Source organism: Bifidobacterium castoris (genome assembly GCF_003952025.1).
GTDB classification, from domain to species: Bacteria; Actinomycetota; Actinomycetes; order Actinomycetales; family Bifidobacteriaceae; genus Bifidobacterium; species Bifidobacterium castoris.
Map to the genome: position 1 here is coordinate 1 of NZ_QXGI01000008.1, position 113147 is coordinate 113147.

General features: G+C 65.4%; 103 protein-coding genes, 3 tRNA genes and 5 pseudogenes. 94 read left to right on the forward strand and 17 right to left on the reverse strand.

Annotated elements, in window-relative coordinates:
- The first annotated feature begins 192 nt into the window (after positions 1 to 192).
- From D2E22_RS08235 to D2E22_RS08290, 12 genes and pseudogenes are all read left to right on the forward strand, one after another.
- Positions 193 to 465, forward strand: a complete 273-nt coding sequence (locus D2E22_RS08235; RefSeq protein ID WP_126032623.1) for a hypothetical protein — start codon at positions 193 to 195, stop codon at positions 463 to 465.
- 10 nt (positions 466 to 475) lie between these two features.
- A complete protein-coding gene (locus D2E22_RS08240; RefSeq protein ID WP_164518481.1) occupies positions 476 to 979 on the forward strand; it encodes a HipA N-terminal domain-containing protein in 504 nt (167 codons plus the stop codon).
- A gap of 18 nt (positions 980 to 997) precedes the next feature.
- Positions 998 to 1810: pseudogene (locus D2E22_RS08245) on the forward strand (HipA domain-containing protein); the annotation flags it as partial.
- A gap of 187 nt (positions 1811 to 1997) precedes the next feature.
- Positions 1998 to 3713 (forward strand): GTPase ObgE, encoded by a 1716-nt coding sequence (obgE, locus tag D2E22_RS08250; protein ID WP_126032625.1) that lies wholly within the window; start codon positions 1998 to 2000, stop codon positions 3711 to 3713.
- Between the two features lie 236 nt (positions 3714 to 3949).
- Positions 3950 to 5083 (forward strand): glutamate 5-kinase, encoded by a 1134-nt coding sequence (proB, locus tag D2E22_RS08255; protein ID WP_126032724.1) that lies wholly within the window; start codon positions 3950 to 3952, stop codon positions 5081 to 5083.
- A gap of 677 nt (positions 5084 to 5760) precedes the next feature.
- Positions 5761 to 6978, forward strand: a complete 1218-nt coding sequence (locus D2E22_RS08260) for a pyridoxal phosphate-dependent aminotransferase (RefSeq protein WP_126032626.1) — start codon at positions 5761 to 5763, stop codon at positions 6976 to 6978.
- A gap of 512 nt (positions 6979 to 7490) precedes the next feature.
- A tRNA-Trp gene (locus tag D2E22_RS08265) sits at positions 7491 to 7563 on the forward strand.
- 44 nt (positions 7564 to 7607) lie between these two features.
- Positions 7608 to 7838 carry a preprotein translocase subunit SecE gene (gene secE / locus D2E22_RS08270; RefSeq protein ID WP_095613544.1) on the forward strand — a complete coding sequence of 77 codons (231 nt, stop codon included), beginning with the start codon at positions 7608 to 7610 and terminating at the stop codon, positions 7836 to 7838.
- A gap of 117 nt (positions 7839 to 7955) precedes the next feature.
- Positions 7956 to 8882, forward strand: coding sequence for a transcription termination/antitermination protein NusG (gene nusG, locus D2E22_RS08275; protein WP_126032627.1), 927 nt, complete (start codon positions 7956 to 7958; stop codon positions 8880 to 8882).
- 430 nt (positions 8883 to 9312) lie between these two features.
- Positions 9313 to 9744: a 50S ribosomal protein L11 gene (rplK, locus tag D2E22_RS08280; RefSeq protein WP_126032628.1), complete on the forward strand. Its 432-nt coding sequence runs from the start codon at positions 9313 to 9315 to the stop codon at positions 9742 to 9744.
- A 14-nt stretch (positions 9745 to 9758) separates the two neighbouring features.
- Positions 9759 to 10448: a 50S ribosomal protein L1 gene (rplA, locus tag D2E22_RS08285; RefSeq protein ID WP_095613542.1), complete on the forward strand. Its 690-nt coding sequence runs from the start codon at positions 9759 to 9761 to the stop codon at positions 10446 to 10448.
- Between the two features lie 719 nt (positions 10449 to 11167).
- Entirely contained in the window at positions 11168 to 11950 is a 783-nt protein-coding gene (locus tag D2E22_RS08290; protein ID WP_126032629.1) for a PucR family transcriptional regulator, read from the forward strand.
- Positions 11951 to 12682: 732 nt separating this feature from the next.
- Here the strand turns inward: D2E22_RS08290 and D2E22_RS10580 are convergent.
- Positions 12683 to 15151 (reverse strand): DUF6020 family protein, encoded by a 2469-nt coding sequence (locus D2E22_RS10580; RefSeq protein ID WP_164518483.1) that lies wholly within the window; start codon positions 15149 to 15151, stop codon positions 12683 to 12685.
- Between the two features lie 347 nt (positions 15152 to 15498).
- Here D2E22_RS10580 and D2E22_RS08300 point away from each other — a divergent pair, with 347 nt between their 5' ends.
- A complete protein-coding gene (locus D2E22_RS08300; RefSeq protein ID WP_241218337.1) occupies positions 15499 to 16488 on the forward strand; it encodes a biotin--[acetyl-CoA-carboxylase] ligase in 990 nt (329 codons plus the stop codon).
- Positions 16489 to 17082: 594 nt separating this feature from the next.
- Here D2E22_RS08300 and D2E22_RS08305 read toward each other — a convergent pair.
- Entirely contained in the window at positions 17083 to 17766 is a 684-nt protein-coding gene (locus D2E22_RS08305; RefSeq protein WP_164518484.1) for a biotin transporter BioY, read from the reverse strand.
- An 816-nt stretch (positions 17767 to 18582) separates the two neighbouring features.
- Between D2E22_RS08305 and D2E22_RS08310 the strand changes: the two genes are divergently transcribed.
- The 7 genes and pseudogenes from D2E22_RS08310 to D2E22_RS08335 all read left to right on the forward strand — a co-directional run bounded on the left by D2E22_RS08310 (position 18583) and on the right by D2E22_RS08335 (position 34386).
- On the forward strand, positions 18583 to 20448 hold the full coding sequence (locus D2E22_RS08310) for an ATP-binding protein (RefSeq protein WP_126032726.1): 1866 nt from the start codon (positions 18583 to 18585) through the stop codon (positions 20446 to 20448).
- On the forward strand, positions 20445 to 22109 hold the full coding sequence (locus D2E22_RS08315) for an acyl-CoA carboxylase subunit beta (RefSeq protein WP_126032631.1): 1665 nt from the start codon (positions 20445 to 20447) through the stop codon (positions 22107 to 22109). The genes D2E22_RS08310 and D2E22_RS08315 overlap by 4 nt, the downstream gene beginning before the upstream one ends.
- Before the next feature lie 113 nt (positions 22110 to 22222).
- A pseudogene (locus tag D2E22_RS08320) lies at positions 22223 to 28502 on the forward strand (fatty acid synthase subunit beta domain-containing protein); the annotation flags it as partial.
- A 170-nt stretch (positions 28503 to 28672) separates the two neighbouring features.
- A pseudogene (locus D2E22_RS11015) lies at positions 28673 to 31576 on the forward strand (beta-ketoacyl synthase N-terminal-like domain-containing protein); the annotation flags it as partial.
- Positions 31577 to 32172: 596 nt separating this feature from the next.
- The gene (locus D2E22_RS08325; protein WP_126032727.1) at positions 32173 to 32622 is read left to right on the forward strand and encodes a holo-ACP synthase; all 450 of its coding nucleotides are present in this window, start codon (positions 32173 to 32175) and stop codon (positions 32620 to 32622) included.
- A 322-nt stretch (positions 32623 to 32944) separates the two neighbouring features.
- Positions 32945 to 33018, forward strand: a tRNA-Gly gene (locus tag D2E22_RS08330).
- A gap of 156 nt (positions 33019 to 33174) precedes the next feature.
- The gene (locus D2E22_RS08335; protein WP_126032633.1) at positions 33175 to 34386 is read left to right on the forward strand and encodes a tyrosine-type recombinase/integrase; all 1212 of its coding nucleotides are present in this window, start codon (positions 33175 to 33177) and stop codon (positions 34384 to 34386) included.
- Here the strand turns inward: D2E22_RS08335 and D2E22_RS08340 are convergent.
- The 3 genes from D2E22_RS08340 to D2E22_RS10885 form a co-directional block, all read right to left on the reverse strand.
- Positions 34383 to 34586: a hypothetical protein gene (locus tag D2E22_RS08340; protein WP_126032634.1), complete on the reverse strand. Its 204-nt coding sequence runs from the start codon at positions 34584 to 34586 to the stop codon at positions 34383 to 34385. The genes D2E22_RS08335 and D2E22_RS08340 overlap by 4 nt on opposite strands.
- Entirely contained in the window at positions 34579 to 34722 is a 144-nt protein-coding gene (locus D2E22_RS10585) for a hypothetical protein (RefSeq protein WP_164518485.1), read from the reverse strand. The genes D2E22_RS08340 and D2E22_RS10585 overlap by 8 nt, the downstream gene beginning before the upstream one ends.
- Before the next feature lie 82 nt (positions 34723 to 34804).
- Complete coding sequence (locus D2E22_RS10885) at positions 34805 to 34930, reverse strand: hypothetical protein (protein WP_277600018.1); 126 nt, start codon at positions 34928 to 34930, stop codon at positions 34805 to 34807.
- 201 nt (positions 34931 to 35131) lie between these two features.
- Here D2E22_RS10885 and D2E22_RS08345 point away from each other — a divergent pair, with 201 nt between their 5' ends.
- Positions 35132 to 35653 (forward strand): Panacea domain-containing protein, encoded by a 522-nt coding sequence (locus D2E22_RS08345; RefSeq protein ID WP_241218338.1) that lies wholly within the window; start codon positions 35132 to 35134, stop codon positions 35651 to 35653.
- Positions 35650 to 36051 carry a hypothetical protein gene (locus D2E22_RS08350; protein ID WP_126032635.1) on the forward strand — a complete coding sequence of 134 codons (402 nt, stop codon included), beginning with the start codon at positions 35650 to 35652 and terminating at the stop codon, positions 36049 to 36051. Before D2E22_RS08345 ends, D2E22_RS08350 begins: the two co-directional genes overlap by 4 nt.
- Positions 36052 to 36151: 100 nt before the next feature.
- Here the strand turns inward: D2E22_RS08350 and D2E22_RS08355 are convergent, their stop codons facing one another.
- From D2E22_RS08355 to D2E22_RS08365, 3 genes are all read right to left on the reverse strand, one after another.
- Positions 36152 to 36499 (reverse strand): ImmA/IrrE family metallo-endopeptidase, encoded by a 348-nt coding sequence (locus tag D2E22_RS08355; RefSeq protein ID WP_126032636.1) that lies wholly within the window; start codon positions 36497 to 36499, stop codon positions 36152 to 36154.
- 71 nt (positions 36500 to 36570) lie between these two features.
- The gene (locus D2E22_RS08360; protein WP_126032637.1) at positions 36571 to 37656 is read right to left on the reverse strand and encodes a type I restriction enzyme HsdR N-terminal domain-containing protein; all 1086 of its coding nucleotides are present in this window, start codon (positions 37654 to 37656) and stop codon (positions 36571 to 36573) included.
- Between the two features lie 62 nt (positions 37657 to 37718).
- Entirely contained in the window at positions 37719 to 38138 is a 420-nt protein-coding gene (locus D2E22_RS08365; RefSeq protein ID WP_126032638.1) for a helix-turn-helix domain-containing protein, read from the reverse strand.
- Between the two features lie 132 nt (positions 38139 to 38270).
- On the opposite strand from D2E22_RS08365, the gene D2E22_RS08370 reads away from it, so the two are divergent.
- The 48 genes from D2E22_RS08370 to D2E22_RS10605 all read left to right on the forward strand — a co-directional run bounded on the left by D2E22_RS08370 (position 38271) and on the right by D2E22_RS10605 (position 72790).
- Entirely contained in the window at positions 38271 to 38600 is a 330-nt protein-coding gene (locus D2E22_RS08370; protein ID WP_126032639.1) for a helix-turn-helix domain-containing protein, read from the forward strand.
- A gap of 16 nt (positions 38601 to 38616) precedes the next feature.
- Positions 38617 to 38871, forward strand: a complete 255-nt coding sequence (locus D2E22_RS08375) for a hypothetical protein (protein ID WP_126032640.1) — start codon at positions 38617 to 38619, stop codon at positions 38869 to 38871.
- A 5-nt stretch (positions 38872 to 38876) separates the two neighbouring features.
- Entirely contained in the window at positions 38877 to 39089 is a 213-nt protein-coding gene (locus D2E22_RS08380; RefSeq protein WP_241218339.1) for a DNA-binding protein, read from the forward strand.
- Between the two features lie 13 nt (positions 39090 to 39102).
- Positions 39103 to 39723 carry a hypothetical protein gene (locus D2E22_RS08385; RefSeq protein WP_126032642.1) on the forward strand — a complete coding sequence of 207 codons (621 nt, stop codon included), beginning with the start codon at positions 39103 to 39105 and terminating at the stop codon, positions 39721 to 39723.
- Position 39724: 1 nt separating this feature from the next.
- Positions 39725 to 39988 (forward strand): hypothetical protein, encoded by a 264-nt coding sequence (locus D2E22_RS08390; protein ID WP_126032647.1) that lies wholly within the window; start codon positions 39725 to 39727, stop codon positions 39986 to 39988.
- Between the two features lie 386 nt (positions 39989 to 40374).
- A complete protein-coding gene (locus D2E22_RS08395; protein ID WP_126032648.1) occupies positions 40375 to 40707 on the forward strand; it encodes a hypothetical protein in 333 nt (110 codons plus the stop codon).
- A gap of 3 nt (positions 40708 to 40710) precedes the next feature.
- Complete coding sequence (locus D2E22_RS08400; RefSeq protein ID WP_126032649.1) at positions 40711 to 41262, forward strand: single-stranded DNA-binding protein; 552 nt, start codon at positions 40711 to 40713, stop codon at positions 41260 to 41262.
- A 13-nt stretch (positions 41263 to 41275) separates the two neighbouring features.
- The gene (locus tag D2E22_RS08405) at positions 41276 to 41689 is read left to right on the forward strand and encodes a RusA family crossover junction endodeoxyribonuclease (RefSeq protein WP_126032650.1); all 414 of its coding nucleotides are present in this window, start codon (positions 41276 to 41278) and stop codon (positions 41687 to 41689) included.
- Positions 41686 to 42720 (forward strand): hypothetical protein, encoded by a 1035-nt coding sequence (locus D2E22_RS08410; RefSeq protein ID WP_126032652.1) that lies wholly within the window; start codon positions 41686 to 41688, stop codon positions 42718 to 42720. Before D2E22_RS08405 ends, D2E22_RS08410 begins: the two co-directional genes overlap by 4 nt.
- Positions 42717 to 43043, forward strand: a complete 327-nt coding sequence (locus tag D2E22_RS08415; RefSeq protein WP_126032654.1) for a hypothetical protein — start codon at positions 42717 to 42719, stop codon at positions 43041 to 43043. Before D2E22_RS08410 ends, D2E22_RS08415 begins: the two co-directional genes overlap by 4 nt.
- Positions 43040 to 43189 (forward strand): hypothetical protein, encoded by a 150-nt coding sequence (locus tag D2E22_RS10590; RefSeq protein WP_164518486.1) that lies wholly within the window; start codon positions 43040 to 43042, stop codon positions 43187 to 43189. The genes D2E22_RS08415 and D2E22_RS10590 overlap by 4 nt, the downstream gene beginning before the upstream one ends.
- A gap of 96 nt (positions 43190 to 43285) precedes the next feature.
- Complete coding sequence (locus D2E22_RS10595; protein WP_164518487.1) at positions 43286 to 43459, forward strand: hypothetical protein; 174 nt, start codon at positions 43286 to 43288, stop codon at positions 43457 to 43459.
- Positions 43459 to 43722 (forward strand): hypothetical protein, encoded by a 264-nt coding sequence (locus D2E22_RS08420; RefSeq protein ID WP_126032655.1) that lies wholly within the window; start codon positions 43459 to 43461, stop codon positions 43720 to 43722. Before D2E22_RS10595 ends, D2E22_RS08420 begins: the two co-directional genes overlap by 1 nt.
- A 3-nt stretch (positions 43723 to 43725) precedes the next feature.
- Positions 43726 to 44115, forward strand: coding sequence for a hypothetical protein (locus D2E22_RS08425; protein WP_126032657.1), 390 nt, complete (start codon positions 43726 to 43728; stop codon positions 44113 to 44115).
- A gap of 113 nt (positions 44116 to 44228) precedes the next feature.
- Positions 44229 to 45050: a phage antirepressor KilAC domain-containing protein gene (locus tag D2E22_RS08430; RefSeq protein WP_126032659.1), complete on the forward strand. Its 822-nt coding sequence runs from the start codon at positions 44229 to 44231 to the stop codon at positions 45048 to 45050.
- Positions 45051 to 45053: 3 nt separating this feature from the next.
- Positions 45054 to 45248, forward strand: coding sequence for a helix-turn-helix domain-containing protein (locus D2E22_RS08435; protein ID WP_126032660.1), 195 nt, complete (start codon positions 45054 to 45056; stop codon positions 45246 to 45248).
- 76 nt (positions 45249 to 45324) lie between these two features.
- Positions 45325 to 46035, forward strand: a complete 711-nt coding sequence (locus D2E22_RS08440; protein WP_126032661.1) for a hypothetical protein — start codon at positions 45325 to 45327, stop codon at positions 46033 to 46035.
- Positions 46036 to 46202: 167 nt separating this feature from the next.
- On the forward strand, positions 46203 to 46505 hold the full coding sequence (locus D2E22_RS08445; RefSeq protein ID WP_126032663.1) for a hypothetical protein: 303 nt from the start codon (positions 46203 to 46205) through the stop codon (positions 46503 to 46505).
- Positions 46495 to 46917 (forward strand): hypothetical protein, encoded by a 423-nt coding sequence (locus tag D2E22_RS08450; RefSeq protein WP_126032664.1) that lies wholly within the window; start codon positions 46495 to 46497, stop codon positions 46915 to 46917. The genes D2E22_RS08445 and D2E22_RS08450 overlap by 11 nt, the downstream gene beginning before the upstream one ends.
- Positions 46914 to 47567, forward strand: a complete 654-nt coding sequence (locus tag D2E22_RS08455; RefSeq protein ID WP_126032665.1) for an HNH endonuclease — start codon at positions 46914 to 46916, stop codon at positions 47565 to 47567. The genes D2E22_RS08450 and D2E22_RS08455 overlap by 4 nt, the downstream gene beginning before the upstream one ends.
- A 390-nt stretch (positions 47568 to 47957) precedes the next feature.
- Positions 47958 to 48590, forward strand: coding sequence for a hypothetical protein (locus D2E22_RS08460; RefSeq protein WP_241218342.1), 633 nt, complete (start codon positions 47958 to 47960; stop codon positions 48588 to 48590).
- 19 nt (positions 48591 to 48609) lie between these two features.
- Positions 48610 to 48966 (forward strand): hypothetical protein, encoded by a 357-nt coding sequence (locus D2E22_RS08465; RefSeq protein ID WP_241218343.1) that lies wholly within the window; start codon positions 48610 to 48612, stop codon positions 48964 to 48966.
- Between the two features lie 20 nt (positions 48967 to 48986).
- Positions 48987 to 50792: a terminase gene (locus D2E22_RS08470; RefSeq protein ID WP_126032668.1), complete on the forward strand. Its 1806-nt coding sequence runs from the start codon at positions 48987 to 48989 to the stop codon at positions 50790 to 50792.
- Positions 50789 to 52159, forward strand: coding sequence for a phage portal protein (locus D2E22_RS08475; protein ID WP_241218344.1), 1371 nt, complete (start codon positions 50789 to 50791; stop codon positions 52157 to 52159). The genes D2E22_RS08470 and D2E22_RS08475 overlap by 4 nt, the downstream gene beginning before the upstream one ends.
- Positions 52160 to 52175: 16 nt before the next feature.
- Positions 52176 to 53465, forward strand: coding sequence for a VG15 protein (locus D2E22_RS08480; RefSeq protein ID WP_126032670.1), 1290 nt, complete (start codon positions 52176 to 52178; stop codon positions 53463 to 53465).
- A complete protein-coding gene (locus D2E22_RS08485; protein WP_126032672.1) occupies positions 53462 to 53734 on the forward strand; it encodes a hypothetical protein in 273 nt (90 codons plus the stop codon). The genes D2E22_RS08480 and D2E22_RS08485 overlap by 4 nt, the downstream gene beginning before the upstream one ends.
- Before the next feature lie 97 nt (positions 53735 to 53831).
- Positions 53832 to 54359: a hypothetical protein gene (locus D2E22_RS08490; RefSeq protein ID WP_126032673.1), complete on the forward strand. Its 528-nt coding sequence runs from the start codon at positions 53832 to 53834 to the stop codon at positions 54357 to 54359.
- 30 nt (positions 54360 to 54389) lie between these two features.
- A complete protein-coding gene (locus D2E22_RS08495; protein WP_126032675.1) occupies positions 54390 to 55349 on the forward strand; it encodes a phage major capsid protein in 960 nt (319 codons plus the stop codon).
- Positions 55350 to 55351: 2 nt separating this feature from the next.
- A complete protein-coding gene (locus D2E22_RS08500) occupies positions 55352 to 55822 on the forward strand; it encodes a hypothetical protein (protein WP_126032677.1) in 471 nt (156 codons plus the stop codon).
- Complete coding sequence (locus tag D2E22_RS08505) at positions 55819 to 56250, forward strand: DUF6093 family protein (protein ID WP_126032679.1); 432 nt, start codon at positions 55819 to 55821, stop codon at positions 56248 to 56250. The genes D2E22_RS08500 and D2E22_RS08505 overlap by 4 nt, the downstream gene beginning before the upstream one ends.
- Complete coding sequence (locus D2E22_RS08510) at positions 56243 to 56614, forward strand: hypothetical protein (RefSeq protein WP_126032681.1); 372 nt, start codon at positions 56243 to 56245, stop codon at positions 56612 to 56614. The genes D2E22_RS08505 and D2E22_RS08510 overlap by 8 nt, the downstream gene beginning before the upstream one ends.
- Positions 56614 to 57009, forward strand: coding sequence for a tail completion protein gp17 (gp17, locus tag D2E22_RS08515; protein ID WP_126032682.1), 396 nt, complete (start codon positions 56614 to 56616; stop codon positions 57007 to 57009). The genes D2E22_RS08510 and gp17 overlap by 1 nt, the downstream gene beginning before the upstream one ends.
- A 41-nt stretch (positions 57010 to 57050) precedes the next feature.
- Positions 57051 to 57515 carry a phage tail tube protein gene (locus D2E22_RS08520; RefSeq protein WP_126032683.1) on the forward strand — a complete coding sequence of 155 codons (465 nt, stop codon included), beginning with the start codon at positions 57051 to 57053 and terminating at the stop codon, positions 57513 to 57515.
- Between the two features lie 145 nt (positions 57516 to 57660).
- Positions 57661 to 58167 carry a hypothetical protein gene (locus tag D2E22_RS08525; RefSeq protein WP_126032684.1) on the forward strand — a complete coding sequence of 169 codons (507 nt, stop codon included), beginning with the start codon at positions 57661 to 57663 and terminating at the stop codon, positions 58165 to 58167.
- Between the two features lie 38 nt (positions 58168 to 58205).
- A complete protein-coding gene (locus tag D2E22_RS08530; RefSeq protein ID WP_126032685.1) occupies positions 58206 to 58547 on the forward strand; it encodes a hypothetical protein in 342 nt (113 codons plus the stop codon).
- 13 nt (positions 58548 to 58560) lie between these two features.
- On the forward strand, positions 58561 to 61944 hold the full coding sequence (locus D2E22_RS08535; RefSeq protein ID WP_126032686.1) for a phage tail tape measure protein: 3384 nt from the start codon (positions 58561 to 58563) through the stop codon (positions 61942 to 61944).
- 10 nt (positions 61945 to 61954) lie between these two features.
- Positions 61955 to 62926 (forward strand): hypothetical protein, encoded by a 972-nt coding sequence (locus D2E22_RS08540; RefSeq protein ID WP_126032687.1) that lies wholly within the window; start codon positions 61955 to 61957, stop codon positions 62924 to 62926.
- Between the two features lie 12 nt (positions 62927 to 62938).
- Positions 62939 to 63853, forward strand: a complete 915-nt coding sequence (locus D2E22_RS08545; protein ID WP_126032688.1) for a hypothetical protein — start codon at positions 62939 to 62941, stop codon at positions 63851 to 63853.
- Between the two features lie 46 nt (positions 63854 to 63899).
- Complete coding sequence (locus tag D2E22_RS08550; protein WP_241218345.1) at positions 63900 to 65093, forward strand: hypothetical protein; 1194 nt, start codon at positions 63900 to 63902, stop codon at positions 65091 to 65093.
- 16 nt (positions 65094 to 65109) lie between these two features.
- The gene (locus D2E22_RS08555; RefSeq protein WP_126032689.1) at positions 65110 to 69135 is read left to right on the forward strand and encodes a collagen-like domain-containing protein; all 4026 of its coding nucleotides are present in this window, start codon (positions 65110 to 65112) and stop codon (positions 69133 to 69135) included.
- On the forward strand, positions 69132 to 69500 hold the full coding sequence (locus tag D2E22_RS08560; protein ID WP_126032690.1) for a hypothetical protein: 369 nt from the start codon (positions 69132 to 69134) through the stop codon (positions 69498 to 69500). Before D2E22_RS08555 ends, D2E22_RS08560 begins: the two co-directional genes overlap by 4 nt.
- Positions 69497 to 69664: a hypothetical protein gene (locus D2E22_RS10600; protein WP_164518488.1), complete on the forward strand. Its 168-nt coding sequence runs from the start codon at positions 69497 to 69499 to the stop codon at positions 69662 to 69664. The genes D2E22_RS08560 and D2E22_RS10600 overlap by 4 nt, the downstream gene beginning before the upstream one ends.
- Positions 69657 to 70154 (forward strand): hypothetical protein, encoded by a 498-nt coding sequence (locus tag D2E22_RS08565; protein WP_126032691.1) that lies wholly within the window; start codon positions 69657 to 69659, stop codon positions 70152 to 70154. Before D2E22_RS10600 ends, D2E22_RS08565 begins: the two co-directional genes overlap by 8 nt.
- 82 nt (positions 70155 to 70236) lie before the next feature.
- A complete protein-coding gene (locus D2E22_RS08570) occupies positions 70237 to 70764 on the forward strand; it encodes a hypothetical protein (protein ID WP_126032692.1) in 528 nt (175 codons plus the stop codon).
- A gap of 77 nt (positions 70765 to 70841) precedes the next feature.
- The gene (locus D2E22_RS08575) at positions 70842 to 71183 is read left to right on the forward strand and encodes a hypothetical protein (protein WP_126032693.1); all 342 of its coding nucleotides are present in this window, start codon (positions 70842 to 70844) and stop codon (positions 71181 to 71183) included.
- Between the two features lie 78 nt (positions 71184 to 71261).
- Positions 71262 to 72209, forward strand: a complete 948-nt coding sequence (locus D2E22_RS08580; RefSeq protein WP_126032694.1) for a GH25 family lysozyme — start codon at positions 71262 to 71264, stop codon at positions 72207 to 72209.
- A gap of 13 nt (positions 72210 to 72222) precedes the next feature.
- Entirely contained in the window at positions 72223 to 72519 is a 297-nt protein-coding gene (locus D2E22_RS08585) for a hypothetical protein (RefSeq protein ID WP_126032695.1), read from the forward strand.
- 209 nt (positions 72520 to 72728) lie between these two features.
- A tRNA-OTHER gene (locus tag D2E22_RS10605) sits at positions 72729 to 72790 on the forward strand.
- Between the two features lie 395 nt (positions 72791 to 73185).
- Here D2E22_RS10605 and D2E22_RS10890 read toward each other — a convergent pair.
- The 4 genes from D2E22_RS10890 to D2E22_RS08600 form a co-directional block, all read right to left on the reverse strand.
- Entirely contained in the window at positions 73186 to 73320 is a 135-nt protein-coding gene (locus D2E22_RS10890) for a hypothetical protein (protein ID WP_277600019.1), read from the reverse strand.
- A 190-nt stretch (positions 73321 to 73510) separates the two neighbouring features.
- A complete protein-coding gene (locus D2E22_RS08590; protein ID WP_126032696.1) occupies positions 73511 to 73705 on the reverse strand; it encodes a helix-turn-helix domain-containing protein in 195 nt (64 codons plus the stop codon).
- 196 nt (positions 73706 to 73901) lie between these two features.
- Complete coding sequence (locus tag D2E22_RS08595) at positions 73902 to 74096, reverse strand: helix-turn-helix domain-containing protein (protein WP_126032697.1); 195 nt, start codon at positions 74094 to 74096, stop codon at positions 73902 to 73904.
- Positions 74097 to 74477: 381 nt separating this feature from the next.
- Positions 74478 to 74945: a prolyl-tRNA synthetase associated domain-containing protein gene (locus tag D2E22_RS08600; RefSeq protein WP_126032698.1), complete on the reverse strand. Its 468-nt coding sequence runs from the start codon at positions 74943 to 74945 to the stop codon at positions 74478 to 74480.
- A gap of 360 nt (positions 74946 to 75305) precedes the next feature.
- Between D2E22_RS08600 and D2E22_RS08605 the strand changes: the two genes are divergently transcribed.
- Positions 75306 to 76016 (forward strand): teichoic acid transporter, encoded by a 711-nt coding sequence (locus tag D2E22_RS08605; protein WP_126032699.1) that lies wholly within the window; start codon positions 75306 to 75308, stop codon positions 76014 to 76016.
- Positions 76017 to 76119: 103 nt separating this feature from the next.
- On the opposite strand, the gene D2E22_RS08610 is transcribed toward D2E22_RS08605, so the two are convergent.
- Positions 76120 to 77091 carry a lactate/malate family dehydrogenase gene (locus tag D2E22_RS08610; protein ID WP_126032700.1) on the reverse strand — a complete coding sequence of 324 codons (972 nt, stop codon included), beginning with the start codon at positions 77089 to 77091 and terminating at the stop codon, positions 76120 to 76122.
- Positions 77092 to 77750: 659 nt separating this feature from the next.
- On the opposite strand from D2E22_RS08610, the gene rpsO reads away from it, so the two are divergent.
- Positions 77751 to 78020, forward strand: a complete 270-nt coding sequence (rpsO, locus tag D2E22_RS08615; protein WP_095612601.1) for a 30S ribosomal protein S15 — start codon at positions 77751 to 77753, stop codon at positions 78018 to 78020.
- Between the two features lie 342 nt (positions 78021 to 78362).
- A complete protein-coding gene (locus D2E22_RS08620) occupies positions 78363 to 81008 on the forward strand; it encodes a polyribonucleotide nucleotidyltransferase (protein ID WP_126032701.1) in 2646 nt (881 codons plus the stop codon).
- Between the two features lie 102 nt (positions 81009 to 81110).
- Here the strand turns inward: D2E22_RS08620 and nrdF are convergent, their stop codons facing one another.
- The 4 genes from nrdF to D2E22_RS08640 all read right to left on the reverse strand — a co-directional run bounded on the left by nrdF (position 81111) and on the right by D2E22_RS08640 (position 85078).
- On the reverse strand, positions 81111 to 82085 hold the full coding sequence (nrdF, locus tag D2E22_RS08625; RefSeq protein WP_126032702.1) for a class 1b ribonucleoside-diphosphate reductase subunit beta: 975 nt from the start codon (positions 82083 to 82085) through the stop codon (positions 81111 to 81113).
- 96 nt (positions 82086 to 82181) lie between these two features.
- Positions 82182 to 84278 carry a class 1b ribonucleoside-diphosphate reductase subunit alpha gene (gene nrdE / locus D2E22_RS08630; protein ID WP_241218350.1) on the reverse strand — a complete coding sequence of 699 codons (2097 nt, stop codon included), beginning with the start codon at positions 84276 to 84278 and terminating at the stop codon, positions 82182 to 82184.
- A gap of 138 nt (positions 84279 to 84416) precedes the next feature.
- Positions 84417 to 84842, reverse strand: coding sequence for a class Ib ribonucleoside-diphosphate reductase assembly flavoprotein NrdI (gene nrdI / locus D2E22_RS08635; RefSeq protein WP_126032704.1), 426 nt, complete (start codon positions 84840 to 84842; stop codon positions 84417 to 84419).
- Entirely contained in the window at positions 84839 to 85078 is a 240-nt protein-coding gene (locus D2E22_RS08640; RefSeq protein WP_126032705.1) for a glutaredoxin domain-containing protein, read from the reverse strand. Before D2E22_RS08640 ends, nrdI begins: the two co-directional genes overlap by 4 nt.
- Positions 85079 to 85649: 571 nt before the next feature.
- Between D2E22_RS08640 and D2E22_RS08645 the strand changes: the two are divergent.
- From D2E22_RS08645 to D2E22_RS08745, 21 genes and pseudogenes are all read left to right on the forward strand, one after another.
- Positions 85650 to 86177 (forward strand): annotated as a pseudogene (locus D2E22_RS08645) (LemA family protein); the annotation flags it as partial.
- A 524-nt stretch (positions 86178 to 86701) separates the two neighbouring features.
- A complete protein-coding gene (locus tag D2E22_RS08650; RefSeq protein WP_164518489.1) occupies positions 86702 to 88993 on the forward strand; it encodes a DUF2207 domain-containing protein in 2292 nt (763 codons plus the stop codon).
- A gap of 60 nt (positions 88994 to 89053) precedes the next feature.
- Positions 89054 to 91237 (forward strand): DUF2207 family protein, encoded by a 2184-nt coding sequence (locus D2E22_RS08655; protein WP_164518490.1) that lies wholly within the window; start codon positions 89054 to 89056, stop codon positions 91235 to 91237.
- 180 nt (positions 91238 to 91417) lie between these two features.
- Complete coding sequence (locus D2E22_RS08660) at positions 91418 to 92281, forward strand: aldo/keto reductase (RefSeq protein WP_126032709.1); 864 nt, start codon at positions 91418 to 91420, stop codon at positions 92279 to 92281.
- A gap of 306 nt (positions 92282 to 92587) precedes the next feature.
- Positions 92588 to 94183, forward strand: a complete 1596-nt coding sequence (locus D2E22_RS08665; RefSeq protein ID WP_126032710.1) for a peptidase U32 family protein — start codon at positions 92588 to 92590, stop codon at positions 94181 to 94183.
- 196 nt (positions 94184 to 94379) lie between these two features.
- Positions 94380 to 95489, forward strand: a complete 1110-nt coding sequence (locus D2E22_RS08670) for a purine nucleoside phosphorylase YfiH/LACC1 family protein (protein ID WP_126032732.1) — start codon at positions 94380 to 94382, stop codon at positions 95487 to 95489.
- Between the two features lie 44 nt (positions 95490 to 95533).
- Entirely contained in the window at positions 95534 to 96358 is an 825-nt protein-coding gene (locus D2E22_RS08675) for an IspD/TarI family cytidylyltransferase (protein ID WP_126032711.1), read from the forward strand.
- 509 nt (positions 96359 to 96867) lie between these two features.
- A complete protein-coding gene (locus D2E22_RS08680; RefSeq protein ID WP_126032712.1) occupies positions 96868 to 97914 on the forward strand; it encodes a restriction endonuclease in 1047 nt (348 codons plus the stop codon).
- A 462-nt stretch (positions 97915 to 98376) separates the two neighbouring features.
- Positions 98377 to 99054, forward strand: coding sequence for a pyroglutamyl-peptidase I (locus tag D2E22_RS08685; RefSeq protein ID WP_126032713.1), 678 nt, complete (start codon positions 98377 to 98379; stop codon positions 99052 to 99054).
- Positions 99055 to 99321: 267 nt separating this feature from the next.
- Entirely contained in the window at positions 99322 to 100920 is a 1599-nt protein-coding gene (locus D2E22_RS08690) for a cell division protein (protein ID WP_241218347.1), read from the forward strand.
- A 127-nt stretch (positions 100921 to 101047) separates the two neighbouring features.
- Positions 101048 to 102385 (forward strand): C1 family peptidase, encoded by a 1338-nt coding sequence (locus D2E22_RS08695; protein ID WP_126032714.1) that lies wholly within the window; start codon positions 101048 to 101050, stop codon positions 102383 to 102385.
- 197 nt (positions 102386 to 102582) lie between these two features.
- Positions 102583 to 103710, forward strand: a complete 1128-nt coding sequence (locus tag D2E22_RS08700; RefSeq protein WP_126032715.1) for a 3-deoxy-7-phosphoheptulonate synthase — start codon at positions 102583 to 102585, stop codon at positions 103708 to 103710.
- 16 nt (positions 103711 to 103726) lie between these two features.
- On the forward strand, positions 103727 to 105751 hold the full coding sequence (locus tag D2E22_RS08705) for an acyltransferase family protein (RefSeq protein ID WP_126032716.1): 2025 nt from the start codon (positions 103727 to 103729) through the stop codon (positions 105749 to 105751).
- Positions 105752 to 105929: 178 nt separating this feature from the next.
- The gene (locus tag D2E22_RS08710; protein ID WP_126032733.1) at positions 105930 to 107108 is read left to right on the forward strand and encodes a 3-deoxy-7-phosphoheptulonate synthase; all 1179 of its coding nucleotides are present in this window, start codon (positions 105930 to 105932) and stop codon (positions 107106 to 107108) included.
- Between the two features lie 45 nt (positions 107109 to 107153).
- Positions 107154 to 107855, forward strand: a complete 702-nt coding sequence (gene mtnN / locus D2E22_RS08715; protein WP_126032717.1) for a 5'-methylthioadenosine/S-adenosylhomocysteine nucleosidase — start codon at positions 107154 to 107156, stop codon at positions 107853 to 107855.
- A gap of 4 nt (positions 107856 to 107859) precedes the next feature.
- Positions 107860 to 109086, forward strand: a complete 1227-nt coding sequence (locus D2E22_RS08720) for a sensor histidine kinase (RefSeq protein ID WP_126032718.1) — start codon at positions 107860 to 107862, stop codon at positions 109084 to 109086.
- Positions 109083 to 109778, forward strand: coding sequence for a response regulator transcription factor (locus tag D2E22_RS08725; protein ID WP_126032719.1), 696 nt, complete (start codon positions 109083 to 109085; stop codon positions 109776 to 109778). The genes D2E22_RS08720 and D2E22_RS08725 overlap by 4 nt, the downstream gene beginning before the upstream one ends.
- Positions 109779 to 109877: 99 nt before the next feature.
- Positions 109878 to 110993, forward strand: coding sequence for a phosphate ABC transporter substrate-binding protein PstS (locus D2E22_RS08730; protein ID WP_126032720.1), 1116 nt, complete (start codon positions 109878 to 109880; stop codon positions 110991 to 110993).
- 5 nt (positions 110994 to 110998) lie between these two features.
- Positions 110999 to 111973, forward strand: coding sequence for a phosphate ABC transporter permease subunit PstC (gene pstC / locus D2E22_RS08735; protein ID WP_126032721.1), 975 nt, complete (start codon positions 110999 to 111001; stop codon positions 111971 to 111973).
- A complete protein-coding gene (gene pstA / locus D2E22_RS08740) occupies positions 111970 to 112962 on the forward strand; it encodes a phosphate ABC transporter permease PstA (RefSeq protein ID WP_126032722.1) in 993 nt (330 codons plus the stop codon). The genes pstC and pstA overlap by 4 nt, the downstream gene beginning before the upstream one ends.
- Positions 112963 to 113020: 58 nt before the next feature.
- Positions 113021 to 113147 (forward strand): annotated as a pseudogene (locus tag D2E22_RS08745) (phosphate ABC transporter ATP-binding protein); the annotation flags it as partial.

The following is a 113147-nucleotide window of genomic DNA, read 5'->3' on the forward strand; positions in this document are numbered from 1 at the left end:
AACGGCCGCCTCGAGACCCTGCGCGGCATCGCCATGGGATTCGACAACTTCGAACACTACCGCCAACGAAGCCTCATCCACTCCGGAAGAATCAAAGACATCCTTACACACTAAAAAGGGAAGAGCCGATTAAGTCGCTTTGCGGGTTCTGGAGGCCCTTCTTCTGCGGGGGTGGAGTCGTTGAGGGAAGCGGTGTCGTTGAAGAAGATTCCGGGGATTGACGATGCTCAGTTGGAGAAAATGCGTAAGCGTGTAGATCAATGGATGCAGACGCAGCTCGCTGATAACGCGTTAGGTGCTTCGATGGAACGCCTTGCGGAGAGCCTGAAGCTTGACATCGCCCGTCATGATGAAAGCCTGTCCGAAGCGGTAAGGCAAATCACACAAGTGACGATTCCGGCGACGGCGAAGACTTCTGAAGCCCAGCACGAATCCGATGACAGCCAAAGCGGCAGTCAACAATGAGGAAGGGAATATGAAGGAACTACATGTTCTGCTCGATGGGCAGCATATCGGAGTGCTCGCGGAGGATGACCATGGCCGGCACATGTTCCAATATGATGCGGACATGGGGCATGGCACGCCGCTTTCGCTCTCAATGCCGGTGCGTGGCGAAGCGTGGTCAGGTCGGCCTGTGGAGGCGTATATCGATGGGTTGTTGCCGGATTCCATGGACGTGCGTACTCGAATCGGAAACTTGTATGGAGTGAGCCCGCGTAATCCATTCGCGCTGTTGTCCGTGGTCGGCATGGATTGCGGCGGGGCGGTGCAGTTCATCACGGAGGAACAGCTCGCGGGGCTGCCGCTGCCGGAGGTGTGGGGCCTCGATGCACAGGAAATCGGCGAACGATTGAGTGGGACAGGAGGAGCAGTCGCTTATGCGTGGCAGACGAACGGCGAACGGTGGTCGTTGAATGGCTCGCAGGAGAAGATTGCGCTCGCATATGCCGATGGTCGAAAACAATGGTACGAGGCGTGAGAAGCGGCCGCGACTACGCACATAATCAAGCCGGGTATCTCGCGGTTGCAGGGTCAGGCGTTCAATGAGTATCTCTGCATGCGTGCGGTCGATTGTTTGGGTTTGCCGGCATCGATCTCGTCATACATGGATTTCGGTGGTGTGAGTGCCATTGTCAGTCGTCGCTGGGACCGCGATGTCGTGGAAGAACCCGCGGGAAGTAATCGACCACTGAAGGTGCATAGAATTCATCAAGAGGATCTATGTCAGGCGATGGGGGTCATGAGCGCTGATAAGTACCAAAGCGATGGTGGTCCCGGCGCGGTGAGCATAGTGAAGTTCATGCGCGACAACGGATTCGCGGAGTCGAGTGTGGATTTGTTCTACTCGGCGCTGATGGTGAATTATCTGTTGTGCGGGACTGATGCACACGCCAAGAACTACGCAGTGCTTGAACGGGGAGATCGACGACCAATGTTGGCTCCGCTCTATGACATAGCGTCGATGTATCCGTATGATGGCTATATTCATGGCGCTAGAAAACTGAAGATGGCGATGAAGATCGGGGATGAGTATCATTGGTGCTTTGCTGAGTTGAGGGCATGGCGGAAGTTTGCCCGACTTTGTGGAGATAGTGGTGATGAAGGCCGGATTGTCGACGGTCTGCGTGACTATGCGCAGCGACTGCCGCAGGCGTTTGCCGAAGTGGCCAGTGAAGAAGTGCTTAAAGCGCTTCTTTTCTACGGTTCCGATGATCCCGTTGCCATCGAACGAATACAGGTGATTCGGGCGATACAAGCCGGCCTGGAAGCGAAGTGTGAAGAAGTGCGAAGCTGGTTCGACGTGGAGTAATGCAAAAGTGCCGTTGCGCCGGCTGTGATGGCAGTATTTGGGTGTGGTTACGAGCGGAGTGCCATGGCGGGAGGTGACGGGGCAATGGGGAAGGGGAGTTCAGGGAAGCGGGAGTGATGGTGGACGACGAGAGCGGCAGATGGATGGGGACGGGGTGGATAGAGGCGGTTGGATAGAATGGTCGGCTATGAGTGACTTTGTAGATCGAGTGACAGTGCATGTGAAGGGCGGAGACGGCGGCAACGGGTCGGCGGGCATCCGCAGGGAGAAGTACAAGCCGCTGGCCGGGCCGAACGGCGGCAACGGCGGACGCGGCGGGTCGGTCATCTTCGTGGCCGACCCGAACGCGAATTCGCTGCTGGACTATCGGTTCATGCCGCATCGCAACGCCGAAAGCGGGACGATGGGACTCGGCGACACGAAGGACGGCTCGCAGGGAGCGGATCTGCGGCTGCCGGTGCCCGTCGGCACCGTCGTATTCACCGCGCGCGGAGCGGAAGGGCAGCCGAAGCGGCCGGGCGAAGTGCTCGCGGATCTGCGGCACGCCGGCGACGAATTCGTCGCGGCGGCCGGCGGCGCGGGCGGCCTCGGCAACGCGGCGCTCGCCAACAAGACGCGGCGCGCGCCGGGATTCGCGCTTCTCGGCGAACCCGGCGAGGAACGCGACGTCATCCTCGAGCTCAAATCGATCGCCGACGTGGCGCTCGTCGGCTTCCCGTCTGCGGGCAAATCGTCGCTCATCGCGGCGATGTCGGCGGCGAAACCGAAGATCGCCGACTATCCGTTCACGACGCTCGTGCCGAACCTCGGCGTCGTGCAAGCCGGCGACATGCGGTACACGATCGCCGACGTCCCGGGCCTCATCCCGGGCGCGTCGCAGGGCAAGGGACTCGGACTGCAGTTCCTGAGGCACATCGAACGCACCGAGATCATCGCGCATGTGATTGATTGCGCGACGCTCGAGCCGAACCGCGATCCGGTCGCCGACTACCGCGCGCTCGAAAAGGAACTCGCCGAATACGCCGACGAACTCGAACTGCCGCTCGGGGCGATCCCGATCCCCGAACGTCCGCGCGTCATCATCCTCAACAAGGTCGATATGCCGGAGGCGAAGGAACTCGCCGAGTTCGTCAAGCCGGAATTCGAAAAGATGGACCTGCCGGTGTACATCGTGTCGACGGCGTCGCACGAAGGACTCAAGGAACTCAACTTCGCGCTCGCGAACCTCGTCACCGAGATGCGCAAGGACGTCGCCGCGCGCGAAGCCAGCGCCGAGGAGGAGCGCGTCGTCATCAAGCCGCTCGAGGAGGCGGGGACGCGCCGCCGCAACGGACGCAACGGCGACGTGCAGGAGTTCACGATCGAACGCGAGCAGGACGGCAACGGCAACTACTGGTACACGGTCACCGGCACGAAGCCGGAACGCTGGGTCGTGCAGACGAACTTCGACAACGACGAGGCCGTCGGCTACCTCGCGGACCGGCTCGCGAAACTCGGCGTCGAGGATGCGCTCAGGAAGAACGGCGCCAAGCCGGGAGATGAAGTGCGCATCGGACGCGGCGCGCGCGCCGTCGCCTTCGATTGGGATCCGACGATCGCGGCCGGTGCGGAGATGCTCGACGGCGCGCAGCTCGGCACGCGCGGCCACGACCTTCGCCTCGAGGAGGAGGACACGCGTGCGCGGCGCCGGACGAATTCGGAACGCCGCCGGCAGTACCACGAGATGATGGACGCGCGCGCCGCCGTACGCGCGGCGATGCAGGCCGAACGCGAGGCGGGGCATTGGGCGGATCCGTCGATCGACGACGACCGGCACGACGAGACGTCGCTGTTCGGCCGCGGTGAACCGGAGGAGTACGAGGACGATGCGGATGACGCTGGAGCGCAGGGAGACGAAGCGTGACGGGCGGCGACGGTCTGGTCGGTCAGGCCGGTCAGCTTGGAGATGAAGGTCGGCTGCGGAAGGAATCGGCTGCGGACGAGTCGGCGGAATCGGCTGCGGGCGATTCGGCGGTCGGTGTGAAGTCGGCTGTCGGCGCGGAGTCGGCTGCGGATGTGACGGACGGGTCGGAGACTGAGCCGGCTGCGGGCGAATCGGTCGTGGATGAGTCGTCGGCGGTCGTCGGCGTGCGATCCGGGATCGGTACGTGGACGGCGCAGGAGACGCGGCGCGCGATCGCGGCGGCACAGACGATCGTCGTCAAGGTCGGATCGAGCTCGCTGACGCAGCCGTCCGGGCATCTCGACGTCGGCAAACTCGAGGCGTTGGCCGGCGCGTTGGCGAACGCGCGGCTCGCCGGAGCCAACGTCGTCCTCGTCTCGTCGGGCGCGATCGCGGCGGGCTTCGGACCGCTCGGATTCGCGTCGCGTCCGACCGACGTGGCGACGCAGCAGGCGTGCGCGTCAGTCGGTCAGGGATTGCTGATGGCGCAGTACGAGACCGCGTTCGGACGCTACGGCGTGCGCGTCGGGCAGCTGCTCATCACCGCCGGCGACACGATGCAGCCGCAGCAGTACCGCAGCGCGCGGCGCACGATGGCGACGATGCTCGAACTCGGCGTCGTGCCGATCGTCAACGAGAACGACGCGCTCGCGAGCAACGAGATCCGCTTCGGCGACAACGATCGCCTGAGCGCGCTCATCGCGAACATGGTGTGCGCCGACGCGCTCGTCCTGCTCACCGACGTCGACGCGCTCTACACGGCGCCGCCGAAGGAGCCGGGCTCGCGCAGGATCTCGTTCGTGCCGAACGTGACGGCGATGATCGAAGAGATCCGCGTCGGGGGCACCGGGTCGGGTGTCGGCACCGGCGGCATGGTCACGAAACTCGAGGCGGCGCGGATGGCGGCGGTCTCCGGCATCCCGGCCGTCATGACCTGCGCGTCGAACGCCGGGCCCGCGCTGATGGGCGACAGCGTCGGCACTGCGTTCGCGCCGGTCAAACAGCGCGGTTCGGCGAAGCGGCTGTGGATCAAGTTCGCGTCGCATCCGCAGGGCACGCTTGTCGCGGATGCGGGTGCGGCCGCGGCGGTGCGCGCGGGACGGGCGAGTCTGCTCGCCGCGGGCGTGCTTGAGACGCGCGGGGATTTCGCGGCCGGCGATGCGGTGTGGATCGACGACGAAGCGGGCAATCATCTGGCGCGCGGACTCGTCGCCTACGATTCCGAGGAGGTGCCGGACATGCTCGGCCGCAACACGGCGCAGCTGCGCCGTCTGCTTGGAGACGAATACGCGCATCCGCTCGTGCATCGCGACAACCTCGTGCTCGTGTAGCGCGGAACGGGGTCGGGGCTGCCGGGTTACGCGGACGAGTCGAGTGCGGGCCCGGGATAGGGCGGATGGTAACGAGGACAGTAGCTGGGACGGATTGTGTGCTAGGACGCAGCAGCGACGGCCGTTGCGGGTTTCTCCCGAAACGGCCTTTTTGCGTCCTGCTCCGTCGGAGACTGCGATGGGTCGGGTCGGAAACAGGGTTGTTCGCGGGTCGGTTCGTCGAGGTGGTCGACGGATTGGGTCGTAAACCTGGCTGTTTGCGGGACGGTCCGTCGGCGCAGTCGATGAAGTGGGATGGAATCAGCCTGTGTTGCAGGTCAGCTCATCGGCGTGGTCGATGGATTGGGTCGCGGTGGACGGTTCCATCGGCTGGTTCGACGATCTGGGCCGTAGTGGGCGTGTTCGTCGTTGGGGTCGATGGATTGGAACGGAATCAGCCTGTGTTGCGGGGCGGTTCGTCGGCGGGATCGATGAGTCGGGACGGGAATCGGGCTGTTGCCGGGTGAGATCGTCGGGGTGCTCGACGAGACGGAATCGGGGGATTTGGGGATGGAATAGTCGACGAGGACGATGGATCGGGACGGAAATCGGCGGGAATCGGGAGGGGAGTCCGGATGGTGAATCGGGAAGGCCGACATACGGCTGTGATGACAATGTGAAGGGATAGCATGGAGGTCATGAGCAACTCCCTTTCTCTCTCCGAACGAATCAACCGTGTCGCGCCAAGCGCCACGCTCGCAGTGGACTCCAAAGCCAAGGCGATGAAGGCGCAGGGCGTCGACGTCATCGGCTTCGGTGCGGGCGAACCCAACTTCGCGACGCCGCAGGACATCGTGGCGGTCGCCGCAGAAGCCGTCGTCGATCCGAAGAACTACAAGTACACGCCGACGGCCGGTCTGCCGGAGCTGCGCGCGGCCATCGCCGACAAGACGTTGCGCGACAGCGGCTACGAGGTGAAGCCGGAACAGGTCGTCGTGACGAACGGCGGCAAGCAGGCCGTGTATGAAACCTTCCAGCTGCTGCTCGACGACGGCGACGAAGTCATCATCCCGACGCCGTACTGGACGAGCTACCCCGAGGCCGTCAAACTCGCAGGCGGCAAGCCGGTCGAAGTGTTCGCGGGCGCGGACGTGAACTTCGAGCCGAACGTCGCGGACCTCGAGGCGGCGCGCACCGAACGCACGAAAGCGGTCATCATCACGTCGCCGAACAACCCGACCGGCGCCGTGTGGAGCGAGGAGACGATCCGCGGCATCGGCCAGTGGGCGGTCGAGCACGGCATCTGGGTTGTGAGCGACGAAATCTACGAACACCTCACCTACGACGGCGTGAGGACGACGTACGTCGGCGCGGTCGTGCCGGAAGTGCGCGACCAGCTGATCGTGCTCGACGGCGTGGCGAAGACGTACGCGATGCCCGGATGGCGCGTCGGCTGGATGGTCGCGCCGGAGCCGGTGGCGAAGGCCGCGGCGAAATTGCAGGGACACATGACGTCGAACGTCAACAACATCGCGCAGCGCGCGGCGCTCGCGGCCGTCGCCGGGCCGCTCGACGCGGTCGCGCGGATGCGTGAGGCCTTCGACAAGCGCCGCGGCATCATCGTGTCCGCGCTCAACGACATCGAGGGCGTGTACTGCCCGACGCCGGAAGGCGCGTTCTACGCATTCGCCGACGTTCGCGGACTGCTGAACAGGCCGGTCGGACCGAACGGGCTCGAGTTCGAGACCTCGTCGGACCTGGCTGCGGCGCTGCTCGACGAAGCCCATGTGGCGGCCGTGCCCGGCGAGGCTTTCGGCGCGCCGGGATACATGCGGTTCTCGTACGCGGTGGCGGACGATCAGATCGTGGAAGGCATGCGCCGGTTCAAGGAATGGGCCGAGGCGAAACGCGTCTGAGGGTGCGATAGCAGCGCTCGCGGCGGATCCGGTGGTGCCGGTGGTTCGCGGTGAGCGGCATGGCGGCGGTTGCGCAGATGCGTGGCCGCCGCTTTTGCTGTTATATGGGGCGGCGCGCGGTAGGTGGAAGCGTGGATGGGGCGCCACGGGACGGGCTTGCGGGTCGGCTCGTCGGTGGGGTCGATGGGACGGGACGGAAAACGGCTGGGGTGCGGGTGGTTTCGTCGGTGGGATTGACGGGACGGGACGGAAATGGGGTAGTTTGCGGGCGGGGTCGTCGACGGTGTCGATGGGGTGGGACGGAACTGCCGCGGCCGATGGAGACAAGGCTGGACGACCGGTGGGAAGCTTGGCGAGGACTGGCGAAGCCGGGCGAGACCGGACGGGGCGTCGGGGAAACGTGGGCGGAATGTGAAGGAAACACACGGGATTGGACATCGTCGGACGGATACGTTACTATTTCAACTTGGCGGTTTTGCGAAGGCCGGAAACGGCGGACGCAGAATCAACCTAGGGAAGTGGCGCAATTGGTAGCGCAACGGTCTCCAAAACCGTAGGTTGTGGGTTCGAGTCCCGCCTTCCCTGCAAAGACAACGAGTAAGTTCATCGAATGCCTTTCAGGAGGGAACATGGCCAAGAAGACCGATCATGGCGAACTAGTCGTGAAACCGAATGTGTTCATGCGCATCGGCCTGTTCATCAAGCAGATCATCGATGAGCTGCGCAAGGTCGTGACGCCGACGAGGAAGCAGCTGTTCTACTGGTCGCTCGCGTCGTTCATCTTCGTCGTGCTGCTGATGATCCTCGTCACGCTGATGGACACCGGACTTGGCAAGCTCGCCTTCCTGATCTTCGGCTGATTCGGCCAAGGCGAAAACGGGCGCAAACGTTGAGATTATAGCTGGGGGGAACCCCAGCTATAATCGTTTTCTGGTACATTCAATCGTTGAAATCAACCCCCAGCACAAAGGACATGCATGAGTGACGAAGTGAATCTCGATGACCTCAATCAGGCTGATCAGGATCAGTCACAGACGGAGGAGATTGACGCCGTCGCCGCCGCGTCGCCGAGCGAGGATGTCGCGGAAGGCATCGCGTACGACTCCGTGGAGGCCGCGGAACAGACGTCGGCCGAGAACGCCGACATGGCTGCGACCGTGAGCATCGAAGAAAGCATCGACGAGCAGGCGGACGCCAACTCGGACGCGAAATCGAGCGGCACTGCGGACGCCGACGCGAACGACGATGGTCCGGCGGCGGAGGCGGAAGAGGAAGCCGAGGAAGAGGACGCCGGTGCGAAGGCGGTCAAGGAGTTCTCGAAGAACCTGCGTACGCTCGACGGCAAGTGGTACGTGCTGCACACGTATTCGGGATACGAGAAGCGCGTCAAGAGCAACCTCGAATCGCGTGTGGCCAGCTTCGGACTCGAAGACACGATCTTCCAGGTGGAAGTGCCGATGGAGGAAGTCGAAAAGCACACCGAAAAGGGCAAGAAGGTCGTCACGCGTGTGCGTGTGCCGGGATACGTGCTCATCCGCATGTGGCCGGACGAGGATGCGCGCCGCATCGTGCGCGAGACGGAAGGCGTGACCGGATTCGTCGGCCCGACCCGTGAGCCGGCGCCGCTGAGCCGCAAGGAAGTCGTGCAGATGATGGCGCCGATGATCGCGGCGCAGGCGCTCAAGGAGGCGGGCGACAAGCCGGCCGCCGCGAAGAAGCGCGTCATGGAGGTCTCGTACGCCGTGGGCGATCAGGTCACCGTCACCGACGGCCCGTTCGCGACGATGTCCGCCGTCGTCTCCGAAGTCGAACCGTCGACGCAGAAGCTCACCGTGCTCGTGTCGATCTTCGGACGCGACACGCCGGTCGAGCTCGGCTTCGACCAGGTGGAGAAGCTCGTCTGAGCATCATAATCGGCAAACAACGCGCAGCTCGTCCTCGGACGGCTGCGCGTTGTTCGTTATGACGCGTGCTGCCTGCCATGCAGGCGGGTGCGTCGGCGGGTGCAGATGGGTGCGACATGGGATCGGACGGGATATCTCGGGCGGGGAGGGGGCACTTTCTTGACGTCGGTTCGGATTCGTCTGGCTATGGAAGCTGTCGGACACGTAACGGGGCGCGACGCCGGTCGCCGTCACGATGTGGCAGGACGGGTTGGCACGCCGTGATGCGGATGCATCGTTGCATCGTGATGTCGTTGCATCACGGCATAATGGAAAAGTTGTGACTGGAGGGTGCATGTTAGTGCGCCCGCTGGCACAGTACAGCAAGAAAACGTTGCGGAAGGCGCGGAAACACGCCGTTTTACCGCTTCACAGAAAGAAGAACCAACTTATGGCTCCTAAGAAGAAAGTCTCGGCGCTGATCAAGCTCCAGATTGAGGCAGGCAAGGCCAATCCGGCACCGCCGCTGGGCCCGGCTCTGGGTTCCCATGGCGTGAACATCATGGACTTCTGCAAGGCGTACAACGCGCAGACGCAGGACAAGATGGGCCAGATCATCCCTGTTGAGATCACCGTCTACGAGGATCGCTCCTTCGACTTCATCCTCAAGACCCCGCCGGCGGCCGCGCTGCTCAAGAAGGCTGCCGGCGTGCAGAAGGGCACCGACAATCCGCTGACGACGAAGGTCGGCTCGGTCACCAAGGATCAGGTCCGTGAAATCGCGGAGACGAAGATGGCCGATCTTTCCGCTCGTGACATCGAAGCCGCAATGAAGATCATCGAGGGCACCGCGCGCTCGATGGGCATCACGGTGACGGACTGAGAGGAGAGGGACAGATGGCTAAGCACTCCAAGAAGTATCGCGAAGCGGCCGAGCGCATCGATCGCAACAACCTGTACACGCCGGAAGAGGCCATTGCTCTGCTCAAGAGCATGCCGTCGTACAACTTCGACCAGACCGTCGAAGCCGTGCTGCGCCTCAACGTTGACCCGCGCAAGGCCGATCAGCTCGTCCGCGGCTCCGTCAACCTGCCGAACGGCACCGGTAAGACCGCCAAGGTCCTCGTGTTCGCCCGCGGCCCGAAGGCCACCGAGGCGCTCGAGGCCGGCGCGGACATCGTCGGTGACGACGATCTCGTCGAGCAGGTTGCCAACGGCTTCCTCGACTTCGACTCCGTCGTCGCGACGCCGGACATGATGGGCAAGGTCGGCCGCCTCGGCCGCGTGCTCGGTCCGCGTGGCCTCATGCCGAACCCGAAGACCGGCACCGTGACCATGGACGTCACGAAGGCCGTCAAGGACATCAAGGGCGGCAAGGTCGACTTCCGCGTCGACAAGAACGGCAACCTGAGCTTCCTCTTCGGCAAGCTTTCGTTCACCGCTGAAGCGCTCGACGAGAACTTCCGCGCGATCGCCGACGAAGTCAAGCGTCTCAAGCCGTCCACCGTCAAGGGCCGCTACATCACCAAGGCGACCATCACCGCGACGATGGATCCGGGCGTTCCGGTCGATCCGGCTTCGATCTGATTCGGCTCTCGCTGATTCGGTTTCACGTCGGTCGGCTGATTACGACTGATTGATATGTCATCCCCGCTGGGCTTTTGCGCCCGGCGGGGATTTTCCGTAAGCGGGGGTGCGGGGCGCCGGGGCGTGCGCGTACGCTGCGTGGGACGCTGAAGGGTAGTTGGGTGACGCGTGCAGCAACGGATGCATGCGCAAAGTGGGACGCTGAGGATCAGCGTTGCGGTGCATAGAGCGTATGGGTACGCGTTGTGGGACACCAAAGGGCGGTGTGGCGGACCATAAGGCGTACGCAGGCGCAAAACGTGACGAGGAGAGGCCATGGGCCGGTGCGTGGTGCGTATGGGTGCGCGCTGTAGGACGCTGGCTGGCTGTGCGGCGTCACCTGGTGCGTATGGGTGCGTCGGATGAGACGCTGATGGACGCCGTGGCGGGATGGGGCGCGTATGCGTGCGCGTTGCGGGACGTTGGGGCGGCAGCGGTGGGGACGGAATGCGTATGGGGCGCTGGGTGGGACGCTGCGGGGTGGTGTTGTGCCACGTGGTGCGTATGGGTGCGTCGGATGAGACGCTGGGGGCCGCGGTGGCAGGATGTAGTGCGTATGGATGCACGCTGCAGGACGCTGCGGAGTAGTGTGATGGAGCGGGATGCGTATACATGTGCGAATCGTGATGATGGAGAGACGAAATGGCGGTGTGGAAGGGGCGGAAGGTAGAATCGGGGTCATGTTGGGCGACGAACACGCGGATATCCTGGAACTATTGGCGGGACGCACGGATGACGGTACGATCCGGGCGCTTGCGTTCGAATGCCTGATCAGCGGACTGCGTGACGAACGTGTCACATCGTTGCTTAACGTCATCGGATGGCGCGGCCAATTCGAATGTTTCGCCGTGGGAGGGGAGCCAGCGGAAAGCATGGCGTCGACGGTGACGAAGACCGGACAGGTCATCACTGATCTCGGAGGCGTGTCGCCGCTCATCGGCGTCTACGGCACCTTCGTCATCGTATGCGCACGTGTGCAGGCGGCCGTGTCGCCGGGCATCGCATGCACGAATATGCTGTCGGCGTTCAGCGATGACTCCGCAGTGTACATCAGCCCGATGCGGGAAGGCGTTGAAGGCGCAAGCCATGCCATACGTGAAACGCTGTTTTCGCTGCAGGCCGCACCCTCGATCATCGAACCGGCGCGGCCGTTGCGTGCGGACGATCTGCTGCCGGAACGCGCGCTCATCGGCGACGATATGGCGCGCGAGGAACTGTACCGTAACGTCTACCAGGTGCTGCACGGCAGCAACGAGGATGATCCGACCTTCGTGACGGTGTCCACGTTCCTGCGGCACGGCGGATCGCTGGAGACGACGGCGAAGGAACTCAACATCCATCCGAACACGGTCCGTTACCGGCTCAAACGTGCAGCGGAGACGACGGGCTGGGACGCCACCGATCCGCGTGACGCCTTCGTACTCAATACGGCAATCGCCATCGGCAGAATACGCGATCGCTGACCGCGATGGAGCGCGGGATTGGCGCGTACCCGAATGCGCATGGGTACGCTGTTCGTGACGCGGGGTGTGGCGGCAAGGGAACTGGATGCGTATGCGTGCGCGGTATGGGACGTCGTGCGTCGGATTAGCGTGTCAGGGTGCGCATAGGTGCGCTGCGTAGGTTGCGGGATGCGGGGTTGGGGTGTCTTGGCGCGTATGGGTGCGCGGTGTGGGACGGTGGGGAGCTGTGTGACGACTCGCGGTGCGTACAGGTGCGCGATGCGAGTCACAAGACGCTGGACGGGCGTGTCTTGGCGCGTACATGTGCGCGGTATGGGACGGTGGGAAGCTGTGTGGCGACTTGTGGCGCGTATGGGTGCGCGGTGTGGGACGGGGCGGGATGGGGCGGGATGGGGCGCCGGGATCGGAGTGCGTATGCGTGCGCGGTGCGGATCTCGGAACGCGAGTTTGGTGTGCCTTGGTGCGTAGATGTGTGCGGTGCGGGGCGCGAAGCTGCGGACGGGCGTGTCCTGATACGTATGGGTGCGCGGTGCGGGACGCGAAGCGGTGTGGATGGGTGTGCTGGAGTGCGTATGCGTGCGTGGTGCGGGGCGCGAAGCTGCGGGACTGGTGCGCCGGGTTGCGTATGTGGCGCTGCCTCGGTCTTCCGCACTGAGTTATGTGACTGATTACGTGTGGTGCTGTGGCGTGGATGCGGTTCAGCATAGCGGGCACAGCCATGGGACGTGGGAATCAGGCGGGGTCGGGGACATCGAGGCGGCGGCGGGTGTCGCGGTGGAACATCAGGCACAGGAAGCCGAAGACGAAGGCGATCGGCAGCATGTGACGCTCGAAGTTGTTCGCCGGGGCCGTGATCATGACGCCCATCAGCAGCAGCAACGGCATGTGCCATGACAGCGCGCGCCAACGTTTGAGCGCGAGCTCGGCGGCGCCGATGAGCAGTGTGAGTGTGACGTAGAAATTGCCGTGGGTGAACCATCCGAGCACCGGGATGCTGCTCCAGCCGCGGGCGAAATCGGCGACCTTCGTGCGCCAGTCATGGTTGTAGTACTTGATCCACGTGTTCGTCTGCTGGACGTAGTCGTTGTCGATGTAGTAGCTCATCGCAACGTAGGGCGGATCGAAGATGTCGAAGTAGCCGTAGCTTTTGGCGAACAGGCCGTCGAAGGCGGTGCGCGGGTCGGCGCGGACGATTTCCAGCCACGCCTTGTTGAAGTTGTCCATGTCCTCGGGTGTGACGGACCGCCAACGGTAGCTGACCTTCTTCGATTGGATGCCGGAGGATTTGACAGGGTCGGCGTCCTGCGGACGGTAGGCCTGCGCGGTCTGGTCGAGATTGAAGATTGGGGCGAGCTTGTCGCGCGCGGTCTGCGGAATCGCGTCCGGATTCTCATGGGCGACGCGCGCGATCATCTGGATCTGGATGCCGCGGGACTCGATCGGGTCGCCGCTGATGATCGCGCCGGAGGCGATCAGCGCGGAGATCGATCCGTGAATCAGGATCGTCGGCAGCAGCAACGCGCCCAGATAAAGCTTCCAGCGGCGCCGGTCGGCGAGCAGCGAAAAAACGACCTGCGCAAGGAGGATGTACCACGCGTATTTCGCGCTGATCAGCATGACGCTCACCGAAACGACGAGTGCGGCGATCGTGATGCGACGTGTGGGGAGGAGGGCCGCGCCGAGGGCGGAAGCGGGATTGTTGGCGACGACTGGTTGGCCGGCGGCGGCGATCGATGCGCCGACGGTGGAAGCGGGTTTGTCGGCGACGGAAGCCGATCCGCCGAGGGCGGAGGTTGATGCGCGCGCAGCGGAAGCCGGTTTGCCTGCGGCGGAGGCGGGAATCGTGGCGGGACGGTTGCGGGAGGCCTTCATGCGCGGGACGTAGGTCATATAGAGTTCGTACATCAGGCCGAACCACCAGGTGAACGCGAATGCGAACAGCGGGGATTTCGTCAGCGAGATCGTCGCGAACAGCACGAGCGGGCAGCAGATGAAGACGAGCATGATGAGCGCGCGGGCGCACGCGCCGGCGGGAGTGCCCGAATAAGGGGTGACGCGCGTGGAGACCGTGGTCGCGGTCGAGGCGATCAGCGAGGAATCACCGGTTTTGTTCCTGCCATGCGAACGGCGCGTGAGCCATGGCAGATTGAAGAAACGGTTCGCCGCGGACGCGCAGCAGAAACCGGCGAACAGCCATTGGAGGACGGCGAGGACGACGAGGCCGGCGTCGTTCGAACCGGTTAGATAGCGGGAGATCGCGAGCGCGCCGCCGTAGAAGACGGTGAGCACGATGTTGTGCTGGTCGGTCAGATAGGTGGGCTGGTCGGGCCACATGTAATGGGCGGTCGGGTAGATGTCCATCGGGACGAAGGAGAAGAAGCCGATGTACGGCTGGTCGACGCCGGTCCATTGGTTCCACGCCCAGGCGAATTCGCGGGCCTGTGAATAGACGTCGGCGCCGAAGGCTGCAAGCAGCGTCGCCGGCACCCACAGCCAGCAGATGGCGAGGACGAGCCAGATGCGTTTCCAATCGGAGGTCGCGGCGACGATCGCGCGCGAGGCGGCTGCGCCGATGCGGGAGCAGCGTGGACGCAGGCGGCTTGCTAAGCGGCGCAAACGGCTGCGGGCGGTGTCGGGGAAACCGCCGCGGGATTCGTCGGCGGATGCGTTGCGGCGCGTGTGGATGGCGGGGGATGTGGATGAGGAGGCGGTGGAATGAACCGTGGTTGTGGAGGAATCGTCGTGGGCATCCACATGGGTATCCACAGGGGTGTGGATGGAGTCGGCGGAGGCTGTGGAAACGGATGTAGATAAGTCGGCGGCGGGGTCGGTGTCAAGGGGCCGCGTGCGGACGCGGATCAGGTTGAAGGGTCTGCACATGCCTTCACGGCGGCGGGCGGTGAGGACGAGCAGCAGCACGAAGCCGAAAGTGCAGCTGAACATGACGAGGAACAGCAGCGCGTTCGTCCAGTCGAAGCCGGCGAGGCCGATATCGGAGCGCATCAGCGGGCCGATTGACGTGCACCAGGAGATCCAGACGCAGGCGAGGGCGGCGATCAGCCAACGGAAGCATGCGCCGCAGCGGTCGGCGAAGGTCGGGGGCGTCGCGCGGAAGGCGGGGGTGGCGGTCGCGGAGGATTCGGCGTTGACGGACGACGCGGTCGTCAAGGTATGGGAATCGGTGGAATGCTCACGTGCCATAGACGCGATTGTACAAGCGGCGGCAGAATGGGCGGCCGCGCGCGACTGCGTCGTGGACGGGGCGTGCGGGTATGCGATGGGCGGAAGTGCGTGACGACGGCAGGTGGGCGGAGCGCGCGGAGCCGCGGTGCGGCGAGTATGCGGAGCGGGGCGTGTGAAGGCAGGATCGGCGGTAAGCGGAGTGCGCGGGGCGGTCATGAATGTGGATGCGCATGATGGTGCGATTCCATCGCGAGGGGGCGTGCGCTGGCGATGCGGCGGCGCGAGGAACGGGCGGCCGCGTGCGGCGCATCGACGTGCGGGTGCATGATGGAGGAAGCATCGGCATCAACGCGGAGGAATATCGAATGGCGGACCGAATCAGCGCAACCATGGGCAACGGCGAAAACGGCGAGGCGGCTGCGGCTGCGCGGCGCACGGAGCGGGACGATCCGTTCCGCGCCGGCAACGTCATCAACGGCGATCTGCCGCTGACGCGCGCGGCGGCGAAGGTCGTGTCGCTCAAATCGGTCGGGTCGACGAACACGGTCGCCGAACAATACATCACGAGCGGGCGATGGGACCGCGACGGCATGACCGTCATCAGGGCCCAGGAGCAGACGGCGGGGCGCGGCAGGCTCGACCATACGTGGTTCAGCGCGCCGGGGAAATCGTTCATCATGTCGTTCGTTTCGGCGGTGGGGAAAACCGTGGCGTGTGATCCGCGGATCAACGGCTGGCTGCAGATGGTCGCGGGGCTGTCCGTGCTCGACGCGCTGCGTGAAACACTGAGTGAAACAGACATGATGCTCGTGCGCGATCCGGCGAACATCGACGACGCGCGCGACGACATCATGCTCAAATGGCCGAACGACATCGTCTACCACGGGCATAAGCTCGGCGGCATCCTCGCGCAGATCGTGACGGTGCCCGCGCCGGACATCGTCGCCGTGGTCTACGGAATCGGACTCAACATCGACGTGCCGCTCGACGAACTGCCGACCGACGAGGCGACGTCGTGGCAGCTCATCACACAATCCGGGCATGTGGGGGAGCGGCCGGGCACGGAGGCGGTGATGGACCTCATCGCGTCACGCACCGTGAAGCACATCGAGGAACGGCTGTGGAATCTTGGGATCAATCCGGAGGCGAACGCGCAGCATCTGCGGCGCCGGCTCGTCCAGGAAAGCTGGACGCTCGGGCACCCCGTCGAAGTGCACTATATGGATGGGACGACGGAACGCGGCATCGCGCACGGCATCAACGCCGACGCGTCGCTCGCGATGACGACCTATGACGGCGAGGAACGGATCGTGCGCACGGCCGACGTGGGCGTGCTGCCGAACATGCCGCGCTGAGCGGCCGTCGTTGTCCGGACGGATGGGCTGGGATGGCGCTGCGTGCGGCTTCAACAGCGGTATCTCTGCTGGGAAGGAGCGTTTTCGGCGGAGTCTGCGAGTATCCACGCCGGCATGGTTGGGGCCGATGGATCCGATACCCGCCGGCGGTTGGGGAAATGCTCCTTCCCAGCAGAGATACCACTGCCGGCATGACGGCGGATCGACATCTCGGCCGGGAAGGTAGGCTGTAGATGCTCGAGAGGTCGATTCGGCCGTCGGATTCGGGAGCGTCGGGCGTGGTCGGTGGGTTGGGCGCAACGCAGGGCGGTCGCGGCCCGGGTCGTCCGCGCGGAGCGGCGGCTTGGGGTGCAGACGGTGGGTAAGGTGAGTGCGGGGGCGCTGTTGCGATCACTCCGGGTGCGGGTTGTGTCGTTGGTGTTCGCTCGGAGGGGCGGTTGTGATCGTTTCGGGTGCAGGAGGTGACGGTGGTGTTCGCCAACGGTCCGGTTTGCGATCACTCCGGGTGTGGATCGAGGCCGCGGCGTTCGCCAAGAGGGGCGGTCGTGATCGTTCTGGGTGTACGCTGCACCCAGAACGATCACGACCGGCGTCCTACCGCAGTTTGGCGAGCGCGATCGGCGTCGCGAGCGAGGCGGCGAGCGCGGCTTTCACCAGGTCTCCGGGGATGAACGCGGCGGATGCCATCGCGAGCGGCTTCAGCGGCACATGCGTCGTCGCGGCCTGCACGAGCACGCCGATGCCATCCTGCAACAGGACGCATCCGAGCACGCATGCGCACAGGTATGCGGCGAATACCAGAGCCGGAGCGAACCAAGCGTTTGCGCCGGTGCCGCCGGTGGAACCCGCTGCGCGCGAGCCGGAAGCGTCAGCGAGGCGCATGGCGAATCGGCTTCCATGCGCGCCGAGCAGCGACGTGACGACGCCGGCCGGCAGGAAGGCGTACAGGAATCCGCATGTCGGGCCGATGAGCGCGGCCGTCGACATGCCGCCTGAGAAGACCGGCAGCCCGCACAGTCCCATCGTCAGATAGAGCGCGACCGCGCCCGCGACCCGCCGCCAGTCGAGCGTCACGGCGGCGATCATCAGCACGAGCGTCTGCAGCGTGATCGGCACCGGTGTGCCCGGAATCGCGATGCGGCCGATCGCCGCGGCCGCCCACAGCGCGCCGGCCGTGACCGCCACCGGCAGCACGCCGCCAACGACACGCCGAATGGTGAGTTCTGGTGTCCGTATAGTGAGACTTCCGCTGTGGTTTGAGTGCTGGTTCATCGTCATTTCGTTGTCCTTTGTGTGCTGCTGTGTGATGTGCCGGTTGTGGGCCGCGTCATAGTCGCCGCTCGGCATGTTGCGCCGTTTTCAGCGTCCCGGTTCGTTTCCCGAGGGTCGCCGCTTCCTCCGGGACGCCGACGGTGATCGATGCCTGATCGCGATTCGGTGCCCGTCGCCGCCGGCAACGGACGCCACTGCTGGCGGAATGTGCCGCCCGTAACGGGTGGCCGCCGGCGCGGGCGGATGCCGGTGACGGAATCGGCTGCCCGTAACGGGCTGTGTGCCGCCGGTAGCCGCCGGTAACGGTGTGCCGTCGGTCGCGGAGACGTCCGTCGGTGGCGCGGACGGCCGCCTGTCGCGGGGCCGCCCGCGGCCGGATGCGCCGCTCGCAACGCGGTGCGCCGCCCGTTGCGCCCGAGCCGGCAGGCGCCGCAACGGGGTTCGCCGGCAACGATACGGGATGGGCGGCGGCGGGGTTTTGTTCACGTCCACAAAAGTCGATGGCGATTCTTGTGGGAACGCAAGTGTCGGTGTCCGGCGAAAAAGAGGATGCTGAAACGCATGCTTGACCAAGACTCAACTTCGCGTGCGTCCGCCGCGCATGCGTCGCCGGACGGAGCAGGCGCGCCTCCCGAGGCGGCCTCCGCGCCGACCGCGATGCCATCCACGACTTCGTCCGCCGACCTGTCCATCGCATCTTCGGCGGCCGCCGCATCCTCCACGCCTGCCGAATCTCCAGCCGCAGCCGTCGCATCGACCGAGACCGCGATGCCGACCGTGCCCGCGTCGCCGACCGCACCGTCCACGCCGTCCGGCGCGCCGATGAAGCTGCTCGTCGCGAACCGCGGCGAGATCGCGCTGCGCGTCGTGCGCACGGCGCGGGAGATGGGCGTGCCGACCGTCGTCGTCTACGCCGAACAGGACCGGCACTGCCAGTACGTGCGCATGGCCGACGAGGCGTTCCTGCTGTCCGGCGACACCTATGCGGACACCTACCTCAACGAGGACCTGCTCATCGCAATCATGCGCCGTTCGGGCGCGAACGCCGTCCATCCGGGCTACGGCTTCCTGTCCGAAGTGAGTTCCTTCGCTCGCAAGGTGCTCGCCGAAGGCGCCGTCTGGATCGGTCCGTCGCCGGATGCGCTCGACGCGCTCGGCGACAAGATCAGCGCGCGCCAGGTGGCCGAGAAGGCGCAGGTGCCGCCGGTGCCGGGCATCTCGCACGCCATCGTCGGCATGCGTCCGCTGCTCGACTTCGCGCACACGCACGGCTATCCGCTGATGCTCAAGCGCACCGACGGCGGCGGCGGACGCGGCATCACGCTCGTGCGCAGCGACGACGAGCTGCGCGGCTTCTACCTCAACCACAACGCCGCGCAGGGCGGCGACCTCGCCGACTACTTCGTCGAACGATTCATCGACAACGGCCGGCACGTCGAAACCCAGTGCGGCCGCGACACGCACGGCGGTTTCACCGTCTATTCGACGCGCGACTGCTCGGTGCAGCGGCGCAACCAGAAACTCATCGAGGAGGCGCCCGCGCCGTTCCTGCCCGACGACGTCCTCGCGCAGCTCGAGGACTACTCGCGCCGGCTGTTCGAGACGGTCGGCTATGTGGGGCTCGGCACCTGCGAGTTCATGGTGACGCCGTCCGGCAAGGCGTACTTCCTCGAAGTCAATCCGCGACTCCAGGTCGAGCACACGGTCAGCGAGGAGGTCAGCGGCGTCGATCTCGTGCGCGAACAGCTGACGATCGCCTCCGGCGGCGCGCTCACGCCGGCGCCCGAGCCGCGCGGCCACAGTTTCGAGCTGCGCATCACGAGCGAGGATCCGAAGTCGAACCTGACGCCGTCCGCCGGCACGCTCGAGAAGGTGCGTTGGCCGAGCGGCCCGGGCGTACGCGTCGACTCGGGCGTCCTCGAGGGCGACACGATCTCCCCGAAATTCGATTCGATGATGGGCAAGCTCATCGTCACCGCGCAGGACCGCGCGACGGCCGTCGCACGTGTGCGCCGCGCGCTCGACGAGATCGAGATCGCCGGTGTGCCGACGCCGGTCGAGCTGTACCGCACCGTCTTCGCCGACGACGAATTCACGGCCGAGCACGGCGCCGGCTTCACCGTGAGCACGAAATGGCTCGAACGCAAATACCTCAACCGCGAGCCGGCATCGACGCGCGCCGGGCAGCCGGCGTCGCTGAGCGCGGCCCCGGAGCCGGCCGACGAGCGCACGCCGAGCGAGGAGATCGTCATCGAGATGAACCATCGGCGCGTCGTGCTCACCGTGCCGAGTGACGTCGTCGCGACGCTCACCGGCGGCGCGCGCTCGCGGGCGGCCGAACGTCCGACGCAGCCGCTGCGCGGCCAGGGCATGCATCACGTCGAACGCGGCCGCCAGCGGCAGGACGAGCGCTCCGGCGTCATCGCGTCGCCGATGCAGGCGATCGTCACCCGCATCACCGTGACGCCGGGGCAGCACGTGAGCAAAGGCGACCTGCTCGTCGTGCTCGAGTCGATGAAGATGGAGAACTACGTCTATGCGCCGGTCGACGGCGTCGTCAACGAGATCTTCGCGACCGCCGCGTCCTCCGTCGACGGCGGCGAGACGCTGCTGACGCTCGACGTCGAAGGCGCGCATCGCGACGCGAAGGACACGAAGGACGCACAGGACAAGGGGGAGCGGGCATGAACGACATCACCGAATCGCCGGCGCTGCAGGCGCTCGTCGAAAACGGCACGCTCGACGACGCCGTCGCCGCGGCCTCGAAGGGGCCTGCCGACGCAGCGTCCGCGGCCGACGGCGAACGGCAGCCCATCCGGCCGGCCGTGCTCAAGGCGGCGCAGCTCGCGCGCGACGCCGAGGAGCACGCCCGCGACCGCCAGCACATCAAAGGCAAGCTGACGGCGCGCGAACGGCTCGACCTGCTGCTCGACACCGACACATTCGAGGAGATCGGCCGTTTCAGCGGCGGCGACATCAACGCAGGTTCCGCCGGCGCGGCCGTCATCACCGGATTCGGCGAGATCTACGGGCGCCGCGTCGCCGTCTACGCACAGGACTTCTCGGTGCGCGGCGGCACGCTCGGCACCGCCGAGGGACGCAAGATCTGCCGGCTGATGGACCAGGCGCTCACATTGCGCATCCCGATCATCGCGTTGATCGATTCGGGAGGCGCGCGCATCCAGGAAGGCGTCGCCGCGCTCACGCAGTACGGGCGCATCTTCCGCAGGACCTGCGACGCGAGCGGCTGCGTGCCGCAGATCTCGCTGATCCTCGGGCCGTGCGCGGGCGGCGCCGTCTACTGCCCGGCGCTGACCGACCTGATCATCATGACGCGCGAGAACTCGAACATGTTCGTCACCGGTCCGGACGTCATCAAGGCGGCGACCGGCGAATCGATCAGCATGGACGACCTCGGCGGCGGCTCCGTGCACAGCACGACCTCCGGCGTCGCGCACTATCTGGGCGTCGACGAGGCGGACGCGATCGACTATGCGCGCACCGTGCTCGCGTATCTGCCGGCGAACGCGGGCGAGCAGCCGCCGACCTACTCGTACATGGCGACGCGCGCCGACCATGAGGTCGCGCGGCGTCTGGGCGCGATCGTGCCCGACAACGACCGCCAGCCCTACGACGTGCTCGACGTCATCCGCTGCGTCGTCGACTACGGCGAGTTCGTGCAGGTGCATGAGCTGTTCGCGCCGTCGGCCGTCGTCGGTTTCGCGTGCATCGACGGCCACCCGGTCGGCATCGTCGCGAACCAGCCGAACGTCAACGCCGGCGGCCTCGACGTCGACTCGTCGGAGAAGGTCGCGCGCTTCGTGCGGCTGTGCGACGCGTTCAACCTGCCGGTCGTCACGCTCGTGGACACGCCGGGATACAAGCCGGGCGCCGAACAGGAGCACGCCGGCATCATCCGCCGCGGCGCGAAGGTCATCTACGCGTACGCGAACGCGCAAGTGCCGCTCGTCACGATCGTGCTGCGCAAGGCCTACGGCGGCGCGTACATCGTCATGGGATCGAAGTCGATCGGCGCCGACCTCAACTACGCGTGGCCGGCGGCGCAGATCGCCGTGCTCGGCGCGACCGGCGCCGTCAACATCATCCATCGCAAGGACCTGCAGAAGGCGAGGGACTCCGGACAGGACGTGGAGGCGGCGCGCGCGAGGTACGCGGCCGAATACGAACGCACGACCGTCAACGCGAACCTGTCGATGGAGACCGGGCAGATCGACGCGATGATCGACCCCGAGCAGACGCGCGACACGCTCATCGAAGGACTGCGGCTGCTGCGCGACAAGCCCCGCGCGCGCCGCGGGGACAAGCACCACGGCAACCAGCCGCTGTAGCGACGCCCGTGCGCGGCCGGCATCCGGACGCGGGCCGCGCGAAGACCCCGACCAACCGAAGACCAACCAACCGACAACCGAAGACCATCGAAGAGAAAGCATCCACGATACCGATGAGTACCGCATCCACCGCATCATTCATGGAACGACTCCAGCACGAAACCCACGCCCTGATGTTCGCCGGGCAGTCCACGCCGTGGACGACGGCGCTCGCCGAGCTGATGGACGAGCCGACGACCGCCGCCGCGCTGCGCGCAGCCGCGGGCCGCGCCCACGACCTGCTCGCGCCGGTCGCCGCGCAGCTGCTCGCGACGAGCGGACGCGACGTCGACCTGTTCGGCTTCGACGCGAACCCGGCGACGCTCGGCGCGGCCGCCGAAGCGACGGCGAGCATCGAAGGCATCGCGCTCACCCAGCTCGGCGCGCTGATCGACCTCGACCAGCTCGGCTATTCGCCCGCCACGGCGCGCCCGGTCGCACTGCTCGGCCACTCGCAGGGCATCCTCGGCGTGCACATGGCGCAGGCGATCGCCGACGCCGGCTCGCTCGACGCGGCCGCCGCGCGCATCGACGAGATCCTCGCGATCGCCGCGCTGATCGGCGCCGCCGGAACCCGTGAGGCGCGCGCGCAGCGGATCGTGCGCAAGGCCGGCGACGCGACGCCGATGCTGTCGGTCAAGGGGATCCTTCCGGCGCAGGCGGACGCGCTGATCGCGCGCGTCGCCGACGCCGACGGCCCGATCAGCGTCGCCGTCGTCAACTCGGCGAACCACGTCGTGCTGTCCGGACATCCGCAGGACCTCGAGGCCTTCGCCGACGAGGCGCGGCGCGAGCACCGTCGCCAGGCGCGACTGCGCGCCGACAAGGTGCGCGGCGGCGCCGTCTTCGACCCGGTGCTCGAATACCTCGAGGTGACGTTGCCGTTCCACAGCCCGCTGATGGAGGCGGCCGTCGAACGCACCGTCGCATGGGCGGCCGCCTGCGGCATCGACGAGGAGCGCGCGCGCACGCTCGCCGAGGAGGTGCTCGTCCGTCAGGTCGACTGGAACACGCAGGTCACCGAACTGCTCAGGCAGCACGATCCGCGCACGTTGTGGGCGATCGACCTCGGCCCGGGCATGACGATCGGCAAGCTGTGCGCGGCCGTCGCCGAAGGCACCGGCGTCGGCGTCGTCGAAGCCGCCAACGCCGCGCAGCGCGCCGCACTCGCGACCGCCACCGACGACCCGGCGCGCCTGCAGGACTGGTCGGCGTACGCGCCGCGGCTCGTGGACACGCCGCAGGGCGCGCGCGTCGAGACGGCGTTCACTCGTCTGACCGGCAAGCCGCCGGTGCTGCTCGCCGGCATGACGCCGACGACCGTCGACCCCGAGATCGTCGCGGCGGCCGCGAACGCCGGCTACTGGGCGGAGCTCGCCGGCGGCGGCCAGGTGACGGCCGAGGTCTTCGAACGCCATATGGCCGAGCTCGGCGAACTGCTCGACGAAGGCCGCACCGTCGAGTTCAACGCGATGTTCATGGACCGCTACCTGTGGAACCTGCAGTTCGGCTCGTCGCGCATCGTGCCGAAGAAGCGCGCGTCGGGCGCGCCGATCGACGGCGTCGTCGTCTCCGCGGGCATCCCCGAACTCGACGAGGCGGTCGCGCTCGTCAGGTCGCTCAACGCCGACGGCTTCCCCTACGTGTGCTTCAAGCCGGGCACCGTCGAGCAGATCCGCCAGGTCGTGCGCATCGCGCAGGCCGTCGCGCCGGCGAAGGTGCTCGTGCAGGTCGAAGGCGGCTCGGCCGGCGGCCACCACAGCTGGGAGTCGCTCGACGACCTGCTGCTGGCGACCTACGCGCAGGTGCGCGGACAGCGCAACCTCGTGCTCGTCGTCGGCGGCGGCATCGGCACGCCGGAACGCGGCGCCGACTACATCACCGGCGCATGGGCGACGCGCTACGGCCGTCCGCTGATGCCGGTCGACGGCGTGCTCGTCGGCACCGCCGTCATGACGGCGAAGGAGGCGCACACGTCGCCCGAGGTCAAGCGACTGCTCGTCGAGACGCCGGGCATCACCGCCGCCGACGCCGGCGCGGACGACGTGTTCGCGCCGCTCGGCGAACAGTGGGTGCCGAGCGGCAAGTCCGTCGGCGGTGTGGCGAGCGGCCTGAGCCATCTGCATGCGGACATCTACGAGCTCGAGAACGCCTCCGCGCGCTGCGGCCGCCTGCTCGTGCACGTCATGAAGCACCCCGAGGAGCTCGAATCGCGCCGCGAGGAGATCATCGAGGCGCTCGACCAGACCGCCAAGCCGTATTTCGGCGACCTGAAGACGATGCGCTACGAGGACTGGGCTCGCCGCTTCGCCGAGCTTGCATTCCCGTGGGCCGACGGCACCTACGCGGACCGCTACCTGCATCTGCTGCAGCGCATCGAGGCGCGCGTCATCGACCTCGAACAGGGCGCGTTCACGCCGATGTTCCAGCGCCGCGCCGACGTCGAAGCCGACCCCTTCGCCGCGCTCGCCGCGCTCGTCGAAGCCTACCCGGCGATGCGCGAGCTGACGGTGACGCCGGCCGACGAGGCCTGGTTCACCGAACTCGTGCGCGAATACCCCAAGCCGATGCCGTTCGTGCCGGCGATCGACCACGACCTGCTGCGCTGGTGGGGCCAGGACCAGCTGTGGCAGTCCGAGGACCCGCGCTACCCGGCCGATTCGGTGCGCATCATCCCCGGCCCGATCTCGGTGGCCGGCATCACAACGGTCGACGAGCCGGTCGCCGACATCCTCGACCGCTTCCGCGACGCGATGACGGCGCGTGTGGCCGCCGCCGGCGATGACGTCGCCGCCGACAAGAGCGCCGACCCGCGCTTCGCATTGCTCGACGGCGCCCCCGACGCCGAGGACTTCATCCGCCGCAGCCCGAACATCTCGTGGATCGGCCACCAGACCGCCAATCCGGCCTACGGCACCGTGCGCGGCGACAGGACCTACGAGCTGACCCACCTCGGCCGCGACGAACGGAGCGGCGTCGAGCGCTTCGACCTTGACATCCATCTCGACACCTTCTGGGACGACGACCCGGACGGCGGCGCGACGAAGCATGCGGTGCGCGACATCGTCATCCCGCTCAACGTGGCGGCGGACGCGACCGGCATGATCCCGGTCGTCGACCGCGAGCGCCTGCCCGAACACGTCTACCGCATGCTCGCCGCGACGGCCGGCATCGGCAACACGGCGATCACCGGCGACGAGCTGACGGCGATGCCGCAGATCGCCGCCGCCGACGCCGCGGCGGACGGCGTGGACGCGGACGCCGCGCCCTTCGGCGTCGCGCACGCCGCATACACGCTGTCGGCGAATCTCGGCGCCGACCATGAGGCGGCCACCGGCGGCGCGCTGCCGATCGAACTGACCCCGTCGCGCATCGCGCCGGACGCGCTCGTCGGCCCCGCATGGCCGGCGATCTACGCGGCGCTGGGCTCGGTCAGCGTCGACGGCTACCCGGTCATCGAAGGCCTGCTCAACGCCGTCCACCTCGACCATCTGATCGCGCTGCGGGTCGACGAGGAGACGCTGCTGGCGCACGTCGGCGAGCAGGTCGCGCTCACCAGCTGGGCGGAGCCGTACTTCGAATCGGCGTCGGGCCGCGTCGTGACGATCCATGTGCGGCATACGGCGGCCGACGGCACCGTGCTCGCCGACGAGACGGAACGCTTCGCGATCCGCGGCCGCGCCTACAGCGACGAGCTGCCGGCGCCGGCGGCCGACGACGGCGGCCTCGACGTGGACGTCGCCGCGACGCCGCGCCGTCTGCTGCGCCGCGTCAACGTCAAGGCGCCGCACGAGATGACGGCCTTCGCGCGCACCTCCGGCGACTTCAACCCGATCCACACGTCGCACCGCGGCGCCGCGATCAGCGGACTGTCCCGGCCGCTCGTGCACGGCATGTGGCTGTCGGCGACCGCGCAGCACGCCGTGCAGGCGCTCGACGAGCGCGGCGCGCACTACGAGATCGCCGGCTGGACGTACAACATGTACGGCATGGTGCAGCTCGACGACGACGTGGAGATCAGCGTCGAACGCGTCGGCCATGTCAGGCACGGCGGCCTCGCGCTCGAAGTGACGTGCCGCATCGGCGGACAGCTCGTCAGCCGCGCGACCGCCGTCACGCGCGCGCCGTCCAGCGCCTTCGTCTATCCGGGCCAGGGCATCCAAAGCCAGGGGATGGTGCTCGACGAGCGCATGAAGTCGCCGGCGGCGCGCGACGTGTGGGAGCGCGCCGACAAGCTCACGCGCGACCGCCTCGGGTTCTCGATCCTCGCCGTCGTGCGCGACAACCCGAAGGAGCTGACGGCGAACGGCGTCACCTACCGTCATCCGGAAGGACTGCTCAACCTCACGCAGTTCACGCAGGTCGCGCTCGCGACCGTCGCCTTCGCGCAGACGGCGCGCATGCAGGAGGCGGGCGCCGACATCCGCCCGTCGTACTTCGCCGGCCATTCGCTCGGCGAATACAACGCGCTGAGCTCGTTCGCCCACGTCATCCCGTTGGAGACGGTGCTCGAACTCGTGTTCCACCGCGGCTCGACGATGCACCATCTGATCGACCGCGACGCGCAGGGCCGCTCGAACTACCGCATGGGCGCGTTGAGGCCGAACCAGTTCGGCGTCGACGACGCGCATGTGAAGGCGTATGTGGAGTCGGTCGCCGAGGCGAGCGGCGAGTTCCTCGAGATCGTCAACTACAACCTCGCCGGCCAGCAGTACGCCGTCGCCGGCACGATCGCCGGACTCAAGGCGCTCGCCGACGACGCCGCTCGCCGCGTGGCGGAATTCGGCGGCAAGCCGGCGTTCATGCTCGTGCCGGGCATCGACGTGCCGTTCCATTCGTCGCTGCTGCGCAAGGGCGTTCCCGAGTTCCGCGACAAGCTCGACGCGCTGCTGCCGGCCGAGATCGACTACCGCGGCGCGCTCGAAGGTCACTACATCCCGAACCTCGTGGCCGCGCCGTTCGCGATGAACAAGGAGTTCGCGCGGCTGATCCTCGACGTCGTGCCGAGCGAACGCATCGCCGCCGCGCTCGCCGACGACGCCGTCTGGGACGCCTACGCCGCCGACGACCAGAAGCTCGGCCGTCTGCTGCTCACCGAGCTGCTGTCGTGGCAGTTCGCGTCGCCGGTGCGCTGGATCGAGACGCAGGCGCTGCTCTTCTCCGACCGCACACAGGGCGGCCTCGGCGTCGAGCAGGTCGTCGAGGTCGGCCTCGGCAATGCGCCGACGCTCGCGAACCTCGCCTCCAAGACGCTCAGGTTGCCGCAGTTCGCCCGCCGGCAGGTCGCCGTCTACAACGTCGGCCGCGACGAGGGCCGCGTCTACATGACCGACTCCGACCCGCTCGTCGAAGACGTCGACGTCGAGGAGACGACGACCGAAAACGCACCGGCCGCGGCCGCCCCGGCGGAGCCGCAGCCCGTCGCGCCGGCCGCCGCGGCGCCCGAAGCGCCGGCCGCGCCGGCCGCGGGCGTGTCCGGCGCCGACGTGCCGGACCTCGCGTTCCGCGCGCATGACGGCATCCGGACGCTGCTCGCCTACGCCGCGAAGATCCGACCCGAGCAGATCGGCGACGACGACACGACCGACACGTTGACGAACGGCGTCTCGTCGCGCCGCAACCAGCTGCTGATGGACATCAGCGCCGAACTCGGCGTCGCGAGCGTCGACGGCGCCGCCGAGGCGTCGATCAGCGACCTGAGCGCGCTCGTCGACAAGGTCGCGCCGAACTACAAGGCCTTCGGCCCGGTGCTCGCCGACATCGTGCGCGACCGCGTGCGCGCGCTCTTCGGGGCGGCCGGCGTCAAGCCCGCGCAGATCGAGCGCCGCGTGCATGAGACGTGGGGACTTGGAGACGGATGGGCGAAGCACGTCGTCGCCGAACTCACGCTCGGCGCGCGCGACGGCGCGTCCGCGCGCGGCGGCGACCTCGCGACGCTCGCCGCGACGTCGGCGGCGAACACGAACGCCGCGAACGCGATGATCGACGCGGCCGTGCAGGCCGTCGCCGCCGCGCACGGCGTGCAGGTGGCGATGCCGAGCGCCGGCGCGGCCTTGGGCGGCGTCGTCGATTCGGCGGCCCTCGACGCCTACGCGGCGTCGGTCACCGGTTCCGACGGCGTCCTCGCCGCGACCGCCAGGTTCGTCCTCGGCCAGCTCGGCGTGGACGCCCCGGCGCCGCTGGGCGACGACGACGCCGAGCAGGCGGCCGTCGTCGCCGCCGTCGAGGCCGAACTCGGGTCCGACTGGCCCAAGCAGGTCGCGCCGCGCTTCGACGCGCGCCAGGCGATCCTCTTCGACGACCGCTGGGCGTCGGCACGCGAGGACCTCGCCCGCGCCTACTACAACGGCGACGTCGACGCGATCGCCGGCGACTTCACGGCGGCCGGCGACGCCGTCGCCAAGCAGGCGGCATGGTACGCCGCGCGGACGCAGGACGCCGCGCTCGCCGCACGCTACGGAGAGATCGCGCGGCAGGCGGCGGCCGACAAGGCCGACGTCACGCTCGGCTACGACGGCCAGGTGGCCGTCGTCACCGGCGTCGCTCCGAACTCGATCGCCGCGCAGGTCGTCAACGGGCTGCTCGAAGGCGGCGCGACCGTCATCGCGACGTCGCACAGCTTCAAGCCCTCGGTCAAGGCGTGGGCGCAGTGCAGCTACCGCGAGCATGCGCGCGGCGACGCGAAACTGTGGCTCGTGCCGGCGAACCTGTCGTCGTACCGGGATGTGGACGCGCTCGTCGACTGGGTCGGCCATGTGCAGCGCAAGACGACCGGCGCGACGACGACGGAGCTCAAGCCGGCCTACGAGCCGGACCTGTTCTTCCCGTTCGCGGCGCCGCCGGTGCACGGCTCGCTCGCCGACTCCGGCGCGTTGTTCGAATCGCAGGCGCGTCTGATGCTGTGGGGCGTCGAACGCGCGATCGCCGGCTTCGCGGCCCTCGGCGCCGACACCGACGTGCGCCACCGGCTGCACGTCGTGCTGCCCGGCTCGCCCAACCGCGGCGTCTTCGGCGGTGACGGCGCGTACGGCGAGGTCAAGTCGGCCTTCGACGCGATCGTCAACCGCGCCCGCAGCGAACGTGCATGGTCGGACCGCGTCACCTTCGCGCATCCGAAGATCGGCTGGGTGCGCGGCACCGGGCTCATGGGAGGCAACGACCCGCTCGTCGCCGTCGTCGAACGCCACGGACTGACGACGTACTCCACCGAGCAGATCGCCGCCGAACTGCTCAAGTTGACGACGGCCGAGGCGCGCGCGCAGGCGGCGCGCGCGCCGCTCGACGTCGACCTGACCGGAGGCCTCGGCGCAGAGCCGATCGACATCAAGGCGCTGCGCGCCGAAGCGATCGCCGACGCCGCGCTCGACATGGCCGAAGCGGAGGCCAACGCCGCCGCCGACGACGTGCGGGTCAAGGCGCTGCCGAGCCCGCACGTGCCGAAGCAGGCGGCCGTCGACCTCGCCGACTGGGAGCGGGTGAACGCGCGGCCTGAGGACGAGATCGTCATCGTCTCGATCGGCGAACTCGGCCCGTGGGGGTCGGGACGCACGCGCGCCGAGGCCGAACTCGGCATCCACGCGGACGGCGACGTCGACCTGTCCGCCGGCGCCGTGCTCGAACTCGCCTGGAACATGGGACTGCTCAGCTGGGCGGACTCGCCCAAGCCGGGCTGGTACGACACGGACGGCAACCTCGTGCCGGAATCCGACATCGCCGAACGCTACCACGACGAGGTCGTCGCCAAATCCGGCGTGCGCCCCTTCGCGCTCGGCATGGGCTCCGACTACCGCGACGGCACCGACGAGGAGGAGGCCGAGGTCTACCTCGATCACGACGTCAGCTTCAGCGTGCCGACGCGCGCGATCGCCGGCGAATACATCGCGATGGACGCCGAGCACACGTCGATCATGCCCGACGACGAAAGCGGCGAATGGACGGTGACGCGCCACGCCGGATCGATGATCCGCGTGCCGCGGCGCGCGACGATGACGCGCACCGTCGGCGGCCAGTTCCCGGACGGCTTCGACCCGACGAAGTGGGGCATCCCCGCCTCGATGGTCGGCGACGTGGACCCGATCGCGCTGTGGAACATCGTGACGACCGTCGACGCGTACCTGTCCGCCGGCTTCACGCCGACCGAGATCCTGCAGGCCGTGCACCCGTCGATGGTCGCGAGCACGCAGGGCACCGGCTTCGGCGGCATGGCCTCGATGCGCAAGCTGTACCTCGACCGCTTCCTCGGTCACGAGATCCCGACCGACATCCTGCAGGAGGCGCTGCCGAACGTCGTCGCCGCGCACGTCATGCAAAGCTACATCGGCGGCTACGGCAACATGGTGCAGCCGGTGTCCGCATGCGCGACGGCCGCCGTCTCGCTCGAAGAAGGCGCCGACAAGATCGCGCTCGGCAAGGCCGACTTCGTCGTCACCGGCGCGATCGACGACATCGGCGTCGAATCGGTCATCGGATTCGGCAACATGAACGCGACGGCGAACTCGCGCGAAATGCTCGACAAGGGCATCGACCCGCGGTTCTTCTCGCGGGCGAACGACCGACGTCGCGGCGGCTTCGTCGAATCGCAGGGCGGCGGCACCGTGCTGCTCACGCGCGGCGACATCGCGCTGCGACTGGGACTGCCGGTCGCCGGCGTCATCGGCTTCGTGCACTCCTACGCAGACGGCGCGCACACGTCGATCCCGGCGCCCGGCCTCGGCGCGCTCGCCGCTGGCATGGGCGGCCGCTCGTCGAAGCTCGTGCGCGACCTGGCGGCGCTCGGCGTCACGCCGGACGACATCGCCGTGGTCTCCAAGCATGACACGTCGACGAACGCGAACGATCCGAACGAATCGGAACTGCACAACACGCTCGCCCACGCGATCGGACGCGAGGACGGCAACCCGCTGTTCGTGATCTCGCAGAAGTCGCTGACCGGACATGCGAAGGGCGGTGCGTGCGTGTTCCAGATCAACGGCATCACGCAGCTGTTCCGCTCCGGCGTCGTGCCGGCGAACGCGGCGCTCGAATGCGTCGACCCCAAGCTCGCGCGCGACGACTACATGGTGTGGCTGCGCACGCCGCTCGCCATCGGCTCGCGCAAGACCGTGAAGGCGGCGCTCGCGACGTCGCTCGGCTTCGGACACGTCTCCGGATTCGCGGCGATCGTGCATCCGGGCGCCTTCGAGGCGGCCGTCGAGCACGCGCACGGCGCCGAGGCGCTCGCGGCGTGGCGCTCGCGGGCGAATGCGAGGCTTGCGGCCGGACGGCGCAGGTTCGAGGAGGGCATGATGGGGCGCGCGGCGCTCTACGAGCCGATCGACAACCGCCGGTTCCACGAGGACGGACGCGGCTATGACGCGCATGAGGTCGAGAAGGCGATGCTGCTCGACCCGGATGCGCGACTCGGCGCCGACGGGTTCTTCGCGGCGTAGCGCAGGCTGCGCGAGCGGCGTGGGATACGGTGCCCGCGCCGCTGGTTGCCCGGGATGTGGCGTTGCGCTGCTTGATTGCGTCCCGCTCCGCGTATATGTGCGCGGAGCGGGACGCTGACCGGGCCTTGGGCGTGTCGGATGGCGTATGCGTACGCCGTGCGGCACGCCCCTGTGCGTTACGGCGTCCTGATACGCGTAGCCGTGCGCGGTATGGGACGCTGGTGGGCGTTGCGGCGTCGCGGGGCGCGTAGCTGTGCGCGGTGTGGGACGCCGAGGGATGCGTGGGCGTGCCGGGGAGCGTAGTTGTGCGCAGCGTAGGACGACAAGGGGCTGGTTGGTGGCACGGGGAGCGTATGCGTGCGCGGGATGGGACGCTGGCGGGCGTTGTGGCGTCGCGGGTCGCGTAGTCGTGCGCGGTGTGGGACGGTAAGAATCTGGTCGGCGTCTTGGACAGCGTATGCGTGCGCGGGACAGGACGCTGGCGGAAGTTGGACCGAGGTTCGCGCGTTTGCCGTTGCGCCTGGGGGAGAACGCGGATGCGGCGGCTATCGTGGTAGCGGCGGATGGCGATGATTAAGGAGGCCGCGGTGATGACGATGCTGGGCGTCGGACATGATGTGGTGGATGTGCGGGCGTTCGAGGAACAGCTCGGCATGCCCGGATCGCGTATGCGTGCGCTGTTCTCGGCGCGCGAACTGCGCCAGGTGCGGATGCGCGCCGAGCAGAAGCATGACGGTGAGGCCGTGCATCTCGCCGGCCGATGGGCCGCCAAGGAATCGGTCGTCAAGGCATGGTGCGAGGCGCTCGGCGCGGCGGTGAGCCCTTATACGCTCGACGATACGCCGTGGGCGAGCATCGAGGTGCTCAACGAGGCGAACGGCTGCCCGCGCATCGTGCTTGGCATCGACGTCGAAAGCCGACTGCGCAAATCGGTCGGGGCGCATGTGTTCGGCGACGCGAAACCGGAGCCGGATTTGCGCTGGCTCGTGTCGATCTCGCACGACGGCGGCATCGCGTCGGCCGTCGTCATGCTGTGCGCGCAATAGCGAGAACGATTGCGCGCAAGGCATGTGCGGCATATAGCATCGACTGCGTATGCCGCGCCGGATGTATTGCATCTTCGAGATGCCGTGACAGTCGTATGCGTATAGGTCGTCGCATGTACCTGCGATTTGTGCGGTCATGAATGCGGATGCGCGGAGCGCAACGCCTGTGCAGGCTGTGCCGGACGGCGCGCCTGGGCGCACGGCGACGCGGCATCGCCAAAGAATCCGGTGAATGCGCGCAACCGCAACGCCTGCGATTTGCGGTTGGCACGGCGTTGTGTATAATGGCACACGTTGTCCGGAACGATGTTTCGGGTGGCACGCGGATGTAGCTCAATGGTAGAGCCTCAGTCTTCCAAACTGATTACGCGGGTTCGATTCCCGTCATCCGCTCCAGTGCGAATAGGCCGCAAACCCTGAGAAATCAAGGGTTCGCGGCCTTTCCTGTATCTCAAGCCGCGTGCAAGATTTTCGCATAGATTCGCAACTTGTGCCCACGATAGGACGACCTATAGGCTGACCTACACCGCTGCAACGGGAAGGACATCCACCATGGCACCATCGAAAACAACACGCCGCCCCAAGGGAACCGGAAGCGAAACCAAGGACGCAAATGGACGCTGGCACGCGATCCGCGAACTGCCCCCGAACCCAGTCACTGGCAAACGCCGCCGTATCAGCGCGATCGGCCGCACCCGTACCGAAGCCCGCTCCAAGCTCGAAGCCAAACTCGAAAAACTCGCCGCGCAGGGCTCCATCCCATCGGCGAAAGCACCACACCTGCGCGCCTACATGGACCACTGGCTCGACACCATCGCCACCCGCGTCAAACCACGTGTCCTCGAAACATACCGGGCCGAATGCAACGCGCTCGCATCCACCATAGGCGGCATGCGCCTCGACGCGATCACACCAGCCACCGTCGAAAACACGATGCTCGACCTCAGCGTCGGCAGATCCAGCAAAACGATCCTCAACTACTGGACCCGGCTCAAGCAGATCCTCCACACCGCCACACGCGACGGCCTCATCGACTCGAACCCCGTCCTCATGACCGACCCGCCACGCGTCGAACCGGCCCCCACAGCCATCCTCGCCGCCGGACAGCCCGCACAAGCCATCGGCGCCGTGAGGGACGCCGGACCCACACGCCTGCTCGCCACCGACGACGAACGCGACATGTGGGCACTGATATTCGCGCTCGCATTCGAAACCGGCATGCGCCAGGCCGAACGCTTCGCACTCACCCCAGCCGAACTTGTCACCAAAAACGGCATCCACGGCATACAGGTCGAATGGGAACTCCAACGACTCAACGGCACACCACACATACCCTCATGGCTCACCGCACGCCAGATCGACGCACACCACTGGCTCCTGCCGCCCAAAAGCCATCAGGGTAAACGCTTCGTACCCCTCAGCACCGAAACATGGCTCGCCCTCCAACACCGCGCCCGCACCCACCACATCAAACACAACGAACTCATATTCACCACCTCCGACGGCAAACCACTCTCCGGAGCAATGGAACGACGCAGATGGAAGCAGGCGCTCGACGACGCAGGACTGCCATACGTGACCATGCGCAGCGCACGGCACTTCTTCTCCACAGCGCTCGCACAATCCGGAGCCGCCGACGACGCACGAACCGCCATGATGGGCCACGCCAAAATCACCACCACCGCCGGATACACCCACTGGGAGCCCGAGACCCTCGCCGCGCTCGCCGAACGGGCGCGCGCGGCTGTAGGCTCGGGACTCTAGTCCGAGTGTTTCCGCGGCCTGCCACCGCCGGCACCACGGCCGGGGCGTGCCGCGTTCCACGCGTCGATCGTCTCCTCCTTCCAGCCGCGCGTACGGCCGATGTATGCGTCAGGATCCGGCAGCTTCAAGTTGAGCAGTCCGCCCGCCGTGATGCCGAGGCGCTCGGCGACCTGCTTCACACCCAGATACCGCTCAACCACGGTTTGCGCCTCCCATCAGGGAGAACACCGCGGCGATGAGCGCGCAGCCGAACGTGACCAACGCAGGCCACGCGAACCACGCGCTCGCGGCCGTTCCAAGCGCGAACACCGCGCCCACTACCGATTCGTACCTCATGATGCCTTCGACATGACCATGTGCGGAGATAGTCTGGGGCGGAGGGTTTCCGGATACTTGGGTTATTCGGAAACCCTCGCTTTTACTTCCTCTTGGGTTTCTTCCTGACCTTGCCGATGGCCGTCAGGAGCGCGGCGAGCGATTTGACAAGGGCCGCGAGCCCCGCGAAGCAGATCCCCAGACTGGTGATGATCTCCGCCGGTGTCATGTCACCTCCTTTCTTTCGCTGACATATCTATAGTAACATAGTTACTATAGATATGTCAAGTCGGCACGCTGAAACTGGAACCGGACGCTGAATGGAAATCCCATGACGGAGATAGCATGGAGCAAACATCACAACACCGCCGCACGAAGCGCGACACACGGAAAGCGGACGTCCGTAACAACGCCCGCATAGAAAGAAACCATGGACGATGTGACTAAGGAAGAAGTGGATAGCCTGGAGGGCGTAGGAATCAATCCCACCTACGTTGCGAACAGTATCCTCAGGCGCGCCTTCACCGAAAGCATTCCTATCACGCCGATGAAACTGCAGAAACTCCTCTTCTTCGTTACCTGCCTCTACCAACGTGCCACGAGAAGGCATCTTCTTACCGAATCATTCCAACCTTGGAAGTACGGACCAGTATGTGCTGCCGTCTATGACGAATTCAAGACGTTCGGCGCACAGCCAATCGACCGGTACGCAACCGACGCACGCGGGCTCGCCACCGCAGTTAACGAGGCACAGGCACCCGCTTTTGCAGGCGCGCTAGACACCGTCTGGCGATCAATGAAACATTGCGGAGCCGTGGAACTGTCCCGACTCACGCACGTTCCCGGCTCATCCTGGAGCAAGGCTATCGCGGACCATAGGGACTTCATCGACAACGCCGTCATGGCTGACGATCACACATTCGACTGCATGCTCAGGGAGCCCAAGCGATGACAGAGGACGACAAGGGAGGTGTCCCCGACGACGCGGATTCGGACATCCCGTTCGAACCAGTCGAGGACACAAGTGTTCCGACTCAGGCGGTCAACGAGCCTGAACCGGAGGACATGAGCCGCAGAGATGGCCCGCAGTCGACGACCGCAGACAACTCGCTCGGCAGCATCACTGGTTGGCATCCATTCCTCAGGTTCCTCTATCGCGTGGCCGATATGGTGTATGCGTATATACCTGACCGCAAACGACGAGTGCATATCTTTATTGGAGAACACCCAATCATATTCAAGTGCCTGTTCTGGTGTGACTTCGCGGTCGTTGTCGTCGGTGTCCTCGGTATCATAGCAGTCATCCTATTCGGCGCAGCCCGTACCGTCGGGATCTTGCCGAATGCGTAGCGGTTCCTAAGGCATCGAGATTACGGGCTCAACACGAAATACTTGGCATCGTCAAGGTGGTACGCCACACCCGGCGGCATCATCATATCCCGTGCATCCATCACTGCACAATCAGACTCGGATTGTCATGCAGGCGCTCGCGGAACGCTTCGATGGCCCAGGGCAGCACGTTGAGCTCGCGTGCCATGCCGAGCGTATTGCCTTCGTACACAGCCTCGGCATACGCGAACTCGAGCGGGCTGATGAGCATGGCGGCGGCCTCGATGTCCGCGCGCCGCTCCGTCCACCGGTCGCACCGGCAGCCGGCGTCATGATGCCGCGCGTGACTGATCTCATGCGCAAGCACGCATCGGCGCTGCACGTCCGTCAGACGCGAATCCAACACAATCAGATCCAGACCGGGCGCGTATAACCCCTCATAGCCGCCCGGCAGCGGCTGTTCGGCCACACGCGCCCAACGCGACGCCTCCTTTAGTAGCTTTTCCGTAGACTCTCCTTGGTGTCCCGAACGCTATGGGATTATTGCAGCAGTCGCTGGACCTCTTCGCGAATCTGGTCCGCAAAAGCGTAGATCCCGTTGAGGGATTCGAGGGGATGGCGGGTGACGTTCTTGTCCTCATCGAACAAACCGATGTATTTCTGCTTCGTGTTGAAGAACAGTCTCGCCACGGGCTTGCGGTTGTTGTCATCCAAGAAGATGGAGCAGTACGATTTTGCATCGCGCATCGTGATGCGCTCAGGGTCGACGTCGCTGCAGGCTATGGCCTTGACGATGTGGTATGCAGCGATCTCTTCCTCAGTGGTGACGACGCCGTCATCGTCGGCAGGAGTCTCGTCTTCCTGCGCCTGGTTGTCTTCCATGTCGTCACCAGTCCCGATCTTGATATCGTCGGCCCCCAGAGCCGTCTTGAGCCGGTCGTTGACCTGATCAGACAGATACTGCTTCAGGGCCTTGCTTACCAGCGGCCTGAACTTGTCCATCACAGACGCATAGAACGCACCTTCGTAGACATGTGAGGCGAGCAGCTTCACGAAATCGTCAGATGGTTCACGGAACTCGTCTCCGACGGCCCTCTTGAGCGCTCCCACGTACTTGAGTTCTTCCGCGCTGCTGGCAATGGAATCCAAATCGAACGCGGGCTTGGTGAGCTTTTCCACGGCCGGAACGACCGTCGGGTCGATATCGAGAAGGTCGAGCACGAGGAACGGCTTGGAATCCATGCGGTTCGGCTCGTCAATGTCCATATAGAAGTTCCATACCTGGCCGTTGGTCAGGACACCGATGCGCGCATTCGTGACCGCAAAGTAGCGATACAACTGACTCGCGTTCTCCAGACTGAGCGGTGCGCCGACCTTCTTGCACTCGATAAGGATCTGCACCTGATCGTCCCGCACCAAGGCGTAATCAACCTTCTCGCCCTTCTTCACACCCACATCCGCCGTGAACTCGGGGACCACCTCGTTGGGATTGAACACATCATATCCCAGCACCTGACCGATGAACGGCATAATGAACGCCGTTTTCGTGGCCTCCTCTGTTTCAATGCCGTCCTTGAGGTCGCGGACCTTCGCCGCCACCTGATTCAGGCTTTCCTCAAAATCCATGACCTTCTCCTTCTCGTTCCTTGGTAGTGGATTTCTTACAGGTTCAATACACTCGCTGATGACTACGGCAGCTCCTCGAACGCCTCCTGCTCACGCTCAAGATCACCCTTCTTCGCGGCAATGTCGAACTGCTCCAAGTGCGAGGCCACGTACGCAGCCTGCTCATCAGCAGACAAACTTGACATATCCGGCACCGTGGTATCGTCGTCCGCGCTCACAAGCGCCGCATTCGCATCGTCGACGGCGGCAGAGGGTTCAGAGTTATTCTCTGCAGCCACGTTGGAGAGCGCTGCATCGAGTGTTTGTGACGGTGATATCTGCAATACCGAGCAGAGTGCCAAAAACTCGCGCAATGTCGGCGAGCCGTGTGAATGCGAGAACAGATTCGCTACGCGCGGTGGGCTGACGTTGATTGCCTTAGCTAGTGCTCTATCCGATATGGGTATCGGTGCTCGCTGGCGGGCATCATCAATGATCTGCATGACAGCTATGTCTGCTGGTTCCCATGAGTCTGCGTATTTCCGAGCCATGCTGACATCATAATATGCTTCAGCATTTTTACAAAACGACACACTGATGTTGCACTAGTGTAAGTCTGTTGTTACACTCAAAGCATGGCGAAAGAACAGACTTACATAATGCAAGAAGCAGCTTGCAATGCTGTTGATTACCTGCGTCGAGCGGCTAGGGCGAACGACCTGACCAAGACGCAGATGGCTCGCAGTGCCGGCGTCTCGACGCCGACTCTCGACCGGAGATTCGAGGATGGCGACCTCAGGCTCTCGCAGTTTCTGAAACTCGCTGCTGCTGCTGGAGTCAAACCCTCTGACGCTATCAAACTTTGCGACGATGCAGTCGCAACGTACAACCAGCGCGCGGAGGCGCTCGCGTCCAAGGAAGAAAAAAATGAGGCGCCCGCTGCAACAGGCGCCTCCGGGTCATGAGAAAGGACTGAATCCCATGAATACCAACACCCACACTACCACACCGGACACCGGCCACAACCCAGCCCAGGAACGCAAACTGCGCGAGAAGGTCACCGCCAAACTCGCCGCGACCATCGACCAGTGGGCCACAGAAGCCGACGGTGGAAACCTGCACATCACGGTCAACCGCGACTACATGGCCTACCCCGACCCCGGCCGGCCGGTGGAAATCGACCTCGACGCCATCGCCGGCATCATCATCGCGCAACTCACCGCGGAAGAGGAATGACCCACATGAAACGCAACACCACACCACTGTGCGAGCGCCTCGCATGGACACTCCCGAAAGCCGCCGAAGCGTACGGCGTCTCCTACGAGGGACTGCTCGAGGCCGCGAGGGACGGACGGTTGATCACCACGCGTCCCAGGAGTCGCAGGGGCGCTCGCAGTTGGCGGCACGTGACCCGCCGCGAGATGGACCACTACATGGAAACCTACGAAATCTGAAAAGGAACCGATCATGACCCGATACAAGGACTCCGAAGGCTACGTCTACGAGGAGCGGCCGTGCGGCAGGCGCGAATACGTGGAAAGCCCCCTGCTGCGTGACCTGCGCGCCGACCGCGAAGCCGCGCAGCAGGAGGTGGACCGCCTCTACGACATGCTCGACGCGTACGACGCGAAGCACACCGAATACGAGCCGTATGAACGGCACGGGATCCACAATGCCTACATCGAGGCACGCATCCGCCTGACCGGCATCGACTCGCGCATCACACGCGAGCAGTGGAGGCTGATGCGCAAGAGCTCCGAATACGGCTACATCGACGCCAACGGCGAGCGCGTCCCGTACGATGCCGCACCGGTCGCGCCCGAACTGGACCCGGACGACATCACCGAACCCGCAGACGAGACCGACGAGCCGGATGGCGGTGAGACGCGCTGTTTCGAGGCGCGGTTCGGCGCGGTGCGCGACGGGCACGGCGCCGTGTTCGTGAGGATCGCCTCAATGGCGGAGCTCCTCGCAGACGCCGTCGCCGCCGCCAGACGCAGCACACTGCAGGAGATCAGCGAGCACATCGACGCACTCATCGCCGAGATCGACGGCGACGAGGCGTGCACCGACGAGAGGAGCGCATGACATGACACGTCAGGACAAGACACCGAAAATCTGGCAGCGGGCGCTCGCGGCCGCCTGCACGATCGCCGCGATCGCCGCATTCGGCTACGTGGCCGCCGGCCCCGGCTTCTACCGCGCGCCATGGGCATACACGCTTGCGTGGCTCACCTTCCTCGCGGCCGCCGCATACGCGGTGCCGATGCTCGACGTCACCTGCGAGACGCTCACGCTCGCATGGCGCCGCACCAAGCGGATCGCACGCCATGCGAAGCGGGCGCTCGGATGATCCGTCCGTGCGCGCGCCCATTCCCCGCGCGCACGGATGCCATGGACGGGGGAGCATCCGCCGCCCATGGCGATAACCGAAAACGCGTGGCCGCCCCCTGAGTGCATCGGCGGCCACGCACCGGGGCCGCGCAAGCTAGCCCCACCCGCATACCGCCTATGCTTCTCTTTCTTTCCTTCGGCGGAATGCGTGGTGGAGGGAGGTGCGAATCCTCCCCGGCCCACTCAGGACGCGTCAACGTCACCCACAGCCGACGATAGCCCGGCTCGCGGGAGCGATGGGTGCGCGCGGTGCCAACCGCCCCGCCCCCTCACGCGGGGATACTCCACACACCCAGCGCGTCCGACAACCTCACCAACGACCGACCAAACCCCGAAGGAGGATCAATGGACGACCAGCAGGCGCCGAAGCCGGCGCGGAACGCCGCAGAGCGCGAGGTGCCGGACGAGGCGAAGCTCACCGCGGTCGCGGTGGAGCTGATGATCAAGGAGGGCCGCATGCGTCCCATGGCCGTCGACACGGTCATCAGGGACGAAGCCGACGCTAGCGTCGTCGACCGGCTCCTGGTCAGCTGCGACGCCGACAGCGGCGGCATGGTCAGCATGTCGAGCGAACTCGGCCACCTGACGCGCGGCGAGCTGTACATGCTCGCCGGTGCCGCGCTGGGCCTGTACAAGCAGGCGCTCACCCGCGCCGAAACCGACACGAAGGAGCAGTAGGCAATGGCGGGGGAGACCATCATCACCGTCGTCGGCAACCTGACGCGCGACCCGGAACTGCGCACCGTAGGCAACGGGTCGACGGTCGTCAACTTCACGATCGCCTCGTCGACGCGCACGTTCAACCGCAACACCAACCAGTGGGAGGACGGCGACACGCTGTTCCTCAACTGCTCGGCATGGGATTCGCAGCATACGGCGCTCGCGAGCAACATCGCGCACAGCCTGTCCAAGGGCATGAACGTCATCGCGCAGGGACGCCTCGTGCAGCGCACGTACGAGACCGAAAACCACGAGAAGCGCACCGTCGTCGAACTGCGCGTCGACACCATCGGCCCCTCCCTGCGCCGCGCCACCGCGCAGGTGAACCGCCAGAGCGCGAGCGCCGGCTTCGTCGGCAGCCAGCAGGGCGGCCAGTCGGCTGCCGGTTCGGGTGCCCCGTATCAGGGCGGCGCCACCCGGTCGGCGTCGTCGGCCGTGTCGGATCCGTGGGCCGACGGTGACGGCGGGTTCGGGACGACATTCGGCGCTCGCGATGACTCGGACGATTTCTAAGGAGACGCGGATCATGAGCGGACAGCGCGTGACGATCAGCATCGACGTGCCCAAGCCGTGGCTGCTGAAAACCAACGGCGGCCAAGGTAACGTGTATGCGAACGCGCAGCGCGCCAGGCATCTGCGCCACGCCGGCTACGTCGCCGGCCGCGACTGGCTCGCACGCCACCGCGCATGGAGGCGCGACCTGCGCGTGGACGTGGCGTACGAGGTGCACTATCCACGCCGCCCGTCACGAGCCGACCCGGACAACCTCGCGCCCACCGTCAAGCATCTCGTCGACGGCCTGACCGACGCCGGGTTGTGGGCGGACGACGACTACACGCACCTGCGCCGACGCACCTACACGATGGGGGAACCCACCCGCCACCCAGGCGTATGGCGCATCGACATCCACATCACACCAATCACAAAGGAGAAGCCATGAGCCAGAAAGGCTACGCCAAGCTCAGCAACGACCTGTGGCGCTCACCCGACGGCATGAAGATGCTCGCGGTCAACCCCGCCGCGCTCGCGTACTATGTGGCCGCGATCAGCTACGCGTCCGACAACATGACCGACGGGCGCCTCGACGAGACCGTCGTGCGCTACGTGCTGCGCGTGCCCGACGACGTCATCGACTACCTCGTCGACGAAGGCAAATGGGAACCTGACGCGGACGGCGGCTGGCGGATCCACAACTACGACAAATGGCAGAACAGCCGAGCCGACATCGAGGCCGCACGCGCCAGGGACCGCGAACGCAAGACCCGCAAACCCGCCGCATCGTCGACCAAGAAGGATTCCGCTCGGAATCCGGACGGAATCCGGACGGAATCCGACGTGAATCCAGAGCCTTCTTTTAACCAAAACCAAAACCAAAACCAAAACACTTCCTCTCACGAGGAAGTGGGGGAGGCGCGCGCGAGCGCGCCCGCCACCGCCACCGCCGCCGAGGAGACGAGAAGCGAAAGCGAGCTGATCGACGTGTGGGAGCCCGACGCATCCTGCATCGCCTACGCCGACGAACTCGCCCGCGCCGGACATCCCAGAGTCGACCTGGGCGCGCTCGCCACCCGCTTCCGCCGCAAACTGCACGCCCGAGGCCTCGCCGCCTACAAGCTGCGAGCCGCACCCGAGGCCCTGTCAGCCGAGTTCTGCACGTGGATCGACACCGAGGTCACGATCCTCGCCCAACAACCCAAGGCCGCCGTCGCGCCACCGACCCGCCACACAGCCAAGCCGCCCACGCACCGGCACACATGGGACTGCGGCCACGTGCAGACCCGCATGAGCCCGCACGAAGCCGACTACAACCACGAACGACACGGATGGGGCGCATCCGACTGGATGACCGCCTGCGCCGCCGAAGCCGACCGGCTCAACCGCGAAGACGGCATCCCGGACGTCGAATCGACGCTCGCCGGCCCGGCCGCGGATACCGGCTCGGCGGCGCTCGCGGACGGGAGCATGGCATGAGCGACGTGCGTATCCTCGCGTCGAGCGTCCCGTGCGATGCGCTGCCCGAGCGCTACGACGACCTGACCGGCTGCCGCTTCGGACATCTGACCGCGGTGCGCCCCGTGGTGCGCCGGGCCGGCGGACGGCGTCGCGTGTGCTGGGAGTGCCGGTGCGAGTGCGGAGGCTGGACGGTGCGCACCGCGGACTCGCTGCGCGAACGGCTGCACCCGGAGCGCGCCCACTGCCCGCACTGCGACGGCGGAGAGCGCATCGACTGGGACGCCGTGCTCGACGCCGAACAGGAGACCATCGACCGCTATCGCTGCGGGAGGTCCGCATGAGCCCGCTCGCCGCGTTCGGCTTCGGCGCCCTGACCGCGTGCATGCTCATGCGCATCGCCATCAGCATCGCCCACGACATCCACGACCGGCGGGGTCGGCGCGACCGCAGCCACGGCGATCACCGAACCAGTAAGGGCCGCCGATGAACATCCTCGTCATCCTCACCATCATCCTCACCGCCCTCGTCGCGCTCGCGATCTGGTGCGGCTGGCACGACTTCTAACCACCGAAAGGACCACCGTATGACCGTCGTCATCCTGAACATGGCATGCATCGCCGCCCTCGTCGGCCTCGCCGGCCTCATCACCTGCGTCAAAGACGCCATCAGCCTCGACCAGCGCATCGCACGGGGCGCTCGACGTGACCGTCAGACACGCAAGCACGAGCGGCGCGAACACGACCAGGAGGCACGCTGATGGCCACGAACGTTTCCGAAAGGATGCTCGCGCTCGCGGACGTGATCGACGCGCTCGCCGCCCAATCCAAGACGATCGCCGCCGACCCGAGCCTCGACCCTCGCCACAACGTCACCGACTGCGTCTACATCGCCGGCAAGCACGCGGCGCTCGCGGACGCGATCACGGCCGTCACCGGCCTGCTCGACGCGCTGTGGACGCCCAACACCGGTGACGCGGCCGCCGACGACCACATCACTAAGAGCGAGAGCGAGGAGGAGTAGGGGATGATTACCCGCAGTGTCACCGTGGCGAAGATACGCCGCGAATACTGGCAGATGATCGCCGAAGGGCGCAAACGGTTCGAACTACGAGACGAGGAAGTGGACTGGCGGTCGCGTCTGTTCGTGTTCGTGGACGCCGCCACGGGCGAGCACCTCGGCCAAGCGCGCATCCTGTCGCGCACCGCATTCGGCGGATACGAAGGCTCGTCCTGGAATTGGGGCCTGCTCTCGAAACTCGTCGAGGTCCCCGTCGACGAGCTCAAGGAGTTGTTCCCCGACGCGGTCGAGTTGGGCGGGCATGCCTACGACGCATACGCCATGTACGTGTACGAGATCGAACCGGCCGGCGACGACGAGGTCTTGGACGCCCTGCTCGAAGGATCCGACGCATGAGCGACCTGATCGGCCTCGCCGTCATCTGCGCCGTCATGATCGCCATCAGCTGGTGGACGGCCGACCACCACTTCTAACGATCCGAACAAAAGTTCGACAACGAAAGGACCATCATGGACGAACTCGTCAACCTCGACTTCGAGGGAACACCGGTGCGTGTCATCACAGCCGACGACGGCACCCCACGCTGGGCGCTCTCCGACGTGTGCGCGGCCTGCGGCATCGGCAACTCCCGTGACGTCGCCGCACGATTGGACGACCGGCAAAAGGGTGTCGTTACTATCGACACCCTTGGCGGCCCGCAGAAAATCACCGTCGTCAACGAGGACGGACTCTACGACGTCATCCTCGACAGCCGCAAACCCGCAGCCCGCCGTTTCCGCAAATGGGTCACCTCCGACGTGCTCCCGTCCATCCGCAAACACGGCGCCTACATGACCCCGGACACAATCAGGGCGGCGCTCGCGGACCCGGACACGATCATCATGCTCGCCACCCGCCTCAAGGAAGAAGCCGCCCAGCGTCAGGAAGCGCAGGAGCAGGTGCGCCGTCTGACGCCGAAGGCACGCGCGTACGAGGACTTCTGCGAGGCGCCCGACCTGCTGACCGTCCGAGACGCGGCGTCGACGCTCACCACCGCCGGGCTTCCCATCCGCGAAAGCGAACTGCGCGCATGGATGCTCGACCACCAGTGGATCTACCGCAAGGAACGAGGCTACCGGCCGTACGCGGCACATAAAGACGCCGGCCACCTGCGCCTCGTGCCGCCCAAACGCTCCGGCCGCCACCGTGACGGCACCAGATTCGCGTTCGAACCCACCTGCAAAATCACCCGACGCGGCCTAACCCTGCTCTACCAGAGGATCGGAGCCGAACGCATGCACGACCAACTCGACTACAACCCCGACACACTCGACATCCCCGAAGGAGACTGACCCATGGTCAGCGCACACAAAACCGAAATGATCCTCAAATGGCACGCCGACGGCGTCACCGTCACCCGCACCGCCAGCCTGCTCGGCGTATCCGAAGCCGAAGTGAAAGACGTCATCCGCACCGGCGGGAAACCCGCCACGACCAAACCGGAGCCACCCGCGTTCAGCGACGTGCCGCTCTTCGACGACCAACCATAAAAGAAAAGCCCCATCACCCCTTTCCGGGGATCAAGGGCGCGAGACCACACGCCATCATACCCGGAAGGAACCAAGCATGCAGCCAGACGCCGACCGCTTCCACAAAGACCTCCACGAGCTACGCGAAGAAACCATCACCCTCGCGGCGCTCGCGGACCGCCGCATCCACGTCACCCGACCCACCGGACCCGCAAGCACAAGCGTCGCGCCCACACCGATCAGCCTGCCCGCACACGACCTGCTGCGACGCCTCGACGACACGGTCCGCCACATCGCAATCGGAGCCGGCCTGCGCTTCGGCCGCGACACCGACCTGCACGACCTGCTCAAAGGCCTCGACCGACCTGCCCCATGCGCCACGCTCGCCGCACGCGCCGACGCATGGGCATGCCTACGCCTCATCGGCGAAACACTCTGGCAAGTCCGCCAGATGACCGACCCCGAACCGACACGCCGCTACGTCGGCATCTGCGTACGCTGCGGATCCCCCGCATGGGCGCCCGAAACACAGCCAGCCGACAGCGACTACCGCTGCCCCGAATGCGGACACCTCAGCCGCCTCGCCGACATCATCGAAGCACACCAGCTACGCCTCCTCACCTCAGGAGCCGTCGACACCACCAAAGGCCTACGCCGCCTCCTCGCATCCTGCGGCATCCACATCAAAGCCGGCACCATCAGACAATGGGCCCACCGCGGCAAACTCAAACCCGCCGGCCACGACGACACGGGTGCGCCCGTGTACGCGCTCGCTGACGTGCTGAGGCTGCACCGCGCCTCCGCTTGACAGCCGAAGGTGTAACGCCTACCATGTGTAATATTGCGCGACGCGTGTAGCTGAGCGCGAGTGTATGGCCTTGGACGGTGTGGACTGTCCGGGGCCGTCAGCGTATCGGGTCGCCGGTATTCGGCTGACATCGCATCGGCGGCTGGGCGCTTTCCTATAATGCTGGCATGTCAGTCGAAAGCAAGGAACAGCGTCAGGCTCGTAATCTGAAACAAACCAATGCCGCATTAGAATGGTTGAACGCGCACTGGATCAATTCGAGGGAATGCCCCATATGTACACGGATGTCCTGGTCGATTGGGCAGACGTTCGAACTGCGTGAATATGAGGGAGGCAATCTAGTCGTAGGGCTTGGTACGCAGGTCCTTCCGGTAACGCCGGTCTTCTGCAAGAACTGTGGATACATGTTTCTTCTCAATTCGCTCATCGTCGGAAACGCGTTCCCCCCGAAGGAGGGCGATGATGAATGAGCAGCCTCGCGGTACGTCGTCTCAGGATGACCTGTCGGCATCGGTCATAGAGCTTCCCGGCGCAAGTGCTGAATACCATCCGGAAGGGGTTTTAATCGTGGAGAAAAAGGATTGGGACCTGATACGTGGAAACCTCAACGCCAACCTTGAAAGGAAGGGGATCAAGAATGATCTGTTCTGGGGAGGATTGGGCCTTGCCTCCGGTTCGATTGGCGGTATCCTGCCAATCTTTCAAGGGAAAACGTTCGACCTAGACATGCAAGCATTAGTCTTAGTCATTCTATTTGCTATCGGTATCGCCTGCATGATTGACGCGATATTCAGCTATTTCGCCAATCGGAGAAGGAATGAAGAGGAGAAAAAGCATTTTGACGAGTTCCTCGACCGAATAGAGCAACAAAGCAAAACGTGAAAACACTGAAGGCAGGGGCTGGCATGTGCATCACAATCACCCAAGAGAATAATACGCTGCAGCAGAACTCGTTCGACGTAATCGCACACCAGCTCACCCGCATCGCCGACGCCATGCAACCGACCGGCGTGCAGGTCACCGAGTCGGACGACACCCGCCCAAGCGCCGGCCACCGAGCCGACCCAAGTTGCAGGGTGCCCGCCATGCCGGAGTCGCTAACCGGGGCGCCGTCAGGAAGCCACGATCTTCACACACGCGAGCGCGGTCGAAGAATCCTCGGCGCTCGCGGACAATGCTTCGCATATGCGCCGCGCACCACACGCATGCAGCGAGGAGACGAGGTGACGATGTCCTGGTACACGAGCGATCGGCAGTCCAGGCTCCCGGAGGACTGGGACCGGGTGCGTGCCATGGTGCGCGATCGCGCGCACAATCATTGTCAGGCGGCGACACATTCCGTGCTGTGCAACGGCATCGGCACGGACTGCGACCACATCGTCCCCGGTGACGACCACTCGCTTGACAATCTGCAATGGCTCAACCACAATTGTCATAGGCTCAAGACCGCGCGTGAAAGCGCGCAGCGCAATATGATTCGCGCTCGCGAGCGCAAGCATCCTCGTGAAGCGAATCCCGGAAGAATTTGTTGATGTTGATTCGTTGCGTTGTTGCGGCGCGCGGCGGCGGAAGGAAAGACGGGAAGATGAAGCGTTTCGGTTCGTTCGGTTCGCGGTTTTTCTCGCGAGCCTCCGCCGCCCCCATGGGGTGGGGGAGGACTCCGGAGGGAGCCTCCCCAGAACCGCCGGATAGCAGAAAGAATCATACGTACGCTTGGGGTGTCGTTTTGCGGCGCCTCGAGTTTTTGTTGTGTTTGCCGCCGTTGGGTGCTCTGTGGGCTGTTTTTGTGGTCTGTGGGCCATGGTGAGTGTTCGCGGTGCGGGTTCTTGGTTGGTGCACACAAAACGGTTTAGCTCTGTTACTTTTTAGTTTTCGTTGAAATTCCGGCGTTTCCAGCTCTGTTACGTTTTATAATGGTGTGTATGAACACCTGTGAATACTGCATGACGGAACTACCGGAGCGCACCGGCAAAGGCAGGCGCCGCCGGTATTGCTCGCCACGCTGCAAGATGCGCGCGCACCGATTGGAGGAGGCGCGCCCGCCACAGGACATGCTCATGCAGACACGGTGGGTCAACTGGAGGCCGATGCGCCGCGGCGACACCGTGACCAAGATGCCCGTGCAACCAGACGGCACCCCGGCGTCGAGCACAGACCCGGCCACATGGACCGATTACGAGACCGCGGAACAGCTGCACGCCGGTGTGGGCATGGGTTTCGTGCTCGGAGGCGGGTTCGCCTGCCTCGACCTCGACCACTGCTACGACGCGCGCAACCATCTGGCCGACTGGGCCAAGAAACTCATCATGCTCGCCGGCGACACGTTCATCGAGATCAGCCCGAGCGGAGACGGCCTGCATATCTGGGGCCTGTGCGAACCACGCAAAGGCATCAAGCTGCGCGACGGCATGAACATCGAAGCGTATTCACAAGGCCGGTACATCACCGTGACCGGCAAACCATACAAGACAAGCAAGCGCAAGCTCGCGGACATCACCGTGCTCATGAACCTCGCCGAGCACGACGCATTCGGGAGGCTGTTCAATGACATGTGACCAATCAAAGAAACCGCGCATGCCGGTCGGACTGGCCAGCGGCGGGCACGGTCAACGCCTATGGCACGATTTGACCGAGCGCGTCGAGTTCACCGACATCGAGCTACGCTATCTGGCCAACGCCTGTTTCACCCTGGACCGCATCGCCAAGATGCGCAAGGCCATCGGCAACGAACTGCTCGTCAAAGGCAGCCAAGGCCAGAAGGTCGCCCACCCGCTGCTGCGCGAGCTTCGCGCGGACGAACGGCATTTCGCCGACCTCATGGCCCGCATCGACATACCCGACCAATTCGCGCAGGAACAACCACGAACACAGGGGGAGCGCAGCGCGCAGATGCGCGCCGTCGTCGGCTCACGCTGGGGCAACGCCTACTAGCAACGCGGGGGAGGTGGCTCATGGCTCGGCTACGGGGCACGGGCCCGACCCTGCTGACCACACGCGCCGACGAACTCGACGAGATCCGCGACTGGTACCACACCACGCTCAGCGAACAGGCGGCGCCGCAATGGCACCACCCCCCACAGCTCATCGGACCCACATGGCGCCGCGACGAACACGGGTGGATCCTACCCGAGTTGACGCTCGGCTGGGACCTGCTCGCATGGAGCGGCTACTGGCTGCGCGACGCGAAAACCGGCAAACCGTGGAAATGGACCAACGAACAGGCCCGGTTCATCCTGTGGTTCTACGCGCTCGACGAATCGGGCCGCCCGTTGCACGACAATGCGGTGCTGCAGCGGCTCAAGGGGTGGGGCAAGGACCCGCTCGCCGCGGCGCTCGCGGTCGCCAGTTGTTTCGCGCCATTGACGTTCGACCATTTCGACGGTAGTGGCCGTCCGGTGGGGCGTGAGGAGCCGAACGCGTGGGTGCAGGTGTGCGCCGTATCCCAGGAGCAGACGAAGAACACGATGAAACTGTTGCCCGGTCTGATTCCCGCGGACACGCGCCGCCACTACCAGATCCAGATCGGCAAGCTCAACATGTGGGCGTTGGGCGACAGCCGACAGATCGAGGCCGTCACCAGTTCGCCGCTCGCATTGGAGGGCGGCCGCCCCACGTTCGTGATCCGCAACGAGACGCAGAACTGGAACGCCTCGAATGGCGGGCACGACATGGACGGCGCACTGTCGGGCAACGCGGCCAAACGTGAGGAAACCGTCAATGTCAAGATGCTCGACATCTGCAACGCGTACCGTGACGGCGAAGACAGTGTCGCCCAACGGGTGCGCGAGGCATGGGAAGGCACCCAAGGCGACGAGCGCAGCAAGGACGAGGGCGCACGCCCCCGCTACCACGATTTCGGCCTGCTCTACGATTCGATCGAAGCGGCGCCCGATACGAAGATGGACATGGCCACGATCCCCGAGGTCATCGAGGACATCCGAGGCGACAGCATCTGGCTGTCCACACGGCGCATCGTCAAGGAGGTCATCAACCCCAAGAACCCGGTGAGCGAATCGCGGCGCAAATGGTACAACCAGTGCATGGCGCCCGAGGACGCGTACGTGACCGCGCAGGAATGGGACGCCAACCGCGACGAGACCCTGTGCCTCGAGGACGGCGACGCCATCACCATGTTCCTCGACTGTTCGCTCAACGACGACGCCACCGCGCTCGTCGCCTGCCGCCTGGACGACGGGTTCGTCAAACCATTGGGCATGTGGCAACGGCCCGCGAACCTGCACGGCGACACCGCCCGCAATTGGCGTGTGCCCCGCGAAACTGTTGACGACACCGTACGCGAAGCATTCCGCCGCTTCCATGTCATCGGCTTCTACGGCGACCCCAGCCACGTGCTCGACTCGGAAACCGGGCAACGGTACTGGGATAGCTTGTTCGACCGTTGGCACCGCGACTACGGCAAACGCCTCAAGGTCTGGGCGACTCCCAGTGGGCGCGACCGGCACGCGGTCATGTTCGACATGGTCGACTACCAGATGCAGAAACGGTTCGTGGCCGCCGTCGACCAAGCATACAGCGACATCGCGGACGCGAACATGCCCCACGACGGCGACGCCCGCCTGCGCGTCCACATGCTCAACGCGCGACGCCAACCCACCCGCGCCGGCATGAGCATCGCCAAGGAGCACAGGGAAAGCCGACGCAAAATCGACCTCGCCATCTGCGCCATCGGCGCACGCATGATCCGCCGCGACTATTTGAACAGCGGCAAGTCACGCTCGAAGGGAGTCATCTGGTGAACACGGAACTACAGGACGCCGCCCAAGCCACCAAGGCGCTCAGTGACCTGCGCGAAAAATACGAGCGCGAACTGCCCGACCTCGAAACCATCGACGGCTGGTGGCGGTGGGACCCGCAGAAACTCCTGCTCAAGGGCCCCTCCCGCGAACACCGCACCATGCGCGACATCGGCGAAACCCCATGGCTGCGCATGGTCGTCACCACACTCGCCCAAACCCTCTACCTCGACGGTGTGGAATTCCCAGACGACATCGACAACACCAAAGCGAAGCGCATGTGGCAACCATGGGACCGCAACCGCATGGGCGCCAAACAGATCCCCCTGCATCAGGCGGCCATCGCCTACGGGTCCGCCTACACGTCCGTCCATGTCGGTGACGACGGGTTCGCACGGATCACCTGCCACACGCCAATGCGCGCGCTCGCCCTCTACAATGACCCGGCCAGTGACGTGTTCCCGCAATTGTTCCTCGCGGTCATCGCTCTCAGTGATGACACGACCGCGTACGAGGTGTGGGATGCTTGGAACGTGTGGCGGTTCCAGCAGGACAAGAACGGCGTGCTTGCGTTGATGGAACCGACGGCGCATGGCGTGTGCGACGCGCAGGGCGAGCCCGTGTGCCCGGTCGTGCGCTACGGCAACCAGATCGACCTGCAGGGGCGCACGCCCGGCGAGGTCGAACCCTACATCCCACTCGCCAAACGGTTGAACAAGGACAATTACGACCGTCTGCTCGCCCAGCATTACAACAGTTGGAAGGTCAAGACCGCGACCGGCCTCGACCTGAGCGAACTGGACGATGAGGCCAAGGAGCAACGCAAGCTCGAACTGCGCCAGGACAGCATGCTGTTCGGGGGCGAGGGCGTCCAGTTCAGCACCCTGCCGGAAACGGACCTCGACAACATCGTCAATGCGAAACAATCCGACGTGGACGAGCTCGCCGCGGTCTCGCAGACACCGGCAACCGCGTTCGGCAAGATGGTCAACGTCGGTGACGCCGGCATCGAGGAAAGCCGCGCCGGATTCTATGCCAAACGCAACGAACGGCGCAAGACGTTCGGTATAAGCCATTTGGACACGTTGCGGTTGTGCGCGGCGGCCGAAGGACGCATGGATGATGCGGCGAACATGGGGTTGACGCCGGTGTGGGCCGACACGGACACGCGCACCATCAGCCAGGCCGTCGACGCGTTCGGCAAGGCCGCGCAGATGCTGGGCGTGCCGGCGCGATGCCTGTGGGACAAGATCCCTGGCGTCACCAAGACCGAGGCGGACACGTGGCGCGAATACGCCGAAGCGCACCCGGACGCCGACGAGTTGGCCGCCCGCATCTACGGGGAGCAACTGCAACCGACGACCGAATAGGCGGGGGTGAGTGCGCATGGTCACAGCGGCGCAACTGACCGACAAGCACCGTCGTGACCAAGTGCGGCTCGCCATCACCGCCGACTCGCAGGCCCGCCGCCTATGGGACTCAACACTCGACCTGCATGACCTCAAGGGCACGCAGCCGATCTGGAAGAAAACCATGATCGACCTGCTCGCCCGCTGGTACCAGCTCAGCGCACGTATGGCCGCCCGCTACCTGCCGCAACACCGCGAGGCGAGCATCGGCGAGCCCGGCGACGGTGTTACCATCGCGATGCCACGGTTCGACCGTCGGCAGGCGGCCAAGGATTTCGACTGGATGGGCGCCACGAATGTGCTGTGGCACTTGGCCAAGGGGCAGACCGAGGAGGCGGCGTGGGCCGCGGCACGCAGCCTGTTCCTCGGCCAATTCCATGAGGCGGTGCTCACCGGCGGCCGCCGCACCATCCAGGAATGGGCGAAAAAGGATCCACGCGCCACCGGCTGGAGGCGCGTGTCCGACGGTGACCCGTGCGCGTTCTGCGCGATGCTCGTCTCCCGAGGCCCTGTCTATCTGAGCGAGAAAACCGCGCTCAAGGCGGACACACCAAGCGGCAAATATCACAATCGGTGTGGGTGCACCGTCGAGGTCGTGTACGGCGACTGGCGACCCACCGAACAGGAGCAGCAGTGGATCGACGACTACTACCGTGCCGCCGAACGGTTCCCCAAGGGTGAGAAGACATGGCAGAACATCCTGCCCATCATGAGAGACAAAGGCAGGTTCAGGGATTCGCCTAACGTTCGTACACCGAAGCCATCTGGCGGCAAGAGGGTGACATTGGCCCGAATTGTCGGATCTGGATCACATGCGGAGCCATCTGGTAAACGACAGATAGTGCGTGTGGTCGCACAGTTCCCGCCAAAACATGGAACGTCGCCGATCCCAGTGGCCATCAGTGATGAAGTTCAGGGACACATCCTGCATGGAGATGGTAGGAAAGGCGGGCATCTACATGGTTCAGGAATTCTGAGAAAAACGGAATTTCCAGCGCAATGGGATGAAGCTCGGATTATGGACTGCGTCTATGAAACCGTCCGGTCGCCCACATGGGTCATGCCACCTCGCGATGAGCATGGACTCACCGTTTTCGGTAAGGAAATCGACGGTGTCCAGATTGAGGTCAAAGCATATTTCAGGGATGGACGGTTTGAGATTGACCGAGCATACCCAATTGGAGGGGACGGTGTGACCAGAAACACTGAAAATGGTAGAATAAAGGTAGCAAAGTCAAAGAAACGCCAATGGAAGGGGATCTCATGAGCATTCAATATGAGGATCTGTTCCCTATGGCCGAATCTAGCATGGCTGCCTCCGCCTGCACTGACGAAATCCGTAGGGACATCATGCAGGATGCGATTGATTGCGGAGAACCGGATTTAGCCATTATCGATGCGTTGGATATTGCCGGTGATGATATGCAACGACTATCGCATTTCCCCCAGCAGGTGCGCGACTTGGCCAATGATCCAGAATGGCCGGAATTCCATCGATTCCGAGACACCCTGAACAAGGTCGAATTCAACAACTGAACAGCAGTACAAAACTTTTCCCCATCGGCCAGTGGCGGGTGGGGATTTTTGTTGCCCGCAGGCCGGGCACGGAACCCACAACAGGAAGGATGCCATCATGGCTGACAACCAGAACGACGACCCCGAGCAGGACGGGACGGGAACGGGGGCGCAACCCGACCCGGCGGCGTCTGAACCGCAGGAGCCACAGAACCCGTGGGGCGATGATTTCGACGCGGACAAGGCATGGAAGCTCGTGCAGCATTTGCGTGAGGAGAACAAGGATCTCAAGGACAAAAACCGCGCCTATGAGGACGAGAAGCTCTCCGAGCGGGAGAAAGCCGACCGTGATCTCGCCGAGACGAAAGCCGAACTCGACCGGTTGCGTCTCGCGAAGACGCTCGCGGAGATCCGCGCCAAGCATCCATCCCTGTCCGAGGAAGACATGGAGTTCCTGGGCTCAGGCAGTCCGGAGGAACTCGAAGCCAAGGCCGCGAAGCTCGCGGCACGACTCAAACCGGCAGCGCCGGATGGGCCGGAGCATCTCAACCCGCTGCGCCGCCAACCCACCGGCGGCATCGACCCGACCGGCAATGGCAGGCCACGCGATTTCATCCGCGAAGCATTGCGCGCAGCACAACACTGAACATCCATAACCTTTTAGGAAGGAACCCCCATGGCAGAGAATTTCGCCAATGCGATCAAGCGTTCCGATCTGGGTGACGCCCTCATTCCGAACGAACGCTCCACCGAGATCATCCAGACACTGCCCCAGCAGTCCGTCATCGCGAACCGCGCCAAGCGCGTCACAATGAGCAAGGCCAAGAAGGAACAGCCGGTGCTCGCCAGCCTGCCCGAAGCATACTGGGTCGCCGAAGGCGGTCTCAAGCAGACCACGAAGACCGGGTGGGAGGACGTGACCATCAGCGCCGAGGAACTCGCGGTGCTCGTCCCGATCCCCGACTCCGTGGTCGAGGACGCCGACATCGACCTGTGGGCCGCGATCCGCCCGCTCATCGCCGAAGCGTTCGGTAAGAAGATCGACGAAGCCGCGATCTTCGGCGTCGACAAACCCACCACATGGGGCACCGACATCCTCGCCGGCGCCACGGCCGCGAAGAACACCATCGCCGCCGGAACCGGCACGGATTTCGCCGCCGACGTCGCCGCGCTCGGCCAGAAGATTGCCGAACAGGGCTTCGCCATCAACGGGTTCGCCTCCAAGGCCGGACTCAACTGGCAGCTCATCGGCCTGCGTGACGCCAACGGACAGCCGGTGTACTCGCCCAGCATCGCCGAAGGACAGCCCAGCCGCCTGTACGGGTACGACCTTAACGAGGTCACCAACGGCGCATGGGACCCCACCAAGGCTGAGCTGCTCGCCGCGGACTGGAGCAAGTTCGTGTACGGCGTGCGCCAGGACATGACGTTCAAGATCTTCGACCAGGGCATCATCTCCGACGCCGACGGCAAGGTCGTGTACAACGCCATGCAGCAGGACTCCAAGATCATGCGCGTGGTCATGCGTGTCGGTTTCGCGGTCGCCAATCCCATGACACGTCTGGTCGCCAAGGGCAAGCAGTATCCGGCCGGTTTCATCACACCCGCCGCGGCCGGCGCCTCCGCCAAGGCCTGACCATGACGCTGCAGCCATTCGCGACCGTCGATGAATTGGCCGAATGGCTCGGCGAACCCATCGACGAGGAACCAGACCAGCGGCGCGCAACACGCGTGCTACGCGCCGCCTCCAACCTCGTACGCTCCTACACACGCCAACAATGGGCGGACGAGCACGGCAAACTATGCGAGGGACTGCCCGAGGCGCTCGCGGACGTGACCCTATCCTGTGCGGCCCGCTACTACGTGAACCCGAACGCGGAGACGCAATGGACCAGCCAGATCGATGACGCGATGGACGGTGGCGGCCGCAAGGTCGAATCGTCCGGCATCTATCTGACCGAAAGCGAGCAGCGCATGCTCGACACCGTGCGTGAACAGGTGTCGGGCGTGGTCGCCAAAAGCGTCGCGTCCATCGCGACCACACGCGGTGACGCCGACGGGTATACGCGGGACGGGGGTGTCCCATGGTTCGTCGTCAACGGATTATGAGCACCCTCGCGCGCGGCCGGTCGGACGCGTTGCGCCTTATGGGCGACATATGCACGGTGTCCCGTCCGACCGGCCGGTTCGAGGTCGACCCCGACACGGGGGTCACCACGCCGGTCGTGGATGTCATTTACCACGGGGCGTGCCGTGTGCAGACCGCCGGCGGCGTGGCCAGTCAGGTCGTCTCCGCCAGCGGCGACAGCACGAACGTGGGTGGCAACGTGCCCGTGTGGAGCCTGTACCTGCATCTGCCTTACACCGCGACCGGATGCCGGCCGGGAGACATCGCACACATCGACTCCAGTATGGACGCCGCTCTGGTCGGTGCGCGCCTGCGGTTGGTGAACCTGCAATCCGAGAAGACGTTGGCGACTGCGGCCCGGTGGAACGTGTCGCAGATGCCACGGGAAGCGGAGGCGACCGATGAATGACGCATCACAACTGGCCGCGTTCGCCTCGAAACTGCGGCTCGCCCCGTCGAGGAAACGGGTGAAGATCGAGGCGACCACGAACAAGGCCGCGCTCAAGATCAAACAGGCGGTCATCGCCGACTTGCGCACCTCGTCGAATCCGGGTATCGCGCGGATTCCCATCGAATACGAGACCCCGTTCCTGAGCGCGCCCATGCAGGTGACCGTCGCCATCGGCCCGGCCGCGAAAGCGGGCGGGTTGGCGAACATAGCGTTCTTCGGCACCTACAAGGGTGGCGGCCGCCACCAATTCTATGAGCACGCCGAAGCCGAACTCGACACGTGGAAACACTATCTGAGCGAGGCGATGGAGGGATTGGACTGATGGTCACGTATCTGCAGGCGCGCACACAGGTCCTCGCCCTCGTTCCCCCGCTCAAAGGGTGGCGCGTGTGGAGGGGAGTGCCCGCGCAGGGCGAAAGCCCTCCATGGGTGGTCGTCTCATTTTCCGAATTCGAACGGCAGTCCACCGAATCGTTGGCCACGACCTCGCATGTGGGGCGCCTCGACATCCGTGTCGTGGGCGAGACCGACGAATCCATCGGCATCGTGTGCGGCAAACTGCAGGCCGCGCTCGACGGCGCATACCCCGGCCGCGGGTTCAGCCGTCTGGTGCCCGAACGTGATTCGGGCGTCTATTCGGCAGAACTCGTCTCCCCATTGACCGGCAGCCCGTTCGCGATGCGGGTGCTCACCTGGACGGTCGGCTGGGCCAACTGAACCCTGTAGTAACCAATCAACAACCCATCAAGGAGAATGCTATGAGCAACGAAGTGTCCGCCTCGCTCGAGGACGGCATGGTCAAGACCGTGTTCGTGCCCACCATCAAGGACATCAAAGCGCCCACCGTGGCGGAATTGACCGGCAACGGTGTGCTGGACATGTCGATGTGGCTGACCGGTGACGGTTTCCAGGCCACGCACGGACAGAACATGATCGACGACGACCGCGAAGGCTCCGCCGAGGTCGGTCAGATTCCCGGACAGGAGACATGGACCGACACGCTGCTGCGCGTCGTGGACAACATCAACCGTGTCGACGCGGCCGGCAAGACCGTGGACAACACGCTCGTCGAGACCCTCACGCGCGGCAAGACTGGTTATTTCGTGCGCCGCCGTGGCCTGCCCAGTGATGAGGCGTTCGCCGCCGGTCAGAAGGTCAGCGTGCTGCCTATCAGATCGGTATCAAGACGCCGGTCGCGCATGCCGTCAACCAGCGTCAGCTGAGCCAGATCACATTCAGTGTGTCGCCGGGCGCGCAGGACGAGACCGCGACCGTCGCCGCCAATGCCGGCGCCTGACCGCCAACCACACACAACGGGGCCGCCCGCACCGCACGGTGGGGCGGCCTCCACATAGGTAAGGGGATCACATGCTACCTACGATTACACGCCCCACTGGCACGATCGAGATCGTCACCGACCTCGACACCCTCAACCAGTCACGCGAGTTGTCAAAGAAATTGGAACAACTCGAAACCGAACCCACCAGCGGGCTGACCGAAAAAGAACTGTCCACGCGCGCCGGCAACGCGAAGAAACTACGCAAGGACCTCGAACAGGTCGTGCGCACCATCCGTGAGCATACGCTCATCCTTGAGGTGCGGGGATTGAACGCGAGCATGTGGGAACAGCTCGTCGCCGCGAACACCAGCATGGAAGACGGGCAACCGAAACAGGACATGCTCGCGTTGATTCGTGACGCGGTGACCCATATGGCCACCGGCGCGCACATGCAACCCACCCCTGACGAACCATTGGAATTCAACGAGGCGGAACTGTCCGGCCTGCTTGACCAGATGCCCGACAGCCAACTGGTCTCCATGATGCCGATCGTGCAGCAACTCAACACTCCCGCGGTCTCACTCCCAAAAGCCTGAACCTCGACCGGCTCGCCCAACGCATCGCCGACGATCCCATGCTTCGGGCGTCCCTGCGCACGGCGCGCACACTCGGCATCAGCTACAAACGTTTCCGCGGCTGGACGCCCAGTGAGGGCGACACCGTGGAATGGGACGGATGCGAGCAGGCATGGATGCTCGCCCTCGATCTCTACGAACAAACCCATGTATGCCCTCTGTGCGGCATGGATCCCGGCATCTGCCACGATGAGGAAAAATTCAACCAGCTGTTCGACGGGGCGGACGTGTACATGTGTTTCGCTTCACAGGCCAGAGAATTCGCTATGCAGAAATACGCGAAAAGCGGTGTCGTTGAAGCGCCCCACTCGCAGACCACACGGCTGAAACCCCGACACTAGAAGGAGACACGCGATGGCGGTGAACGAGAACATCATGGTCCGTCTGACGGCCAACATCTCGGATTATTCCGCGAAAATGCAGACCGCCGCAGCCCAGACCAACCAGTTGGCCACCACCATCGTCAAACCCACCAACCGTGCCAAACAATTCGAGACCGCAGCCACCAAGGCCGGCATGGCCGTCGGTGCCATGAGCCTGGCGTTCGGCGTCTCCGCTGTCAGGATGTTTGCGGATTTCGACGAGGCGATGAGCGAGGTCCAGGCCAACACCGGCGCCACCGGCGATGAACTCGAATCGTTGAAGAACGCCGCCCTGGACGCGGGCAAAAGCACCGTCTACAATGCGACCGAATCCGCGAACGCGATCAATGAGCTCGCCAAGGCGGGTATGAGCACCGCCGACGTGTTGAACGGTGGCCTGTCCGGCGCGTTGAATCTCGCTGCCTCGGATGGCATGGAAGTCGCCGCGGCCGCGGAACTCATGAGCTCGGCCTTGGCGCAGTTCAAACTCGAAGGCAAGGACGCCGGGGCGGTCGCCGACGCGCTTGCCGCCGGCGCCGCCGCCGCACAAGGTTCCGCATCCGATCTGGGGTACGCGCTCTCGCAGGCTGGTCTGGTCGCCAACTCGTTCGGCATCTCGATGCAGGAGACCGTCGGCGCGCTCTCATTGTTCGCGAACACCGGCATGATCGGCAGCGACGCGGGCACCAGCCTCAAATCGATGCTCCAGCGTCTGGCCGGCCCATCCAAAGAGGCTGCGCGCACGATGGAGGAGCTCGGCATCAACGCGTACGACGCGTCCGGCCAATTCATCGGACTCGAAGCACTGGCCGGCCAATTGCAGGAGCGTATGGGCGGCCTGTCGATGGAACAGCGCAACGCGGCGATGAACATCATCTTCGGCGCGGACGCGGTACGAGCCGCCAACGCGCTCTACGAGGCCGGCGCCAGTGGTGTCGCTCAGTGGACGAAGACCGTATCCGAGTCGGGTGTGGCCGCGAAGATGGCCGCCGCGAAAACCGACAACCTCAAAGGCGACCTCGAACAGTTGAGCGGCGCGTTCGAGACGGCGCTGATCAAAACCGGTTCCGGCGCGAACGATGCATTGCGGGATATTGTGCAGGGCATCACCGGTGTCGTGGACGCGTTCGCGAGCCTCGACGAGGGCACACAGCAGTTCATCGTCAAAGCCGGCATCATGGTCGGTGCCGTCGCAGGCATGCACAAAGTGTTCGGAGATTTGCAGAACTCCAGCAGTGCGGTTGGTAAAAATCTGGGTCTGGCATTGGACCCGATTCAGCGGCTGCAGACCGCTGCACCATTGGTGTCGGATGGCATGACGCAGGTGTTCTCCGCCATGCGGTCGAGTGCTCGCGGTGCGGAGCTCATGTCGAACGGCATGACCCGCGCGCAGACAGCCATGAGCGGTGTGAAAAGCATCGGCTCTGGCGTAATGAACCTGTTCGGCGGCCCGTTTGGCATCGCATTGACCATCGCCGGTATCGGACTGGCCAACTATGCGAAAAAGGCACAGGAGGCCAAAGCCCGCACGCAGGAATTGCAGTCAGCCATCGAATCCGGTGCGAACGTATCCGAGCAGATGGTCAAACAGGCGCAGTCCGTGGACTACGGTTGGTACGACCGATGGAAGACTGGTGTCGATAACCTGTCGGGTGCGCTCGACAAGGCAGGCGTGAGTATGAGCGAATTCGTGCTCGCCGCACAGGGTGACACCGGCGCACTGGACAAAATCAACAAAATCATTGATGAATGGTCTGGATACGATTCCGACACGGCTGAATTCAACATTGCTCGCGTCATGAAATCCGATCTGGCAAACCTGACCGCCGCGTATGACGAGGCGAACCAGAAAGCCGACGAGGCTAAGCAGGCCAATGAGGAACTCGCTACAGCCACCGGCAAGACCGGGGACGCCGCCCAGGATGCGGCCGACGGCACCAGTGAGCTCACGGCGGCGATGGAGGAATCTCAAAAAGCGGCTGAGGAGTACGCGGACGCCGTCGACGATCTCATCGACAGTCTGTTCGCTATGGCCGCTCCCGCGTTGAGCGCCGCACAGGCACAGGTGCAACTTGATGAGAGCATCCGCGAAACCGTGGAAAACCTCACCAAACAAGGTCGCGTGCTCGACGAGAACGGCAACTACCTCGAGGGCCTTCAAAAAGAAGGTGAGGAAACGAAAACCGCATTGTACGGGCTCGCTGGCCAAGCACAGGACACCGCGATAAAATTCCTCGAAGAAGGACAAGCGACCGGCGACATGGAAGGCGCAACCCAGCGTGCCGGTGATGCGCTCAACAATGCGCGCGAAGCGTTCATCAAAGCGGCCACGGCCGCAGGTATCAGCAGTGAGAAAGCCAACGAACTCGCCGACACCTACGGATTGACCCGAGACGAAACCGAAAACCTCAAGAAACAACTCGAGGAACTCGAAAAAACCAACCCAAATCCCAAGGTCAACGTTGATATTCAACCGGCCCAGTCCGCGCTCGGTGAACTCGCGTCGAAAACCACGAGCCTGCCCAACGGCAATGTGTTGATTTACGCGAACAACCAGCCGGCCATGCTGCAGATCGCCGAGGTAGTCGGCGCGAAGATCGACCCGAAAACTGGCCAGATCACTGCGGACAAAGCGCAATACGACGCGATATTGGCGCTCGCGAACGGTGCGAAACTTAACCCGAAGACCGGTGAGCTGCTGGGCGACAACAGCAAATACTGGCAGAGCGTCTGCAAGGCTAATGGGTGGACGATCGATGAGAAGACCGGTGTCATCAAGGGTGACAATGGTCATGCGTTGAAGAGCGTGGACGAGGTCAACAACAAAAAGGTCATCGACAAGTATTTCACGATTTCGGACAACGGGAGCGCGCAGTTGAACATCAACCGCGTGGCGTCGTTGGACGCGATGCAGATCGCGGACAAAACGTACACGATCACCGAACGGCTCGTGCAGATGCGTGAAAGCATCGACAAGGGTCAGGCGCCGCATGTTTTCGCTGGCAAAGCCACCGGCGGGTATGTGTCCGGTCCAGGTACGGGCACGTCGGACAGCATCCTGAACTGGCTATCCAATGGTGAATTCGTCACGAATGCGCGTAGTACGGCGAAATACCGTCGTGAATTGGAGGCCATCAACGGCGGCTACTACGAGCAGTTGCGTGCTGCGTCCGGGTATGCGGCCGGCGGCTATGTGCAGGCGACTCCTGCCGCACCGTATGTTGAGGAGCGGAAGGCCGAGTTGGCTGCGCGGACGGTGTTCAACCAGACGGTGACGAACAATTTCACGGCCAACAGTTCGCCGTATGTGCAGGCGGAGTTGACGGCTGCGAAACTGCGCATGAACACGCGCACCCTGCTGGGCGCCAGTCGATAGGAGGCATCGCATGAGTGTGGTGACATTGAGCGCGCCCGGTATTCCGGACGCGCTCATCGACGGGTCGGCGGATGCGCACGGCATGATCCTTCGCGGCTTGTCCGGGTGGTTGACGACCCCGGTGGCGAAGGTCGATGTGTCCGAACGGTTGTCGGGTGATGGCGCGCATGATGTGCAGGCCGCGCAGATCCTGTACTCGGCGCGCACTGTCACTATTGAATACCGGCTGCTCGCCGACACGGCGGACGATCGGCAGCAGGTGCTCGACATGCAGACACATTTACGCATGTTCCTGCACCGCAGCACTCGTATCCGTGTGCAGGACGGCGGCCACGACCTGTATTGCGAGGGGTACGTCGACTCGATTGACAGTGAGCAGAGCGTGCAGAATGTGAATTGGCAGTTTTTGGCCGGTCAGATGAGCATCGTGTGCACGAGGCCTGAACTCCTGTCGACGTTGTCGCGTGGTTGCCAGTTGCAGTGCGCGAGCCTCGAGGACGGGTCGGGCGGCCTGTCGTACTATCCGCAGGAGGATTTTCTCGCGACCGGGTGGGAGGGCGACCCCAACAACAGTGTGAGCGTGTTGTTCGACACGTTGGAGGGGGACGACGGCTTGCACTATCCATTGACGTATTATCTCGATGATGACGAGACGTCCGCATCGAACACTGGCGTGGTCACCAACAATGGGTCGAGCCGCGCCTATCCGGTGTTCCGTGTGCACGGTCCCATGCCGGACGGTGTGGACCTAGAATTCCCCGGCACCGGATTGCGGCTGTGCACCTCGCTGCCGGTGTACGCTGGCAGTCCGCTCATATTGGACTCGCGCACCCGCACCGCAAGCGTCAACGGCGTCGACGTGTCCGAAACACTCCTCGACCGCGGTTTCCCCATAGTGCCCCCGCAGGGCGGGCTGAGCGTATTGCTGCGCACGGTCGGCAATGGCTGGATAGACATCGAATCCCACGACACATACATGTAGAAGGAGCAGATCATGGTGGATACCACGGCATTGGGTGTCAGCGCCGTCCGCAAGGATGCTGGCGGCTGGCAGGGCGTCGACTCGCTCACACACCGTAAGATCATCGAATCGCATTGGGCGTCCACGGGCATCGTCTGCGGATTGGGCGTCAGCGCGTCGGACGCGCTCCAATACCCGGTTGCCGCCGGTGTGGCCGTCACGAGCCGTTCCGGCACCGACGGAGCCATGGAAGCGTATTACGCCGGGGGAGTCGCCCCTGCGGTCGAGGCGAACCAGGCTGCGAATCCGCGTATCGACTGCATCTGGCTGCAGGCCCACAATCAGAAGAACCTCCAAGACGTCGACAATCTCGTGGTTATCGGGGTCACGCAGGGCACGCCTGCAGCCAGTCCGACCAAACCCACACCTCCGGCGGGTGTGACTGTGCTCTCTTACATGCAGGTGCCCGCCAACAGCACCAGTTTGCGCAACGCGACCCGTGTGGGGGAAATCGATTACGCGGTCCCCTACGGGGTGGCGCAGGGGCTGATCGCGTCCGCGCAGCTCAAACAGGACACGACCCTGAACAGCACGCAGCAGGAATGGTGCCGCGTGCAGGTCAACCTGCCCACGGACCGTTACCTTGAATGCGTGATCACGATCTGCGCGAGTGCGGCTGGCGCTAATGGTGCGGGCGATTTGAGCAAATACAGCGAGGTGGGCGGGCAGGTGTACATCGACGGCAACCCCCTCGGTGATTTTTTCAACTATTGTTTCCGTGGCGCGTGGGAACCATACCAGTTCCGTACGAATGTCTGGTGCGGCCGTGGCGTGCACACGGTCAGCGTCAAATGCCGGGTCGGCTACGGGATGAACGCCAATGTGCATTACAACGGCAGCTGGTCGGGCATCAAACTCGACGTCATCGACCAGGGCGTCAAACAATAACATAAGGGCGGTGGGTATGGTGTGGTGCAGTTGGGTGTTCGAGACCATGACCGGGGTGATCCACGCGCCCATCGACTTGCCAAAATTCGCGTGGAGCGTGGACGTGTCCGACTCGTCGCTCGCCACCCTCAAAGACAAGGGCGTCGGCGACCTCGACCTGTCGGGGGTGACGGTGCCGTGGGGGTCGGTGCCGGGCGACACCATGCAGGCCAAACGCCGCATCCTCGCCCCGGACCGGTATGGCATCATGCTCGCATGGGCGTCCCAGCATGACCTCGACATGGGGTTGATTGGCAAACCGGTCGTCGCCGCGAGCATTGGCGTACGCACCGACACCGCCATCGACACCAGTTTCAACCTCACCTCGCCGTTCGGACTGCTCGATCACCGCTACCTGGTGCGCGAAGGAAAATATGGCACCGGGAAAAACGGTACGAGCCCCGACTCGATCAAGTTCACGAATCTGTCGTATCGGGGTATAGCGAGTGAGATTGGATGGCAATGCACGGATGCGAAACCATCCGGTGCATTGCCTATCGACTGGACCTATCGTGGCGAACGTGGGACGCGCACCCGCGAATATTCCGCATGGGACATTCAGAACAACGGGTGCCGCAAACTGCTCACCGATTTGTCGAACATTCAAAACGGTCCCGACATGCAACTGCGCCCCTATCTGCCCGATCAGGGGCATCTGCGGTTTGCGTTCCTGGCCGGTTCCGACAGTGACATCTGGCTGGGCCAAAAGGAAGTGCATTCGCTCGGGTATGCGCCGTATGCGGGCGCGTTGGACGAGCTGACCGTCGACCATCTGGGTGCGGTGCACCGCGTGTATGCGAGCGGTGCTGGCACGGACGCGGCGCAGATCACCGCGGTCGCCGAGGACCTCACGCTATTGCGCAAGCCGGGCGTCAATTGGCCGTTGCGTGAATCCACGTATTCGGATTCCGACACCGACAACTTGGCGGTGCTCAAAGCGCATGCGGCCGGCATGCTCGCGGCGAACGACAGGCCTCTCATGCAGATCACCGCCAGCGTGTACGCGGCCGACACCAACACAGACGGTGCGCAATCATTCCCGGTCGGGGACATCTGGCCGGGTGAACTCGTCAAACTCGACATCCGCGACTACCCGCCATTGCCGGATGGCGTATACAGCACACGGCTGATGCGCATGAGCGGTGACAACACCAACAAAATTGAACTCGTGTTCGACGTGATGGAGGACATCAGCGTCTAGTAGGGGAGGAGACCGTATGGCGCAGCATCTGCAAATCAAAATCGACCCGGACACCCTCGCCATGCAGGTCGCGCAGACCGCATTGCGCACCGCTCAGGAAAACCAGACACGCAAGGCGGCGAACGTGTATGTGCCGAGCGGGGATGGGACGGGTGTGCTCATCGGTGATACCGCGGAAAACGGTGGTATCAGCCGCTACGATCCCGAATCTGAGACGCAGTCGCCCTTATGGGAGGGTATCAGCCAGGAGGAGTTGGACGCGAAGGCCTCCGAGATCCTCGGTGCCGCGTCGGCGGATACGGCCGCGCAGATCACGATTGTCAATCAGACGATCAATGAGGCGCAGCAGGCGATTGAGGCGAATCGTGAGGGGCTTGAGGCGGAGGCGTATCTGCGTGCGGAGGGTGACAAGGCCGCGCAGGAGACTGTGGCCGCGGTCAGGGGCGAGACCGAGAAGCTCAAGGGTGATTACGCCGGCATGGCGACGGACGTCGCCAGCGTGAGGCAGGACGTGCTCGACACGGTGTCGCGGGTGGAAGCTGTGGAGGGCGTGCAGGAGCAGCAGGCCAAGGACATCAGTACAGCGGCCTCGACCGCGGCCAGTGCGAAGACCTCGGCGGAGAGCGCGGAGCGTACCGCGGACGCGGCGAAACAGCTCGCAACGGACAATGCCGCGAAGACCATCACCGGAAGCACGATTGAGTATGCGATTGGCGGCGCTACTGCGGCGCCGACGAGCGGGTGGACGACGGACAGTGTGACGCGGCCGGCGGGTGCGACGGTGTGGATGCGCACACGTATCACGTATGGTGACGGGCGAACGACGGTGACGGGTGCGACGCCGGTGACCGGCGATACGGGTCCCATGGGCCAGCAGGGTATCCAAGGTGTGCCGGGCGCCACCGGCCCGCAGGGCCCGCAGGGTGAGACGGGCCCGCAGGGCGACAAGGGTGAGGATGGTGTGACCCGGTACGCGTATTTCGCCTATGGCACGTCTGCGTCGGGCGCTAATTTCAGCAAGGAGCCGACCGCGCAGTCCACGTATATCGGTGTGTGCGTGTCCACGAGCGCGACACAGCCGACCGATCCGAGCGAATACACGTGGAGCCTGACCAAGGGCAACACCGGTGCGCAGGGACCGCAGGGCCCTCAGGGTGTGGCCGGCGCGAAGGGCGACGTGGGCGAGGACGGCAAAACCTACTACACGTATTTCGCCTATGGCACGTCTGAGGCCGGCGCGAATTTCAGCACGGCGCCGACCGCGAGCAGTACATACATGGGCGTGTGCATCACGCTGTCCGACTCGCAGCCGACCGACCCGAGCGAATACACGTGGAGCCTGACCAAGGGCAACACCGGTGCGCAGGGGCCGCAAGGCCCACAGGGCGCGACGGGTGCTACCGGTCCGCAGGGCGCCACAGGTGCGACTGGTGTGAGCGTGACCGCGCTCACCACGTACTATGTGCTCGCCGCAAGCAAACCCGCCAAGCCGGCCGGGAAGAACCCGGAGGGCGCGTGGTCGACTACGGAGCCTGAGTTGGATCGGGCGAGCAATCTGTGGACGTCGACGCGCGTGGATTACAGCAATGGGCAGTGGGCGTGGACGGACGTCACCCAGTCCGGCGCGTACAAGATGGCGCAGGCGGCGCAGAACAGCGCCGAGGACGCGGCGAAACTCGCACAGGACGCGGACACGCTCAGCCAGACCACGGCCGGGGAGGTCGACCGCCTCGACAAAGCGCACACAATCACCGCAGCCACCGCCGCCACGGCGGCGCAGAACGCAGCCAGCGCGCAGGCGTGGCTCAATGTGTTGTCCTCGCAGGTGGAGGAACTGCTCTATAACGGTGGGTTCGAGCATGGTGGGGACGGGTGGACGACGAACATAGCAGCGTCCGCTGGGTTCGTCCAGCAGTCCCCGTGGTGCCGGAGTGGTTCGTGGCGCGCGTATCTCAACGGCAGTGCGGGCACACGCGAACTGGTCAGCACGCACCCGGTCGCGGTGACGGTGGGCGACCGGTACCGTTTCCGTGTCTGGTACAAGCTGTTGACCGCCCTGTCGGGCAATGACAATGGTGGTCTGCGCCTGCAATACTCGGGGGACGCAACGGTCACCGACACCACCACGTGGACGGATTTCCAACCAGCCGTCAACATGGTGTTCACCGGTGACCAGTGGACCGAGGCCGTGCAGGAGGTCGTCATCCCGGACGGCGTGAAATGGATACGCGCCCGGATCGCGTTCACGACGCCCGTGGACGCGTATATCGATGACTGTTCGCTCACGGACGTCACGCTCATCCATGAGGCGCAGCGGCAGGCGGACGAGGCGACCCAGCTCGCCCGCAAACTCGAGACCGATCTGGCGAACTCGAACGCACGCCTGGAAGCCACGGAAGCGGCCGCACTTGGCGCGCAGATCACCGCGGACAGCAAGAACAAGAGGTTCGTGCTGTCCGCGCAACCGGAGTATGATCTGCTCAAACCTGGCGACGAATGGTGGCAGACGTCGAGCAAACCTCCCGAGACGTATTGGGAAGGTGAGCCGAACAATTCCGTGAGCGTGCTCGCGGATTACTCTGGTGAGGTCGAGCACATCTGGACATGGAACGGCACCCGCTGGGCTGACCTCATGCTTGCCGCGGACTCGATTTTTGTGCGTGGCACGGTGAGCGCGGGCCTCGTGTCGGCGGATTTTTTCGACGGCGCAATCGTCAGGGGCGGCGCTTTCCTTACGAGCAATGAGCGCATCCAGCTCAACGACAACGGGCTCGCCATGGTGGATGCGCAGGGTAATCCTGTCGTCACCTTGGATGCGAAAACCGGTGAGGCGATCCTCCAGTCGGTGAACATCATCGGCGCGGGGCTCAGCGCACCGGCGATCAGCGGTGGCAGTATCGAGGGCGCCGACTACACGCTCGTGAGCGGCACCGGCGCGAACAAAAAGACCATCGCGCGGATCAACCCGGACGGCATCATATTCGGCAACCATTTGTCGTATGCGAAAAACGATGCCGGCGAATGGGCGCTGACCCTCAAGGGAGCCATCCAGTCGGGCGGGGAGATCTCGGGTGCGGTCATCACCGCGCCCACGATCCAAACCAGCCGCGCCGAGCACACCGGCATCAAATTCACCTCCGGTGGACTCGTCGCGTTCGACACCAACCAGCAGACGTCATTCGTGCTCGGCGCTGACGGGTCGATCCGGCTCAACGGCGCCGTCATGTCTAATGGCGAGATCACCGGCGCCACTCTGCAAACCTACCCGGACGCCGACAAGGGCGTGAAGATCCGGGGCAGTGAACTCGTCGCCTACGATGACACCGGAAGGGAGATGATTAACCTTGACGGCCGCTCGGGCCGCGCCATCCTGACGGGTGGTTTGCGCACCGCCCGAGCGGGCAGTCGTATCGTCATCGGCGCCATGAACGCCGGCGACGACGTGGGACTGGCCGACATCATCTTCCAAACCGACTACGGTCAGGCGTGGGATATGAGCGGAGCGTTCGTCAGGCTTCCCGACCAGGTCGTGCCCGGCGCCGGCACCCGCCACGAGAACACACAAAGCTGGACACTGACCGTCGGCGACAACACAGCGCTTAACGTGTTCCGTCGCAGAATCGGGCTCGGCGACAACACCAGCTCGAGCGGCGCCACCAACATCTACTACACCAAGACGAGCGTGAACGCGACACGGTTCGAGATTTCGATGGCCGGCAACCCCAGCAGCGGCGACGACCCGGCGGGCGTCTACGTCAACAACCGGCGTATCGACGACCTGCCACGTGTCGTGCATTGCCGTGTCGACTATGGCAACGTCGAAAAACAGACGCAGAAGAATTTCACGTACGTGTGGCCGACGCCGTTCCCCGAAGGCACCGTCCGTGTCGTGGTCGGCTGCGAATCCAATTTGGCAGCCGCGTGCGCGCACTCGACGGCCACGAGCACGCAGATCGATCTGCACTGGTGGAATCCCAACTCGCAGGCCGCGCGTTGCGTCGTCGGCATGCTCATCGCGACAGGAGGCAACGCGAACCTATGACCACGATCACATGCGACGACGCGCAGCGGATCTGTTTCGTCACGACCGACGACGCACGCGAGCTCGCCATCCCGTACCAGGCGGTGGCGAGCTGGAAGGCGCTGCTTAACCTCGGCTCCTACGACGAGGCGCTCGACGCGATCATCGACCACACCAAACCCGGCGCCGACCCCATCGACTGGGCGGACAAGTACGAGGTGCTCGCCGGACAGGACGACCCGCAACCCGTGGCGCCCCGTATCAGCCTGTTCGCGATGCCCGCCGCGGCCTCGCAGGGGCGGTCGGCGCTGTCCGGGTTGGAGGATGTGCTCGCCGGCCTCGAACAGGATTTCGTCAATCAGGTCAAACAAGGAGGAATGAGATGACCGCCAATAATGCGAATGCGATTGGTGAGGTGGACGCGAACGCGGTCGTGGACGCGTTGTGTCGGCAGATCGCCGACCTGACGCGCCAGAACGCCGTGCTCATGGCCGCTAACGCGGCCCTACTCGCGCGAGCGAACCATATGGAGGAGGCGGGCCATGAGTGATCCGGTTGAGGTGACTAACCTGCTGCCGGATCCGAAACCGGTCGAGGCGCATGCGTGGAGGCCCGGCGCCGGCAAGGATATCAGCGTCATGAGCGACGACGGCTGGATGCGGCTGACGAATAACGCGACCGGCAATGATCGTTACGTGTACATGCGTATCCAGCTGGCGGCGGGTGCGTGGCGGTTCGGTGCAGACCTCGACGAGCCGGTCGGCACCTATGCGGTCAATGAGCTGCGTTTCATCCGGCTCAATCCGACGCAGGAGATGCAGCGCGCCACGTGGGACGGCACGCCCGGCCGGCTCGTCACGCCAGCGAATGTGCTGACTGACGCGTCGACAGTCGAGCTGCGTCTGATGGTCGGGCCGAAGGCAGGCGACGCGGTGCGCGCCCGCCGCCTGCTCGTCATGAGCGACGACGACTATCAGTCCATGCTCGACTCCGGCGTCGCATGGTTCGATGGTGACAGCATCGAACCGGGGGCTTCCTAACGGCCTGCACATGTGGATGGTCGTCATGCTCTGGCGGTGGTAGTGGGACATGTGCTCGCGGCCGTAGAAAGGGATAGTTGCAATGCTTGAACTACGTAATCTGTTGGTGAATCCGCGTCCGAGCGAGTCGGGGCCGGCGATGTGGCTCGCCTCGGGCGTGTCGATGCGCGTCGAGGCGGATACGCTCCGTCTCGAGTCTGACGGCGGGTCGGACAACGCGTTCGCCTGGCGGCAGGACACGTTGCCGGCGGGCGAATATGTTTTCGCCGCATTCCTGGAAGGGTCCAGCACTGGAGGTCTCGTTTCGTATGATCAGCGTGCTCTGGCTGTGACGACACAGGAGACTGGCTGGAGACTCAACGGCTGGGTGGAGTATGCGACGTTGATGACCAGGTATGCGTGCATGTTCCATCTGGAGCAGGCGGGCAACGTCAATTTGCGTCTGTATGCGCATTCGGCCGAGGGGTGCGCGGTGCGGTGGCGTGACATGCTGTTGTGCACGCTCGACGACTGGCTGGCATTGCGGGAGACCTCTTTTGATTATTTCGACGGCTCGCGCACGACGAGCAACGCCAAGGTCGTGTTCAACCCCGCATATATCACTTCCTAAATTCACATGCTGAAGTGGATGATTCAAGCCCGATGCGGGCCGCGTCGGACACCTAGACCATCAGGGAGGCACGGACGATGACGCTCACCCCCGGCGACTGGATTACGATCGCCAGCTGCGTGCTTGGCTCGGGCACGATCACCGTCATCGTCCAGCATGTGCTCGACTGGGTGCAGGCCACGCGCCGCCGTGAGGAGACCCCCGAGGTCAAAGCCAGGAACTGCATCTCGAGGCATTCCGCGCTGTCGATGCTCAAAACCGTGCACCGTGACTCCGTGGCGCGCGGATGGGTGCCACTCGACGATCTCGAGGAGGCGCAGGAGATCTACGACTCCTACCACACCCTAGGCGGCAACGGCGCAGGGTCGCGCATCATCCACGACCTACAGCAGATGGACAACTACCCACCCACTCATTAATCAATCAGACCCAACCCATGGGGCCGTGGCAATCCCGCCGTGGCCTTTCTCATATCCAACAAAACCAAGGAGAAAACCATGACCATGAATGGCATCGATGTCAGCAACTGGCAGGCAGGTATCAATCTCGCAGCCGTGCCTGCTGATTTCGTCATCATGAAAGCCACGCAAGGCACGACCTATATCAGCCCGGATTGTGACCGCCAGTACCAGCAGGCCAAGAAAGCTGGCCGCCTGCTCGGCGTCTACCACTACGTGAGCGGCGGCAACGCACAGGCCGAAGCTGACTTCTTCATCGACAATATCAAGGGATACATCGGCGAGGCCGTGCTCGTGCTCGACTGGGAGCAGGAACAGAACGGCGCATGGCCCGGCGTCGGCTACCTCAAGAATGTCGCGCGGCGCGTCATCGAACGCACCGGAATCAAACCGATCATCTACACGATGGCGAGCGTATACGATGACGTCGCCGCAGCGGCGAAGGAACTCGACTGTGGTTTGTGGATCGCGCAGTACGCGGACGACAATCCGACGGGCTATCAGGCGCACCCGTGGAACGAGGGCGCGTATGCGTGCGCAATCCGCCAGTACACGAGCGCGGGCCGTCTGTCCGGTTACAGCGGCGACCTCGACCTGAACATCGCGTACATGGATGCGAATGCATGGCGCACATACGCGGCGAAGAATGGCGAACCAGCTGCGGCTCCGTCCGAGTCCGCCCCGACGCCGGCGAAGAAGAGCGAGGACACCATCGCAAGCGAGGTCATCGCCGGCGCATGGGGCAACGGGCAGGACCGCGTGAACCGCCTCAAGCAGGCCGGCTACGATCCGGCCGCTATCCAAGCGAAGGTCAACGCGCGACTGGGCGCGAACAAGCCCGCCGCCCGCACCTACACGGTGCAGGCCGGCGACACCCTCTCGGCCATCGCTGCCAAGTACGGCACCACCTACCAGCAGCTTGCCACGAAAAACGGCATCGCCAATCCGAATCTGATCTATCCGGGTCAGGTCCTCAAAATCGACTGAAAGGAAAACACCGATGACCGACACCCTCGATGACACCCGTCACACCTACGACGATGCCGACCAGGCGCTGCCCGACAGCATGCCCGGCACCGTGGACCAGTATGTGCCGGTGTTCGACCCATCGGTGCGTACCGCGATCTACGTGGCGTGCACCATCCTCGGCGTGACGCTCGCCGTGGCGGCTCCGGTCGCCATCGCCGCGCATGCCGCCGAGTGGGTCACTATCCTGCTGTCCGCGATGGCCGGCGCGATCCCCACCATCGCGGCTGCATTCGGGGTCGCCTACAACCCCAACCGCCACGTCAACTAGGAATAATCCCAGAATCCTGAGAAAAACCACACGCCCCGCCCTCCCGCCAACACGGTGGGGGAGCGGGGCGTTTTTGCGTCCGCAGAGGCGCGCCGTCCGTGTGTAAAATAGATGCGCCGGCACCAGTCGGAACAAAAACGGAAAATAGGTACACCATAGGCTCACCAGTAATAGGTGCAGGTGCGAGGACACGGCCTGAGAGAACGGCTGCGGACTGTATGACAATCAGTCTTCCAAACTGATTACGCGGGTTCGATTCCCGTCATCCGCTCTCATACGTTCCAACGATTTCGCCCGAAACCCTTGGAAACATTGGATTCTTAAGATTGCTGGAGTGAGTGGAATCAAGGTGAATCGTGGCGAATTGGAATAAATCCGGAATAAGTTCCCGGCATCACCCACCACGAATGTTCGCTTTTCGCACACGCATGTTCACTAGTCACTCAAGCACAAGTGACAAGTAATCGCAGCCTTACTGCCACAAGGGTTTCAGGGCTTTACTGTTCGCTTGTCACCAGTAATACATAGACGACCCCGCGCATAATCCGGGGGTGTCGCAACCAGTCGGACGTCAAAACGTTGCAATACCAACGATTACGATTGGTTGTCAGCATGACAGGTAAACGTGATCGGTAAACCCGTGGCCGCCTCTCGCCGCCACACCGCCTAGGCAAGCGAGTGGCGTTTCACGATCCCCGCGAACACGTCACAAACCACGACCGCACCACGCTCGACATACTCGATATCGAGCGCGTGACCGTTCACTTGCAGATGCCCCGAAATGGTGCTATACTTGGCCATGTTAACCTTTCAGGCACTAACGGCCCGAAAGAAATGCCCCGAAGGCTGCAACCTTCGGGGCATTTTCATACCCTTCGGGCCGCTCACCATCGCCACACCGTGCCCAATGTGGCTACACCACGCGGAAAGCGTGGCTAGCGCGCCAGTCCGGTTATGATCCGGTAGGGCCAAACCCACTGGCGCCAGAGCCTCACGGCTCCAACAGTTTACGTGGATTCCTGATTTTTAACGCGTCAGCGAGCCTCACCGCTTGCGCTAGCGTCATGTTCGAGACGGGGCGCACGCCCCGCTCGTACTCGCTCAAGCGTTGCTGAGACATACCCGCCGCGTCTGCAACTTGCTGTTGCGTCAATCCTCTGGACTCGCGTAATTCCACGAGATTCATACTCTCCACGTCCTTTCCCCGGATGTTTCTAGTCTAGTCTCGTGGGTCATGTGTGTCGGCACGCCTTTTTGCCTCATGGCGCCGCTTGCGCGGCGAGCTTGCGCCCGTGTGCCTCTCCATGTGGGGCCGCCGGTGCTTCCCGCGCCAGTCAGCCTATGAGACTGTAGGACTAAACCCACCGGCGCCCGGACGACTGTCAGTCGTCCAACAATTTCCGCAAGTCCCTAACCTTCAGCGCGTCAGCGAGCTTGAGGACGGTCTTGAAACTCGCGTCCTCAATCGGACGCTTGCGCGTCTCAATTGCAGCAATGCGACTGTAGGGCAGCCCTGCACGCTCTGCTAACTCCCGTTGGGTTAGGCCCTTGCTTTTTCTCAACTCTGCTAGTCCCATGTCAAAACACCTTTCAATGTCTACGATTGTACTAGCCGAGTCGGTGTCGGTAGTTGCGTCCGAGGTCGTGACACGCTTGATGAAGTGGGACGGAATCATTCAGGTCTGCATCCGGCTTCATCGGGGGAATCGACAGTTCGGGACGTTGCGTCCGGAACCGTCGACAGGGCGGATGAAGTGGGACGGAAACGTAGCGTTTTGCGGGCCGAATCATCGAAGCGACCGACGGTTCGGGACGCTGCGGGTAGATTCGTCGAGGTGGTCGATGAAGCGGGACGTTGTGTCCGGAGCCGTCGAGAGGGTCGATGGTTTGGGACGGAAGAGACCGAAGTCGCGGGTAGGTTTGTCGAATCAGTCGACGGAATGGGACGGTAGCGTCCGTCAGAACGGAATCGGCGTGTGACCGGTCGCATCGAGGAAACGGATCAGGTCGTCGTAGTCGATCGCCATCGTCCTCGTGTTCGTCAGCGGATGCACGAGCAGCCGGTTGCCGACGAGCGCGCGGTCGATGAGGACGGTCACCGCGTGATTGGCGTCGTTGATGACGGCGAGCGGCGTGACGCTGCCCGGTTCGAGACCGAGCACGGCATGCAGCTGGTCAGCATTCGCGAAACTCAGGCGTCCGCTGTGCACGATGCGCGCGAGTTCCTTGAGGTCGGCGCGTTTGTCCTCGTCGAGCATGACGAGGTAATAGTCGCCGCGCGTGTTGCACAGCAGCAGGTTCTTGACGCCGACGCCGTCGATGAGCATCTTGACGAACTGCGCGGCCTCGACCGTCGTGACCGCCTCATGCTCGACCTCGTCGACATCGATGTGCAGGGTGGCGAGCGTGTCGTACAACGTGTGCATACCGCGGATGCTACACCGCGCCGGGCGACGCAGCCGGTTGTGGCGGGCCGAACTGTCGACGGGGTCGACGGGTTGGCCCGCGGACGGGTCGGTTTGCGGGTTGGCTTGCGGGTCGAGTCGTCGGGGTGGTCGATGGGATGGGACGCTGCGGGTAGGTCCGTCGATGGGACCGGCGGAGTGGGACGGCAACGGGTCGGTTGGCGGGTGGGGTCGTCGCCCGGTGCGACGGATCGGGACGGAACCCGGGGAGCGCGCTCGTCGCAGGTCACGCATACGGCGGTAGGGCGGCGTACGTATGCTGAAACTGGCATGTACAGACGGCGCGCGTCGTGGGCGCGGGCGGGAAACGGGAGGTCACCGATGGCGGACGCCGACGAACGGGAGGTCGCGAGGCTCGACGCCGAGCCACGCCCCACGCCCACGACACCGCGCAGCGGGCAGGAGATGCAGGAGAACCTCGTCTCGAAGCATCCGCAGGCAACGATTCCTGAATCGGATGTGTCGCTCGCCGACATCGAACGCAGCAAGTCGCATCCAGTGCGTTGGGCGCTCGGCTGCATCCTCGCGCTCGTCGCGCTCGTGTTCCCGTACTGGGCCGGCCGCACGCTCGCGGTGCGGCGCACGGCGCAGATCGTGCAGCTGTTCGCGAACGTCGACCCGCGCGGCATCGCGCTCGTGGCGTGGGCGGTCACGTTGTTCGCGTTCGTGTCGCTCGCGATGATGATCGTGGAGCGACGCAAGATTCCGTGGTTTGCGTCTTTCGTCGTGTTCCTGTGCGGCGAACAGTTCATCTCGGGCGTGTCGCTGCTCAAATTCGACTTCTGGCATTCGACCTACGTCATGTACGGCGACTCCGCGCGCATCGCGAACGCGGCGAACCTCGGCATCATCGCCGCGTCGATCGCGCTCGCCGTCTTCGCCGTCGTCTGGGTGGGGCTGCTCGTCGCCATCAAGAAGGATTCACCGCTCAACGTGCTCACCCATGTGTGGACGTCGATGCTGCTGTGGTTCGTCTTCGAGGTGGTCGCGCTGCTCATCGTGATGTTCGGCGGCATGTTGACGATTGTCTGATCGCGCGCTTGTCCCGCGCTTGTCCCGCGCTTGTCCCGCGCATATGTGAACGGCGTCCCCTTCGTCGGGGGACGCCGTTCACATATGCGGATGGGACTGCGTGTCAGCGCAGGCCGACACGCTCCAGGTTCTCCTTGACGTGCGCGCAGCTTGCATGGAACTCGGCGAGCTCGGCGTCCGACAGGTCGAAGTGCATGACCTCCTCGACGCCGTCGGCGCCGATGACGCACGGCAGCGACGTGAAGAACCCCTCCTCCCCGTAGTCTCCCGTCATCAGCGTCGAGCATGGCGTGATGTAATGCTCGTTCGAGACGACGGCGCGCACGATGCGGCATGCGGCGCCGGCGACGGCGAACTCGGTGCAGTGCTTGCCGGCGTAGGTCACGTAGCCGCCGCGCCGGGCCTCCTCCTCGACCTTGGCCTCGTCGAAGCCGAAGCGTTCCGGCTGTTCCCGTTTGAGCTGGGCGAGCGGTTTGCCGCCGAAGTTCACGGCGCTCCATGCGGCGAACATGCTGCTACCGTGCTCGCCGAGCATATAGGCGCAGATCGAATGCTGGTCGTAGCCGGTCGCGCGCGAGAGCGCGTACTTGAGCCGGCTCGAGTCGAGCGCCGTGCCGGTGCCGATGACGCGGCGCGGATCGATGCCGGAGAGCTTCCAGATTTCAGTGGCGACGACGTCGCAGGGGTTCGCGATGCTCACCCAGACGCCGTCGAATCCGGCGTCGGCGATCGGCTTGATGAATTTCTTCGCCGTGTCGGTCGTGTAGAACAGTTCGCCGTCGCGGTCCTCGCTCGCGAGGTTGACCTTGCCGGCGGCGTTGACGATGACGTCGCATTCGGCGAGACGCCCGTAGTCGTCGCCGCAGTTCACGAGCGCGACGTTGTGTGGGCAGAACGCGAGCGAATCGCCGAGGTCCTGCACCTCCGCCGCGAGCTTGGCGCTATGGTCCTCGTCGCCGGAGCACTGCTCCGTCATGTACAGTTCGTCGGCGATGCCCTGCAGCACGAGACTGTTCGCGACGTGCGCGCCCACATGTCCCATGCCGACGATGCCGACCTTCGTGACCGTACCCATATCTGCTTCCTCTCTGGTGCTTGCACGTTTGCGTCCGTTGCGTGCGCGGATGCCTTCCGTATGCGCCGCCGGCGGCGTCGCGTGCGATGATGCTTGCCGAACATTGTGGGGCGCGACTGTTGCCCCGCCGTTGATGGGACGGCTTGCTTCCACCTTGGGCGAACAAAAAGGTCACATTGTGGACCGTGGGTGTGGATTCAGCGTCGCGGGGCGCGTATGTGTGCGCGGTGCATGACGCCGGGGTGCGGGTCGGCGTCCGGCGGCGCGTACGGGTGCGCGATGTGTGCCGCCAGAGTATGGGGCGGCGTCCGATGGTGCGTACGGGTGCGCGGAGCGTGACGCTGAGGTAGGGGTTGGCGGCGCGGGGTGCGTATGCGTGCGCGGTGCGTGACGCCAAGGTGTGGATTAGCGTCCGTCGGCGCGTATGCGTGCGCGGGGTGTGACGCGAAGGTGTGGTCTGACGTCTGGTTGGGCGTATGCGTGCGCGACTCGGGCCGACCGCCGCGTCGCCGCACCGTGTCGCCGCACGGCATCGCGCCGTGGCGCCGCGTCGCCGTCGCGGGGCTTCTGTATAGTGGCCGATTGGCGTGTTTCGCCCGCGGATAGAGAGCGCACCGGCATCGGGCCGGCAGCACCGCGCAGTCTACAAGGAGGATGCCGTGGCACTGACGGCTGAAGAAAAGCAGGACATCATCGCTAAGTACGCTACCCATGAAGGTGACACCGGCTCCCCGGAGGTCCAGGTCGCGCTGCTCACCAAGCGCATCGCCGACCTGACCGAGCACCTCAAGGAGCACAAGCACGATCACCACTCCCGTCGTGGTCTGCTGCTCATGGTCGGTGACCGTCGTCGTCTGCTCGACTATCTCAAGAACGTGGACATCAACCGTTACCGTTCGCTCATCGAGCGTCTGGGTCTGCGCCGATAATCCAAGCGTCCGCCCGAGTCCGGCCAAGGCCGGCTCGGGTTTTTTGTATGGAGCGCGCGACGGGAGACGATACGACGATACGGGCGCGCGGCGGTATGGCCGGCAGCATAGAGGGATGAACACGGGCCGGCGGTATTACAATGAGACACTGGCGGAGGCCGGACCGGGAGAGGTCCGGACCCCAAAAGAAGCCCGGGGATTCGTCAGGCCGATGAATCGCGGGGCGCGTGGGACGAAACACCCGCGGACAACATAATCAATCACGGTCACGGGCAGTTATCCGTGGCCCGACGAGGATGTTTGCAGAACAGAAGTAACAACAGAACACAAAGGAGGAACCCTATGGAGGGTCCCGAAATCAAGGCGGTGGAAGCCGTCATCGACAACGGTTCGTATGGCAAGCGCACGATGCGCTTCGAAACCGGTCGTCTCGCCCAGCAGGCGGACGGCGCCGTGGCCGCGTATCTGGACGACGATTCGATGGTCCTGTCCACCACCACCGCGGGCAGCACCCCGAAAGAGAACTACGACTTCTTCCCGCTCACCGTTGACGTCGAGGAGAAGATGTACGCCGCGGGCAAGATCCCGGGCTCGTTCTTCCGCCGCGAAGGCCGACCGAGCTCCGAGGCGATCCTCGCATGCCGCATCATCGACCGGCCGCTGCGCCCGCTCTTCCCGCACACGCTGCGCAACGAGGTGCAGGTCGTCGAGACGATCCTCGCGGTGAACCCGGAGGATTCGTATGACATGATCGCGCTCAACGCCGCATCGGCGTCGACGCTGATCTCCGGTCTGCCCTTCGCCGGCCCGGTCGGCGGCGTGCGCCTCGCGCTCATCGACGGCCAGTGGGTCGCGTTCCCGCGCTGGAGCGAACGCGAACGCGCCGTCTTCGAGATCGTCGTCGCCGGACGCGTCGTCGAGAACGGCGACGTCGCGATCGCGATGATCGAGGCGGGCGCCGGCAAGAACGCGTGGAACCTCATCTACGACGAGGGCCAGATGAAGCCGGACGAGGAGGTCGTGGCCGGCGGCCTCGAAGCCGCCAAGCCGTTCATCAAGGTGCTGTGCGACGCGCAGAACGAGCTCAAGAAGATCGCCGCGAAGGAGACGCGCGACTTCCCGCTCTTCCCGGAGTTCACGGAGGAGATCTACAACCGCGTCGACGAGATCGCGCACGCGGACCTCGACGAGGCCCTGTCGATCGCTGAGAAGCTGCCGCGCCAGGAGCGCATCTCCGAGATCAAGCAGAAGGTCCGCGATACGCTCGCCGTCGAGTTCACCGACATGGACGACGCGGAGAAGGAGAAGGAGCTCGGCAACGCGTTCAAGGAGCTGCAGCGCCAGATCGTGCGCCGCCGCATCCTCACGCAGGACTACCGCATCGACGGCCGAGGCCTGCGCGACATCCGTACGCTGTCCGCCGAAGTGGGCATCGTGCCGCGCGTGCACGGCTCCGCGCTGTTCCAGCGTGGCGAGACGCAGATCCTCGGCGTCACGACGCTCAACATGCTCAAGATGGAGCAGCAGATCGACGCGTTGAGCGGCCCGCAGACGAAGCGCTACATGCACAACTATGAGATGCCGCCGTATTCGACCGGCGAGACCGGCCGCGTCGGCTCGCCGAAGCGCCGTGAGATCGGCCACGGCGCGCTCGCCGAGAAGGCGATCGTGCCGGTGCTGCCGAGCCGTGAGGAGTTCCCGTACGCGATCCGTCAGGTCTCCGAGGCCATCGGCTCGAACGGTTCGACGTCGATGGGCTCGGTGTGCGCGAGCACGCTGTCGCTGCTCGACGCCGGCGTCCCGCTTAAGGCGCCGGTCGCGGGCATCGCGATGGGTCTCGTCTCCGGCGACGTGGACGGCCAGCACGTCTACAAGACGCTCACTGACATCCTCGGCGCCGAGGACGCCTTCGGCGACATGGACTTCAAGGTCGCCGGCACCGCCGACTTCATCACCGCGCTGCAGCTCGACACGAAGCTCGACGGCATCCCGGCCGACGTGCTCGCCGGTGCGCTCAAGCAGGCGCACGAGGCGCGCACGACGATCCTCGAGGTCATCAACGAATGCATCGACGGTCCGGCCGAGATGAGCCCGTTCGCGCCGCGCATCATCACGACGACGGTCCCGGTCGACAAGATCGGCGAGGTCATCGGCCCGAAGGGCAAGATGATCAACCAGATCCAGGAGGACACCGGCGCCGAGATCACGATTGAGGACGACGGCACCGTCTACATCGCCTCCGAAGGCGGTGAGGCCGCGCAGAAGGCGAAGGAGATCATCGACCAGATCGCCAACCCGCATGTGCCGCAGGCCGGCGAGACCTACAACGGCAAGGTCGTCAAGACGACGAGCTTCGGCGCCTTCGTCAACCTGACGCCGGGCACCGACGGTCTGCTGCACATCTCGCAGATCCGCAACCTCGCCGACGGCGAGCGCATCGACTCGGTCGAGGACGTGCTCAAGGAGGGCGACACCGTCGAGGTCGTCGTCCAGGGCGTCGACGACCGCGGCAAGATCTCGCTCGCGATCCCGGGGTATGAGAACCAGGAGAGCAACGCCGGCGCCGGCCGCCGCGACGACCGTCGCCGTGACGACCGTGACGGCCGCCGCGACGACCGTCGCCGCGATGACCGTGACGACCGTCCGCGCCGTCGCCGCGATGACCGCGACGACCGCCGTGCCGACCGTGACTACGACGACCGTCCGCGCCGCCGCGACTACGACGACGATGACTATGATGACCGTCCGCGCCGCCGCCGTTCCGACGACCGTGACCGTGACCGCGACTATGATGACCGTCCGCGCCGTTCGCGCCGCCATGACGACGATCGCGACCGCGATGATCGTCCGCGCCGCCGCCGTTCCGACGACCGCAACCCGCGCTACGCCGCCGACGAGAACTACGACGAGTACCGTGCGGGACGCGAGGAGCGTCACGAGCGTCCGCGCCGCCGTGTGCGTCGCGACTTCGATCCCTTCGAGGACTGATCGATGGGCGCCGGCTGAGTCCGGCCGCTGAACGATGAGGGCCCCGCCGTCCTGATGGACGGCGGGGCCCTCATCGTTGCCGTTGCCCGCGGCGGCCCGGAATCAGAAATCCCAATCGTCGTCGTCGGTCTGCTCGGCCTTGCCCATCACATAGGAGCTGCCGGAGCCGGAGAAGAAATCGTGGTTCTCGTCGGCGTCGGGCGCGAGCGCGGCGAGGATCGCCGGGTTCACGTCGCAGATCTCGGCGGGGAACAGCGCCGGGTAGCCGAGGTTCATCAGCGCCTTGTTCGCGTTGTAGTGCAGGAACTTCTCGACATCGTCCGCCAGCCCGACCTCGTCGTACAGCGAATGCGTGTACGCGACCTCGTTCTCGTAGAGTTCATCGAGCAGGTCGTAGGTGTAGCGTTCCATCTCGGCGCGCTTCGCGCCGTCGGCCAGTTCGAGGCCACGTTGGTACTTGTAGCCGATGTAGTAGCCGTGCACGGCCTCGTCGCGGATGATCAGGCGGATCACGTCGGCCGTGTTCGTCAGCTTCGCGTGCGCCGAGAAGTACATCGGCAGGTAGAAGCCCGAATAGAACAGGAACGATTCGAGCAGCGTCGAGGCGACCTTGCGCTTGAGCGGGTCGTCGCCCTCGTAATAGTCGAGCACGATCTGCGCCTTGCGTTGCAGATGCGGGTTGCGTTCGCTCCATGAGAAGGCCTCGTCGATCTGCGCCGTCGAGCACAGCGTCGAGAAGATCGACGAATAGCTTTTCGCGTGCACGCTCTCCATGAACGCGATGTTCGTGTACACGGCCTCCTCGTGCGGCGTGAGCGCGTCCGGGATCAGGCTGACGGCGCCGACGGTGCCCTGGATCGTGTCGAGCAACGTGAGCCCGGTGAACACGCGCATCGTCAGCGTGCGCTCGGCATCGCTCATCGTGCGCCAATCGGGGATGTCGTTCGAGACCGGCACCTTCTCCGGCAGCCAGAAGTTGCCGGTGAGGCGGTCCCAGACCTCGAGGTCCTTGTCGTCCTCGAGGCGGTTCCAGTTGATCGCGGTGACGCGGTCGATGAGTGCGATATGCGGTGCCATGGATGCTCCTTCGGCGGGATCGGATGGTTTTTTTGGGGGGAAAAAAAATCGGTTGGGCTGGTTGCCTCGGTCGGCTGGGCCGGTTGCGGCGTGCGCTCACAACGTGCAGCTGACGCAGCCGTCGACGGCGGTGCCTTCGAGCGCGCGCTGGCGGATGCGGATGTAGTAGAGCGTCTTGATGCCTTTGCGCCACGCGTAGATCTGCGCCTGGTTGAGCTCGCGTGTCGTCGCCGTGTCCGGGAAGAACAGCGTCAGCGACAGGCCCTGGTCGATGTGCCGCGTCGCCTCGGCGTAGGTGTCGACGATCGCCTTCCAGCCGATCTCGTAGGCGTCGGCGTACAGTTCGAGGTTGTCGTTCGTCATGTACGGGGCCGGGTAGTACATGCGTCCCGTCTTGCCCTCCTTGCGTATCTCGATTTTCGCGGCGATCGGGTGGATCGAGCTCGTGGCGTGGTTGATGTACGAGATCGAGCCGGTCGGCGGCACCGCCTGCAGATACTGGTTGTAGATGCCGTCGCGCATGATCGCGCGCTGCAGCGCACGCCAGTCGTCGGCGGTCGGAACCTCCACGCCGCAGCCGGCGAACAGCTCGGCCACATGTTCGGTGCGCGGCCTGATGTCGATCGATCCGTCGAGATACTTGTCGAAATGGTTGCCGGCGCCGGCCGGCTTCGCGTAGGCGGAATCCTCGAAGCCGGCGAATGCGCGGCCGTGTTCGACGGCGAGCTCGTGCGAGGCCGCGTAGGCGTGGTAGGCGACCGTCATGAAGTACAGGTTCGTGAAGTCGAGCGCCTCCGACGAGCCGTAGCGGATGCCTTCGCGCGCGAGGAAGCCGTGCAGGTTCATCTGCCCCAGTCCGATCGCGTGGCCTTCGTCGTTCGCGCGGCGGATCGACGGCACCGCGTCGATGCGCGTGTGCTCGGCGACGGCGGTGAGCGCGCGGATCGCCGTGCGCACCGGACGCGCGAGTCCGGCGTCCATCGCGCGCGCGATGTTGAGCGAGCCGAGGTTGCAGCTGACGTCGCGCCCGACGTGGTCGTAGGAGAGGTCCTCGCGGTAGGTGCTCGGCTCCTGCACCTGCAGGATCTCCGAGCACAGGTTGCTCATCGTGATATGGCCGGCGATCGGGTTCGTGCGGTTCGCCGTATCCTCGAACAGGATGTACGGGTAGCCGGATTCGAACTGGATCTGCGCGAGCGTCGTGAAGAACCCGCGCGCGTCGATCTCGGTGCGCCGGATCCTCGGATTCGCGAGCAGTTCGTCGTAGTGCGCGCTGATGCCGAGGTCGGCGAACGGCACGCCGTATTCGCGTTCCACGTCGTAGGGGCTGAACAGCGCCATCGGCTCGCGCCGTTTCGCCAGTTCGAAGGTGATGTCCGGGATGACGACGCCGAGCGCGAGCGACTTGATGCGGATCTTCTCGTCGGCGTTCTCGCGTTTCGTGTCGAGGAAACGCATGATGTCCGGATGGTGGGCGTGCAGATAGACGGCGCCGGCGCCCTGCCTGGCGCCGAGCTGGTTCGCGTAGCTGAACGAGTCCTCGAGCAGCTTCATGACGGGCACGACGCCGCTCGACTGATGCTCGATGTGCTTGATCGGCGCGCCCGCCTCGCGCAGGTTGCTCAGCAGCAGCGCGACGCCTCCGCCGCGTTTGCTCAGCTGCAGCGCCGCGTTGATGCCGCGCGAGATCGATTCCATGTTGTCCTCGATGCGCACGAGGAAGCAGCTGACCGGCTCGCCGCGCTGCGCCTTGCCGAGGTTGAGGAAGGTCGGCGTCGCCGGCTGGAAGCGGCCGGAGACGATCTCGTCGAGGACGTCGCGCGCCGCGTCCTCGTCACCGTCGGCGAGCGCGAGCGCGACGGCGACGGCGCGCTGCGGGAAGTCCTCGAGGTATTCCTCGCCGTCGAAGCTCTTCAGCGCATATGAACGGTAGAACTTGAACGCGCCGAGGAAGGTCTCGAAACGGTGGCCGGCGTTCGCGGCGCGCATGTGCAGCTCGTCGAGGAAGGCCGGCGTATAGGCGGCGAAGACGTCCGGGTCGTAGTAGTCGTGGGAGATCAGGTAGTCGAGGCGTTCGGCGGTGCTCTCGAAACGGCGCGTGCGTGGGCGCACATGGCCGGCGAGGAAGGCGTCGACGGCCTCATGGTCCTTGTCGAACTGGATACGGCCGTCCTCGTCGTAGAGGTTGAGCATCGCGTTGAGCGCATGGGGGTCGGCGCCCGGATCGACGATGGGGGAGTGGGTGGTCTGTGCGGGCTGTGTGGTCTGGGTCATCGATGGTCCTGGAAACGGTTGGTCGGCAATGGTCGGGGTTATGGAGCGCGGGCGGGGTCACTGCGGGAGGGCGTCGAAGAAGCGCGTCACGCCGTCGGTCACTGTCGCGACGTCGCGCGCCGTGCCCATCAGTTCGAAGCGGTACATCAGCGGGACATGGCATTTGCCGGCGATGATCGGGCCGGCGGCCGCATACGCCTCGCCGAAGTTCGTGTTGCCCGAGGCGATGACGCCGCGGATCCACGAACGGTTCGCGGGGTCGTTGAGGAAGCGCTTCACCTGGGGCGGCACGGCCTTGCGCGCGTCGCCGCCGCCGTAGGTCGGCACGATCAGGATGTACGGGGCGTCGACATGCAGCGCGCCGTCCGCCGGCGCGAGCGGGATGCGTCGCACGTCGATGCCGCGCGATGGGAAGCCGCAGCGTTCGACGAAGCGTTCGGTGTTGCGCGACGCCGACGAGAAGTAGACGACGGTGCCGGTCATGCCGCGTCGCCCCGCCGGACGAGGAGGCGGATGCGGTCGGGACGGTAGCCGGACCAGGATCCGGCGTCGGTGACGACGACCGGCGCCTGCAGGAACCCGGCGTCGCGCAGCGTCTGCGCCGCGGCCGGGTCGCGCGTGATGTCGACGGTGCGGTAGTCGAGGCCCGCGCGGTCGAAGGCGCGGCGGGTCGCCGTGCATTGCGGGCATCCCGGCTTCGTGTAGATCGTGGTGGACATCGGTGCTCCTTTCGTTCGGCGGCCGTGGCCGGTGTGGTTCCGGACGGTCGTATGCGGTCGGCGATGCGCGTTCGGCGCGCTGCGCCGTGCATCCCGGTCGGGCGGCATATGCGGGGCCGTCGCCGGTGGGCGTGGCGTCGCTGCCTGAACAACGATACATGGTATTTCTGGTGGCCGTTGAGCACTAGATGTAGTGGTTATGGTTGTGAGGAAGGCCACAGCCTCCGCATGTCGGCAGACATCCGTATGGGTCGCGTCGGCAACGCGCTGGCGACGGCGACGGCAGGGGCTGTGACGTTGTTCACAGGACATGCCGCCGACGGGCGCGCCGCTGCGCCGTCGGCGGACGGGATACGCCCGACGGGCGCGTCCGGCGGGACGCCCTGGGCGTGCGGGCGTGCCCGCGGATCGGGGATGAGGGCCGACGTTGTTGGCTGAGCGTGCGATAATCGGGACGATACCGGGACGGCGGACGGCGACGCATGAAGCCGTCACACCCTTAGCCAATCAAGGAGAACCGCTTATGAACGGCCCCATCATCGCGTTGATCGTCATCCTGGCGGTCATCCTCATGCTCGTGATCTGGTTCATCACGACCTACAACTCGCTCGTGCAGCTGCGCAACCGCGTGACGAACGGCTGGGCGCAGGTCGACGTGCTGCTCAAGAAACGCGCCGACCTCATCCCGAACATCGTTGAAACGGTCAAGGGATACGCCGGGCACGAGAACGCCGTGCTCACGCAGGTCACGCAGGCGCGCGCCAACGCCGTGAGCGCCGCGAGCCAGCCGAACGTGCCGCTCGCAAGCCGCATGAACGCCGAGAACCAGCTGTCGCGCGCGATGTTCAACCTCCGCGCCGTCGTCGAAGCCTACCCCGACCTCAAGGCGAACGTCAACTTCATGGAACTGCAGCGGCAGCTCGCGCAGATCGAGGAGCAGATCGCCTACGGACGCCAGTTCTACAACGACGTCGTGCTCAAGTACAACAACAAGATCCAGACGATCCCGTCGAACATCGTCGCCGGCATGTGCCACTTCGTCGAAGCCGCGTATTTCAACGTCGACGAGGCCGCGCGCCAGGCGCCGCAGGTGAGCTTCGCGCAGCCGGGCGCGCCGGGCGCCCCGATGCCGGGTACGCCGATGCCGACGCAGCCCTCCGCGCCGACGCAGCCGATGCCGGCCGCCCCGATGCCGACGCAGCCGCAACCGCCGGCGAACAACGGCGGCTATCCGCAGTATCCAGGCGCGGACGGCGGCGTGCAGGGCGGCGGCTACCCGCAGTACTGACGCCGACGCCCTTTTCTTTCCGCGCCCCTCAATCGGTGACGGCCCGAGGCGGTGGCGACGCGCACGATGCGCGCCGCCACCGCCTCCGTCGATTCGGGGCGATCGCGGGCAAAGGCGCCCGTGTGCCCGTGTCGTGCGATGGCGGATGGGTGCGGCGGGCGGCGATGGGGGGAGGTTTTTGAGACAAGCGAGCGGACGGCCCGCGCGGTCGGGATAATCGAAGGCAAGACCGTCGCCCTCCGGGATTTCCGACGTCATCGGAACGCGGCCGCCCCGTCGTGCATGGCCGCAGGATGGGCGCATATCGAGGAAAACGCACGTGCAGGGAGCATCTCATGAAGAAACGTGTATGGCTGTCGCTGCTGAGTTCGTTGATCTGGACCGTCGTCATCTGTGCGCTCGTATTCGGCGTCGGATTCCTGATCGCGGAGGAGGCGAACTCGTCCGACCTGGAATACAACGCGCTCGACTACGACGTGCAGGTGCTCGACGATGGCGACCTGCGCATCACGGAGACCGTCGACGTGCGGCTGCATGAACGCAAGGACTCGAACGACGACGTGCTCCCGTGGAAGCAGCTGTACCAGACCTACACGCTCAACGCGTCGCAGCTGACGAACATCACCGACATCAGCGTGAGGAACCTCGACACTGGCGAGGAGTACGCGCAGACCGTGCCGAAGAACCCCGAGTACCTCTCCACGAGCGTATGGAACGAGGAATACGCGAAGCACTGGTACATCGCCGACGTGACGTCGGACGCGTCGTCGCCCGAACCCTACGATCCGGCCGCCGACGGGCTCGAATCGCGCACGCGCGCCCAGATGGGCCTCGACGAGCAGGCCACGATGGCCTCGCCGGGCGTCGCCGACGAGGACGGCCTCGAACGGCCGCGCGACAAGGACGTGGAGATCGGCTGGAACATCCCGGCGACCGATTCGGCGAAGAGCATGCGCTTCGAGATCGCGATGACCTGGGAGGGCGTCGCGACCGAATACAACGACGTCACGAAGTTCCAATGGGAGCCCTTCGGCCCGCAGAACATGACGCCGATCGGCGTCGTGCGCGCGAAGGTGACCTTCCCCGACGGCGTCGGCGAGGACGATTCGTGGGCGTGGCTGCACTACTCCGGCAACTCGACCACGAAACGCATCCCCGGCGGACTCGAGTTCACCGCCTACAACGTGCGTTCCAAGCAGCACCTCGACCTCGTCGCGATGATGACGAACGCGCATGTCGGCGACGTCGCGCGCCACGTCGACGGCGACGCAAAGCAGTGGACGATCGACGACGAGACGCATCAGGAACGCGAATGGCATGACCAGCAGCACCGCCGCGCCGTCATCCGGCTGTGCGTCTGGGCCGCCGTCGCGATCGCCGTCGTGCTGCTGAGCTTCTTCGGCATCCGCGCGGCGCTGCGCTCGCGACGCGCCGCACACCTGACGAACGACATCGACTATTGGCGCGACGTGCCGGCGATGACGCCGGGCGCGGCAGCCGTCATGTGGACGAAGATCGGACGCGCGCCGTCCGCGACGCGCACCTCGCGCGAGATGGCGGCGACGATGATGTCGCTGATCGACAAGAAGTACATCGCCGTCTATCCGGGCGAGGCGGAACGCTACACCGGCATCGACCTGAGCCGCGTCGGCGCCGCCGACATCGCGCGGCTGCTCGCGGCGGACGGGACGAATCCGAAGAAGCTCGGCAAGACGAGCACGATCGTGCTGCTGCCGCGCGTGTTCGGCTCGACGATCACCGACGGCTACGGCGGCGCGCCCGAACTGTGCAGGTCGGAGCAGCGGCTGCTGCATATCCTGCTCGAGGCGTACAAGCGGCTGCACACGCCGGTGTTCGACATCAAGCAGATGAACAAGGCGTTCCGCAAGTGGGAGGACGGCCACCTGTCGGTCGAGCTGTTCACCGAGGCCTGCGACGAGGAATGCGACGCGCTCGGCGCGCTGCAGGGCGCGTCGCCGGCCGCGGTCACGCTCGGCGTCTTCGACATCGTCGTCGGCGTGCTCGCCGGCGTCTACTTCATGGCGGCCGAAGGCAACGTGCTGCTCGCCTGCTGCCTGAGCCTGCCGGCCGTCTTCTGCGGTCTGCTCGCGTGCATCGCGCACAAGGACTTCCGCATCACCGAATCCGGGCAGCGCACGATCGGCGAGCTCGTCGGCTTCGACCGCTACCTCGAGGACTTCAGCGCGTTCGCCGACCGCGATGTGCTCGACGTGACGCTGTGGGGCGGATACCTCGTCTACGCGGCCGCGCTCGGCGTATCGCGCAAGGTGCTGCAGCAGCTCGCGGCCGCCTATCCGCAGGTCAACGACGCCGCATGGCTCGACGACAACGCCGCCGCCTCCGGCGTGCTGTTCTGGTCGGCGAGGCCGAGCACGATCATCGGCGCGTCGCTCGGCTCGGCGCTCGCCGACGGCAGTTTCGGCGCGTTCTCCGGCGGCTTCGTCGATTTCGGCTCTCAGCTGAGTTCGGGCATGGCGTCGGTACAGTCGACGATCTCGGCGGCCGCGCCCTCGTCCTCGTCGGGCGGCTCGGGCGGCTCCTTCTCCGGCGGCGGATTCGGCGGATCGTCGGGCGGTTCCGGCGGCGGCTCCTTCGGCGGACGGTGACGGTCGCGCCCGGCGGCGGCCCACGCCCCTAGAGGCGGGGGCTGTCGCATGCGCGCCGGTATGATGCTCAACGGCGGGTACGGCGAACGGCAGGGGACGCATATGACCAAACGGACGAAGAACATCGTGTTCGCGAGCCTGCTGCTCGCGGTGCTCGGCGTGCTGCTCGTGCTCGCGAACGTCGTGAGGGCGCAGACGGGCAGCCCCGCGCTCTCCTACAACGAGACTTCCTACGACGTGCAGGTGCTCGACAACGGCAACACGCGCGTGACGATGACGCTCGACTACCGGCTCGGCAAACGCGAATCGTCGAAGACATGGAAGCAGCTATACCGCACGATCCCGCTGTCCCCGGGCGCCGTGACGAACGTGTCCGTCGACAGCGTGCGCAACCTGAGCACCGGCGAGACGTATACGCAAGGCGATCCGGTGGACGCGAGCCTGTCCTCCGACGCCACATGGGACGCCCAGCACGCGCGGCAATGGTACATCGCGACGCAGGGAGACATGCTGCGCTCGTATGATCCGCGGACGGACGGCGTGCGCGCCGGATCGTCGCAGTCGATCCAGAAGAACGTCGAGATCGGCTGGAACATCCCGGTGACGAAGTCGGCGAAGAGCGTGAGGATCGAGGTGACGATGACGCTCGCCGGCATGGTCACCGCCTGCCAGGGCAACGACGTCTTCAACTGGCAGCCGGTGGACGAGACGAACGACTCGCCGATCCGGCGGTTCTCGGCGACGGTACGCTTCCCGCAGGCCGTCGACGCGGAGAACTCGACGATGTGGGTGCACTACGACGGCAAGTCCACGACGGAGTATCGCGACGGCATGTTCACCTTCGGCATCGACAACGTGCGCACGAAATCATACGTCCAGCTGACGGCGATGCTGCCGGAGGGCAGCGTGGCGCGGCCGGCCAGGACGGACACGGCGAGCGGCAGCCAGCTCAACGAACAGGAGCGGCAGCGCGAGACGAAATGGCGCAGCGAACAGCAGTCGTCGGCGCGCGGACTGCTCGTCGTGTTCGTCATGCTGCTGCTCGCCGCCGCCGTGATCGCCGCGATCGGCATGCGTTTCGTGTTCAAGCAGGGCGAGCGCCGCAGGCGTCTCGAGGCCATCATGCCGTATTGGCGCGGGCTGCCGCCGATAAGCCCGGGCGCGGCGGCGCTCGTCTACGACACCGTCAACGGCGTGTCCACCGACCGCAGGCTCATCGGCCGCCAGCTGAGCGCGACGATGCTTTCGCTCGTGACGAAGGGCTTCGCGCGCATGTATCCGGGCACGGTGGACATGTACGGCGGCATCGATCTGCTCAGGACGGACGCGGCGACGCTCGCGCGGATGGTCGCGTCGCGCGGCGGGGGACGCGACGCCGGCACGACGAGCACGATCGTGCTGCTGCCGCGCGCCTTCGACATGGCGGCGTGCCGGCGGCAGCTGTGCATGTCGGAACGCGCCGCGCTCGACATGCTGCATGCGGTAGGCCGGCAGCTGAACTCGGTGGTCTTCGACACGAAGCAGTGCGCGCAGTGCCTCAAGGACGACGGCACGGCACAGGAACTGTCGCAGTCGTTCCACGGACGCTGCGTCGCGGAGATGGGCGAGCTCGGCGTGTTCCCGAAGCGGGCGATGGGTGCGCGCGTCTGCGGCATCCTCTCCTACGCCTGCGCGTTCCTCGCGGCGCTGATATGGCTGTGGAGGGCCGGCGGCGTGCTGCTGCCGATCGTCATCGTCGTCGTGGCCGCCCCCGTCGCCGGCGTGCAGCTGATGGGGCAGACGCAGTACGACGTCGACGAGCGCGGCATGCGGCTCGCGGCGCAGGTGCGCGGCCTCGGCAGATATCTCGAGGACTTCAGCCATTTCGCCGACCGCGGCGTGCTGGACGTGAAACTGTGGGGACGCTACATGGTGTACGCGACCGCATTCGGCATCGCCGACAAGGCGATGGCGCAGCTGACGGCCGCCTACCCGCAGCTGACCGACCCCGCATGGGCGTCCACCGGCGACGACTACTCGCTCGTCTACTGGATGGACCGTTCGTTCCGCCGCGGACACGCGCATGGCGGCGGATTGCGCGACGGCGTGCCGATGGTCGGGGATTTCGTCGACATCGGCGCACGGTTCGCGGTCGGCTTCGGCGACGTCGCGCAGGTGCTTTCGGCGGCATCCGGCGCGTTCAGCGGCGGATCGGGCGGCTGGAACAGCCGTCCGGGCGCGGGCTGGGGCGGCGGCGGACGCTGAGCCCCGCGCATGGGTCGTGCGGCGTGCGGTGCGACGCCCGGAGCGGTTGCATGGCGCTGCCGGCCCCATGTGCCCCGCGCTTGCGGTGCCGGGAATTACCGGGCGATTTCTATGATGGTGACGGGGCGCGCGCCGCACGGGGCGCCGCGCCGAATCGTCAACAACCGCGAAGGAGCAGCGATGGTACTGCACAGGAACATGGGGCCGTTCGACACGACGGCGATCGGTCTTGGCGAAATGCCGCTGACCATTGAGAACAATCTGGGGCCGAACATGGGCGTCGAGACGATCCATGCGGCGCTCGACGCCGGCTGCCGCCAGATCGACACGGCGTGGGCGTACTACTGCTCGGGCGGCGAGGAGCAGACCGGCGAGAAGCTCGTGCGCGAGGCGATGGCCAGCTGGGACGGCCCGAAGGATGAGGTGCTCATCGCGACGAAGGTCGGGCACTACCGCAACTTCACCGACGGCAAGCCGACCTGGGCCGTCGACGGATCGCCGGAGAACCTGATCCGACGCGCGAAGGAAAGCGCGCTCGCGCTCGGCGTGGACACGATCGACCTGCTGTACTTCCACCGGCCGGATCCGAGCATCCCGTACGGCGAGTCGATCGAGGCGATCAAGCAGCTCGTCGACGAGGGTGTGGCGCGCGAGGCGGGCGTGTCGAACGCGTCGATCGAACAGATGGACATCGCGCAGGAGATCCTCGGCGAGAAACTGATCGCCGTGCAGAACCAGTATTCGCCGATCTACACGGAGACGGCGGACACGCTCGAGCACGCGGCCCGGATCGGCGTCAGCTTCGTGTGCTGGAGCCCGCTCGGCGGCTTCCGCAAGCCGAAGGACGAGTCGAAGTTCGATCCGTTCCGCGCGATCGCCGAACGCCGCGGCGTCAGCTACCAGCAGGTAGTGCTCGCCTGGGAGCTCGCCAAGGGCGACCATGTGTTCGTCATCCCGGGCGCGCACCGTCCGGCGACGATCCTCGATTCGCTCAAGGCCGGCGACCTTGAACTGACTCCGGAGGAGCTCGCGACGCTCGGCTGACATCTCGGCGGCGTATGCGGAGTATGCAGGGCCGGCCCCACGCACGTCCGGACGTGCGTGGGACCGGCCCATTCCGGTGCGGGCCGGTTCGTCGGCGGCTTCGACGGGATGGGACGCAATCGGGCCGGATCGCGGGTGAGGTCGTCGGATCCGTCGACGGATCGGGACGCTGCGTGGAGGGGATGCGGATGGAACGGGACTGGTGCGGGCGGGGCGGCGTTGCGGTTAGACTGGTCTGCGGCGAAAACGGGGTCGCGCGGACGCAAGGATAATCGACGCGCGCGGCGGCAACAGGAGGAATCGGGCATGAAACGTCGTGTGAAACCAGAGGTGCTCGCGCCGGCGGGCAACCTGCGCGGACTGAAGACGGCCGTCGACTACGGCGCGGACGCCGTGTACTGCGGCGGCAAGGCCTTCGGCATGCGCTCGGCGCCGCGCAACCTGAGCATCGAGGACTTCGCCGAAGGTGCGCGCTACGCGCACGAACGCGGCGCGCGCGTCTACGTCACGCTCAACATCCTGCCGAAGAACAACGAGATCACGGCGATCGAGGCGTACATCAACGATCTCAGGACGACCGGAGTCGACGCGCTCATCGTCACCGACATCGGCGTCATGATGCTCGCGCACCGCATCGCGCCGGAACTCGAACTGCACGTGTCCACGCAGGCCGGCGTCACGAACTACCTCGCGGCGAACGCCCTGTACGAGCTCGGCGCGCGGCGCGTCGTGCTCGCGCGGGAGATGGATCTGCAGGCCGTGCGCGACATCCGCGCGAACATCCCCGACGACCTCGACATCGAGACCTTCGTCCACGGATCGATGTGCATGGCGTTCTCCGGCCGCTGCCTCATCTCGAACTACCTCACCGGCCGCGACGGCAACCACGGCGAATGCGCGCAGCCGTGCCGCTGGAAGTACTCGCTCGTCGAGGAGAAACGCCCCGGGCAGGTGTTCCCGGTCGAGGAGACCGAGCAGGGCACCTACCTGTTCAACTCGCAGGACATGAACATGATGGCCCACATCGACGATCTGATCGATTCGGGCGCCACGTCGCTCAAGATCGAAGGACGTTCGAAGTCGGCGTACTACGTGGCCGCGATGACGAACGCCTACAAGACCGCCGTCGACGCATACATGGTGCAGCGCGGCTTCGAGGACGAGGACGGCAACGAGCTCAAGCCGTTCCATGACCGCGTCGTGCGCGCCGGCGAGACGGCGGACGACACGGACGGCGTCGACGCGATCATGGTGAACGCCGACGCCGCGTTCTGCGGCATGCCGAACTGGGACAGCGCGAACGACGAAGGCGAGGCGCCGGCCGTCGACGAAGCAGCCGCCGACGGCGCGGCGAACGCGGCCGCCGCGGCCGCCACCGGTGAGATCTCGAACCGCGCGGCGCGCCGCAGCGGCCTCGACCGCCAGCGCGCGTACGCCGAGGAGACCGCCGACGGCTGGCTGCACGCCGCCGTGCGCCCGGCGCCGCACATCGAGCTGCCCGATTGGCTGATGGAGGAACCGTACAAGGTCGCGCACCGCGACTACAGCACCGGCTTCTACTATCCGGAGCGCAAGGTGACGCAGAACACCGACCGCAGCGCGTACTTCCGCGAATGGCTCGTCGTCGGCGAAACGCTCGGCTGGAGCCCCGACGAAGGCGGCCGCGTGACGATCATGAGCCGCAACAAGATCGAGCCGGGGCAGACCGTCGAGTTCCTGCTGCCGGGTCGCGCGCCGCTCGTCTACGTCGTGCCCGACCACGGCATCCGCGACGCCGACGGCAACGACGTGCCGATGGTCAACAACCCGGCCCACGTCTTCTCGTTGCCGCTCGATGTCGAAGTGCCCGTCAACGCTGCCTTGCGTTCGCGCACGAGGAAGCCGACGCTCAAAGCGGAATAGCCCGCCCGTTATTGCCTGAGCTTAGGGCGGCGTCCGTCGGCGCGCGTCAGGCGTTAAAGTGAGCGTTATGAGTGAAACAGCACATGACGCGCAGCCGGACGGGGCGAGCGCACAGCACAACGACGCCGGGCGCCAGCCGACGCAGATCAATCTCGACGACCTGCTGCAGGCGGTGCAGGCGCACGGCAAGAAGACGATGGAGGAACAGGACAAGGCAGCGCGCGAACACGACGCCAAGGACGCCGACGGCAAACAGTACGACGACGCGATCCTCGACAGCTCGGCGATAGAGCCGACCGATGACGAAGGCAATCCGATCCCGGTGACGATCCCGATCGTGCTCGCCCCCGGCATCAACGTCGTCTACACGACGCGACTCGGCGGCGTGAGCACCGACGAATGGGCCCACTTCAACCTCGGCGGCAAATCCGGCGACGACCCGGCGCATGTGCGCGCGAACCGCGACGCGCTCGCGAACGAGCTGCACGCGAAGCTGTCGATCATCAATCAGGTGCATTCGGCGAAGGCGGTCGACGCCGACGACGTGTTCACCGAGAACGCGACCTTCGGCTTCGACGCCTCGGGCACGCAGCGCACCGCCGTACGCGAGGAGGACGGCGCGATCGCCGTGCAGCGGCCGAGCGACGGCGTCGACGACGTCGAATCGGTCGACGGTGCCGTGCAGATCATCGAAGGCGACGCGCAGGTGACGACGAAGACCGGCATCGCGCTCGGCGTGTTCGCCGCCGACTGCCTGCCGGTGCTGCTCGCCGACCCGGTCGCCGGCGTCATCGCCGCCGCGCACTGCGGACGCAAGGGCCTGATGGCCGGCGTCATCGCCGAGACGGTCGAGATGATGAAGCACAAGGGCGCCGACCCCGCGCACATCCTCGCGACGCTCGGCCCGGCGATCTGCGGCGACTGTTACGAGACCGGCGACGAGATCGCCGACGCCTTCGACGCGAGGTTCCCCGGCACCTTCACGCTCACGCGCTTCGGCGGCCCCGGCATCGACATCAACAAGGCGGCGCTGCAGGCGCTCGAGGAGGCCGGCGTCTCCCCGAAGCACATCTTCTCGTCGCAGCCGCGCGTCAACGCGGCCACGCAGTACCTGTCGCAGGATGAGGAGCTGCGGCAGCTGTGCCGTGAGGACAACGAGGGCGACCCCGAACTCGACGAACGCATCAAGGGCATCCGCCACAGCATGTGCACGCTCGAGAACCCGCTGTGGTTCTCGCACCGCCGCGCGCAGCTCGCGCACAAGGACCACGAGGGGCGCATGCTCGCGCTCATCGTGCGCCAGTGAACGCGCACCCGACCAACCGTTGGATTTCTCGCAAAGGATCAACCATGGAACAACAGAACGTGACCACAACGGACGACGCGCAGGCTCAGGGACGCCGCGATGCGCCGGTCGTCGCCGTCGTGCTCGCCGCCGGCTCGGGCCTGCGCTTCGATCCGGACAACCCCAAGCAGCTCGTCGCAATCGACGGAAAGCCGATCGTCGGGTGGAGCATCGACGCCTTCGAACGCAACGCGCGTGTCAGCGACATCATCGTCGTCGTCAACGCGCAGGTGCGCGCCGCGATCGAACAGCTCATCCGCGACGGCGGCGCCACGAAGGTGCGCGCCGTCATCGACGGTGGCACCGAACGCGCGGACAGCACGGCCGCGGCGCTCGATACGCTGTCCGCCGCCGGCGTGCCCGGCGACGCGAAGATCCTCATCCACGATTCGGTGCGGCCCTTCGTCATGCAGTCGCAGATCGACGGCTGCATCGATGCACTCGAGGAGTTCGACGCGGCCACCGTCGCGTGCCCGTCGACGGACACGATCCTGCTCACTGAGGACCTCGGCGACCGGCAGGCCGTCAAGTCGGTGCCCGAACGGCGCCACTCGTACCGCGCGCAGACGCCGCAGGCCTTCCGCTTCGCGACGATCCACGAGGCCTACGCGCTCGCGTCCGACGACTCCGATTTCCGTCCGACCGACGACACGCGCGTCGTCGTCGACTACCTGCCGGATACGCCGGTGGCGATCGTCGGCGGTTCGCCGCTCAACATGAAGGTCACGACGCGCGACGACATGCCGTTCGCGACGCTCATCGCCGGCGAGATCACGAAGGCCGCCGCCAAGCAGCAGGTGCATACGATGTTCCAGCAGGCGCTGAGCTGAACCGGCTGCGCTGAATCAGCTGCGAAGACGAACGCGGCGCATGGGAGTACGGCTCCTGTGCGCCGCGTTTTGCGTTGTTGTGCGTGTGTCTACGGCTGTGTAGGTCCGTGTCGGGTGGCGGTTCGCTGGTATCTCGGCTGGGAGGGTGCATTTTCCTGCGGGTAGGCGAGTATGCCCCGCGGAATCGTGCGGTTTTGGGGGTTGATAGGTGGGGTAGTCGCGCGAAATGCTACCGCTCAGCCGAGTTGCATGCGGGATGCCTGCCGGCGGTGCGTGAGATGGCGGGAGAAGCGACGCTCGGCGCGGCGGAAGTCCATGGTGACGCACAACTATGGTTATGGTGTGCGTCTACGCTGACGCAGGTCTACGCCACAGCATGATGACCACAGGCAAGCATCGGGAATCGGCGGAACATAGAGGGGCATCGGAGACAGTGCCCGGGCAATATAATCGTCATATGAACGCATCGACGACGCGGATACGGGCGGCGTTCCCATGAGGGGCGTCCAATGCTCTCCGAACGCCGAATACGCGGCATGCCCAGACACATCAATGAAGGGATGAACACAACGCCTGCACGGCGTACGCCCTACCAGCAGAACTCCATGACGGGAGCAGACACGATGATGAACTCAATATTCCCGCAGCATCTGCATTTCATCGACATAGCAATTGCCGTCATCGTCGCCATCGCTTTGGTGGCGTTGCTCGTCAAGCTTGTGCAACTGCTCATTCAGGAAATCCGACGCGACCGCTTCTACAGGGAATACGGCGTGGCCGTGCCGAAATCCATGCGGATACGCAAAGCGAAGCGACCTCAAGTGCCGGGATCATTCGTTCTGGGATATCCGGTATGGAAAGCGGCCAAGCGCGATGGTACCCGTGACCGCCGTTCCAACGACACAGGCATCATTCATCAGCTGAGCGTCATACTCGTCGGCCAATGGAAGATCCTAGGTGACGATCCTTTCGCATCCTATGCTTTCGTGCGACAGCTGCGCGACGCGGGGACGCTGATCAGCTATTGCGCGGAGGAACAGGCGAAGCGAGATGCCGTCCTCGCACAGCTGCGCGCCCGGCGCACCGCCACCAGCATCGACGCCATCGTCCAAAGGTTCAGCATCAATCCTTCGGATTTCGAAGGTTTCTGCGCCGACTTGCTGCGCCAGTTCGGATGGCAGGCGCAGGTGACGCCGCCGACCCGGGACGGCGGCTTCGATCTCAAAATCCACAGTCCGAACGGGACGAGCTACATCGCCGAATGCAAATGCTACAACCCCAGACACCATATCGGGCGTCCGCTGCTGCAAAAGCTGCAGGGCGCCAACATGACGGAGCACGCGCAGGGTCTGCTCTTCATCACGACGAGCCGGTTCACGTCGGATGCGCTCGAGTATGCGCAGCAGGTCGGCATGGAACTCATCGACGGCGCGCAGCTTGTCCGACTTTGTCAGGAGGCGTTGCAGATACAGGGCGACATCCAGCCTTCCGAATCGTCTTTCATGCTCACCCGGGCGGACCTCATGCAGCACATCCCCGCCGATATGCGCGTATAGCTCCCGTGGTCGGTGGCAGTCTCAAGGTGCAGCCACCCACATACTGCCGCTGGCAGTGGCTGTGGCGGCAGTTTTGAGGTGTGGTTACCCTCAGACTGCTGTCAGTGGTGGTTGCAATGGCAGTATCGAGGTGACCCTACCGACAGACTGCCACCAACCTTTGGCATACAACCTGTGTAGGTCCGTGTCGGGTGGCGGTTCGCTGGTATCTCGGCTGGGAAGGTGCATTTTCCTGCGGGTAGGCGAGTATGCCCCGCGGAATCGTGCGGTTTTGGGGGGGTGATAGGTGGGGTAGTCGCGCGAAATGCTACCGCTCAGCCGAGTTGCATGCGGGATGCCTGCCGGTGCGGCGGATGTTCATGGTGGCGCGCGACTATGGGGCGCGTGGTTATGCAAGTGCGTGGTTATGCTGACGTACGTTCACACTGCAGTATCTGCGCCGCGCGTCTACACTAGGGAGACATGGAGCAACTTACCGTCGTGATTTCCGGATTCGACCCTTATGAGGGAGTCGGCGTGAACCCGTCGCTCGTCGTGCCCGACGCGCTCGCGGACGAAGGCGTCGACGTCGACCGGGACAACATCGAGGACCCGCTGCACGACGTCGCGATCGACGTGCATGCCGTGCATGTGCCGGTCAGCTTTCGCAACGGATGGGCGAAGCTGCACGACACACTCGAGGAGGTGCAGCCGAACATCGTCATCGCGACCGGGCTCAAGCGCGCGGCGCGCGGCATCCTGCTCGAGCGCTGCGCGATCAATCTCAAGGACACGACCCGGCCCGACGCCGAGAACGTCATCCCCGGCCGCCGCGTCATCAACGAGCACGGTCCGGCGGCGTATTGGACCGGACTGCCGCTGCGTGCGATCCTCAACGCCTTCGCGAAGGACGACATCCCGGCGACGTTGAGCTCGGACGCCGGCACCTTCGTCTGCAACGCGCTGTTCTACCATCTGCAGGAATGGGCGGCGCAGCGCGGCGACACGATGGGCGGATTCGTCAATCTGCCGCTCGTCAACGAGCAGCCGCATCCGCAGCACGGCCTGTCGCTGCGCCAGCAGATCCGGGCCGGCAAGGACCTCGTGCGCGCCTCGGCCCGCTACTATCTGCAGCCGACGAGCGAGGACATCCTGCTGTAGGCGCCGACCGGTGGCCGGATCCGGCCGCGGACCGCCGTCGGGCAGCCGGAGCGTCTTCTGCGGCGAAGGAGCGCGCGGGAGGGCGGAACCGGAATGCGCCGCGGCGGCCTTGCCGGCGCCGCACGACGCACGTTTTGCGCTCAATGTGAGTTTCCGCGTGTTGTGACACCGCCCGGCGATATGCATAGACTAGAGTTCATGCTGTGGATGTGCGTCGTCGGCGCACATGAAGGTCCTGCGAACACCCTTTCGCGAAAGGAATGACTAATGGTTGAGCGATTCCCGGTCGTGCTGCGTGGCTACGACAAAGAACGTGTGGATGAGGCGATGATTGCGGCGCAGACGACGATCGACCGTCTGCGCGAACAGGTGAAGGCCGGGGACGACACCGTGCTGCAGCTCCAGGCGCAGCTGCAGGAGGAGAAGAACCGCAAGGCCAGCTCGGACAACTCCTTCGCGTCGCTCGGCGCGAACGCGCAGCAGATGCTCGCCTCCGCCGAACAGACGAGCACCGAGCTGCTCGAACGTGCGAAGAAGGACGCGGCGAGCGCGCGCGTCGAGGCCCAGTCGCAGTCGCAGACGCTGATCAACAACGCGAAGCTCGATGCGCAGCATCTCGTCGACGACGCCCAGGCGAAGGCGGACACGATGCTCAAGAACGCGCAGAACGAGGCGACGACGATCATCACGAACGCGCAGCAGGAAGCGAGCCAGCTCAAGGCGTCGACGGCGAAGATGGTCAGCGAGCAGCGCCAGACGCTCGACCTCGAGCTGACGAACTCGCGCGAGGAGCACGTCAAGCGACTCGAGGCCGAGAAGGCGGCGCAGGAACGCGAGCTCGCCGAGCTGCGCGCGCAGGCGACGCAGCAGATCAGCGACCAGCGCCGCAGCGCGAACGAGGAGATCGCGCGCCTCAAGAGCGAGACGAACGACCAGATCGAGACGGCGCTCGCCGACGCGAACAAGAAGCTCGCCGACGTGCGCGAGCAGGTCTCGAAGCTGATGACCGAGGCGCAGCGCAAGGCCGGCGAGATCACCGACTCCGCGAAGTCGCATGCGCAGGAGATCACCGACACGGCCGAGGTCAACCGCACGAAGACGATGAGCCAGGTCAACGCCGAGGTCGAGCAGATCCGCGCCGACATCGCCGCGCAGCAGGACGAGGCGACGAAAAAGGTCTCCGAGCTGCTCAAGAACCTCGAGGAACGCCGACAGCAGGCCAAGGAGGAGGCCGAGACGCAGATCGCCGAGGCGAAGCGGATCCGCGAGGAGGCCGACGCCTACGCCGCGCGCAAGCGCAAGGAGGCGGACGAGGAGTCCGCGCAGACGGTGCGCAAGGCGAGCGAGGAGGCGAGCAACCAGATCGAGCAGCGCCGCCGCGCCGCGCAGTCCGAACTCGACGGCCTGACGAAGCGCATCGGCGACCTGCAGAGCCGCGAGGCCGACATCACGCAGCGCGTCTCCGAGCTGCGCTCGATGTTCGCGAACGCCTTCGCCGGCTTCGGCCTCGGCGTCGACAACGCGCATTCGACCGACAACATGTCCGTCGTCAACGCCTTCGTCGAATCCGACAACGATGCCGACGACGCCGATGCCGGCGACGCCGACACGACGATGCTCATCGACGACCATGCGACGCACACGCCCATCGTCCCGCCAGCGCCGACGATGCCCGAGCACGAGCACGAGGACGCCTCCGACGGCGCCGACGAGGCCGCCGCCGCGCCGTATATCGAGGAGAGAACGACCGAGGTCATCGACGTGACCGACACCGACACGGACGGCCATGTCGCCGACGACGACGCGCCGACGACGGCCTTCGACGCGAGCGACAACGACCCCGACGCCACGCAGCTGACCGACTGACCGGCCGAAGCATCGCGCGACCATCCGCGAGGGCCGTGACCGCGGCCCTCGCGGATGGTCGCGCGTCGAAGGCGCACCACGCGCCGGCAAGAGCAACCCACCCGGAACCAGAAAGCAAGGAGCACCATTGACCGCAACCACCCCATTGTCCGCCGACGAACTCAACCAGCTGACCGCCGACTTCGACTCCGACCCCGTCAACCGCATGGCGATGAACGCCGTCACGAGCGCCGGCATCGACAAGGTCGCGCGCAACTACGACCGCGCGCGCCTGCTGCAGCGCCGCTTCTCGACGACCGTCGACAACGGCGAGGCGACCCATCAGGACCGCTCGGGCCGCTGCTGGCTGTTCAGCTCGCTCAACGTGGCGCGCTTCGTCGCGAAGAGGAACATGAACCTCAAGGAGTTCGAGTTCTCGCAGAACTACGCGATGTACTACGACAAGCTCGAGCGCATCAACTACTTCATGGGCGACATGGCCGAGCTGGTCCGTGCCGGCGAACCGATCGACTCGCGCCTGTTCCAGCACATGCTCGCCGACGTCATGGGTGACGGCGGCCAGTGGACGATGGCGCTCAACGTCTACAAGAAGTACGGCGCCGTGCCGAAGGACCTGTATCCGGAGACCGAGTCGTCGAAGAACACCGGCGAGATGAACACGCAGCTGCGCCGCCTGCTGCACACGGCCGTCGCGCACATGGTCGACGACCCCTCGCGGATCGACGACATCGTGCGCGACACCGTCGAGGCCGGCCACCGCATGCTCACGATCCACCTCGGCGAGCCGCCGAAGCGCTTCCACTGGGAGTGGACCGACGCCGACGGCGTCTTCCACCGCGACGGCGAGATCACGCCTCAGGAGTTCTGGGCCAGATACGTCGGCTCCGCCGATCTCGAAAGCTACGTCTGCCTCGTCGACGATCCGCGGCGCGAGCACGCGAAGGGCAGGAAGATCGGCATCGAGCATCTGGGCAACGTCGTCGGCGGCGACCCGACCGAATACCTCAACGTGCCGGTGCGGTTCATGAAGGACTGCGTGCGCGACATCCTCGTCGAACAGGGCATCCCGGTGTGGTTCGGCGCCGACTGCCATCCGATGATGGACCGCGCCGACGGCGCATGGGCGACCGACCTGTTCGAGTACGGCAAGGTGTACCGCGTCGACTTCGACATGACGAAGGAGCAGCGCGTGCGGTTCGGCGACTCGGCGATGAACCATGCGATGGCCTTCGTCGGCGTCGACGTCGAGGACGACGGCACGACGACGCGCCGTTGGCGCGTCGAGAACTCGTGGGGCGCGAAGATCGCCGACAAGGGCTACTTCACGATGGGCGACGACTGGTTCGACCAGTACGTCTTCGAGGTGGCCGTGCCGAAGGCGATGCTGCCCGACGAGTACCTCAAGGCGCTCGACGAGCCGGCGACGATGCTGCCGGCATGGGATCCGATGGGCGCGCTCGCGTGACATGTCCGCCCCGGCGCAGACGGTCGTCGCGCTGAACATCCCGCCCAAGCGGCGCGTGGGTTTTGAGACCCGCGCGCCGCTTTGTGATACGCGGCGCCTGTACGTCAGGGGATGTGGCCTAGTATGGATATCCGATTTCCCGCTTGGGAATGTGTATGAGGATGCAAGAGGATCGATAAGAGGAAGAGGAACGAACGATGGCAGCCCTTCGTGGTCCGGACAGTTCGCAGGACAATGTGCTCGACGCGCGCGCCGTGGTGCCCGAGACCGTCGACGTCAACATCCGTCAGCTCGACCCGATCCCGGCCCCGCGCTATTTCATCAAGGAGCTGCCGCTGACCGACGCGATGGGCGAGCTCGTCCTGTCCTCGCGCCGGCAGATCCGCGACATCCTGCACGGCCGCGACGACCGCGTGCTCGCGATCGTCGGCCCGTGCTCGATCCACGATCCGAAGGCCGCGCACGAGTACGCGGCGAGGCTGGCCGCGCTCAACGAGGAGCTCAAGGACCGGCTGATGATCGTCATGCGCGTCTACTTCGAGAAGCCGCGCACGACGATCGGCTGGAAGGGCCTGATCAACGACCCCGACCTCAACGGCCGCTTCGACATCCGCAAGGGCATGTGGCTCGCGCGCAAGGTGCTCGCCGACGTGCTGTCGCTCGGCCTGCCTGCGGCGACCGAATGGCTCGACCCGATCACGCCGCAGTACCTGTGCGACCTCGTCAGCTGGGGCGCGATCGGCGCGCGCAACACCGAAAGCCAGGTGCACCGCGAGCTGGCGAGCGGCATGAGCATGCCGATCGGCTTCAAGAACGCGACCGACGGCTCGATCAAGCCCGCCGCCGACTCGTGCTACACGGCCGCCTTCGAGCACCATTTCCTGTCCGTCAACCTCGACGGTCAGGTCATCTCCGCCGAGACGAAGGGCAACCCCGACTGTCATCTCGTGCTACGCGGCTCGAGCAGCGGCCCGAACTACGACCCGGTCTCGGTGGCCGACGCGCTCGACGCGCTCAGGGAGTCGAATGCGAGCGGCCCGAGCGACCACGGACTCGTCATCGACGCCGCGCACGGCAACTGCGGCAAGGACGAGGTCGTCGAGGCACGCGTCGTCGAGGACATCGCATCGCGCATCGCAGCGGGCGAACGCGGCATCCTCGGCATCATGATGGAGAGCTTCCTCAAGGGCGGCCATCAGAAGCCGGCGCCGCTCGACCAGCTCGTCTACGGCCAGTCGGTGACCGACTCCTGCGTGCCATGGGACCGCACCGAGCAGGTGCTGCGCGAACTCGCCGACGCCGTCGCCGCACGGCGCGGCGACTGAGTGAGCGCATCGTACGATGCAACGCATCATCGCCAGCGGCAACGCGTCGCAGCTGCCCGGAGGCGTATCAGCATCCGCCGCGTCCATCCGGCCCGTCGCGCGTCGCGAATCGACGGCGGGCAGCCACATCCGCGTCATCGACGGCCTGCGCGCGCTCGCGATCGGCGGCGTGCTGCTGTACCATGCGCGCCCGTCGCTCGCCGCCGGCGGCTTCCTCGGCGTCACCGTCTTCCTTGTGCTTTCCGGTTTCCTGATCACGCGCGGACTGCTCGGACTGCTCGAGTCGGGACGTTGCTCCTACCCGGGCTTCGTCGCGCGCCGCGCACGGCGCATCTGGCCGCCGGTGCTCACGACGATCGCGTTCGCGGCCGTCATCGTCTACATGTGGGCGCCGTCGCTGCTGCTCAAGCTGCGCGCCGACGCCGTGCCGAGCGCGCTGTTCTACAGCAACTGGTCGTACGTCTTCCGCCGCGTCTCGTATTTCGACGCCGCCGGTCTGCCGTCGCCGCTGACGCATCTGTGGTACACGAGCCTGATCATGCAGTTCTATCTGCTGTGGCCGCTGCTGCTCGCGCTCGTCGTGCGCTTCATGCGCCGCAAATGGGCGCGCGCCTGCACGGTCGCCGCGCTCATCGCGGCCTCGACGGCCGAGATGGCGATGCTGTACATGCCGGGACACGACACGTCGCGCATATACTACGGTCTCGATACGCGCGCCGCCGAGCTGCTCGTCGGTGCGCTGCTCGCCGTCCTCATGCACCGCGCCGACGGCGGGGCGCCGTCCGCCATGGCATGGCGCGCGCGCCGGCGCGACGTGCGTATCGGCTCGCGTGTGCTGCCGCTCACCGCCGGCCGTGTCGTCGACATGGCCGCCTTCCTGTGCCTGGCGGTCCTCATCGTCTCGATGTTCGCCGTCGACGCCTCCGGCGCATGGATGTACCGCGGCGGCTTCCTGCTTTACGCGCTGCTGACGGCGGCGATGCTGTGGGCCGGGACGCTGCCGGGCGCCTTCGGGCGCGCGATGGGCGTCAAGGCGTTCGTCTATCTGGGCTCGCGGTCGTTCTCGCTGTACCTTGTGCACTATCCGCTGCTGCTCGTCATGAATCCGGCGACGCGCGCGCATACGCCGTGGTGGGCCGTGATCGGGCAGTTCGCCGTCATCCTCGTCGTCGGCGAGGTCTTCTACCAATGCATCGAGGCGCTGCGCGGCGCGCCGTGGCTGCCGTGGACGCGCCGCCGTCGCGACAACCCGGAGCGTACGCAGCGTCCGGGCGCCTTCATCGGCGCGGTGACCGGCGTCGTCATCATCGTCATCATGCTGCTGCCGCTGCCGTGGCGTCAGCTCGTGCGCGAACGCTCCGTCGCGCTTCGCCCCGAACTCGCGATGACGGCCGAGCAGGCGAGGAAGGAGCTCGACGCGCAGCGCGGGGCGGAGCCGGCGAAGCCCGCGCCGAAGCCGAAGGAGACGGCGGCGCGTCCCGCCACGCCGGAGCCGGCGAAACCGAAGGTCGAGGCGCTCAAGGTCCCCGACAACCTCGATCCGTCGCGTTGGCGCTGCGACGCCGCGGCGGGGACCTGCGACGCGCGTCTGCTCGTCGTCGGCGATTCGGTGACCGAAGGCGTCGCGTCGACGCTCATGCAGCATTTCCCGAACGCGCACGTCGACGGCGCCGTCAGCCGCCAGTTCGGCACGGGCGTCGATCTGCTGCGCCAGTATCTGGCGAGCGAGGACCCGCAGCTCATCGTCTTCGCGCTCGGCACGAACGGGCCGCCGACGCAGCAGAGCGTCGACGAGGTCATCCGTCTGGCGAACGGCCGGCCGGTGTACTTCCTGACGACGCGCGCGCCCGTCGCATGGACCGACCAGACGAACCGGCTGTTCATCGACGCCGCGAACGCGCATCCGAACGTCGGCGTCATCGACTGGTCGGCGCTTTCCGGCGCGCATCCCGAATACCTGTACGACGACGGCACGCACCCGAACGAACTGGGCACGCAGGCCTACGAACGGATGCTGATGCGCGCCGTGTGCCCGCAGTGAGCCCGCACCGGCGGCCGCGGCATGTGCGCGGCGCGGATCATGCGCCGTGCGTCGTCCTTGCTAAGCTGAGGCCGGAACAAGAAGGAGCATCATGAGCGATCAGGACACGCGCCGCGACGACACGCCCAGGCACACGTTCCGCGAGGACCACCGCCGCGCGATCGAGCTCGGCGAGCCGATGACCTACACATCGGCGAAGCTCGACGAGGTGCACGCCGTCATGGCGGCCGGCGGCAACCCGTTCACGGCGATCCCGGATCTGCCCCACTGGGAGGACGCCGTCGGAATCGACCGCATCATCAACCGCCGCGTCATGGAGCTCGATCCGCTGCCGGCGCCGGCGCAGGTGCTGTCGGAGCTCCCGCTCGACGCGGCCGCGCAGGACACCGTCGCCTATTCGCGCGACGAGATCCGCGCATGCCTCTACGGACAGGACGACCGGCTGCTCGTCATCGTCGGCCCGTGCTCGGTGCATGATCCGAAGGCCGCGCTCGACTACGCGCGTCGGCTCTACGACGTCAAGCAGGAGCTCGAGGGCGAGCTGCTCATCGTCATGCGCGTCTACTTCGAGAAGCCGCGCAGCACCGTCGGATGGAAGGGCCTGATCAACGATCCGGACATCGACGGCAGCCACAACATCCAAAAAGGCCTGCTGCTCGCCCGGCGGACGCTGCTCGACGTGCTCGGCGCCGGCCTCGCCGCCGCGACCGAGTTCCTCGAGCCGACGAGCCCGCAGTACATCGCCGACGCGATCAGCTGGGGCGCGATCGGTGCGCGCAACACCGAAAGCCAGGTGCACCGCCAGCTCGCGAGCGGCATGAGCATGCCGATCGGCTTCAAGAACGCGACCGACGGCTCGGTCAAGGCGGCGATGAACAGCTGCATCACGGCCGGCCGCCAGCACACCTTCTTCGGCATCGACCATCAGGGGCGCGCCTGCGCCGTCGAGACGCTCGGCAACCCCGACTGCCACATCGTGCTGCGCGGCTCGAGCCACGGCCCGAACTACGACGCCGCGTCGGTCGGCGAGGCGATGGCGATGATCCGCGGGGCGATGGACGCCGACACGGCGGCCGCGCACGGCCTGATCGTCGACTGCTCGCACGGCAACTCCGGCAAGGACGAGGTGCGTCAGGCCGCCGTCGTACGCGACATCGCCGCGCGCATCGCCGACGGCGAACAGGGCGTGACCGGCATCATGATGGAGAGTTTCATCGAAGGCGGCAACCAGCCGGAGGGCCCGCTCGACCGGCTCGTCTACGGCAAGTCGATCACCGACCGCTGCATCAGCTGGCCCGAGACCGACCGCCTGCTGCGCGAACTCGCCGACGCCGTCAGAGCACGCCGCTGGCGCTGAACGCGCACGCGACGCATCATCAACCGAACCAACGGAAGGACATCCATGGCCAGCTTCAGCACCGTCGTCATCATCAGCGCGCTCGAGGAGGAGGCCGCGCATATCGCCGCCTCGCTCAACGACGTCACCGAGGAGCGTCGCGCGAGCCTGACGATCACGCACGGCACATTGCCGACGCACGACGGACGCGAACTCAACGTCTCGGTGACCGTCGGCGGCATGGGACTGGTCAACGCGGCCGCGACGACGCAGTGCCTCATCGACGTCGCGCAGCCCGACGCCGTGCTGTTCTCCGGCATCGCCGGCAACCTCAACCCTGAGCTGCACATCAACGACATCGTCCTCGGCGAGACGCTGCGCTACCTCGACACCGACATGCGCCTGATCGGCCAGTGGAAGCCGCAGTCCGAGGAGTTCCACTCCGACCCCGAGCTCATCGCGCTCGCCGAGGACGCGCTCGACGGCATGGGCATCCGCCACATCAACGGCGTCATCGCCTCCGGCAACTACTTCGTCGACTCGCCCGAGCAGGTCGAACGCGTCATCCGCGAGACGCACGCCGACGCCGTCGAGATGGAGGGCGCCGCCGTCGTGCACGTCGCCGCCCGCAACGACGTGCCGGCGCTCGTCATCCGCGCGATGAGCGACAACGCCGACACCGACTACGAGGATTTCCGCTCCTTCGACGTGAGCGCCTACGCGGACACGGCGGCGAAGCTCGCCGTCGAGATCCTGTGCAGGATGTGATCCGATGACGCCGGCGCTCACGGCGGCGCTCGCCGTCGCGGCCGTGCTCGTCATGGCCGTGACGGCCGTCGTCGCCTACCGTGCGGGCGCGGCACATGCACGCGACCGCATGCCGCACACACGCGCATTGTTCGCGGGCCTCGCAGACGCCGACGCCGTCGACGCCGAACGCCGCATGCTCGCGATGCTCGAGGAGGCCGTCGTCGTCGCCGACGTCTCCGGCGCCGTGCTCGTCGCGAACGAGGCGGCCGTCGAACGCGGCATCGTCGTCGACGGCATGCTCGCCGACGAGGCCGTGCGCGCGCTCGTGGACGAGGCGGCGCAGGGGCCCGTCGACCGTGAGCTGACGCTCATGCGCGGCACGGGCCGCATGCATGTCGCCGCGAGCGCACAATTAACCACACAGCCGACGGCGCCGGGGCGCATCACGCTCGTCTGCGCGGACACCGGCTACCGGCGCAGCGTCGACCGCGTGCGCCGCGACTTCGTGACGAACGTCTCCCATGAACTCAAGACGCCGGTCGGCGCGATCATGCTGCTCGCCGAGACGATCGACGACGCCGGCGACGACGTCGACATGATCCGCCATTTCGCCGCGCGCATCGGCGTCGAGGCGAAACGGCTCGACGGGCTCGTGCGCCGCCTGATCGAGCTGGGGCGCATGAACGCCGTCGACAAACGGACCGTGGACGCCGTGGACGCCGTGGACGTGCGCGGGCTCGTCGCGCAGGCGGTCGCCGACACCGAGGTCGCGGCGGGCGCGCGCCGCACGGCCGTGCAACTGCGCGACGCCGCCGACGGCGCGCCGCTGCCGGTCGAGGTCGACGCCGCCGGCATGCGCATCGCGTTCAAGAACATCATCGAGAACGCGATCAACTATTCGCCCGAGGGAGCCGTCGTCGCCATCGAGCTCACGCGCGCAGGCGACGAGGCGCGCATCCGCGTCGTCGACCACGGCGTCGGCATCCCGCAGCGGCTGCAGGGACGCGTCTTCGAACGCTTCTACCGCGTCGACCCGGCGCGCTCGCGGCTGACCGGCGGCACCGGGCTCGGATTGTCGATCGCCAACAATCATGTGCGCGCCAACCACGGGCGCATCACGCTGTGGTCGCGCCCGGGGGAGGGGTCGACGTTCACGGTGGAGCTGCCGCTCGCGCAGAACACCGCGACGCCGGACGAACCGGAAGCCGCGGCCGCTTCGGACCATCAGCGCAAGGAGGACATCCGATGACCCGCATACTGATCGTCGAGGACGAACAGTCGTATCTCGATCCGCTGCTCTACCAGCTCACGCGCGAAGGCTACGAGGCCTACGGCGCGTCCACCGGCGAGGAGGCGTGGACGCTCTACGAGGAGATGGAATTCGACCTCGTGCTGCTCGACCTGATGCTGCCCGGCGTCTCGGGGACGACGCTGTGCCGGCGCATGCGCGAGCTGCGCCGCGTGCCGATCATCATGGTGACGGCGAAGTCGACCGAGAACGACGTCATCGTCGGCCTCGAGATCGGCGCCGACGACTATGTGACGAAGCCGTATTCGTTCCGCGAGCTGCTCGCGCGCATCCACGCCGTGCTGCGCCGCAGCATCGAAGGCCAGGACGGGGGCGCGCGCGCCGACGCCGTCAGGACGCTCGGCTGCGGACCGGTCGAGATGTCGGTCGCGTCGCACGAGGTGCGGGTGCACGGCGAACTGACGGCGTTCCCGCTCAAGGAGTTCGAGGTCCTCGAATACCTGCTGCGCAACAAAGGGCATGTGCTCACGCGCCATCAGCTCATCGCGCGCGTCTGGGGCAGCGACTACGTCGGCGACACGAAGACGCTCGATGTGCACATCAAACGCATCCGCGCGAAGATCGAGGACGATCCGGCGCATCCGGCGCTGCTGACGACGGTGCGCGGCGTCGGCTACCGGATCGGCGAATGATCGTTCACGCTAAATTCACTTTCCGGGCGCGGGTGCATCGGCGGTGTCCCCTAGACTGGATTGGTTGGATAGAATGGCACCGTGACCAAAGGACACCACATGCGTAGCAATCTTGCACGGCGCGCGCTCGCGGCGCTGTGCGGCATCATCGTCGTCGCCGCCGGCGCGGCGTGCGGGGACAACGTCGATCCGGAGCATCGCCCGTCATCGAACGCCGCATCGGTCTCGGGCAGCTTCGCCGGCGCCGGCGCATCCTCGCAGCAGACCGCCGTCGAGGCGTGGATCGCCGGCTACCAGAAGACGAATCCGGATGCGAAGATCTCCTACAACCCGTCCGGCTCCGGCGCCGGCGTCGTCACCTTCCTGACCGGCGCGACCGTCTGGGCCGGCTCCGACAAGCCGCTCGACGAGAAGCAGGTCGAGGAGTCGAAGCAGGTGTGCGCGGGGCGGACGGCCTTCGACGTGCCGGTGTACATATCGCCGCTGGCGATCGTCTTCAACCTGCACGGCATCTCCGACGCCGGCAAGCACATCAACATGGACGCGGCGACGGTCGCGAGGATCTTCAACGGGAAGATCACGCGCTGGAACGACGCGTCGCTCAGGAAGCAGAACCCCGACCTCGAGCTGCCCGACCTGCCGATCACCGTCGTGCACCGCTCGGACAAGTCCGGTACGACGCTCAACTTCCTCGAATACGTCAAGGCCGCCGCGCCGAAGGACTGGCCGTACGAGCTTTCGGAGAACTGGCCGAACGACGTCGGCCAGGGCGCGAAGGGCACGTCGGGCGTCATCTCGACGATCGATCAGGCGAACGGCACGATCGGCTACGCCGACTTCTCCCAGGCCGGCGGCATGGGCACCGTCGCGATCAAGGTCGGCGACGACTACACCGAGATCTCGGCCGAGGCGGCCTCGAAGGCCATCGCCGATTCGACGCTCGACGAATCGGCGGCCGGCGAACACCGCGTCGTCCTCGACATCAACCACAAGACGAGCGTCGAAGGCGCGTACCCGATCGTGCTCGTCTCCTACGACATCGCCTGCCCCGCCTACCGTGACGAGAATACGGCGCGCTTCGCCAAGTCGTGGCTCGGCTACGTCACGAGCGAGAAAGGGCAGGACCAGGCGATGAAGGCGACGGGCTCGGCGCCGCTGCCCGACAACATCGCCGCATACGTGCGCGCCTCCGTGGACGCGATGGAAGTGAAATGAGTCCCATGACATCGGCATCGAAACCCTCATCATCCTCCGCCTCGCCGCTGACGAAACCGGTCAGCGGCGAGAAGGCCGACCGCGTCTTCCGCGCCGTCGCCTACGCCTGCGGCATCCTGATCCTCGTCGTGCTCGCCGCCGTCGCGCTGTTCCTGCTGTTCCGCGCATGGCCGCTCATCGGCGGCGACCAGCAGACGAACCGCGAGGTCATCGCGAACTTCACCGGCGGCCGTGCGACGAACTTCTGGGGCTACGTCGGCCCGCTGCTGTTCGGCACCGTGCTCGTCGCCGCGCTCGCGCTCGTCATCGCGTTCTTCGTCTCGATCGGCATCGCGCTGTTCATCTCGCATTACGCGCCCAAGCGCCTCGCCGCCGCGCTCAGCTACATCGTCGACATCCTCGCCGCGATCCCGTCGGTCATCTACGGCCTGTGGGGCGGCCTCGTCCTCGTGCCGGCGATCTACCCGTTCTGGAACTGGGTCGCCGGGCATCTCGGCTGGATCCCGCTGTTCGCCGGCCCCGCCGCGAACCCGCCGCGCACCGTGGCGACGGTCGCGCTCGTGCTCGCGATCATGATCCTGCCGATCATCACATCGATCGCACGCGACATCTTCCTGCAGACGCCGAAGCTGCTCGAGGAGGCCGCGCTCGGCCTCGGCGCGACGAAGTGGGAGATGATCCGCCTTTCGGTGCTGCCGTTCGCGCGTTCGGGCATCATCTCGGCGTCGATGCTCGGCCTGGGCCGTGCTCTCGGCGAGACGATGGCCGTGCTGATGATCCTCTCGCCGGGACTCAAATACTCGTTCCATCTGCTGCAGGCCTCCCAGAACCAGACGATCGCCGCGAACATCGCCGCCCAATACCCGGAGGCGGACAGCATCGGCGTCTCGGTGCTCATCGGCACCGGCCTCGTGCTGTTCGTCATCACGTTCCTCGTGAACCTGCTGGCGCGTCGCATCACCGAGAAAGCGAGCAAATGATGGCCCAACCGCAGTCCTCGCCGAAGGCCGACCAGGCGCCGGCCATCGATTTCGACAAGTTCAACCCGACCCGTTCGTACACGGCGTCGCGCAAGCGCAAGGACATCGCGATGCGCGCGCTCATCATCCTCGCCTTCGTCGTCGCGCTGATCCCGCTCGTCTCGGTGCTGTGGACGACGCTCGTGCACGGCGCGCGCCGCCTCAACTGGGATTTCCTGTCGCATAACATGACGAACGTCATCGGCGGCAACCCGACGCCGTCGGGCGGGTACGGCGGCATCCTGCACGCGATCATCGGCACGTTGGAGATCACGCTCGGCGCGATGGTCATCTCGATCCCGATCGGCGTCATGTGCGCCGTCTACCTGATCGAATACGCCGGCGGCTCGAAGCTCGCGCGCACGATCCATCTGCTCGTCGACGTCATGAGCGGCATCCCGTCGATCGTCGCCGGCCTGTTCGCCTACTCGATGTTCGCGATCCTCGTCGGCCCCGGCACGCTCAGCGGTTTCGAGGGATCGGTCGCGCTGTCGCTGCTGATGATCCCGACCGTCGTCAAGACGACCGAGGAGATGCTCAAGATCGTGCCGAACGACCTGCGTGAGGCGTCGCTCGCGCTGGGCGTCACGAAGCAGCGCACGATCACGAAGGTCGTGCTGCGCACGGCGCTGCCGGGCATCGTCTCCGGCTCGATCCTCGCGATCGCGCGCGTCATCGGCGAGACGGCGCCGCTGCTGATGACGGCCGGCTACATCGTGTCGACGAACGCGAATCTGTTCTCGGGGGAGATGACGACGCTGCCGGTGTTCGTCTACCAGGAGTACTCGAAGTACCACGCGAACTGCCCGGCCGACGCCGGAAGCGGCTGCGTCACCGGCATCCCGATGGAGCGTGCGTGGTCGGCCGCGCTCGTGCTCATCGTCATCGTGCTCGTCCTCAACCTTATCGGCAGGATCGTCGCGAAGGTCTTCGCGCCGAAGAAGAAATGAGCCGGCGGGCGCCGCGGCGCCCCGGCAACGTACGTACAGTCAGTCAAGGAAGGAACGCATGGGACAGCAAATCGACGTCAATCATCTCAATATCTACTACGGCAGTTTTCTGGCCGTCGAGGACGTCAACCTGCATATCGCGGCGAACAAGGTGACCGCGTTCATCGGGCCGTCCGGCTGCGGCA

Excerpts from the sequence above, each read along its gene's own strand:
- D2E22_RS08240 (WP_164518481.1), top strand. The coding sequence starts at position 476 with ATGAAGGAACTACATGTTCTGCTCGATGGGCAGCATATCGGAGTGCTC.
- obgE (WP_126032625.1), top strand. The coding sequence starts at position 1,998 with ATGAGTGACTTTGTAGATCGAGTGACAGTGCATGTGAAGGGCGGAGAC.
- D2E22_RS08260 (WP_126032626.1), top strand. The coding sequence starts at position 5,761 with ATGAGCAACTCCCTTTCTCTCTCCGAACGAATCAACCGTGTCGCGCCA.
- secE (WP_095613544.1), top strand. The coding sequence starts at position 7,608 with ATGGCCAAGAAGACCGATCATGGCGAACTAGTCGTGAAACCGAATGTG.
- nusG (WP_126032627.1), top strand. The coding sequence starts at position 7,956 with ATGAGTGACGAAGTGAATCTCGATGACCTCAATCAGGCTGATCAGGAT.
- rplK (WP_126032628.1), top strand. The coding sequence starts at position 9,313 with ATGGCTCCTAAGAAGAAAGTCTCGGCGCTGATCAAGCTCCAGATTGAG.
- rplA (WP_095613542.1), top strand. The coding sequence starts at position 9,759 with ATGGCTAAGCACTCCAAGAAGTATCGCGAAGCGGCCGAGCGCATCGAT.
- D2E22_RS08290 (WP_126032629.1), top strand. The coding sequence starts at position 11,168 with ATGTTGGGCGACGAACACGCGGATATCCTGGAACTATTGGCGGGACGC.
- D2E22_RS10580 (WP_164518483.1), bottom strand. The coding sequence starts at position 15,151 with ATGGCACGTGAGCATTCCACCGATTCCCATACCTTGACGACCGCGTCG.
- D2E22_RS08300 (WP_241218337.1), top strand. The coding sequence starts at position 15,499 with ATGGCGGACCGAATCAGCGCAACCATGGGCAACGGCGAAAACGGCGAG.
- D2E22_RS08305 (WP_164518484.1), bottom strand. The coding sequence starts at position 17,766 with ATGACGATGAACCAGCACTCAAACCACAGCGGAAGTCTCACTATACGG.
- D2E22_RS08310 (WP_126032726.1), top strand. The coding sequence starts at position 18,583 with ATGAAGCTGCTCGTCGCGAACCGCGGCGAGATCGCGCTGCGCGTCGTG.
- D2E22_RS08315 (WP_126032631.1), top strand. The coding sequence starts at position 20,445 with ATGAACGACATCACCGAATCGCCGGCGCTGCAGGCGCTCGTCGAAAAC.
- D2E22_RS08325 (WP_126032727.1), top strand. The coding sequence starts at position 32,173 with ATGCTGGGCGTCGGACATGATGTGGTGGATGTGCGGGCGTTCGAGGAA.
- D2E22_RS08335 (WP_126032633.1), top strand. The coding sequence starts at position 33,175 with ATGGCACCATCGAAAACAACACGCCGCCCCAAGGGAACCGGAAGCGAA.
- D2E22_RS10585 (WP_164518485.1), bottom strand. The coding sequence starts at position 34,722 with ATGAGGTACGAATCGGTAGTGGGCGCGGTGTTCGCGCTTGGAACGGCC.
- D2E22_RS10885 (WP_277600018.1), bottom strand. The coding sequence starts at position 34,930 with ATGACACCGGCGGAGATCATCACCAGTCTGGGGATCTGCTTCGCGGGG.
- D2E22_RS08345 (WP_241218338.1), top strand. The coding sequence starts at position 35,132 with ATGGACGATGTGACTAAGGAAGAAGTGGATAGCCTGGAGGGCGTAGGA.
- D2E22_RS08350 (WP_126032635.1), top strand. The coding sequence starts at position 35,650 with ATGACAGAGGACGACAAGGGAGGTGTCCCCGACGACGCGGATTCGGAC.
- D2E22_RS08360 (WP_126032637.1), bottom strand. The coding sequence starts at position 37,656 with ATGGATTTTGAGGAAAGCCTGAATCAGGTGGCGGCGAAGGTCCGCGAC.
- D2E22_RS08365 (WP_126032638.1), bottom strand. The coding sequence starts at position 38,138 with ATGCAGATCATTGATGATGCCCGCCAGCGAGCACCGATACCCATATCG.
- D2E22_RS08370 (WP_126032639.1), top strand. The coding sequence starts at position 38,271 with ATGGCGAAAGAACAGACTTACATAATGCAAGAAGCAGCTTGCAATGCT.
- D2E22_RS08375 (WP_126032640.1), top strand. The coding sequence starts at position 38,617 with ATGAATACCAACACCCACACTACCACACCGGACACCGGCCACAACCCA.
- D2E22_RS08380 (WP_241218339.1), top strand. The coding sequence starts at position 38,877 with ATGAAACGCAACACCACACCACTGTGCGAGCGCCTCGCATGGACACTC.
- D2E22_RS08385 (WP_126032642.1), top strand. The coding sequence starts at position 39,103 with ATGACCCGATACAAGGACTCCGAAGGCTACGTCTACGAGGAGCGGCCG.
- D2E22_RS08390 (WP_126032647.1), top strand. The coding sequence starts at position 39,725 with ATGACACGTCAGGACAAGACACCGAAAATCTGGCAGCGGGCGCTCGCG.
- D2E22_RS08395 (WP_126032648.1), top strand. The coding sequence starts at position 40,375 with ATGGACGACCAGCAGGCGCCGAAGCCGGCGCGGAACGCCGCAGAGCGC.
- D2E22_RS08400 (WP_126032649.1), top strand. The coding sequence starts at position 40,711 with ATGGCGGGGGAGACCATCATCACCGTCGTCGGCAACCTGACGCGCGAC.
- D2E22_RS08405 (WP_126032650.1), top strand. The coding sequence starts at position 41,276 with ATGAGCGGACAGCGCGTGACGATCAGCATCGACGTGCCCAAGCCGTGG.
- D2E22_RS08410 (WP_126032652.1), top strand. The coding sequence starts at position 41,686 with ATGAGCCAGAAAGGCTACGCCAAGCTCAGCAACGACCTGTGGCGCTCA.
- D2E22_RS08415 (WP_126032654.1), top strand. The coding sequence starts at position 42,717 with ATGAGCGACGTGCGTATCCTCGCGTCGAGCGTCCCGTGCGATGCGCTG.
- D2E22_RS10590 (WP_164518486.1), top strand. The coding sequence starts at position 43,040 with ATGAGCCCGCTCGCCGCGTTCGGCTTCGGCGCCCTGACCGCGTGCATG.
- D2E22_RS10595 (WP_164518487.1), top strand. The coding sequence starts at position 43,286 with ATGACCGTCGTCATCCTGAACATGGCATGCATCGCCGCCCTCGTCGGC.
- D2E22_RS08420 (WP_126032655.1), top strand. The coding sequence starts at position 43,459 with ATGGCCACGAACGTTTCCGAAAGGATGCTCGCGCTCGCGGACGTGATC.
- D2E22_RS08425 (WP_126032657.1), top strand. The coding sequence starts at position 43,726 with ATGATTACCCGCAGTGTCACCGTGGCGAAGATACGCCGCGAATACTGG.
- D2E22_RS08430 (WP_126032659.1), top strand. The coding sequence starts at position 44,229 with ATGGACGAACTCGTCAACCTCGACTTCGAGGGAACACCGGTGCGTGTC.
- D2E22_RS08435 (WP_126032660.1), top strand. The coding sequence starts at position 45,054 with ATGGTCAGCGCACACAAAACCGAAATGATCCTCAAATGGCACGCCGAC.
- D2E22_RS08440 (WP_126032661.1), top strand. The coding sequence starts at position 45,325 with ATGCAGCCAGACGCCGACCGCTTCCACAAAGACCTCCACGAGCTACGC.
- D2E22_RS08445 (WP_126032663.1), top strand. The coding sequence starts at position 46,203 with ATGTCAGTCGAAAGCAAGGAACAGCGTCAGGCTCGTAATCTGAAACAA.
- D2E22_RS08450 (WP_126032664.1), top strand. The coding sequence starts at position 46,495 with ATGATGAATGAGCAGCCTCGCGGTACGTCGTCTCAGGATGACCTGTCG.
- D2E22_RS08460 (WP_241218342.1), top strand. The coding sequence starts at position 47,958 with ATGAACACCTGTGAATACTGCATGACGGAACTACCGGAGCGCACCGGC.
- D2E22_RS08465 (WP_241218343.1), top strand. The coding sequence starts at position 48,610 with ATGCCGGTCGGACTGGCCAGCGGCGGGCACGGTCAACGCCTATGGCAC.
- D2E22_RS08470 (WP_126032668.1), top strand. The coding sequence starts at position 48,987 with ATGGCTCGGCTACGGGGCACGGGCCCGACCCTGCTGACCACACGCGCC.
- D2E22_RS08480 (WP_126032670.1), top strand. The coding sequence starts at position 52,176 with ATGGTCACAGCGGCGCAACTGACCGACAAGCACCGTCGTGACCAAGTG.
- D2E22_RS08485 (WP_126032672.1), top strand. The coding sequence starts at position 53,462 with ATGAGCATTCAATATGAGGATCTGTTCCCTATGGCCGAATCTAGCATG.
- D2E22_RS08490 (WP_126032673.1), top strand. The coding sequence starts at position 53,832 with ATGGCTGACAACCAGAACGACGACCCCGAGCAGGACGGGACGGGAACG.
- D2E22_RS08495 (WP_126032675.1), top strand. The coding sequence starts at position 54,390 with ATGGCAGAGAATTTCGCCAATGCGATCAAGCGTTCCGATCTGGGTGAC.
- D2E22_RS08500 (WP_126032677.1), top strand. The coding sequence starts at position 55,352 with ATGACGCTGCAGCCATTCGCGACCGTCGATGAATTGGCCGAATGGCTC.
- D2E22_RS08505 (WP_126032679.1), top strand. The coding sequence starts at position 55,819 with ATGAGCACCCTCGCGCGCGGCCGGTCGGACGCGTTGCGCCTTATGGGC.
- D2E22_RS08510 (WP_126032681.1), top strand. The coding sequence starts at position 56,243 with ATGAATGACGCATCACAACTGGCCGCGTTCGCCTCGAAACTGCGGCTC.
- gp17 (WP_126032682.1), top strand. The coding sequence starts at position 56,614 with ATGGTCACGTATCTGCAGGCGCGCACACAGGTCCTCGCCCTCGTTCCC.
- D2E22_RS08520 (WP_126032683.1), top strand. The coding sequence starts at position 57,051 with ATGAGCAACGAAGTGTCCGCCTCGCTCGAGGACGGCATGGTCAAGACC.
- D2E22_RS08525 (WP_126032684.1), top strand. The coding sequence starts at position 57,661 with ATGCTACCTACGATTACACGCCCCACTGGCACGATCGAGATCGTCACC.
- D2E22_RS08530 (WP_126032685.1), top strand. The coding sequence starts at position 58,206 with ATGCTTCGGGCGTCCCTGCGCACGGCGCGCACACTCGGCATCAGCTAC.
- D2E22_RS08535 (WP_126032686.1), top strand. The coding sequence starts at position 58,561 with ATGGCGGTGAACGAGAACATCATGGTCCGTCTGACGGCCAACATCTCG.
- D2E22_RS08540 (WP_126032687.1), top strand. The coding sequence starts at position 61,955 with ATGAGTGTGGTGACATTGAGCGCGCCCGGTATTCCGGACGCGCTCATC.
- D2E22_RS08545 (WP_126032688.1), top strand. The coding sequence starts at position 62,939 with ATGGTGGATACCACGGCATTGGGTGTCAGCGCCGTCCGCAAGGATGCT.
- D2E22_RS08550 (WP_241218345.1), top strand. The coding sequence starts at position 63,900 with ATGACCGGGGTGATCCACGCGCCCATCGACTTGCCAAAATTCGCGTGG.
- D2E22_RS08555 (WP_126032689.1), top strand. The coding sequence starts at position 65,110 with ATGGCGCAGCATCTGCAAATCAAAATCGACCCGGACACCCTCGCCATG.
- D2E22_RS08560 (WP_126032690.1), top strand. The coding sequence starts at position 69,132 with ATGACCACGATCACATGCGACGACGCGCAGCGGATCTGTTTCGTCACG.
- D2E22_RS10600 (WP_164518488.1), top strand. The coding sequence starts at position 69,497 with ATGACCGCCAATAATGCGAATGCGATTGGTGAGGTGGACGCGAACGCG.
- D2E22_RS08565 (WP_126032691.1), top strand. The coding sequence starts at position 69,657 with ATGAGTGATCCGGTTGAGGTGACTAACCTGCTGCCGGATCCGAAACCG.
- D2E22_RS08570 (WP_126032692.1), top strand. The coding sequence starts at position 70,237 with ATGCTTGAACTACGTAATCTGTTGGTGAATCCGCGTCCGAGCGAGTCG.
- D2E22_RS08575 (WP_126032693.1), top strand. The coding sequence starts at position 70,842 with ATGACGCTCACCCCCGGCGACTGGATTACGATCGCCAGCTGCGTGCTT.
- D2E22_RS08580 (WP_126032694.1), top strand. The coding sequence starts at position 71,262 with ATGACCATGAATGGCATCGATGTCAGCAACTGGCAGGCAGGTATCAAT.
- D2E22_RS08585 (WP_126032695.1), top strand. The coding sequence starts at position 72,223 with ATGACCGACACCCTCGATGACACCCGTCACACCTACGACGATGCCGAC.
- D2E22_RS10890 (WP_277600019.1), bottom strand. The coding sequence starts at position 73,320 with ATGGCCAAGTATAGCACCATTTCGGGGCATCTGCAAGTGAACGGTCAC.
- D2E22_RS08590 (WP_126032696.1), bottom strand. The coding sequence starts at position 73,705 with ATGAATCTCGTGGAATTACGCGAGTCCAGAGGATTGACGCAACAGCAA.
- D2E22_RS08595 (WP_126032697.1), bottom strand. The coding sequence starts at position 74,096 with ATGGGACTAGCAGAGTTGAGAAAAAGCAAGGGCCTAACCCAACGGGAG.
- D2E22_RS08600 (WP_126032698.1), bottom strand. The coding sequence starts at position 74,945 with ATGCACACGTTGTACGACACGCTCGCCACCCTGCACATCGATGTCGAC.
- D2E22_RS08605 (WP_126032699.1), top strand. The coding sequence starts at position 75,306 with ATGGCGGACGCCGACGAACGGGAGGTCGCGAGGCTCGACGCCGAGCCA.
- D2E22_RS08610 (WP_126032700.1), bottom strand. The coding sequence starts at position 77,091 with ATGGGTACGGTCACGAAGGTCGGCATCGTCGGCATGGGACATGTGGGC.
- D2E22_RS08620 (WP_126032701.1), top strand. The coding sequence starts at position 78,363 with ATGGAGGGTCCCGAAATCAAGGCGGTGGAAGCCGTCATCGACAACGGT.
- nrdF (WP_126032702.1), bottom strand. The coding sequence starts at position 82,085 with ATGGCACCGCATATCGCACTCATCGACCGCGTCACCGCGATCAACTGG.
- nrdE (WP_241218350.1), bottom strand. The coding sequence starts at position 84,278 with ATGCTCAACCTCTACGACGAGGACGGCCGTATCCAGTTCGACAAGGAC.
- nrdI (WP_126032704.1), bottom strand. The coding sequence starts at position 84,842 with ATGACCGGCACCGTCGTCTACTTCTCGTCGGCGTCGCGCAACACCGAA.
- D2E22_RS08640 (WP_126032705.1), bottom strand. The coding sequence starts at position 85,078 with ATGTCCACCACGATCTACACGAAGCCGGGATGCCCGCAATGCACGGCG.
- D2E22_RS08650 (WP_164518489.1), top strand. The coding sequence starts at position 86,702 with ATGAAGAAACGTGTATGGCTGTCGCTGCTGAGTTCGTTGATCTGGACC.
- D2E22_RS08655 (WP_164518490.1), top strand. The coding sequence starts at position 89,054 with ATGATGCTCAACGGCGGGTACGGCGAACGGCAGGGGACGCATATGACC.
- D2E22_RS08660 (WP_126032709.1), top strand. The coding sequence starts at position 91,418 with ATGGTACTGCACAGGAACATGGGGCCGTTCGACACGACGGCGATCGGT.
- D2E22_RS08665 (WP_126032710.1), top strand. The coding sequence starts at position 92,588 with ATGAAACGTCGTGTGAAACCAGAGGTGCTCGCGCCGGCGGGCAACCTG.
- D2E22_RS08670 (WP_126032732.1), top strand. The coding sequence starts at position 94,380 with ATGGAGGAACAGGACAAGGCAGCGCGCGAACACGACGCCAAGGACGCC.
- D2E22_RS08675 (WP_126032711.1), top strand. The coding sequence starts at position 95,534 with ATGGAACAACAGAACGTGACCACAACGGACGACGCGCAGGCTCAGGGA.
- D2E22_RS08680 (WP_126032712.1), top strand. The coding sequence starts at position 96,868 with ATGCTCTCCGAACGCCGAATACGCGGCATGCCCAGACACATCAATGAA.
- D2E22_RS08685 (WP_126032713.1), top strand. The coding sequence starts at position 98,377 with ATGGAGCAACTTACCGTCGTGATTTCCGGATTCGACCCTTATGAGGGA.
- D2E22_RS08690 (WP_241218347.1), top strand. The coding sequence starts at position 99,322 with ATGGTTGAGCGATTCCCGGTCGTGCTGCGTGGCTACGACAAAGAACGT.
- D2E22_RS08700 (WP_126032715.1), top strand. The coding sequence starts at position 102,583 with ATGGCAGCCCTTCGTGGTCCGGACAGTTCGCAGGACAATGTGCTCGAC.
- D2E22_RS08705 (WP_126032716.1), top strand. The coding sequence starts at position 103,727 with ATGCAACGCATCATCGCCAGCGGCAACGCGTCGCAGCTGCCCGGAGGC.
- D2E22_RS08710 (WP_126032733.1), top strand. The coding sequence starts at position 105,930 with ATGACCTACACATCGGCGAAGCTCGACGAGGTGCACGCCGTCATGGCG.
- mtnN (WP_126032717.1), top strand. The coding sequence starts at position 107,154 with ATGGCCAGCTTCAGCACCGTCGTCATCATCAGCGCGCTCGAGGAGGAG.
- D2E22_RS08720 (WP_126032718.1), top strand. The coding sequence starts at position 107,860 with ATGACGCCGGCGCTCACGGCGGCGCTCGCCGTCGCGGCCGTGCTCGTC.
- D2E22_RS08725 (WP_126032719.1), top strand. The coding sequence starts at position 109,083 with ATGACCCGCATACTGATCGTCGAGGACGAACAGTCGTATCTCGATCCG.
- D2E22_RS08730 (WP_126032720.1), top strand. The coding sequence starts at position 109,878 with ATGCGTAGCAATCTTGCACGGCGCGCGCTCGCGGCGCTGTGCGGCATC.
- pstC (WP_126032721.1), top strand. The coding sequence starts at position 110,999 with ATGACATCGGCATCGAAACCCTCATCATCCTCCGCCTCGCCGCTGACG.
- pstA (WP_126032722.1), top strand. The coding sequence starts at position 111,970 with ATGATGGCCCAACCGCAGTCCTCGCCGAAGGCCGACCAGGCGCCGGCC.